Origin of the sequence: Paenarthrobacter nicotinovorans (assembly GCF_007670255.1) — a bacterium.
GTDB lineage: Bacteria > Actinomycetota > Actinomycetes > Actinomycetales > Micrococcaceae > Arthrobacter > Arthrobacter nicotinovorans_B.
The window spans coordinates 285,119-396,294 of sequence record NZ_SZVS01000003.1 but is presented as its reverse complement, the minus strand read 5'-3'; the positions used below and the strand labels follow the sequence as shown (position 1 = coordinate 396,294).

At 63.5% G+C, this 111,176-nt stretch carries 96 protein-coding genes, 5 tRNA genes and 1 riboswitch (1 of these 102 cut by a window edge); of the genes, 34 read left to right on the top strand and 67 right to left on the bottom strand.

The features are described 5' to 3' along the window. From FDP28_RS07135 to FDP28_RS07110, 6 genes are all read left to right on the top strand, one after another. On the top strand, positions 1-1,083 hold a 1,083-nt coding region (locus FDP28_RS07135; protein ID WP_397321047.1), incomplete at its 5' end, for a transketolase-like TK C-terminal-containing protein. A 183-nt stretch (positions 1,084-1,266) separates the two neighbouring features. Continuing rightward, positions 1,267-2,505 (top strand): PucR family transcriptional regulator, encoded by a 1,239-nt coding sequence (locus FDP28_RS07130; RefSeq protein ID WP_144659999.1) that lies wholly within the window; start codon positions 1,267-1,269, stop codon positions 2,503-2,505. 94 nt (positions 2,506-2,599) lie between these two features. Next, positions 2,600-3,529 carry an ACP S-malonyltransferase gene (locus tag FDP28_RS07125; protein ID WP_186313531.1) on the top strand — a complete coding sequence of 310 codons (930 nt, stop codon included), beginning with the start codon at positions 2,600-2,602 and terminating at the stop codon, positions 3,527-3,529. Continuing rightward, a complete protein-coding gene (locus FDP28_RS07120; RefSeq protein WP_144659997.1) occupies positions 3,526-4,587 on the top strand; it encodes a beta-ketoacyl-ACP synthase III in 1,062 nt (353 codons plus the stop codon). The genes FDP28_RS07125 and FDP28_RS07120 overlap by 4 nt, the downstream gene beginning before the upstream one ends. A 116-nt stretch (positions 4,588-4,703) precedes the next feature. Beyond that, on the top strand, positions 4,704-4,949 hold the full coding sequence (locus tag FDP28_RS07115; RefSeq protein ID WP_011692310.1) for an acyl carrier protein: 246 nt from the start codon (positions 4,704-4,706) through the stop codon (positions 4,947-4,949). A 129-nt stretch (positions 4,950-5,078) separates the two neighbouring features. Further along, positions 5,079-6,314, top strand: a complete 1,236-nt coding sequence (locus FDP28_RS07110) for a beta-ketoacyl-[acyl-carrier-protein] synthase family protein (protein WP_144659996.1) — start codon at positions 5,079-5,081, stop codon at positions 6,312-6,314. A gap of 98 nt (positions 6,315-6,412) precedes the next feature. Here FDP28_RS07110 and FDP28_RS07105 read toward each other — a convergent pair whose 3' ends face one another. The 17 genes from FDP28_RS07105 to FDP28_RS07025 form a co-directional block, all read right to left on the bottom strand. Next, positions 6,413-6,916 (bottom strand): DUF3145 domain-containing protein, encoded by a 504-nt coding sequence (locus FDP28_RS07105; RefSeq protein WP_018776197.1) that lies wholly within the window; start codon positions 6,914-6,916, stop codon positions 6,413-6,415. Between the two features lie 237 nt (positions 6,917-7,153). Then, positions 7,154-8,080, bottom strand: a complete 927-nt coding sequence (locus FDP28_RS07100; RefSeq protein WP_144659995.1) for a tyrosine recombinase XerC — start codon at positions 8,078-8,080, stop codon at positions 7,154-7,156. Positions 8,081-8,143: 63 nt separating this feature from the next. Further along, on the bottom strand, positions 8,144-9,334 hold the full coding sequence (gene dprA / locus FDP28_RS07095) for a DNA-processing protein DprA (protein WP_144659994.1): 1,191 nt from the start codon (positions 9,332-9,334) through the stop codon (positions 8,144-8,146). Positions 9,335-9,371: 37 nt separating this feature from the next. Then, complete coding sequence (locus tag FDP28_RS07090) at positions 9,372-10,913, bottom strand: YifB family Mg chelatase-like AAA ATPase (RefSeq protein ID WP_144659993.1); 1,542 nt, start codon at positions 10,911-10,913, stop codon at positions 9,372-9,374. Further along, on the bottom strand, positions 10,913-11,278 hold the full coding sequence (locus FDP28_RS07085) for a YraN family protein (protein ID WP_186313542.1): 366 nt from the start codon (positions 11,276-11,278) through the stop codon (positions 10,913-10,915). Before FDP28_RS07085 ends, FDP28_RS07090 begins: the two co-directional genes overlap by 1 nt. Positions 11,279-11,392: 114 nt before the next feature. Further along, the gene (locus FDP28_RS07080; protein ID WP_018776202.1) at positions 11,393-11,737 is read right to left on the bottom strand and encodes a DUF2469 domain-containing protein; all 345 of its coding nucleotides are present in this window, start codon (positions 11,735-11,737) and stop codon (positions 11,393-11,395) included. A gap of 68 nt (positions 11,738-11,805) precedes the next feature. Then, positions 11,806-12,576: a ribonuclease HII gene (locus FDP28_RS07075; protein ID WP_144659991.1), complete on the bottom strand. Its 771-nt coding sequence runs from the start codon at positions 12,574-12,576 to the stop codon at positions 11,806-11,808. Continuing rightward, a complete protein-coding gene (lepB, locus tag FDP28_RS07070; protein ID WP_144659990.1) occupies positions 12,577-13,371 on the bottom strand; it encodes a signal peptidase I in 795 nt (264 codons plus the stop codon). Continuing rightward, a complete protein-coding gene (lepB, locus tag FDP28_RS07065; protein ID WP_144659989.1) occupies positions 13,372-14,049 on the bottom strand; it encodes a signal peptidase I in 678 nt (225 codons plus the stop codon). It abuts the gene before it with no gap. Between the two features lie 81 nt (positions 14,050-14,130). After that, positions 14,131-14,484: a 50S ribosomal protein L19 gene (rplS, locus tag FDP28_RS07060; RefSeq protein ID WP_144659988.1), complete on the bottom strand. Its 354-nt coding sequence runs from the start codon at positions 14,482-14,484 to the stop codon at positions 14,131-14,133. Positions 14,485-14,749: 265 nt separating this feature from the next. Then, entirely contained in the window at positions 14,750-15,550 is an 801-nt protein-coding gene (gene trmD / locus FDP28_RS07055) for a tRNA (guanosine(37)-N1)-methyltransferase TrmD (RefSeq protein ID WP_144659987.1), read from the bottom strand. Beyond that, positions 15,547-16,080: a ribosome maturation factor RimM gene (gene rimM, locus FDP28_RS07050; RefSeq protein ID WP_144659986.1), complete on the bottom strand. Its 534-nt coding sequence runs from the start codon at positions 16,078-16,080 to the stop codon at positions 15,547-15,549. The genes trmD and rimM overlap by 4 nt, the downstream gene beginning before the upstream one ends. 129 nt (positions 16,081-16,209) lie before the next feature. Beyond that, a complete protein-coding gene (locus tag FDP28_RS07045) occupies positions 16,210-16,452 on the bottom strand; it encodes an RNA-binding protein (RefSeq protein ID WP_144659985.1) in 243 nt (80 codons plus the stop codon). 1 nt (position 16,453) lies between these two features. Beyond that, positions 16,454-16,876 carry a 30S ribosomal protein S16 gene (gene rpsP / locus FDP28_RS07040; RefSeq protein ID WP_018776208.1) on the bottom strand — a complete coding sequence of 141 codons (423 nt, stop codon included), beginning with the start codon at positions 16,874-16,876 and terminating at the stop codon, positions 16,454-16,456. Between the two features lie 236 nt (positions 16,877-17,112). Continuing rightward, positions 17,113-17,550, bottom strand: coding sequence for a hypothetical protein (locus FDP28_RS07035; RefSeq protein WP_186313530.1), 438 nt, complete (start codon positions 17,548-17,550; stop codon positions 17,113-17,115). Positions 17,551-17,635: 85 nt separating this feature from the next. Further along, positions 17,636-18,544 carry a VOC family protein gene (locus FDP28_RS07030; protein ID WP_144659984.1) on the bottom strand — a complete coding sequence of 303 codons (909 nt, stop codon included), beginning with the start codon at positions 18,542-18,544 and terminating at the stop codon, positions 17,636-17,638. A 76-nt stretch (positions 18,545-18,620) separates the two neighbouring features. Continuing rightward, positions 18,621-19,703, bottom strand: coding sequence for an amidohydrolase family protein (locus tag FDP28_RS07025; protein WP_144659983.1), 1,083 nt, complete (start codon positions 19,701-19,703; stop codon positions 18,621-18,623). A gap of 96 nt (positions 19,704-19,799) precedes the next feature. Then, a riboswitch (TPP riboswitch) is annotated at positions 19,800-19,907 on the top strand. On the opposite strand from FDP28_RS07025, the gene thiC reads away from it, so the two are divergent. Then, on the top strand, positions 19,902-21,716 hold the full coding sequence (gene thiC / locus FDP28_RS07020; RefSeq protein WP_144659982.1) for a phosphomethylpyrimidine synthase ThiC: 1,815 nt from the start codon (positions 19,902-19,904) through the stop codon (positions 21,714-21,716). (Overlaps the previous riboswitch by 6 nt.) Here the strand turns inward: thiC and FDP28_RS07015 are convergent. Both FDP28_RS07015 and ffh read right to left on the bottom strand, forming a co-directional pair. Then, complete coding sequence (locus tag FDP28_RS07015; RefSeq protein WP_144659981.1) at positions 21,704-22,426, bottom strand: alpha/beta fold hydrolase; 723 nt, start codon at positions 22,424-22,426, stop codon at positions 21,704-21,706. The genes thiC and FDP28_RS07015 overlap by 13 nt on opposite strands. 60 nt (positions 22,427-22,486) lie before the next feature. After that, on the bottom strand, positions 22,487-24,070 hold the full coding sequence (gene ffh / locus FDP28_RS07010; RefSeq protein ID WP_144659980.1) for a signal recognition particle protein: 1,584 nt from the start codon (positions 24,068-24,070) through the stop codon (positions 22,487-22,489). Positions 24,071-24,240: 170 nt separating this feature from the next. On the opposite strand from ffh, the gene FDP28_RS07005 reads away from it, so the two are divergent. Beyond that, the gene (locus FDP28_RS07005; protein WP_144659979.1) at positions 24,241-25,641 is read left to right on the top strand and encodes a glucose-6-phosphate dehydrogenase; all 1,401 of its coding nucleotides are present in this window, start codon (positions 24,241-24,243) and stop codon (positions 25,639-25,641) included. 84 nt (positions 25,642-25,725) lie between these two features. Here the strand turns inward: FDP28_RS07005 and FDP28_RS07000 are convergent, their stop codons facing one another. Then, the gene (locus FDP28_RS07000; protein WP_144659978.1) at positions 25,726-26,064 is read right to left on the bottom strand and encodes a P-II family nitrogen regulator; all 339 of its coding nucleotides are present in this window, start codon (positions 26,062-26,064) and stop codon (positions 25,726-25,728) included. Beyond that, the gene (locus FDP28_RS06995; protein WP_144659977.1) at positions 26,061-27,395 is read right to left on the bottom strand and encodes an ammonium transporter; all 1,335 of its coding nucleotides are present in this window, start codon (positions 27,393-27,395) and stop codon (positions 26,061-26,063) included. The genes FDP28_RS07000 and FDP28_RS06995 overlap by 4 nt, the downstream gene beginning before the upstream one ends. A gap of 262 nt (positions 27,396-27,657) precedes the next feature. On the opposite strand from FDP28_RS06995, the gene FDP28_RS06990 reads away from it, so the two are divergent. Further along, positions 27,658-28,881 carry an MFS transporter gene (locus FDP28_RS06990; protein WP_144659976.1) on the top strand — a complete coding sequence of 408 codons (1,224 nt, stop codon included), beginning with the start codon at positions 27,658-27,660 and terminating at the stop codon, positions 28,879-28,881. On the opposite strand, the gene ftsY is transcribed toward FDP28_RS06990, so the two are convergent. Beyond that, on the bottom strand, positions 28,874-30,079 hold the full coding sequence (ftsY, locus tag FDP28_RS06985; RefSeq protein WP_144659975.1) for a signal recognition particle-docking protein FtsY: 1,206 nt from the start codon (positions 30,077-30,079) through the stop codon (positions 28,874-28,876). The two genes, FDP28_RS06990 and ftsY, sit on opposite strands and share 8 nt — an antisense overlap. 20 nt (positions 30,080-30,099) lie before the next feature. Then, positions 30,100-33,690 carry a chromosome segregation protein SMC gene (smc, locus tag FDP28_RS06980; protein ID WP_186313529.1) on the bottom strand — a complete coding sequence of 1,197 codons (3,591 nt, stop codon included), beginning with the start codon at positions 33,688-33,690 and terminating at the stop codon, positions 30,100-30,102. Between the two features lie 350 nt (positions 33,691-34,040). Here smc and FDP28_RS06975 point away from each other — a divergent pair, with 350 nt between their 5' ends. Continuing rightward, positions 34,041-38,951: a DUF4082 domain-containing protein gene (locus FDP28_RS06975; protein WP_144659974.1), complete on the top strand. Its 4,911-nt coding sequence runs from the start codon at positions 34,041-34,043 to the stop codon at positions 38,949-38,951. 43 nt (positions 38,952-38,994) lie between these two features. On the opposite strand, the gene FDP28_RS06970 is transcribed toward FDP28_RS06975, so the two are convergent. From FDP28_RS06970 to coaD, 8 genes are all read right to left on the bottom strand, one after another. Then, a complete protein-coding gene (locus tag FDP28_RS06970; RefSeq protein ID WP_144659973.1) occupies positions 38,995-40,026 on the bottom strand; it encodes a PD40 domain-containing protein in 1,032 nt (343 codons plus the stop codon). Continuing rightward, complete coding sequence (locus FDP28_RS06965; RefSeq protein ID WP_397321038.1) at positions 40,023-41,324, bottom strand: MFS transporter; 1,302 nt, start codon at positions 41,322-41,324, stop codon at positions 40,023-40,025. Before FDP28_RS06965 ends, FDP28_RS06970 begins: the two co-directional genes overlap by 4 nt. A gap of 7 nt (positions 41,325-41,331) precedes the next feature. After that, positions 41,332-42,048, bottom strand: coding sequence for a hypothetical protein (locus FDP28_RS06960; protein WP_144659972.1), 717 nt, complete (start codon positions 42,046-42,048; stop codon positions 41,332-41,334). Between the two features lie 87 nt (positions 42,049-42,135). Then, positions 42,136-43,107 (bottom strand): bifunctional DNA-formamidopyrimidine glycosylase/DNA-(apurinic or apyrimidinic site) lyase, encoded by a 972-nt coding sequence (gene mutM, locus FDP28_RS06955; protein WP_144659971.1) that lies wholly within the window; start codon positions 43,105-43,107, stop codon positions 42,136-42,138. A 6-nt stretch (positions 43,108-43,113) separates the two neighbouring features. After that, the gene (gene rnc, locus FDP28_RS06950) at positions 43,114-43,824 is read right to left on the bottom strand and encodes a ribonuclease III (protein WP_144659970.1); all 711 of its coding nucleotides are present in this window, start codon (positions 43,822-43,824) and stop codon (positions 43,114-43,116) included. Between the two features lie 23 nt (positions 43,825-43,847). Beyond that, complete coding sequence (rpmF, locus tag FDP28_RS06945) at positions 43,848-44,051, bottom strand: 50S ribosomal protein L32 (RefSeq protein WP_011775139.1); 204 nt, start codon at positions 44,049-44,051, stop codon at positions 43,848-43,850. Between the two features lie 33 nt (positions 44,052-44,084). Then, entirely contained in the window at positions 44,085-44,612 is a 528-nt protein-coding gene (locus tag FDP28_RS06940) for a YceD family protein (RefSeq protein WP_144659969.1), read from the bottom strand. Between the two features lie 165 nt (positions 44,613-44,777). Further along, a complete protein-coding gene (gene coaD / locus FDP28_RS06935; RefSeq protein WP_144659968.1) occupies positions 44,778-45,278 on the bottom strand; it encodes a pantetheine-phosphate adenylyltransferase in 501 nt (166 codons plus the stop codon). 35 nt (positions 45,279-45,313) lie between these two features. On the opposite strand from coaD, the gene FDP28_RS06930 reads away from it, so the two are divergent. Next, complete coding sequence (locus FDP28_RS06930) at positions 45,314-46,567, top strand: aminotransferase class I/II-fold pyridoxal phosphate-dependent enzyme (RefSeq protein WP_144659967.1); 1,254 nt, start codon at positions 45,314-45,316, stop codon at positions 46,565-46,567. Further along, a complete protein-coding gene (locus FDP28_RS06925) occupies positions 46,564-47,352 on the top strand; it encodes a spermidine synthase (protein WP_144659966.1) in 789 nt (262 codons plus the stop codon). Before FDP28_RS06930 ends, FDP28_RS06925 begins: the two co-directional genes overlap by 4 nt. A gap of 1 nt (position 47,353) precedes the next feature. On the opposite strand, the gene rsmD is transcribed toward FDP28_RS06925, so the two are convergent. Genes rsmD through thiL form a run of 4 tightly spaced genes read right to left on the bottom strand, consistent with a single transcriptional unit; the run spans position 47,354 to position 52,233 of the window. Then, a complete protein-coding gene (gene rsmD / locus FDP28_RS06920) occupies positions 47,354-47,920 on the bottom strand; it encodes a 16S rRNA (guanine(966)-N(2))-methyltransferase RsmD (protein WP_144659965.1) in 567 nt (188 codons plus the stop codon). 33 nt (positions 47,921-47,953) lie between these two features. Then, a complete protein-coding gene (locus FDP28_RS06915; RefSeq protein ID WP_144659964.1) occupies positions 47,954-50,209 on the bottom strand; it encodes an ATP-dependent DNA helicase RecG in 2,256 nt (751 codons plus the stop codon). Next, complete coding sequence (locus tag FDP28_RS06910) at positions 50,199-51,197, bottom strand: DAK2 domain-containing protein (RefSeq protein ID WP_144660020.1); 999 nt, start codon at positions 51,195-51,197, stop codon at positions 50,199-50,201. Before FDP28_RS06910 ends, FDP28_RS06915 begins: the two co-directional genes overlap by 11 nt. A 22-nt stretch (positions 51,198-51,219) precedes the next feature. Beyond that, positions 51,220-52,233 (bottom strand): thiamine-phosphate kinase, encoded by a 1,014-nt coding sequence (thiL, locus tag FDP28_RS06905; protein ID WP_144659963.1) that lies wholly within the window; start codon positions 52,231-52,233, stop codon positions 51,220-51,222. A 123-nt stretch (positions 52,234-52,356) separates the two neighbouring features. On the opposite strand from thiL, the gene FDP28_RS06900 reads away from it, so the two are divergent. Next, positions 52,357-52,866, top strand: a complete 510-nt coding sequence (locus tag FDP28_RS06900) for a DUF3515 family protein (RefSeq protein ID WP_144659962.1) — start codon at positions 52,357-52,359, stop codon at positions 52,864-52,866. Positions 52,867-52,873: 7 nt separating this feature from the next. On the opposite strand, the gene FDP28_RS06895 is transcribed toward FDP28_RS06900, so the two are convergent. From FDP28_RS06895 to leuC, 6 genes are all read right to left on the bottom strand, one after another. Further along, a complete protein-coding gene (locus FDP28_RS06895) occupies positions 52,874-54,010 on the bottom strand; it encodes a D-alanine--D-alanine ligase family protein (RefSeq protein WP_144659961.1) in 1,137 nt (378 codons plus the stop codon). Beyond that, positions 54,010-55,062 carry an NAD(P)H-dependent glycerol-3-phosphate dehydrogenase gene (locus tag FDP28_RS06890; protein ID WP_144659960.1) on the bottom strand — a complete coding sequence of 351 codons (1,053 nt, stop codon included), beginning with the start codon at positions 55,060-55,062 and terminating at the stop codon, positions 54,010-54,012. The genes FDP28_RS06895 and FDP28_RS06890 overlap by 1 nt, the downstream gene beginning before the upstream one ends. After that, positions 55,059-55,832, bottom strand: a complete 774-nt coding sequence (locus tag FDP28_RS06885) for a lysophospholipid acyltransferase family protein (RefSeq protein WP_144659959.1) — start codon at positions 55,830-55,832, stop codon at positions 55,059-55,061. The genes FDP28_RS06890 and FDP28_RS06885 overlap by 4 nt, the downstream gene beginning before the upstream one ends. An 11-nt stretch (positions 55,833-55,843) precedes the next feature. Next, positions 55,844-57,169, bottom strand: coding sequence for a UDP-N-acetylglucosamine 1-carboxyvinyltransferase (gene murA / locus FDP28_RS06880; protein ID WP_144659958.1), 1,326 nt, complete (start codon positions 57,167-57,169; stop codon positions 55,844-55,846). A 208-nt stretch (positions 57,170-57,377) separates the two neighbouring features. Continuing rightward, positions 57,378-57,986, bottom strand: a complete 609-nt coding sequence (leuD, locus tag FDP28_RS06875; RefSeq protein WP_144659957.1) for a 3-isopropylmalate dehydratase small subunit — start codon at positions 57,984-57,986, stop codon at positions 57,378-57,380. 9 nt (positions 57,987-57,995) lie between these two features. Then, entirely contained in the window at positions 57,996-59,447 is a 1,452-nt protein-coding gene (gene leuC / locus FDP28_RS06870) for a 3-isopropylmalate dehydratase large subunit (RefSeq protein ID WP_144659956.1), read from the bottom strand. A 110-nt stretch (positions 59,448-59,557) separates the two neighbouring features. Between leuC and FDP28_RS06865 the strand changes: the two genes are divergently transcribed. Beyond that, a complete protein-coding gene (locus FDP28_RS06865; protein WP_014922101.1) occupies positions 59,558-60,277 on the top strand; it encodes an IclR family transcriptional regulator in 720 nt (239 codons plus the stop codon). Positions 60,278-60,279: 2 nt separating this feature from the next. Then, positions 60,280-60,816: a DUF1697 domain-containing protein gene (locus tag FDP28_RS06860; protein WP_144659955.1), complete on the top strand. Its 537-nt coding sequence runs from the start codon at positions 60,280-60,282 to the stop codon at positions 60,814-60,816. On the opposite strand, the gene FDP28_RS06855 is transcribed toward FDP28_RS06860, so the two are convergent. The 10 genes from FDP28_RS06855 to FDP28_RS06810 form a co-directional block, all read right to left on the bottom strand. After that, positions 60,813-62,432 carry a GTPase gene (locus FDP28_RS06855; RefSeq protein ID WP_144659954.1) on the bottom strand — a complete coding sequence of 540 codons (1,620 nt, stop codon included), beginning with the start codon at positions 62,430-62,432 and terminating at the stop codon, positions 60,813-60,815. The genes FDP28_RS06860 and FDP28_RS06855 overlap by 4 nt on opposite strands. Continuing rightward, the gene (locus FDP28_RS06850; protein ID WP_144659953.1) at positions 62,429-64,222 is read right to left on the bottom strand and encodes a dynamin family protein; all 1,794 of its coding nucleotides are present in this window, start codon (positions 64,220-64,222) and stop codon (positions 62,429-62,431) included. The genes FDP28_RS06855 and FDP28_RS06850 overlap by 4 nt, the downstream gene beginning before the upstream one ends. A gap of 98 nt (positions 64,223-64,320) precedes the next feature. Next, positions 64,321-64,393: transfer RNA gene (locus tag FDP28_RS06845), tRNA-Glu, on the bottom strand. A gap of 128 nt (positions 64,394-64,521) precedes the next feature. Then, positions 64,522-64,593 (bottom strand) — tRNA-Gln (locus FDP28_RS06840). 138 nt (positions 64,594-64,731) lie between these two features. Beyond that, a complete protein-coding gene (locus FDP28_RS06835; RefSeq protein ID WP_144659952.1) occupies positions 64,732-65,460 on the bottom strand; it encodes an HAD family hydrolase in 729 nt (242 codons plus the stop codon). 14 nt (positions 65,461-65,474) lie between these two features. Continuing rightward, positions 65,475-66,995, bottom strand: coding sequence for a glutamate--tRNA ligase (gene gltX / locus FDP28_RS06830; protein ID WP_144659951.1), 1,521 nt, complete (start codon positions 66,993-66,995; stop codon positions 65,475-65,477). Positions 66,996-67,115: 120 nt separating this feature from the next. Further along, positions 67,116-67,892 (bottom strand): fumarylacetoacetate hydrolase family protein, encoded by a 777-nt coding sequence (locus FDP28_RS06825; protein WP_144659950.1) that lies wholly within the window; start codon positions 67,890-67,892, stop codon positions 67,116-67,118. 23 nt (positions 67,893-67,915) lie between these two features. Beyond that, a complete protein-coding gene (locus tag FDP28_RS06820) occupies positions 67,916-68,734 on the bottom strand; it encodes an MBL fold metallo-hydrolase (protein WP_397321027.1) in 819 nt (272 codons plus the stop codon). 407 nt (positions 68,735-69,141) lie between these two features. After that, on the bottom strand, positions 69,142-70,254 hold the full coding sequence (locus FDP28_RS06815) for a branched-chain amino acid aminotransferase (RefSeq protein WP_144659948.1): 1,113 nt from the start codon (positions 70,252-70,254) through the stop codon (positions 69,142-69,144). A 119-nt stretch (positions 70,255-70,373) separates the two neighbouring features. Beyond that, positions 70,374-71,426 carry a 3-isopropylmalate dehydrogenase gene (locus FDP28_RS06810; protein WP_144659947.1) on the bottom strand — a complete coding sequence of 351 codons (1,053 nt, stop codon included), beginning with the start codon at positions 71,424-71,426 and terminating at the stop codon, positions 70,374-70,376. A gap of 123 nt (positions 71,427-71,549) precedes the next feature. Here FDP28_RS06810 and FDP28_RS06805 point away from each other — a divergent pair, with 123 nt between their 5' ends. From FDP28_RS06805 to FDP28_RS06790, 4 genes are all read left to right on the top strand, one after another. After that, positions 71,550-72,734 (top strand): sensor histidine kinase, encoded by a 1,185-nt coding sequence (locus FDP28_RS06805; protein ID WP_144659946.1) that lies wholly within the window; start codon positions 71,550-71,552, stop codon positions 72,732-72,734. A 2-nt stretch (positions 72,735-72,736) separates the two neighbouring features. Then, positions 72,737-73,450 carry a response regulator gene (locus FDP28_RS06800; protein ID WP_144659945.1) on the top strand — a complete coding sequence of 238 codons (714 nt, stop codon included), beginning with the start codon at positions 72,737-72,739 and terminating at the stop codon, positions 73,448-73,450. Between the two features lie 90 nt (positions 73,451-73,540). Then, positions 73,541-74,329: an ABC transporter ATP-binding protein gene (locus FDP28_RS06795; protein ID WP_144659944.1), complete on the top strand. Its 789-nt coding sequence runs from the start codon at positions 73,541-73,543 to the stop codon at positions 74,327-74,329. A 3-nt stretch (positions 74,330-74,332) separates the two neighbouring features. Continuing rightward, complete coding sequence (locus tag FDP28_RS06790) at positions 74,333-76,792, top strand: ABC transporter permease (protein ID WP_144659943.1); 2,460 nt, start codon at positions 74,333-74,335, stop codon at positions 76,790-76,792. A 118-nt stretch (positions 76,793-76,910) separates the two neighbouring features. On the opposite strand, the gene metG is transcribed toward FDP28_RS06790, so the two are convergent. The 9 genes from metG to FDP28_RS06745 form a co-directional block, all read right to left on the bottom strand. Continuing rightward, positions 76,911-78,470: a methionine--tRNA ligase gene (metG, locus tag FDP28_RS06785; protein ID WP_144659942.1), complete on the bottom strand. Its 1,560-nt coding sequence runs from the start codon at positions 78,468-78,470 to the stop codon at positions 76,911-76,913. A gap of 34 nt (positions 78,471-78,504) precedes the next feature. Beyond that, positions 78,505-79,260: an ABC transporter ATP-binding protein gene (locus FDP28_RS06780; RefSeq protein ID WP_144659941.1), complete on the bottom strand. Its 756-nt coding sequence runs from the start codon at positions 79,258-79,260 to the stop codon at positions 78,505-78,507. Further along, a complete protein-coding gene (locus tag FDP28_RS06775) occupies positions 79,257-82,067 on the bottom strand; it encodes an FtsX-like permease family protein (protein WP_144659940.1) in 2,811 nt (936 codons plus the stop codon). The genes FDP28_RS06780 and FDP28_RS06775 overlap by 4 nt, the downstream gene beginning before the upstream one ends. 205 nt (positions 82,068-82,272) lie before the next feature. Continuing rightward, the gene (serA, locus tag FDP28_RS06770; protein ID WP_144659939.1) at positions 82,273-83,868 is read right to left on the bottom strand and encodes a phosphoglycerate dehydrogenase; all 1,596 of its coding nucleotides are present in this window, start codon (positions 83,866-83,868) and stop codon (positions 82,273-82,275) included. A gap of 309 nt (positions 83,869-84,177) precedes the next feature. Further along, complete coding sequence (ilvC, locus tag FDP28_RS06765) at positions 84,178-85,203, bottom strand: ketol-acid reductoisomerase (RefSeq protein WP_144659938.1); 1,026 nt, start codon at positions 85,201-85,203, stop codon at positions 84,178-84,180. A gap of 80 nt (positions 85,204-85,283) precedes the next feature. After that, on the bottom strand, positions 85,284-85,796 hold the full coding sequence (ilvN, locus tag FDP28_RS06760) for an acetolactate synthase small subunit (protein WP_021470923.1): 513 nt from the start codon (positions 85,794-85,796) through the stop codon (positions 85,284-85,286). Positions 85,797-85,798: 2 nt separating this feature from the next. Beyond that, complete coding sequence (locus FDP28_RS06755) at positions 85,799-87,703, bottom strand: acetolactate synthase large subunit (protein WP_144659937.1); 1,905 nt, start codon at positions 87,701-87,703, stop codon at positions 85,799-85,801. A gap of 287 nt (positions 87,704-87,990) precedes the next feature. Next, the gene (gene ilvD, locus FDP28_RS06750; RefSeq protein ID WP_144659936.1) at positions 87,991-89,709 is read right to left on the bottom strand and encodes a dihydroxy-acid dehydratase; all 1,719 of its coding nucleotides are present in this window, start codon (positions 89,707-89,709) and stop codon (positions 87,991-87,993) included. A gap of 107 nt (positions 89,710-89,816) precedes the next feature. Continuing rightward, positions 89,817-90,749, bottom strand: coding sequence for a LysR family transcriptional regulator (locus tag FDP28_RS06745; RefSeq protein ID WP_144659935.1), 933 nt, complete (start codon positions 90,747-90,749; stop codon positions 89,817-89,819). Positions 90,750-90,924: 175 nt separating this feature from the next. On the opposite strand from FDP28_RS06745, the gene FDP28_RS06740 reads away from it, so the two are divergent. From FDP28_RS06740 to FDP28_RS06725, 4 genes are all read left to right on the top strand, one after another. Continuing rightward, positions 90,925-91,848 carry a sunset domain-containing protein gene (locus FDP28_RS06740; RefSeq protein WP_260842365.1) on the top strand — a complete coding sequence of 308 codons (924 nt, stop codon included), beginning with the start codon at positions 90,925-90,927 and terminating at the stop codon, positions 91,846-91,848. A gap of 38 nt (positions 91,849-91,886) precedes the next feature. Beyond that, the gene (locus tag FDP28_RS06735; protein ID WP_144659934.1) at positions 91,887-93,038 is read left to right on the top strand and encodes a PQQ-dependent sugar dehydrogenase; all 1,152 of its coding nucleotides are present in this window, start codon (positions 91,887-91,889) and stop codon (positions 93,036-93,038) included. Between the two features lie 117 nt (positions 93,039-93,155). After that, positions 93,156-93,231 (top strand) — tRNA-Lys (locus FDP28_RS06730). A 173-nt stretch (positions 93,232-93,404) separates the two neighbouring features. Further along, positions 93,405-93,480: transfer RNA gene (locus FDP28_RS06725), tRNA-Lys, on the top strand. A 96-nt stretch (positions 93,481-93,576) separates the two neighbouring features. Here FDP28_RS06725 and FDP28_RS06720 read toward each other — a convergent pair. Continuing rightward, positions 93,577-94,044: a MarR family winged helix-turn-helix transcriptional regulator gene (locus FDP28_RS06720; RefSeq protein ID WP_144659933.1), complete on the bottom strand. Its 468-nt coding sequence runs from the start codon at positions 94,042-94,044 to the stop codon at positions 93,577-93,579. A gap of 85 nt (positions 94,045-94,129) precedes the next feature. Here FDP28_RS06720 and bcp point away from each other — a divergent pair, with 85 nt between their 5' ends. From bcp to FDP28_RS06685, 7 genes are all read left to right on the top strand, one after another. Then, positions 94,130-94,603 carry a thioredoxin-dependent thiol peroxidase gene (gene bcp / locus FDP28_RS06715; RefSeq protein WP_144659932.1) on the top strand — a complete coding sequence of 158 codons (474 nt, stop codon included), beginning with the start codon at positions 94,130-94,132 and terminating at the stop codon, positions 94,601-94,603. Between the two features lie 53 nt (positions 94,604-94,656). Beyond that, positions 94,657-94,738: transfer RNA gene (locus FDP28_RS06710), tRNA-Leu, on the top strand. 206 nt (positions 94,739-94,944) lie between these two features. Beyond that, positions 94,945-96,606 carry an ABC transporter substrate-binding protein gene (locus FDP28_RS06705; protein ID WP_186313540.1) on the top strand — a complete coding sequence of 554 codons (1,662 nt, stop codon included), beginning with the start codon at positions 94,945-94,947 and terminating at the stop codon, positions 96,604-96,606. A 79-nt stretch (positions 96,607-96,685) separates the two neighbouring features. Further along, the gene (locus tag FDP28_RS06700; RefSeq protein ID WP_144659930.1) at positions 96,686-98,191 is read left to right on the top strand and encodes a malate:quinone oxidoreductase; all 1,506 of its coding nucleotides are present in this window, start codon (positions 96,686-96,688) and stop codon (positions 98,189-98,191) included. 67 nt (positions 98,192-98,258) lie between these two features. Then, on the top strand, positions 98,259-101,477 hold the full coding sequence (locus tag FDP28_RS06695) for an efflux RND transporter permease subunit (protein ID WP_144659929.1): 3,219 nt from the start codon (positions 98,259-98,261) through the stop codon (positions 101,475-101,477). Between the two features lie 139 nt (positions 101,478-101,616). Continuing rightward, on the top strand, positions 101,617-102,741 hold the full coding sequence (locus FDP28_RS06690; RefSeq protein WP_144659928.1) for an LLM class flavin-dependent oxidoreductase: 1,125 nt from the start codon (positions 101,617-101,619) through the stop codon (positions 102,739-102,741). Next, positions 102,741-103,202, top strand: a complete 462-nt coding sequence (locus tag FDP28_RS06685) for a MarR family winged helix-turn-helix transcriptional regulator (RefSeq protein WP_144659927.1) — start codon at positions 102,741-102,743, stop codon at positions 103,200-103,202. The genes FDP28_RS06690 and FDP28_RS06685 overlap by 1 nt, the downstream gene beginning before the upstream one ends. Here FDP28_RS06685 and FDP28_RS06680 read toward each other — a convergent pair. Continuing rightward, entirely contained in the window at positions 103,199-104,005 is an 807-nt protein-coding gene (locus tag FDP28_RS06680; protein WP_144659926.1) for a transglutaminase-like domain-containing protein, read from the bottom strand. The genes FDP28_RS06685 and FDP28_RS06680 overlap by 4 nt on opposite strands. 72 nt (positions 104,006-104,077) lie before the next feature. After that, a complete protein-coding gene (locus FDP28_RS06675; protein ID WP_144659925.1) occupies positions 104,078-104,944 on the bottom strand; it encodes a hypothetical protein in 867 nt (288 codons plus the stop codon). Between the two features lie 54 nt (positions 104,945-104,998). On the opposite strand from FDP28_RS06675, the gene FDP28_RS06670 reads away from it, so the two are divergent. Next, positions 104,999-105,667: a DUF1684 domain-containing protein gene (locus FDP28_RS06670; protein WP_144659924.1), complete on the top strand. Its 669-nt coding sequence runs from the start codon at positions 104,999-105,001 to the stop codon at positions 105,665-105,667. On the opposite strand, the gene FDP28_RS06665 is transcribed toward FDP28_RS06670, so the two are convergent. Continuing rightward, positions 105,664-106,857 (bottom strand): SLC13 family permease, encoded by a 1,194-nt coding sequence (locus tag FDP28_RS06665; protein ID WP_144659923.1) that lies wholly within the window; start codon positions 106,855-106,857, stop codon positions 105,664-105,666. The genes FDP28_RS06670 and FDP28_RS06665 overlap by 4 nt on opposite strands. Before the next feature lie 115 nt (positions 106,858-106,972). On the opposite strand from FDP28_RS06665, the gene FDP28_RS06660 reads away from it, so the two are divergent. The 3 genes from FDP28_RS06660 (at position 106,973) to FDP28_RS06650 (ending at position 108,987) form a co-directional block, all read left to right on the top strand. Beyond that, a complete protein-coding gene (locus FDP28_RS06660) occupies positions 106,973-107,545 on the top strand; it encodes a DM13 domain-containing protein (RefSeq protein WP_144659922.1) in 573 nt (190 codons plus the stop codon). A gap of 89 nt (positions 107,546-107,634) precedes the next feature. Continuing rightward, on the top strand, positions 107,635-108,483 hold the full coding sequence (locus tag FDP28_RS06655; protein ID WP_144659921.1) for a fumarylacetoacetate hydrolase family protein: 849 nt from the start codon (positions 107,635-107,637) through the stop codon (positions 108,481-108,483). Between the two features lie 18 nt (positions 108,484-108,501). Further along, positions 108,502-108,987 carry a GtrA family protein gene (locus tag FDP28_RS06650; RefSeq protein ID WP_144659920.1) on the top strand — a complete coding sequence of 162 codons (486 nt, stop codon included), beginning with the start codon at positions 108,502-108,504 and terminating at the stop codon, positions 108,985-108,987. Between the two features lie 9 nt (positions 108,988-108,996). Here FDP28_RS06650 and FDP28_RS06645 read toward each other — a convergent pair whose 3' ends face one another. The 3 genes in view from FDP28_RS06645 to FDP28_RS06635 are tightly spaced (at most 15 nt apart) and all read right to left on the bottom strand, a layout consistent with a single transcriptional unit that may run on beyond the window. Continuing rightward, positions 108,997-110,163: a cysteine desulfurase family protein gene (locus FDP28_RS06645; protein ID WP_144659919.1), complete on the bottom strand. Its 1,167-nt coding sequence runs from the start codon at positions 110,161-110,163 to the stop codon at positions 108,997-108,999. A 15-nt stretch (positions 110,164-110,178) separates the two neighbouring features. Then, positions 110,179-111,057 carry a carboxylating nicotinate-nucleotide diphosphorylase gene (nadC, locus tag FDP28_RS06640; protein WP_144659918.1) on the bottom strand — a complete coding sequence of 293 codons (879 nt, stop codon included), beginning with the start codon at positions 111,055-111,057 and terminating at the stop codon, positions 110,179-110,181. Next, positions 111,050-111,176, bottom strand: partial view of an L-aspartate oxidase gene (locus FDP28_RS06635; protein WP_144659917.1) — the end only. The gene runs 1,667 nt beyond the window's last position; 127 of the gene's 1,794 nt are visible here — the last part of the coding sequence; its start codon lies off the right edge, out of view; its stop codon occupies positions 111,050-111,052. Before FDP28_RS06635 ends, nadC begins: the two co-directional genes overlap by 8 nt.

Below are 111,176 nucleotides of genomic sequence, written 5' to 3'. Positions count from 1 at the left end.
AACCCCAAAGGCCAGAACTACCTCTCCGTAGACCGCGACCTCGTCCTGGCCTACAAAGAATCCCCCGCCGGACAACTAATCCACCCCGGCATCAACGAAGCCGGCGCCGTCGCAGCCTTCACCGCCGCCGGCACCTCCTACGCCACCCACGGCGAACCCCTCGTCCCGATCTACGTGTTCTACTCCATGTTCGGCTTCCAACGCACCGGAGACTCGTTCTGGGCCGCAGCCGACCAAATGACCCGCGGCTTCATCATCGGCGCCACCGCAGGACGAACCACCCTCACCGGCGAAGGACTCCAACACGCCGACGGACACTCCCCCATCCTGGCCTCCACCAACCCCGCCGTGCGCACCTACGACCCCGCCTACGGCTACGAAATCGGCCACATCATCCGCCACGGCCTCGAAACCATGTACGGCGAGGACTCCGAGGACAAGAACACAATGTTCTACCTCACCGTCTACAACGAACCCATCACCCAACCCGCCGAACCCGAAAACCTCGACACCAACGGACTCCTCAAAGGCATCTACAAACTCGCTGACGCCCCCCAAGGAGACACCAACCGGCCCACCGCACAAATCCTCGCCTCCGGCGTGTCCGTGCCCTGGGCCCTCGAGGCCCAAAAAATCCTCAACGACGACTGGGGCGTCGCCGCGACCATCTGGTCCGTCACCTCCTGGAACGAACTCCGACGCGACGGACTCGACGCCGACGACCACGCCTTCCTCAACCCCGGCCAACCCCCACGAACCCCGTTCATCACCGAACAACTCACCGGCCACCACGGACCCGTCATCGCCGTCTCCGACTACATGAAAGCCGTCCCCGACCAAATCCGCCAATACATCCCCAACGACTTCGCCTCCCTCGGAGCAGACGGCTTCGGCTTCTCCGACACCCGCCAAGCCGCCCGCCGCTACTTCAAAAACGACACCCACTCCATCGTCACCAAAACCCTCCAACTCCTCGCCGCCAAGGGCGAAGTTGAAGAAGGTGCCGTGGAAAAGGCGATCGACAAGTACCGGCTCCTCGATGTGAACGCCGGCACCACCGGCGGAGCAGGCGGAGACGCCTAAGTCCCCTTCCGGGACGTCACGCGTCACCAGCACCAACCGCGACGGCGGTCCTCACCAAAGGTGGGGATCGCCGTCGGGCTTTAAGCGCACTTCGTGACGCCTGGCCGAACGTGACGGGCGACAACGCCAGTTGTAGCCTTCGCACAAATGGAGCTTCCCACCGCGGGGCCGTATGCTCATTCCATGGCAGAGCCCACCAAAACAACTTCAAAGCGCAAGGCAGCGCCCCAGGCATTGTCGCCGGAGAAAGCGGAGACCTTGCGGCAGCTCCGCGCCAACGTCGGGCAACTGTCCACCAGCACGATGCGTCAACTGGAGAAGTCACTCCCCTGGTACAGCCGCCTGAGTTCCGATGAGCGCTCCGCACTGGGCCTGGTCGCGCAGAACGGTATCGCCGCCTTCGTCACCTGGTATGAGCGCCCCAGCTCGCCATCTTGGATCCTTACCGATGTGTTTGGCAACGCCCCCACCGAGCTCACCCGCTCCATCAGCCTGCAGAAGGCCCTGCAACTGATCCGCATCGTGGTTGAAGTGGTCGAAGACCAGGTGCCCGTCATAGCCCCGGAATCCGACCAGCCTTCCCTGCGTGAAGCCGTCCTGCGCTACTCCCGGGAGGTGGCGTTCGCTGCCGCGGACGTCTACGCGCGCGCTGCAGAATCACGCGGCTCCTGGGACACGCGCCTGGAAGCGCTGATTGTTGATGCCATCCTCCGTGGCGAGAACACCGATGCCCTGCGGTCCCGGATCGCGGCCCTGGGCTGGAAAGCACAGGAGCGGTTCACCGTCATGGTGGGCAATTCCCCGTCTGAACCAAGCGCGAGCTACGTCAGCGAACTGCGACGCACTGCAGGACGGTTCGCCGAGGACGCGCTGGTGGGTATCCAGGGTGACCGTCTCATCCTGATCCTGGGTGGGGTGCAGGACCGGGACACGGCCTACGTGAAGCTCAGCGAACTTTTCGCCCCAGGCGCCGTGGTGTATGGCCCCGAAGCCGGATCACTGCTGGAAGCAAGCAGCTCCGCCCAGGCCGCGTTCGCGGGACTCACCGCGGCCCGCGCATGGCCCTCCGCCCCGCGGCCCGTCGCCGCCGACGATCTGCTGCCGGAGCGGGTGGTTTCCGGCGATGACGCTGCCCGGAGATCGCTGATCAAGAACATCTACCGACCCCTTCTGGCGGCCTCGAACGGGCTGGTGGAGACCCTTGGGACCTACCTTGAATTGGGACATTCCCTGGAAGCAACAGCCCGGGAACTGTTCGTCCATGCCAACACGGTGCGCTACCGTTTGAAGCGTGTCTGCGACGTGACAGGCTGGGATCCACTGCTCCCAAGGGAGGCGTTTGTGCTGCAAACGGCCCTGGTTGTAGGCCGGCTTTCGGCCCCGCCCAAAGCCGTTCCCGAACGTCATGCGTCACGTTCATAGAACTGAACCGTTGTAGACTTCCTACAAACTGACCCAGTGAGCTTGGTGTACCGAAACACCAGTGGATCACGTGGCAATTTGGAAAGCTGGATACGTGCTTGCAATCGTCTGCCCTGGACAGGGCTCCCAGACCCCCGGATTTTTGGCCCCCTGGCTGGAACTCCCTTCCGTCGAAGGCCAAGTGGCCGCCCTGAGCGAGATCGCAGGCATTGACCTCAAGGCCCACGGCACCACCTCCGACGAAGAAACCATCAAGGACACCGCCGTCGCGCAACCGCTGATCGTCGCGGCGGGCCTCGTGGCCGCGAAGTCCCTGTTCGACGTCGAGCTGAGCACCCTGCCGGTCATTCTCACCGGCCACTCCGTGGGTGAAATCACGGCATCCGCCCTTGCCGGCGTCCTCACCGAAGCCGAGGCCATGACCTTCGTCCGCGAACGGGCCAACAGCATGGCCGCGGCAGCGTCAGTGACCCCAACAGGCATGAGTGCCGTGGTGGGCGGCGATCCCGCCGATGTCCTCGCGGCAATCGAAGCCTCCGGCGCCACCCCTGCAAACGTCAACGGCGCCGGCCAGACCGTCGCCGCGGGAACCTTTGAGCAGCTTCAGGCCTTGGCCGACAACCCGCCAGCCAAAGCCCGCGTGATTCCGCTCAAGGTTGCCGGCGCTTTCCATACCTCCCACATGGCACCGGCAGTCAGTGCCCTTGAAGCCCTCAAGCCTTCGTTGTCGCCCAAGAGCCCTTCGGTGCCCCTGCTGTCCAATTACGACGGCAAGGAAGTCACGGCAGGACCTGCCGCCGTCGAAAGCCTTATTGCACAGGTCTCCCGACCGGTCCGCTGGGACCTGTGCATGGAAACGCTGGTGGAACGCGGCGTTACCGGCGTCATTGAACTTGCACCGGCCGGCACCCTGGCCGGACTGGCCAAGCGCGGGATGCCCGGCGTCAAGACCGTCGCAGTCAAAACCCCGGACGACCTGTCCGCGGCTCTCGCACTCTTTGCTGAACTGGAGGGACAGGCATGAGCACGCCGGTACTGAACAAAGCCGCTGTCAATGAGAACTCCCGGATCCTGGGCATCGGCGCCTACCGTCCGGATGTCATCGTTACCAACGAGGACGTATGCCAGTGGATCGACTCCTCCGATGAATGGATCCGGCAGCGGACCGGCATCATTACCCGACACCGCGCGGCCGAAGATGTCAGCGTTATCGACATGGCCGAAGGCGCAGCCCGCGAAGCACTTGCCCAGGCAGGCATCGAAGCGTCACAGCTCGGGGCCGTCATCGTCTCCACCGTCACCCACCCCTACGCGACCCCCTCGGCTGCGGCTGCTTTGACCGACCGTCTGGGCGCGACGCCGGCACCGGCCTTCGATATCTCTGCCGCCTGTGCCGGGTACTGCTACGGAGTCGCCCAGGCTGATGCCCTGGTCCGCTCCGGCGCGGCCGAGTACGTTCTGGTGGTTGGCGCAGAAAAGCTCTCGGATGTCATCGACAACCACGAGCGCACGATCTCGTTCCTCTTGGGTGACGGAGCCGGCGCCGTTGTGGTTGGCCCCTCCGACACACCCGGCATCGGCCCTTCCGTATGGGGCTCCGACGGCAGCAAGTGGGACGCCATCGGCATGACCCACTCGCTTGAAGACGTCAAGAAGCTCGGCGAGTCCGCCAGGCACTCCGACGAAATTGACGACCCCGCCATCCTTTCGGCAACCCAGGATGTGTGGCCGACCCTGCGCCAGGACGGCCAGACCGTCTTCCGCTGGGCGGTATGGGAGATGGCGAAGGTAGCCCAGCAGGCATTGGACGCTGCAGGCATCGAAGCCAGCGACCTCGCTGCGTTCGTTCCCCACCAGGCGAACATGCGCATCATTGATGAGATGGTGAAGAAGCTGAAGCTTCCCGAGTCTGTGGTAATCGGCCGCGATATCGCGCAAGCCGGAAACACCTCAGCAGCCTCCATCCCCTTGGCAACGCACCGCTTGCTCCAGGAGAACCCTGGCCTCAGTGGCGGCCTTGCCCTGCAGATCGGCTTCGGCGCCGGCTTGGTCTTCGGCGCGCAGGTTGTCGTCCTGCCGTAGAACTGGACCGGCCACTGCGGCCACCAGCCAACTGAATATTCCTGACAAACCCAAACCGTAACCGCGGTTTGCCCCCTTTCCGGCAGCAGCCGGTACAACAAGAAAAGGAGCCAACAATGGCTAGCAACGAAGAGATCCTGGCCGGCCTGGCTGAAATTGTCAACGAAGAGACCGGCCTTGCCACCGAAGCCGTCGAGCTCGACAAGTCCTTCACCGAGGACCTCGACATCGACTCCATCTCCATGATGACGATCGTTGTCAACGCTGAAGAGAAGTTCGGCGTCCGCATCCCCGACGAAGAGGTCAAGAACCTGAAGACCGTCGGCGACGCCGTCAGCTTCATCGCCAACGCACAGGCCTAGTCCTGACACCAGCTGTGCCGGGCCGGGGCGCCAGCCCTTGCGCCCGGCACAGCCGCAATAACGCCCAAAGTTTTCCTGCCGCCCGCGCTCAGAGCGAACGGGACGGCTGATCCGACAGAGAGTGATCGCATGGCACGCAAAGTAGTCATAACCGGTCTGGGGGCCACCACTCCCATCGGCGGCGACGTACCCACAATGTGGCAGAACGCGCTGAAAGGGGTCTCCGGCGCCCGTACCCTCGAAGACGAGTGGGTCGCCAAATACGACCTCCCCGTCCACTTTGCTGCCAGGTGCTCCACGCCTGCCTTGGAGGTCTTGAGCCGGGTTGAGGCCAAGCGGATGGACCCTTCCACGCAGTTTGGCGTCATCGCCGCACGCGAAGCCTGGTCCGACGCGGGAATCGGGGAGATCGACCACGACCGCCTGGCCGTGGCGTTTGCCACCGGGATCGGCGGCGTCTGGACTCTTCTGGATGCATGGGACACCCTCCGGGACAAGGGCCCGCGCCGCGTCCTGCCCATGACTGTGCCCATGCTCATGCCCAACGGCGTAGCGGCTGCCGTCAGCCTCGACCTGGGCGCACGCGCCGGCGCCCACACGCCGGTTTCCGCCTGCGCATCCGGTACAGAGGCTCTCCACCTTGGTTTGGACCTTATCCGGTCCGGCAAAGCGGACGTAGTGGTATGCGGTGGCGCCGAAGCGGCCATCCACCCGATGCCGTTGGCCGCCTTCTCTTCCATGCAGGCTCTCTCCCGCCGCAATGACGAGCCGGAGCGCGCTTCCCGCCCGTACGACCTCGACCGTGACGGCTTCGTCATGGGTGAAGGTGCCGGCGCCCTTGTCCTGGAGGCCGAGGAACACGCCATCGCGCGCGGCGCCCGCATTTACGCAGAACTCGCTGGAACGTCGGTGACGGCGGATGCCTATCACATCACTGCGCCGGACCCCGAGGGCCTTGGTGCCACCCGGGCGCTGAAGGCTGCGATGTTCGATGGCCGGATCCAGGCTGAAGACGTCGTGCACGTCAACGCACACGCCACCTCCACCCCGGTAGGCGACAAGCCTGAGTACACGGCCCTCAAGGCCGCCCTGGGCTCCCACGTGGACAACGTCGCGGTCTCCGCCACGAAGTCCCAGATGGGCCACCTCCTGGGTGCCTCGGGCGCTGTTGAGGCCGTCCTGACCGTGCTGGCCGTCTACGAACGCAAGGCACCGGTCACGATCAACCTCGAGAACCAGGACCCCGAGATCCCCCTCGACGTCGTGACCTCGGTCCGCGACCTGCCGACAGGCGACATCGTAGCGCTGAGCAACTCGTTCGGCTTTGGCGGACACAACGCCGTCATTGCGGTGCGAAACGTCTGAAGCTTGCCTGGCCCAAGGACCTCGTCCTTGACATGAAGAGGGCCCCACCATCTGGTGGGGCCCTCTTCATTGCTATGGGGTATCTCTTGGCTGAGCTGTCAGCCCACTTGGTGCAACCAGCGCACGGGTGCGCCTTCGGCTGCGTGCCGGAATGGCTCGAGTTCTTCGTCCCACGCCTCTCCCAAGGCCAACGACAACTCGTGGTAAACAGCGGAAGGATCTCCAGCGCCGGATTCGTACGCGTACCGGATACGGTCTTCGGTCACCATGATGTTGCCGTGCACATCGGTGACGGCATGGAAAATTCCGAGCTCGGGCGTGTGCGACCAGCGGGCACCGTCGACTCCCTGACTGGGTTCCTCGGTGACCTCGTAGCGGAGATGTGCCCAGCCCCTAAGAGCCGACGCCAATTGTGCCCCCGTTCCCGGAGCGCCGGTCCAGGAAAGCTCCGCTCGGAACATTCCGGGCGCAGCAGGTTGTGGGGTCCACTCAAGATCGGTCCGCTTGTCCACGACCGATCCGATGGCCCACTCGACGTGCGGGCAAAGTGCAGTCGGAGCCGAGTGCACGAACAAGACACCGCGGGTTGTTGCAACAGACATTCCATCCTCCATAGCTGTAGGTACGTCTTCCCCAACGACCTCTGCCTGGATGTTTGCCGATGCTGCCGGATGCCATGAAACTCATGTGGGCCCTGACAGGCTATTCATTTGTGTAGTCCTGCTGACGATCTTGGCACAGATCTAACCCTCAAGTGTGAATTGAAGGTTTCCCCGTGGTGCTTTTATTTTGCCGTACGCTGCTGCTTTCCGCCAGTGCGGTGTTTGGTGGGTTCATGTTCAGGCCCGAGGGTGCGCCTGCTGGTAGCTGCTCCTGAGCCGGTCAACGGACACGTGCGTGTAAATCTGTGTGGTGGCGAGGCTGCTGTGGCCGAGAATTTCCTGGACGGCACGCAAGTCGGCGCCTCCATCCAGAAGATGCGTCGCCGCACTATGCCTAAGCGCGTGGGGGCCCGTGGCCGAGGTGTCACCGAGGGCCTGGAGCAACTCGCTGACCACGGAGCGGATCTGCCGGGGATCGACCCGGTTGCCCCGTACGCCCAGAAACAGGGCCGGCCCGCTTCCTGCAGCCGCCACAGCCGGTCGGCCCCGCCTTAGCCAGTCATCCACGGCCAGGGCAGCTGGAACGCCATACGGCACAGTGCGCTCTTTGTTTCCCTTGCCCAGCACCCGCAGGGTTCGTCGGTCCGGGTCCAGGTCATCAATGTCCAGTCCAGCAAGTTCGCCGACCCGGACACCTGTGGCGTAAAGCAGCTCCACCATGGCCCGGTTGCGGAGGGCCATGGGACCACCGTCTTCAGCGGCGATGTTCAGGTCATCAACCATGCGGGTGATCTGTTGCTGCTGCAAAACGCCGGGGAGAGACTTGCTGCGCTTGGGCGCCTGCAGCCGTACCGCCGGGTCGGTGGAGATCAGTTCTTCCCGTAGCGCCCAGCCGGTGAAGGACCTGGCGGTTGCCGCACGTCTGGCCAGCGTAGCCCGGGACATTCCCGCCTCACTCTGGGCGCCGAGCCAACGCCGAAGGGACCCGAGCTCGAGTTGGGCCAGGTCTTGGACCCCCTCTTCAACTGCAAAAGCGAGAAGGCTCTCGACATCGGCTGTGTAGGCACGTACGGTGTGGGCCGACCGGGCGCGCTCACCCTCAAGGTATCGACGAAATCCCTCGACTGCGTCGGCCAGGGCTGCAGGTAGTGATCGTCCGTCCACTCTTCCAACTCTGCCAGCAGTCGTCGTCCGGCGCCTGCACCAACATGCCTGCTCCCGAAGTCGCTAAGCACACTTTCGACGCTTCCATGCACCCCGTTCCGAAACGGCCAGGCCCAACAGCCCCAGGCGACCGAGGCCGGCACGAACTGCAACGGGACTCAAACCCGCTACGACGGAAAGTTTTTCCACGGAACTGGAAGAGCGGAGGGGCAGTGCATCCAGAAGAATAAGGTCCTCCAGCGACAACCCGTCATGGACAGCCGCGGCCTCGTCTTTGTCCCCGGCGTCGGACTCACCTATGGCTCCGGCGAGCTCGGCGATCTCCCCCACGTCCGTCACGCACACGGCTCCCCCTTCCCTGAGAAGGCGGTGGCAGCCGGCCGAGTGGGCGCTGTGGATTGACCCGGGAACGGCCGCCACCACGCGGCCTATCGACTCAGCATGATGCGCCGTATTCAGTGCCCCTGAACGCCACCGGGCCTCCACCACCACGGTGACAGAGGCAAGGGCGGCAATGAGCCTGTTCCGTTGCAGGAATCTGTACCGTGTGGGGGCCGAACCCGGGGGAACTTCCGAGATAACAGCTCCCTGGGTGCAGACCGCCCGCAGGAGGTCCTCGTTGCCGGAGGGGTAGAAGCGGTCGACTCCCCCGGCCATGACCGCGATGGTGGGCAATCCTGCTACACCTCCATTGAGTGCTCCGCGGTGCGCGTGGGCGTCGATGCCATAGGCCCCGCCGGAGACTACGCTGAAGCCCCGCTGGGCCAGTCCATAAGCGAAGTCTCCCGTGACCGATGCACCGTAGCCGGTACTGTCCCGGGAACCGACCAGCGCGATGGAGTGGGGTGCTGACGGCAGCTCCTGCTCGTGCCCCCGCCACCATAGGCAAAGGGGTTCCTGAAGGCCAAGATCGGACAACTGTTCCGGCCAGAGGTCATCTCCGGGAATGATCAAACGGCCCCCAAGCCGCCGCATGGTCTCCAAGTCCCGTTCTGGAGCCAAGTCGGCAACACGTGGTGCCCATCGCTTGAGACTGTCCTGGAGCCCCGGCCAGCTTGCAGGTCCTCCCGCGTCGCGGAGCACCGCGGAGATCTCCTGTTCCAAGGCAGGTCCAGTCCGAAGTTCCCCTGTTGCAACGCCCAGCGCGTCAACAGCCCCCGCTACTTGGACCAGGGCCAGGCCCACGGAGTCCTGGGGTTCCATCAGCCGCGCCAGTGCTGCCCGGGCAGTCCTGTTCTTGTCCTGCTCGTTCATTCCTGCCACTCCTGTTTTCCGTTCGAATTCATGGTGCTCATGCCGCTCCCGCAGCCTCTCTCAGGCCCAGCGCCTGCCCAATGTGGTCATCATCGGGCTTGTCGCTCCGGTCGAGATCCGCAAGCGTCCACGCGAGCCTCAGGACGCGGTCGTAGCCCCGCGCCGTCAGGACTCCCCGCTCCAATGCGGTGTCCAGGATCCGTGTGGTTCCCGGGGACAACCGAAGTTGGCCCCGGAGTGTACGTCCAGGGACTTGCGCATTGGTCTCGAGCCCGAAATCCCGCAGTCGAAGCAACTGCCGTTCCCTGGCCGCCAGCACCCGCCCTGCGACCGTGCCTGTGTCTTCTTCTTTCCCGGCGCTACCGAAGTCCGCCAAGGACACCCTTTCCACTTGCAGTTGAATATCGACGCGATCCAGCAGCGGGCCTGACATCCTTCCGAAGTAGCGGCGTCGCATCATCGCCGTGCAGGTACACTCCAGCCCTTTTCCGGAGGCTTTGCCGCAGGGACAAGGATTGGCGGCAAGTACCAACTGGAAGCGTGCAGGATAGGCAGCGGTGCCCGCTGACCGGTGGATGACCAGCTCGCCACTCTCCAGTGGCTGCCGGAGGGCGTCCAGCACCCGTCGTTCATACTCCGGAGCCTCGTCGAGGAACAGCACGCCCCGGTGGGCACGTGAGGCGGCGCCGGGGCGCGGAAGCCCCGAACCGCCACCTATGATGGCCGCGGCCGTTGCACTGTGGTGCGGATTCTCAAAAGGCGGCCGCCGGACCAACCGAACGGCAGAGGCCTGGACCGCGGCCAGGGAATGGATGGCGGTCACCTCCATTGCCGCCGTATCCGACAGGTCCGGCAACAATCCAGGAAGTCTTTCGGCCAGCATCGTCTTGCCGGCTCCCGGCGGGCCGGTCAGCAGCATGTGGTGTCCACCGGCAGCAGCGACTTCCAGAGCACGCCGCGCTTCGCCTTGACCAGAGACATCGCAAAGGTCGGGTGTCGCGGCAAAGCCATCCACGTGCGGGCCGGGGGCGTCCTCATCCACGGGGTCATAGCCCAGGACGAGGTCCTTCGGGTCTGCACCAAAGTCGTACGCGAGCCGGGCCAACGTTCTGTACCCGCGGACGTTCGCTCCGGGCACCAGCGCAGCCTCCGCCACATTTGCCTCAGCCACCACGATGTCCGGATAGCCGGCCTGGACGGCGGCCATCACCGCGGGCAACATTCCACGGACCGGTCTCAGCCTGCCGTCCAGGCCAAGCTCAGCGATGAACACTGTTCCGTCGATGGATCTGATGTCGTTTGCTGCCCTCAGCACTGCCATGGTGATCGCGAGGTCGAACCCCGAGCCACGTTTCGGAAGTGAAGCGGGAATGAGGTTCGCCGTGATCTTCCTGCGGCTCAGAGGTATCCCGGAGTTCTGCGCGGCCGAGCGGATTCGCTCCTTCGCCTCGTTCAAGGCAGCGTCGGGAAGGCCGAGAATAACGAAGTTGGGAAGTGTTTGGCCGATATCGGCCTCCACTTCAACGATGTAGCCGTTCAGGCCCACCAGCGCGACACAATAGCTGCGACCCACCCCCACTACCCAACACCCCGAAGGTGTTCAAGAACGGGATCACCGAAGCCGTTGTCGACCACCGACACCACGTCAACACGCTGACGCTGTGCCCTGAAGTCGTGGGCACGGCACCAGGACGAGACAAGCCGATGGAGCCGTGCCAGTTTGGCCGGTCCTACCGCCTCGAATGGATGCCCAAAGTCCAGGCTCCTCCGGGTTTTGACTTCGGCCACCACCAAGGTGTCCCCGTCAATCGCAACGATGTCGATTTCCCCTTCGGGACACCGCCAGTTGCGATCAATGATCCGCATCCCCTGGTCCGCCAGGAAATCCGCCGCCAATGCCTCGCCATATTGGCCCAGCAGGTCTTTTGCCTTCATGGCCATCACCTCCACTGTCCAGCCTTCCGGCTGGACGCGGACCGTGGCAGGGCGGCCTGCTGCTATGTGCGTAAACCGGCCGGAATCGCAGGCTGTGGAGGAACAGTGCCGGCCGAAACTCCCCTAGTTCCCGAGATCTCCAAGGTCTCCCAGGCCGCCATCCTTGGGCAACGCAAGGTCTTCGCTGCGGGGCAGTTCTTCGACGTTGACGTCCTTGAAGGTGATCACACGGACGTTCTTGACGAAGCGCGCCGAGCGGTAAACATCCCATACCCACGCGTCCTGCAAAGTCAGGTCGAAGTAAACCTCACCGTCCGCGCTGCGGGCTTGGAGATCGACATGGTTAGCCAGATAGAACCGTCGCTCAGTCTCGACAACGTAGCTGAACAGACCAACTACGTCCCGGTATTCACGGTAGAGTTGCAGCTCCATGTCGGTTTCATAGTTTTCAAGGTCCTCGGCACTCATAGTTCCATCTTGCACTATCTGTTGGTGGGTACGCGCCAAGTACACAACAGCTGCACGACTGGCAGGAGTTATTCCTCCACGGCTCCGGTCAAGTGCCAGCTGGTGCGGTGGTAAGCACTCGGACCCTGAAGGCGTATAACGTCACGGTGGGCTGCGGTGGCATACCCCTTGTTCACATTCCAGCCGTACGCTGGCAGTTCGGAGTGCAGATCCACCATGATGCGGTCGCGGGCCACCTTGGCCAATACGCTGGCCGCCGCCACGCTGAGGCAACTCATGTCGGCTTTGACCCGGGTATGCACAGGGGCTTCGCACAGTGGACCGGTCGGTGCCGGGTCAAAGAGCGACGCCTGGACATCCGGTGAGAGCCAGTTGTGGCTGCCGTCCAGCAGCACCAGGTCAGGAGTGGTGCCGGCGTCGAGGATTTCACACCAGGCCCTTGTGCCGGCCAAGCGCAGGGCGGCAATGATGCCGATCTCATCAATTTCCTGTGAGGAGGCGTGGCCCACGGCCGAGGCCAGGGCCCATTCACGAACCAAGGGCTCCAAGCGGTCCCGGTCCTCGGGCTTGAGCAGTTTGCTGTCGCGCACGTCCGCCAAGAGGCCGTGCTCGGCCAGGTCAACCACCGTGATTCCCACGCTGACTGGTCCGGCCAAAGCACCGCGACCTACCTCATCCACACCGGCAAGCAGGCGCACACCCTGGGAGAGGAAGGATCTCTCCACATCCAACGTGGGAAACCCAAGGGGGCTCTTGGTCTTTGCTTTGCTTTTGGGTAAGGCCTTGCCTTTGGGCGGGGTCTTGCCTTTGGCCTTGGGACCTGTTGTTGTCGTTGCCATCTACTGTGCGGGGGTTGCTGGTGGGACGTTACGAAAGACTTCCGGGTAGTTGTCCAGGATGGTCCACCGGTTGATGGGCCAAGCGATGACGGTCGCCTTACCCTCAACGTCTTCGATGTTCACGAATCCGCCGTTGGTTTCCTGGTGGGCCCGGGAGTCCGCAGAGTGGTTGCGGTTATCGCCCATAACCCACACTTTACCCGCGGGAACAACGACGTCGAAGGTTTGGGGAGAGGGGCTTTCAGCAGGGTTGACGTAGCTTTCATCGAGCGCTACCCCGTTGACGCTGACGCGCCCCTGGGCATCACAGCAGCTGACGTGATCGCCCGGGAGCCCGATGATCCGCTTGACCAGGTGCTGCTCGCTGGCGTCCGGAGCCAGGCCCACGAATTCAAGGGTGTCTCCCACCCAGTCCATGGGGCCGGCGGGCTTCTGCACGACAGGCGGCAGCCACGCTTGGGTGTCCTTGAAGACCACCACGTCCCCGCGCGAGAGGTCGAATGGCCCGGGAACCAGCAGGTTGATGAAGATCCGGTCCTGGACATCCAGCGTGCTTTCCATGGACTCCGAGGGGATAAAGAAAGCCTTGAAGAGGAACGTCTTCAGCAGGAAGGACAGCACCAGCGCAATCGCCACAACAGTGAGGATCTCCCGGACCCAAACCATGACCGGGTTCCTGGTCGGCTTTTCTGCCTCGGCCCGGGTCTCCGCAGCCCCGTCCGTACTTGCCGTTTCGTCCGAGAGCCGCGCGTCGTCGTCGTACCGCTCGGGTGTCCCGGGAGCTTTGTCCGGCATCTACTGTCCGTTCTTCGATGATGTTTCGGCCTGCGGAGAGCGAGGCATCCCTGTAAATCTATCAAGTGGCCAGATAATCTGGACCGGCCTTCCGATAACCCGTTCCATGGGAACCATGCCTCCGCCCGGCGCGCCCAGCAGCCCGCGGGAGTCGGCAGAACGTGAACGGTGGTCGCCCATCAGCCAGAGACGGTCGCGCGGCACGACGACGTCGAACTTCTGTGTGCTGGGTTCGTCACCCGGGTATAGATAGGGTTCCTCAAGTACCTGACCGTTCACTGTGAGGTGGCCGGTGGCATCGCAACACTGAACATGGTCCCCGGGGACGCCTATGACCCTCTTCACGTACGTGGTATCGCTGCCCATCAGCCCAAACCACTGCCCGGCTGCGTTGACCGCATCCACGAAGGGACCCTTGCCGCTACTCAGCGGTGCAAAGGAACCGCGGCCATCGAAGACCACGACGTCGCCACGCCGGATCGGTTCGACGCTGAAATCGGTGCGGGAGACCAGGATCCGGTCGCCCGTCATCAGGAGAGGCTCCATGGATTCGGAAGGAATGTAGTAGACGTCCACCCAGAGTGAACGGACCAGGCCACTGATGGCGATCGCAAGGACCAGCGCCAGCAAAACAAAACGCCAGCCCTGTTTCCGGGGCTGGCGTTCTGTTGTGTCCATGACTCGTATCCTGTGTTGCTTTGCGGATTGCTCCGGAACTACCGGGCACGAATCCTGGACCCGTTGCGTAAGTCGCAGGACTTACTTGGCGAAGTCGCGCTTTTCCTTGATCTTCGCAGCCTTACCGCGCAGTGCGCGCATGTAGTAAAGCTTGGCGCGGCGGACGTCACCCTTGGTGACGACCTCGATCTTTTCGATGATCGGGGAGTGTACCGGGAAGGTACGCTCTACGCCGACACCGAAGGAAACCTTGCGGACGGTGAAGGTTTCGCGAACGCCGTCGCCCTGGCGGCCCAGGACGAAGCCCTGGAATACCTGGACACGGGAGTTCTTGCCTTCGATGATGTTGACGTGAACCTTGAGGGTGTCACCCGCACGGAACTCAGGAACATCACTGCGCAGCGAGGCTGCATCTACGCTATCGAGGATATGCATTAATCCACTCCTGGTGAACGCCACAGGTCATTCACTTTGGGTTACGGCGGACAAGCCCGGAGCGCACGAGGGCCCCGGAAATTTCCGCCGAAGTTTCTTAGTGTCCGGCTCCGCCACTGATTGGCGTCACCGGGTTGTCCGACTGTTGGCTGAACTCCCCCTGTGGCAGGTGTCAGCCCAGCAGACACAAGGGTTAATTCTGCCATATGCGCAGCAATCCGGCCAACTGACGGCACGGACCAACGTTCGACGGCGGCAGGAAGGTTCAGTTGGCGGCGTCGCCGCCGGGCCTGGCCCGCAAGCGACCATCCACGACGTCGTAACCCAGCTCTGCCAGTGCGTTGCGGTCCGCGCGGCTCAACGCACCGGCGTCGAAATCCGCCAGAAGGTCCGGGCGCCGTTCGGCGGTTCGGCGGAATTGCTCATGGCGGCGCCACTGGGCAATTTTCCCGTGATTGCCACTGAGCAGGATCTCCGGCACATCATGATCCCGCCACGATGACGGCTTGGTGTAAACGGGGTACTCCAGAAGTCCATCGGAATGGGACTCCTCGATCAAGGATTCGGGATTGCCGACCACTCCGGGAAGGAGGCGGCCGATCGCTTCCACCATGGCCAGGACGGCAACTTCGCCTCCGTTGAGTACGTAGTCGCCGAGGCTGACCGGGCGGACCGTGAAGTGGTCGCGGGCCCAGTCGATGACGCGTTCGTCAATGCCTTCGTAGCGTCCACAAGCGAAGACGAGCTGCTCTTCCTCGGCGAGTTCATAGGCCAATGCCTGGTTGAAGCGCTCCCCCGCAGGTGATGGAACGATGAGCACCGGCTTGGTGCCCGCCTCCCCAGGAACCAGGGACTCAAGCGCTTGCGCCCACGGTTCAGGCTTCATGACCATGCCGGCACCGCCGCCGTACGGGGTGTCGTCAACCGTCCGGTGCCTGTCCGTGGTGAAGGTACGGAGATCGTGGACGTTAAGCTCGAGTAATCCATCCTGCCGGGCCTTGCCTATGAGCGAGAGCTCCAGCGGGGCAAGGTACTCAGGGAAAATGCTGACGACATCGATCCTCATTCAGCAGGCTCCCAGGCGCCTTCGTCATTGAGCTCGAACAGGCCCGCTGGCGGAGTGATCAGGATGTAGCCTTCCTCGACGTTGACCTCCGGGACGATTTCATCGACGAAGGGAACCAAGATCTCCTTGCCGTCCACGGATTCAATGACCAGCAGATCCTGGGCGGGCATGGTGTTCAGCGCCGCGACCTTGCCCACCGTTTGGGCACCCACGCGGGCCTGAAGGCCAACGAGCTCGTGCTCGTACCAGCCTTCCTCGTCGTCGTCGTCGAGTTCTTCCGTTTCGATGAACAGCTTTGCCCCACGAATGGCTTCGGCTGCGTTGCGGTCCGCGATCTCCTCAAAGCCGAGCAGCAGGATGTCCTTGTTCCACCTGGCGCTTCGGACAGTCAGCGGGCCGGCTGAGGCCGGCTCCACGACGAACTCGGTCCCCGCGACGAAACGCTCTGCGGGCGCGTCGGTGAGTACCTGCACCGTCACCTCGCCACGAATGCCATGGGGTTTGCCGATCCGGGCCACCTGGAGCTGCATGGGTTCCTCTGAATTCTGTTGTTCCGCGCCGCCGGGCAGTCGCGGTGGTGAAGTGTTGGACAAAGCAATCCGGCCCCTCCACCATATTCGGTGAAGGGGCCGGACCTAAGACAAAAAGTGCTGAGCGCGTTACCGGCGGCGGTCGGTATCGACGACGTCGACCCGGACCTGCTCGCCACCAGCCAAGGCAGCAACCACAGTGCGCAGTGCACGTGCGGTACGTCCTTGACGGCCGATCACCCGTCCGAGGTCCTCCTGGTGAACGCGCACCTCGAGGGACTCCCCGCGACGGTTGTTCCTGGCACTGACCTTGACATCCTCAGGGCTGTCAACGATCCCACGGACCAAGTGCTCGAGCGCTTCTGCCAGCAACTTACTCAGCCTCGGTGGTCTCTGCTTCAGCCTCGGCCGGAGCCTCAGCAGCGTCGTCCTTCTTGGCCTTCTTGGTAATGGCTTCCGGGATGATGACGGAACCCTTCTCCGGAGCTACGAAAGCTTCCTTCGGAGCTTTGGTCTTCAGGGTGCCTTCCTGGCCCGGGAGGCCCTTGAACTTCTGCCAGTCACCGGTGATCTTGAGGATCGCGGCAACCTGCTCGGTCGGCTGGGCACCAACGGAGAGCCAGTACTGAGCGCGCTCAGAGGCGACCTCGATGTACGACGGCTCTTCGGTGGGGTGGTACTTGCCGATTTCTTCAATGGCACGGCCATCGCGCTTGGCGCGGGCATCCATGACGACAATGCGGTAGTACGGTGCGCGCATCTTACCGAAGCGCTTAAGGCGAATCTTTACGGCCACTTTTGTGGTCACTCCTGTTTCTGAAACGGGGTTGAACCGGGCGTTCTGCACCCGTGGGGCGGGCCATACTTGGCGGTTCGAAGGACAAGACACGAGCACGGAGAGAGGGGCCGCACCGATCGAGTACCTGTCTATTGTGCCAGATGCCCGCGGCATTTACGACTTACGCCGCACGGGCCGGTGAGTTCTTGGTCACACTCGGTGGCCGCGCGACCACCGGACGGCCGGCGGACAGGTCATTCCGACCAGACGTAAAGCCCGGCCCGCTCAGCCTTTTCCACGTCCGCAGCGAGGGCGGCCAATTGCTGGACATACTGCCGTGACTGCGCGGCCTCGAAGGGCATGTCTTCCTGCGCAGCCCAAGCAGCAGCGACGTCGTCGAGGACATTTGCTTCGCCTTCGCTTTCGTAGGTGAGCAGTTCGGCCAGCGCCCTGACCATCGCCTCCGGAACACCGAGCAGCGCGTCACTGGTGACATCCACCAACGCGAGTTCGTAGTCGGCGCCAGCAGCATGGACTGCCTGTCCCGCCAGGTCTCCAAGCTGTTCCACTTCGTAGTCCGTGATGCCGTTGATCCGGACTGCGGGGCCGGCAACATCGGCACCTTTTTCCAAGGCAGCTGCCCGCTTGAGTGCTTCGTCGTGGGTGGCTACAAAAATTTCGGCAAAGCCCATGGAAAGTACTCTCAATCCTTCGTGCTGACGGGGCATGGGGCCCAGGACAGGTGGTCCTGCACCTTCACTGCCCAGCCTAGTGCAGCTAAGCGCCCGCTTGGACTCCGGGAGCGGAATCAGGACGGCGAACTGCCACCCGCAATTTGTTCCGCCACGGGTCTTCAAATTGCAATTCAGCGCCCGTGTGGTGGTTCTGCACTCCGGCAACCCGCAGACGATCGGCCAGCGCGCCAACGTCGTCCCCCGTGGGGACCTCAATGAGCACTTCGCCGAGTCCCAAGGTGTCCTTCCGGGGACCCGCACCGCGGCTGTTCCACACGTTCATGGCCATATGGTGGTGGTACCCACCGGCAGAGACGAACAGCGCCTGGCCATGCCACCCAGCCGTCTTCTCGAAGCCCAGGGTCTCGACATAGAAGGTGTGGGCCGTCGCGACATCGCCAACCTGGAGGTGGACGTGCCCTACCCCGGCCGCAGCCTCGTGCTGGCCCGTGACCGCGGCTTCGCTCAGGTGTTGCTGGAGGAAGCGCTGCGGCGGAAGTGCCACGTTGTCCATGACCACATTCTTGCCGTCCCACTGCCAGCCTTCGCGCGGCTTGTCGTAGTAGAGCTCAATGCCATTGCCTTCGGGGTCGGTGAAGTAGAACGCCTCACTGACGAGGTGGTCGGCGCTTCCCACGAAGGCCCGGGGTTCATACCCGGCGGCTGTTGCGACGGTGGCAGCCAAGGAGGGCTGGTCCTGGAAGAGGATTGCGGTGTGGAACAACCCGGCCTCACCACGCCCGGGCAGCTGGAGACCGGCCGCGGGCGCCAGATGGACGACGGGCTTGCCGACCCGCCCCAGGTAGAGGCCGCCGTCCTGCTCGGCCACTACTTCCAGCCCCAAGGCGCGCTGGTAGTAGTCACTCATGACTTTCATGTCGCCGACTTTGAGCATGACAGTGCCCATGGCGAGGTCGGCAGGCAGTAGGTCCTGGTTGGATGAAGCGGACATGTGAAGCTCCCGGTGTCGTGCGGCCGCCTTTCGGCTCGTTCTACCTATCTAAATTACTTGAAGCTTCAATTTATTCCTAGTGGATCAGCTGCCCTCGAAGGACGACGTGCTTCAGCGCGGAAACGGCAGCCAGATTCCGGCGCGGATCCTCATGGCAGATCACGACGTCGGCACTCGCCCCTTCGCTGATGGCCTCGGCTCCCAGCCACTTGCGGGCGCCCCACGTGGCCGCATCGAGGACCGCTGCAGGCGGCAGGCCGGCGTCGTGCAGTTCCTTCATCTCGTCTGCGATCCGGCCATGCCGAATGACGCTGCCCGCGTCCGTACCGGCATGAATGGCTACTCCGGCCTCGTACGCCTCCACCACGCGTTCACGCCTGCGTTCCCAGAGGCGCGTCATGTGGTCCGCGTATCCCGGAAATTTGGGCGCGGCCTGGGCGGCGATATCCGGGAATGTGGCGATGTTGACGAGTGTGGGAACGATAGGAACGGACTGCTCCACGAGCCGTGGAATGTGGCGTGGCAACAGACCCGTTGCGTGTTCGATGCAGTCGATACCGGCATCAAGCATGTCGTCGATGGTGTCTTCGGCAAAGCAATGTGCCGTGACCCGGGCGCCCTCGTCGTGGGCGGCGGTAATGGCGTCCTTGACCGTCTTCGCCGGAAAGGAGGCAGCCAGGTCACCAATGCCCCGGTCAATCCAGTCGCCCACCAGTTTCACCCAGCCGTCGCCGTCGCGGGCTTCCTTCCGGACGGTCTCGACCAACTGCTCCGGCTCAATCTCGTGACCCAATCCGCGCAGGTACCGGCGGCTTCGGGCTATATGGCGGCCGGATCTGATCAGGCGGGGCAAGTCCTCGCGCTGCTGCACCCACCGCGTGTCGCTGGGCGATCCGCAGTCGCGGATGAGCAGGGTTCCCGCGTCCCGGTCCGCCTGGGCCTGCGCGAGGGTGGTGGGCTCATCCACCGCTCCACCGGCGCCCAGTCCGATGTGGCAGTGGGCATCAACGAATCCCGGCAGGACCCAGCCGTCAAGCACGCTGTCCGGTTGCTCCTTGGGGCGCTCGAAAGTAAGGGTGCCCCCAACGGACCACATCCCGCGTCGTTCCTGATCTGCGGCGACGAGCACGGGTCCGCTGAATTCGATGATGTTGGGCATGCCAGAATCCTAGTCCGCTACAGGGCCGGCTAGTGCAGCCAACATCTGACCAGGTGCCATGTGACTGGGTGGCGTACGGGAGCTGTGGTAGCTTCGTCATGACCACACGGGGGCCCTTGCAGGGGCTGAGATCGGGCTGAGGCGGCCTGCGACCGTTGAACCTGTCCGGGTAATGCCGGCGAAGGAAGTGAGTAATCCTTGAGCACCATCGAAACACAGCACAGCCCTGCCCAAAACGAGGTTGTTACGCAGTCCCTGAAGTCCCATTCGCTGGCCTACGTCGAAGACCCAGCCACGGGCATCCGCGTTCCGGTGACCGAAATTTCGCTTGAGCCCTCCCCCAATGGCCAGGCGAACCCACCACTGCAGGTGTACCGGACGGCCGGCCCAGGGAGCGATCCCGTAGTGGGCCTTGAACCCTTCCGGGCCGCCTGGATCGAGGCCCGCGGCGACACTGCCGCGTACACGGGCCGTGAACGCAACCTGCTCGACGACGGCAAGGCGGCTTTGCGGCGGGGCGCCGCCTCTGCCGAATGGAAGGGTGCCCAACCGGTGCCCCGCCGCGCCGTCGAAGGCAAAACCGTCACCCAGATGCACTACGCACGGCAGGGAATGGTAACGCCCGAAATGCGGTTCGTGGCGCTGCGTGAAAACTGCGACGTGGAACTGGTCCGCAGCGAAGTTGCCGCCGGTCGGGCGATCATTCCCAACAACATCAACCACCCCGAGTCCGAGCCCATGATCATCGGCAAGGCCTTCCTGGTGAAGATCAACGCCAACATCGGAAACTCGGCTGTCACCAGTTCCATCGCGGAGGAAGTGGACAAACTGCAGTGGGCCACCCAGTGGGGCGCTGACACTGTCATGGACCTGTCCACCGGCGACGACATCCACACCACCCGCGAGTGGCTCATCCGGAACTCGCCGGTACCCATCGGCACAGTGCCCATCTACCAGGCGCTGGAGAAGGTCAATGGCGAGGCCAACAAGCTCACATGGGAGATCTTCCGCGACACCGTGATCGAGCAGTGCGAACAGGGCGTGGACTACATGACCATCCACGCGGGCGTGCTGCTGAGGTATGTGCCGCTGACCGCCAACCGCGTCACGGGCATCGTCTCCCGCGGCGGATCCATCATGGCCGGATGGTGCCTGGCCCACCACCAGGAAAACTTCCTTTACACGCACTTCGACGAGCTATGCGAAATCTTTGCCCAGTACGACGTCGCGTTCTCCTTGGGAGACGGCCTTCGCCCGGGTGCTACTGCCGACGCCAACGATGCCGCACAATTTGCTGAGCTGGATACCCTGGCCGAACTGACCCAGCGAGCCTGGGAATACGACGTGCAGGTCATGGTGGAAGGTCCCGGGCATATTCCGTTCCACCTGGTCCGTGAGAACGTCGAACGGCAGCAGGAACTGTGCAAGGGGGCCCCGTTCTACACGCTGGGACCGTTGGTCACCGACGTCGCTCCCGGCTATGACCACATCACCTCGGCCATCGGTGCCACTGAAATTGCCCGGTACGGCACAGCCATTCTCTGCTACGTCACCCCCAAGGAGCACCTGGGCCTTCCCAACAAGGACGACGTGAAAACAGGAGTAATCACCTACAAGATCGCGGCGCATGCAGCAGATCTGGCCAAGGGACACCCTGGAGCCCACGAGCGCGATGATGCCCTGTCCAAAGCCAGATTCGAATTCCGCTGGCGGGACCAGTTTGCCCTGTCCCTGGATCCGGTCACTGCGGAGTCGTTCCACGACGAAACCCTGCCGGCAGAGCCTGCCAAGACGGCACATTTCTGCTCGATGTGCGGTCCCAAGTTCTGCTCCATGCGCATCAGCCAGGACATCCGCGACGAATATGGCTCGGCGGAGTCACAAGCGGCCATCGCAGGGATGTACGACGACGCGAGGGCAGAGGGCATGCGGGAAAAGAGTGCTGAATTCCTCGCCGCCGGAGGGAAGGTGTATTTGCCGGAACTTCAAGTCCCGCGAACTCAGGATGCCTGAACCGACCGGGTCCGTCCCACGTCTGCAACGAAGCTGCGGATGATGTGATCGCCGTCGGATGAATCCTGGGGCCGGTGCCCGCCCGCTGCAACGCGGCGGAGGGCGCCGGTCTCCTGGAGGTACGCGGCAATTTCCTCGTACAGGGGTTCCCACCCGCCCGTCAGGACAAGGGTGGGTACTCCGGGAACGATGTGCAGCGGCGCTTCCCACGGGGGCGCCTGCAGCCTCAAGCGGCGGGCCGAGCGCTGTGCCTCAAGGGTTTCCAAGCCACCCGTTTCAGCAGAGAAGGCACGCAGGTAATACTCGCGGTGGTAATCGGCGTCGTTAAGCTGGCCCCGCACCTCATACAGCGGTTCCATCAATGCGCGGTAAGAAGCAGTGGCCGGAAGCTCCGCAGTCAAGGACAGGCAGGCCGGCTCCACCAGGACCAGGGAATGGATAAGGTCCGGGCGCTCCACGGCTGCCAGCATGGCAGGAATGGCACCTTGCTCATGCGCCACCACGTGACCTCCGCCCGAATCAGCCAGAGCCTGGATCACGATGGCAACATCGGCAGCGACATCGGACTCCACGGGCTCGGCCACGGGATCGAAGCCGTGCCTGCGGAGAAACAGGGCGTCGTAGTGAAGGGCCATTCCGTGCTGCTTCGGCCACGCCGCAGCACCGAAACTGCCCACTCCGTGAAGGAAGACTACGCGCTGCTTCTGCATTGGTTCAGCCTATGCGACGGCTCCGACATCCCAACCTGTGCCGCTGGGATGCCAGCGCGGTTATTTGCCGAGGAACTTGTCGAAGCCCTTGGGAAGGTTCAGCGATGACGGATCGAAGTCCGCAGCGCCCTGGCCGAAAGCTGCACCCTTGGGAGCTGCCGAAGCTGCGTTGGCCCGCTTGGCCTCGGCATCGCGCAACTCCTGGGCCGCCTTGGCCGGGTTGCCGGACCGCGCCTTCTTCTTGGGGGCGTTCTTGCCGTTCTTGCGTCCGCCGCCAGGACCACCAAGGCCAGGCATTCCGGGCATCCCCGGCATGCCGCCACCCTGGGCCAGCTTCTTCATCATCTTCTGGGCTTGGGCGAAACGCTCCAACAGCCCGTTGACCTCGGAGACGTGGACACCGGAGCCCTTGGCGATACGCGCACGGCGTGAACCGTTGATGATCTTCGGGGCGACACGCTCATGCGGTGTCATGGAGCGGACGATGGCTTCGACGCGGTCGATCTCTTTTTCGTCGAAGTTCTCCAGCTGCTGGCGGATGTTTTGCGCACCCGGCATCATCATGAGCATCTTCTTCATGGAGCCCATGTTGCGGATCTGCTGCATCTGGGCGAGGAAGTCGTCCAGGGTGAAGTCTTCCTGGTCGGCGAACTTCTTCGCCATCCGGGCTGCTTCTTCCTTGTCCCACGCCTTCTCAGCCTGTTCGATCAGGGTGAGGACGTCACCCATGTCCAGGATGCGCGAGGCCATGCGGTCCGGGTGGAAGAGTTCGAAATCGTCCAGGCCTTCGCCCGTCGACGCGAACATGACCGGCTTGCCGGTCACCGACGCTACGGACAGGGCGGCACCACCGCGGGCATCGCCGTCGAGCTTGGAAAGGACGATGCCGGTGAAGTTGACGCCTTCATCGAAGGCCATCGCCGTGTTGACGGCGTCCTGGCCGATCATGGAGTCGATAACGAAAAGAACTTCGTTGGGAATGATCGCCTGGCGGATGCGGCGGGCCTGGTCCATCATCTCGGCGTCAACACCGAGGCGGCCGGCCGTGTCCACGATCACGACGTCGTGAAGCTTCTGGCGCGCTTCCTCGACACCGGCCTTGGCAACGGCGACCGGATCACCGGCGGGGTGCTCAAGTTCGGAGGAGGTGGCGCCGGGGTGCGGAGCGAAGACCGGGACACCGGCACGCTGTCCAACAACCTGGAGCTGGGTTACTGCATTGGGGCGCTGAAGGTCGCAGGCGACCAGCAGGGGGCTGTGGCCCTGGGCCTTGAGCCACTTGGACAGCTTGCCCGCCAGGGTGGTCTTACCGGCACCTTGGAGACCGGCCAGCATGATGATGGTCGGGCCGGTTTTCGCCAGGCGGATACGGCGGGTCTCGCCACCGAGGATCTCCTTGAGTTCCTCGTTGACGATCTTGACTATCTGCTGGCTCGGGTTCAACGCCCCCGAAACCTCGGCGCCCAGGGCACGTTCGCGGATGCGACCGGTGAACTCACGGACCACGGACACGGCGACGTCCGCGTCCAGGAGGGCACGGCGAATCTCCCGGACTGTGGCATCGACATCAGCCTCGGTGAGGCGGCCCTTGCCACGAAGGTTCTTGAAGGTTGCTGTCAACCGGTCAGAGAGTGAATTGAACACGCGCCGTGCACTTCTTTCGATGGTCTACGAATGGTGGCCGGTCCGGCACACCAGAGTCTTGACGATTACTGCCCCAACAGATGTGTCTCAACCACAACAAATCTGCGTTATCCACGGGACTCGACTATCTAGGGTACCAAGTCACGCTGGCAAGGTGGCATGCTGGCACAGTGACCAGTAAAACAACTGTAAAAACGTTGCTCATCCTCGGCGCGTCCGGGGACCTGACAGGCAGGCTGCTCCTGCCCGGGCTTGCGGGGCTGCTGGCGGCCGGACGCGCGCCCGGCCTGAGGCTGGTGGGTGCCGGCTCCGACCCCTGGTCCCCCGAACAATGGAAGGAAAGAGTGAGGGGCGCTTTCGCGGCGGCGTCGACGTCGGCGGATACGGCAGGAAACGCGGCACTGGACGCTGTTGCCAACAACACTTCCTACCACCAGGTAGACGTAACAGCCGATGGCCCCCTGGCTGATCTGCTGGCACAGCTGGAGGGTCCCGTCGCCGTCTACTTCGCTCTGCCACCCCATGTCAGCCAGAAGGCCTGCGAAGTACTGCATCGGGACCAAGTGCCGGCAGGAACGCGACTGGTCATGGAAAAGCCCTTCGGTTCAGGCACGGAATCAGCACACGAGCTGAACAAAACACTTGCGGCGCTGGTGCCCGAGGACCACATTCACCGCGTGGACCACTTCCTGGGCAAGGCCACGGTGCTGAACATCCTGGGCCTTCGCTTCGCCAACCGCTTCCTTGAGCCCGTCTGGAACCGCGACCACATTGAAAAAGTGGAAGTCATCTTCGATGAGGACTTGGCCCTCGAAGGCCGGGCCCGCTACTACGACACCGCGGGTGCCTTGCGGGACATGATCCAGAGCCACCTTCTGCACATCATGGCATTCCTGGCCATCGACGCCCCGGCCACCATCGAAGAGCGGGACCTCCGTGATGCCGTAGCCACCGTGCTGCGTGCCAGCAGCATCAAAGCCCCCTACGAGGCCTCCACCCGCCGGGCCAGGTACACAGCCGGAACGCTGGGTGAGCGCACTGTGCCCGACTACACGGCCGAGCAAGGCGTGGATCCCGGCCGCAACACCGAGACTCTCGCAGAGGTGCAGGTGGAGATCGACAACTGGCGCTGGGCGGGAGTTCCCTTCATCCTCCGCTCAGGCAAGGCACTGGGGCAGCGGCGCAAGGAAGCCGTCATCACCTTCCGGCCGGTTCCGCACCTGCCAAAGGGGTTCTCGGGAGTGGACTCGCCCAATCAGCTCCGTATCGGATTCGGCCCTGATGTCCTGCAACTGGATGTCGACGTCAACGGCCCCGGAGACATCTTCACCCTGGACAGAGCCAGCCTGGTGGCCCAGCTCAGCGCAGCGGACCTGCTGCCCTACGGTGAAGTCCTGGAAGGCATCCTCACCGGCGATCCCTTGCTGTCCGTTCGAGGAGACACCGCTGAAGACTGCTGGCGGATCATCGAGCCCGTCCTTCGCGCCTGGGAAAAGGACGAGGTTCCGTTGGAAGAATACGACGCCGGAAGCGCCGGGCCGGCCTCCTGGCCCACCGCCGTCGGGAACTGACGCCGCCGTCGAAGGCAAAAGCGGGCCGGGTACCTTAAGTGGTACCCGGCCCGCTTGTGTTCTGCCCTGATGTCCGGCTTCGCCTTAGATGGCGGCTGCGCCCCGTTCGCCTGTGCGAACCCGCACGGCTTCGTAAACGTCAACCGTCCACACCTTGCCGTCTCCGGCCCTGCCGGTATTTGAACTGGCGATGAGGACATCCAGGATGTCGTCCGCTTGCTCGTCCGTGGCGAGGACTTCGATGCGGACCTTCGGCAGCAAATCCACGTTGTATTCAGCTCCCCGGTACACCTCGGTGTAGCCACGCTGGCGGCCGTAACCGCTGGCCGCGCTGACCGTCAGGCCCTGGACTCCGTAGGCCTCGAGGCCTTCACGGACTGCTTCAAGCTTTTCGGGACGAACGATCGCCGTGATGAGCTTCATGCCTGGACACTCTCCTTGCCTTCTGCGGATGCTTTGCTTGCCGGGGCTTCCGTTTTGCCGATCATGGCCTCGTGCAGCGGCTGGAAGCTGCCACCGTGTCCGTTGACGCCAAACTCGTAGGCCGTCTCAGCGTGGAGGCTGAGGTCGACACCGACGTTCTCCTGTTCGGTGGAGACCCGGAAGCCCATGGTCTTGTGGATGGCCAGGGCGATGATGGCCGTCATGACCGCCGAGAAGACAATTGCCACGCCGGCTGCTGCGAGCTGCGCCCACAGCTGGGCGAATCCGCCGCCGTAGAAGAGACCGCCGGGGGTGGAGCCTTCGCTCGGGACTGCGATGAAGCCGAGGGCCACGGTGCCGATGATGCCGGAGACGAGGTGGACGCCTACAACGTCCAGCGAGTCATCGAAGCCCCAGCGGAACTTCAGGCCGACTGCAAGGGCGGAGGCCACACCGGCAACCACACCGAGGCCGAGGGCACCCACGGGGCTGACATCGGCACAAGCCGGGGTGATGGCCACGAGGCCGGCCACGACACCGGAGGCCGCGCCGAGGGACGTCGGGTGACCGTCACGGATCCGCTCAGTGATGAGCCAGCCGATCATGGCCGCTGCCGGGGCTGCAAGGGTGTTGATCCAGATCAGGCCGCCCTGTTCAGCAGTCGCTGCTGCGCCGCCGTTGAAGCCGAACCAACCAAACCAGAGGATGGCCGCACCGAGCATGACGAACGGGATGTTGTGCGGACGGTGGTTGGGGTCCTTGCCGAAACCACGACGGTTGCCGATGATGAGGACCAGGACAAGGGCCGCCACACCTGCGTTGATGTGCACCACGGTGCCGCCGGCGAAGTCGATGGCGTGGCCCAGGGCCTTGCCGATCGCACCTTCAGGGCCGAAGAGGCCGCCGCCCCACACCATGTAGGCCAGGGGGCAGTAAACCAGGGTGACCCAGACAGGCACAAAGATGCTCCAGGCCCCGAACTTGGCGCGGTCTGCAATGGCGCCACTGATAAGGGCCACCGTGATGATGGCGAAGGTAGCTGCGTAACCAACCTTGATCAGGCCATCCGGAGTCGCGCTGACCCCTTCGAGGCCGAAGGTGGCGAGCGGGTTGCCCACGATCTCCAGGAAACCTTCGCCGGAGCTCATGGACGCGCCCCACAGCACCCAGACGACGCCGACGATGCCGATGGAGATGAAGCTCATCATCATCATGTTCAAAGCTGCTTTGGCGCGTGTCATGCCGCCGTAGAAAAATGCCAGACCAGGTGTCATGAACAGCACAAGCGCCGCCGCCACCATGACCCATACGTGACCTGCGGTAAGTTCCATGGTGCACGTTCCTCTCTTGCTAGATCTGCGGTTCAACCGCTGTCCTGACGCCTTTTGCGTCCTGCTTAAGAGTTTTGTGCCGCAGTGTTTCACCTGCGCGGGTTTTATATTGCGGGGCCGTTACAACAACCTCCCCAACGTAAATGGTGCATATCTGCGACGTTACGGATATGTTTCAGGCGTCGGACTTCATGGGCTGAGCCCGGTTTTCCGTCACTCAAGGCGTTCAAACGCCAGATCCCACCAGAAGGACCAGCACCAAATGACCCAGTCGCCACGATCCGTCAAAGCTCCAAGGATCCGGCAGGAGAAGGTTCCCTTGCCCCGTGACATCAAGGTGATGTTGGCAGCGGCGTTCCTGATCGCCTTGGGATTCGGGCTCGTCGCTCCGGTGCTGCCGCAATTTGCTACCACTTTCGACGTCGGCGCCACTGCCGCTGCCGTGATCGTAAGCATCTTCGCCTTCATGCGGCTGGTTTTCGCGCCGGCCGGCGGTGCGTTGATCGGGCGCTTCGGAGAAAGGAACGTCTACGTCTGCGGCCTATTGATCGTGGCGGTGTCCACCGCAGCCTGTGCCTTCGCCCAGGATTACTGGCAGCTGGTGATTTTCCGTGGTTTGGGCGGTGCCGGTTCAGTGATGTTCACCGTTGCCGCCATGGGATTGCTCATCAGGCTTGCCCCGCCGGAACGCCGCGGGCGCGTTTCCGGCGCTTATGCTTCAGCGTTCCTGATCGGCAGCGTGCTGGGACCGGTGGCAGGTGGCCTGCTGGCGGGTTTCGGGCTCCGGGTTCCCTTCCTGGCCTATGCCGGTGCGCTGCTTGTGGCCGCTGTAGTGGTCCGGACCATGCTCAGTGGCAACGGCAGCGTCTCCCAGGAAACCGGGCATGCACCAGCCATGGCGCTGGGCGAGGCATTGGCTGACTCGGCATACCGGGCAGCCGTGTTCTCCAGCTTCGGCAATGGCTGGGTGACCTTCGGTGTCCGCATGGCCACCATCCCCCTGTTCGCGGTGGCTGTCCTGGATTCACGGCCGGAGACGGCCGCCTGGGCTTTGGCGGTCTTTGCCGTGGGAAATGCCCTCGCCCTGACTTCTTCCGGCCGCTTGGCAGACGCGTGGGGGCGCAAGTTCCTGTTAATTCCAGGCCTCGTGATTACGGGCGTGTCCACCGGGCTTATCGGATTGACGACGGACCTCACTGCGTTCCTCGTCGCTTCCGCGGTGGCGGGGTTCGGCTCCGGCCTGCTGGGCCCGGCCCAGCAGGCCGCCGTCGCCGACGTGATTGGACGCGGACGATCCGGCGGCAAGGTGCTTGCCGTCTTCCAGATGGCGGCTGACACCGGCGCGATCATCGGCCCGGTCGTGGCCGGCCTGATGGCCGACCACTGGGGTTACGGTTGGGCTTTCGCCATCACCGGATGCGTGCTGCTGCTGGCGGCCGCGGGCTGGTTGGCAGCCCGCGAGCCGCTGGGCGCGCGAATTAGCTGAGCAGTGCGTCGACGAAGCCCTCGGCCTCAAACGGAGCGAGGTCGTCAGGGCCTTCACCAAGGCCAACCAGCTTCACAGGGACACCGAGTGACTTCTGGATGGCCACAACGATGCCACCCTTGGCGGTACCGTCCAGCTTGGTCAGCACGATGCCCGAAATGTTGACGACCTCTGCGAATACCCGGGCCTGGTTGAGGCCGTTCTGGCCGGTGGTGGCATCGAGGACCAACAGGACTTCGTCCACCTCGGCAAGCTTCTCGATGACGCGCTTGACCTTGCCGAGTTCATCCATGAGGCCGGTCTTGTTCTGCAGGCGGCCTGCGGTATCGACCATGACCACATCGACTTCCTGGTCGATGCCGGCCTTAACGGCCTCGTAGGCAACCGAGGCGGGATCAGCGCCGTCGATGTCGGACTTCACCGTGGGCACGCCCACCCGCTGGCCCCATGTAGCCAGCTGTTCGGCCGCGGCAGCACGGAAGGTATCTGCCGCACCCAGCAGCACATCCTTGTCTTCGGCCACGAGGACACGTGCCAGCTTGCCTACTGTGGTGGTCTTGCCGACGCCGTTGACACCGACAACCAGTACGACGGCGGGACGGTCACCTTTACGGTCGACGTTCAGTGAACGGTCCATACCCGGATCAACCAGCTTGATGAGTTCTTCCCGCAGCATGGTCCTGACATCTTCAGGGCTGCGGGTGCCCAGCACTTTGACGCGCTCACGCAAGGCGTCGACAAGTTGCATCGTGGGTTCGGTGCCGAGGTCGGCGAGGAGGAGGGTTTCTTCCACCTCGTCCCAGACGTTCTCGTCGATCTTGTCGCCGGACAGCAAAGCCAACAGGCCCTTGCCGAGGATGTTGTTGGACTTGACCAAGCGGGCGCGAAGGCGGGTCAACCGCCCTTCCACCGGCGCGGGAGTGTCGATGGCGATGGTCTCAAGGCCTGCTGCGTCATCCGGAACCCCGGCTCCGTCAACTGTCCCGTCAAAAGTGGGAGCCGGCGCCTTCACCGCATCCGGGCGGTCCTCCACCAGGGTTCCGCCGCCTGCTGCAGGGGACTGCACGGGATCGTTGGCGTCGCGCGTACCGGGGTACTTCGAGCCTGACCTACGGGCTTTCAGCAGTACCGGAACCAGTCCGCCGACCACTACGAGCGCAGCGAGAATGGACAGAATTATGGGTAGGAAATCGTTCACTCCCCTACCTTCTCATAAAGCTAAGCCCCGGAACTGAGCCTCTGGCTGATGACAGTGGACACACCGTCGCCCCGCATGGTGACACCGTATAGTGCATCGGCCACTTCCATGGTCCGCTTTTGGTGGGTGATCACGATGAGCTGGCTGGACTCCCGCAATTCTTCGAAGATGGTGATCAGGCGGCCCAGGTTGGTGTCGTCCAAGGCCGCTTCGACTTCGTCCATGACGTAGAACGGCGACGGCCTGGCCTTGAAGATGGCTACCAGCAGCGCAACTGCCGTCAGGGAGCGCTCACCGCCGGAAAGAAGCGACAAGCGTTTGATTTTCTTTCCGGCAGGACGGGCCTCCACTTCAATCCCGGTGGTCAGCATGTCATCAGGATCGGTGAGGACGAGTTTGCCCTCCCCACCGGGAAAAAGCCGGGCAAATACGTGGTCGAATTGGGCGGAGGTGTCGGCAAAGGCCTCCGTGAAGACCTGTTGCACCCTGTTGTCGACTTCTTTGATGATGTCCAGCAGGTCTTTCCGGCTCGACTTGAGGTCCTCCAACTGCGAGCTGAGGAACTGGTGCCGCTCCTCAAGGGCGGCAAACTCTTCGAGTGCCAGCGGATTGACCTTGCCCAGGGCTGCCAGCTCGCGCTCTGCCTTCTTCAGCCGTTTTTCCTGCTCTGAGCGGACGAATGGGATTCCCTCGACAATGGGTTCTCCGTTGGCGTCCACCGGTGCCCGCAGTTCTGCCCATTTGTCCGTGGTGGACCCTGCAGGAAGCGGAACCGGCTGGTCCGGGCCGTAGTCGGCGATGAGCTGCTCAGCCGAAAGCCCCAATTCATCCACGGCCCGGGTCTCCAGTGCCTCGATCCGCAGCCGCTGCTGGGTCCGTGCCATTTCATCCCGGTGCACGGAATCAGTCAGCTCGGCCAGCTCCCGGGCAAGGGTGTCATTGGCGGTCCGGACATCCGCAAGCTCCTTTTCGAGGAGCTCCCGCGTCTGCTCGGCCTGGTCGCGCTCCTTGGCCGCAAGATCCACGGAAATGTCGAGATAGCGAAGACTCTGCTCCACGGCCGAAACCACGGCGGCAGCACGTTGCGCTTGTGCCCTGCGGCGCTGGGCCCTTCGGGCGGCCTCTTCACGGGCCCGGCGCTCGGTGGCCGCAGCCCGTTCCAGGGAAGCTGCACGATTGCTGATGGCCCCGAGTTGCTCTTCGGCCGTGCGAAGGGCGAGCCTGGCTTCTGTTTCAAGGGTGCGGGCGGTCCGTGCGTCCGCAGCGAGTTGATCCCGTTGATCGGTGGATGGTTCCTCATCCGGGACCTCCTGGGCAGCGGCAAGGCGTTCAGCTGCGACTTCCAGGTCCAGCTGCGCTTCGGCGATGTTGGCCTCCGCCTTGGCCATGGACGCGGCAAGCCGCTCGCTTTCGCCCACCGCGCTGCGTAGGACGGAGTTCAGATGGCCCAGCCGTTCAGCGACAGCGGCAAGCCGGGCGTCGGATTCATGGAGCCTTTCCAAGGCGGCATCGGCACGGTCCTGTGCCTCGGCGCGACGGGACTGGGCCCCGGCCAGGGCGAAGCGGCCCCGCTCCAGCCTGGCAGTGACCTCTTGAAGGCGGGCGCCGGCGTCGTCGACAGCTGCCTGGACCTCCAGCAGGGAGGGCGCGGTAGCTGACCCGCCGAGGACCGTCACCGCTGTGAACACGTCACCTTCGATGGTGACAGCTTTCAGCCCCGGTTGCTCCCGGACCACCCGGGCCGCCGTCCTTACGTCGTCGACGACGACGGTAGCGGACAAGAGCCGCAGCGCACCCTGGGCTGAAGGGTCGGCTATTTTGACGACGTCGGCGGCCCACCGGCAGCCAGCGGGCAGTTCGTTCGTACCCGCCAGCTCGTTGCCCGCCCCGCCATCCCCGGGCAGGGTGTCGGCCAGAAGCAGCGCCGCACGGCCGGCGTCGTCCTCTTTCAGCCTGGTGATTGCCGCCGCGGCGGCCTCCACGCCGGCCACCACCAGGGCATCCGAAGCACTGCCCAAGGCTGCGGCGATCGCCGTTTCGTAGCCTTGCTCTATGGTGACCATGCCAGTCAGCGGCCCGAGCACGTCCTCGGCCGTCAGCAGGTGACCGGAGCCATCCTTGCGGTTGAGCCCCAACTGGAGGGCATCGCGTCGGGCGGCCAGGGCATCGCGTTCCCGAATCGCGTCCCGCTCGGCGGCCTTGAGGTCTTCGATCTCCGCGATGACGGCGTCCAGTGCCTCGTTGGCGTCCTCGTACTCGGCGTCCAGGCTTTCTTCGCCATCTTCGGCTCCTGCCACCTGGGCTTCAAGGGCAGCAAATTCGCTTTGTGCCTGGCGGCGCCGCTCATCACCGGCACCAAGGGACTCCCGCAACCGGCCGCGTTCGGCCTCTGCCGCCTCCGCCCGGGACCGCGCTGCCGCAACCTGGCCGGCAAGCCGGGCAAGGCCCTCCCTGCGGTCCGCTGCTGCGCGCAGCATACCGGTGAGGCGTTTGTCTTCGGCGGCTGCGAGCGCTTCGGCTGCGTCCTTGGCGACAGTGGCTTCCAGAAGTGCTGCCTGTTTGGCCAGGATGTCGTGTTCCAGGGCCGCTTGTTCTTCCCGGACCTTTGCCGCCTGGCGCTCCAGGTGTTCCGGATCGCGGCCCGATTCGACGGCGGCTTCCGCGGAACCGAGCAAGCGTTTGCGTTCTGAAGCCAGTGATCCGAGGGAACGCAGGCGCTCCCTGCCTGCTGAGAGCTGGTACCAGTTGTCGCGAGCGGCGTTGAGGCGGGGGGTTGCCTCGGCAGCTTGCTGTTCAAGCTCCGCCTGGCGCCGCCGCCCCATCCCCAACCCGGCTTCGACCACCGTGCGCCGCTCTTTCAGCGCGGCTTCGTCAGCGACGTCCTTTTCCAGGCTGGTTGTCAGTTGTACGAGATCATCAGCGAGGAGACGCGCGCGGGCGTCTCGGACGTCGAACTGGACGGTCTGCGCGCGGCGGGCGATCTCGGCCTGCTTGCCCAAGGGTGTCAGTTGCCGCCGGATCTCTGCAGTGAGGTCGCCAAGGCGTGCGAGGTTGGCCTGCATGGCCTCGAGCTTGCGGACCGTCTTTTCCTTGCGCCGCCTGTGCTTGAGGATGCCTGCGGCCTCTTCGATGAATCCGCGGCGGTCTTCGGGTGTCGCGTGGAGGACACGGTCCAGCTGGCCTTGGCCAACGATGACGTGCATCTCCCTGCCAAGGCCGGAATCAGAAAGAAGTTCCTGGATGTCCAAAAGCCGGCAGGGCGCACCGTTAATGGCGTATTCAGATCCCCCGGTCCGGAACAGTGTCCGGGAGATGGTTACTTCGCTGTACTCAATGGGAAGTGCGTTGTCGGCGTTGTCGATAGTCAACGAGACCTGCGCCCGGCCAAGCGGCGGCCGGCCCGAGGTGCCCGCGAAAATGACGTCTTCCATCTTGCCCCCACGCAAGGTCTTGGCACCTTGCTCGCCCATGACCCACGCCAGCGCATCCACCACATTGGATTTGCCGGAACCGTTGGGACCGACAACAGCGGTGACGCCGGGTTCGAAGTCGAACGTCGTGGCCGACGCAAACGACTTGAATCCGCGGACGGTCAAACTTTTCAAATGCAAGGCGCTTCGGTTCTCCTGGGTGGCCCGGGTGTTGGTATCCCCTAAATCTACTGCTGTTCAGCTGAAATCCCCGGATCTGAAGCGGGAAAGCCTTGCGGCGGACATGCCGCGCCCCTACACTCCTGCCAAGGGTTACTTTGGTGGGTTCGTTCCGGTGATCCGGCTTTGGCTTGAACTTCTGTTCGTCCGCAGCCGGGTCCGGTCCCGCAAGAGGAACGTCGATCCGCAAAAGGACCCTGGTTTTCCATAACTGAAGATCTTGGTTTGACCCTGGCTGGGGAGCGGCAAGCAGGGACTGCGCGCAGGCGCAGCACCGTCATTGCAATTGGCGTACCACCCCAGGAGTTCTCATGGCCGGTCCTTCAGCAACCCCATCCCAGCGGGCCCTCAAAGGGTTACTGTTCCCTTTGGTGTTGGCCATGGTGGCGGCATTGCTGCCGTTGACCGCGCCGGCTGCTGTGGCGGCGGGTCCCTGTGACCCAGTAGTAAACGCCGTCGCTTGTGAGAACTCCAAACCAGGCAGCCCACCATCGGAGTGGGACATCCTTGGCGCCGGGGATGACACCATCCAGGGCTTCTCCACCGAGATCAGCGTCAACGCCGGGCAGCCCATCCGCTTCAAGATCGACACGAAAGCACCCAGCTACACCATCGCGATCTACCGCACTGGCTGGTACGGCGGCAATGGCGCCAGGAAGATCGCCGACGTCACTCCTTCAGTCCTTCGGCAAACCCAACCTGCTTGCCGCACCGACGTTACTACCGAGCTGTACGACTGCGGCACGTGGGCGGTCTCGGCAACCTGGCAGGTACCCGCCACCGCTGTTTCCGGAGTGTACATAGCCCTGCTGACGCGACCGGACACGGGCGGGCAGAGCCACATCACCTTCATCGTCCGCAATGACGGCAACCGCTCGTCAGTGGTTTTCCAAACGGCGGATCAGACCTGGCAGGCCTACAACACCTATGGCGGCGCCGACTTCTATCAGGGCTCCGTCAACGGACGGGCCTACAAGGTCAGCTACAACCGCCCGGTGAATACCCGTGGAGGCATCGGGGGCAGGGACTTCTACTTCGCCAACGAATACCCCATGGTGAGGTTCCTGGAGCAAAACGGCTATGACGTCAGTTACATCAGCGGCCTGGATGCCGACCGAAGTGGCGCTGAACTGCTGAACCACAAAGTATTTCTTTCCGTCGGACACGACGAATACTGGTCCGGCCCGCAGAGGGCCAACGTAACTGCGGCCCGCGACGCGGGCGTCAACCTGCAGTTCCTCTCGGGCAACGAGATGTACTGGCGTACGCGGTTCGAGCCCTCCTCCGTGGACGGCGCCGCGGGCCGCACTTTGACCTGCTACAAGGAGACCTGGAGCAACGGAAAGATCGACCCCACCAGCCAATGGACCGGCACGTGGAGGGACCCGCGCTACGCCTCCCAGGCCAATGGCGGAGGCCTGCCTGAAAACGGTCTGACGGGCACGGCGTATATGTCCAACTACACTGACTTGCCCGTGACTGTTTCCGCCGCCGAAGGTAAGTCGAGGCTGTGGCGGAATACCTCCCTGGCTTCGCTGCCGGCGGGCTCGACTGCCGCCCTGGCACCCCACACTGTGGGCTACGAATCCGATGAAGACCTCGATAACGGTTTCCGGCCGTCAGGCCTGATCCAGCTTTCCACGACAGTGGGCAGCGTCAGTGAGTACCTTCAGGATTACGGGAACACCGTTAAGCCCGGGACTACCACCCACCACGTCACCCTGTACCGGGCGGCAAGCGGCGCCCTGGTCTTCTCTGCGGGGAGCGTCCAGTGGACGTGGGGTCTGGACCAGGAACACGACGGCGACGGCGCCGCGGCCGACGTGCGCATGCGGCAGGCGCAGATCAACCTGTTCGCCGATATGGGCGTACAACCGGCAACCTTGGCATCAGGCCTTGTGGCTGCAAGCGCGAGCACGGACGTGACCGGCCCCACCGTTTCCATCACGGCTCCGGCCAATGCCGCAACCATTGCCCATGGGGCGTCCGTGACCGTCACTGGAACGGCAACGGACAGCGGCGGCGTAGTAGCCGGCGTCGAAGTTTCCACCGACGGTGGCACCACCTGGCATCCGGCCCAAGGCAAGGGCACCTGGACCTACAGCTACATCCAGAAGGGCTTGGACACAGCCACGATTCAGGTACGGGCTGTGGACGACAGCGCCAATATCGGAGCGGTGGCCACCAGGAACCTGACCCTCAATGGCCCATACAGCGTGTTCGGTCAAACGGTGCCTTCAACGATTGATTCCGGGGACGGCGGCGCCTACGAGATGGGGCTGCGATTCACTCCCTCGGTGAATGGCTTCATCACCGGGGTCCGCTTCTACAAGAGCACGGCGAACACCGGAACCCACATCGGGTCCCTGTGGAGCTCGACTGGTACCCGCCTGGCAACCGCAACCTTCGCCAACGAAACCGCCTCGGGTTGGCAAAGCGTGCTCTTCAGCCAGCCGGTAGCAGTTTCCGCAGGGCAGAAGTACACGGTCTCCTACTGGGCGCCCAAGGGACACTACGCTACGAAGGACTACCAATGGGCGAGTTTTGGGTTCAATGACCCACCCCTGAAGGTTGTCGGTGGTTTCGGAGCCGAACCTGCGGGTGTCTACAACACCTCGCAAGGCTTCCCAACCACCAGCTTCAACGGCGGCAACTACTTTGTCGATGCCCTCTTCAGCACCGTCGATACCTCCCCGCTGACGGTTAATGGGCAGTCTCCCATCCCGTCGTCGTCGTCCGTGGCTGTGACCACCAAGGTGAGCGCCTCGTTCTCCAAGCCCGTCACTGCGGCCAGCGTCCAGCTTTCCCTTAAGTCTTCAGCTGGACCTGTAGCGGGAACCACGAGCTACGACGCGACCACTCGGAAGGCCACGTTCACACCGACCTCCCAGTTGGCCTACAGCACTGTTTACACGGCAACGTTGGCCGGCACCGACAGCACCGGAGGCCAGGTAACGTCCGGCGGTACGTGGACATTCACTACCGCGGCCACGGCTTCGGTCCCGGGTTCGTGCCCCTGCAGCCTCTATGACGACACCGTGACACCGGGCATCGCGGAAATCCAGGATGGAGTGCCGCTGACTTTGGGCGTCCGCTTCACCAGTGTCTCCGCCGGGCAGGTCACCGGTGTCCGCTTCTACAAGTCGGCCGGAAATACGGGGACACACACTGGCGCCCTTTACACCGCAGGCGGGCAACAGCTGGCAACGGTAACATTCGCCAACGAAAGCAGCTCCGGGTGGCAGACGGCGATGTTCAGCCAACCGGTCCAAATGGCAGCCAATACTGAGTACATTGCAAGCTACAAGTCGCTTACAGGGGCGTACTCGGCAACCACCAACGGCTTTGGATCAGGCATGAGCGTGGGGCCGCTGCGGACAGTTTCCGACGCGGGAGCCTATTCCTACAGTGGAGACTTCCCTGCCTCAAGGTCCACCGCCAGCTACCTCGTGGACGTAGTGGTGGTGATCTCCGCTCCTCCGTTCACCGTCGGCAGCCAGTCCCCCGTTCCGAACGCATCGAGCGTCCCGGTCAACACCACGGTCAGTGCGGTTCTTTCAGAAGCAGCAGTTGCCTCGAGCGTCGGGCTGACCCTGAAGACCGCGGCCGGCGCTGCGGTTGCCGGAACCACCACGTATGACACAACCACGCGCAAGGTCACCTTCACTCCGGCGGCTGCCCTGGCGGCGGCTACGTCGTACACAGCCACGGTGACGGCGACGGCGTCGTCCGGACAACCGATGTCATCCGGCGGTACGTGGCAGTTCACCACGGTCCAGCCCGCGGGTACACCCGGTTCGTGCCCCTGCACGCTGTACGACGACTCGGTGACTCCAACCACCCAAGAAGTCAATGATGGCGTGCCGTTGACCTTGGGCGTCAGGTTCACCAGCGACACTGCCGGACAAGTGACGGGCGTGCGCTTCTACAAGTCGGTCGGCAATACCGGCACCCACACCGGGTACCTGTACACGGTGGGCGGCCAGGTCCTGGCGACAGTGACGTTCTCCAACGAATCCAGCACCGGGTGGCAAACGGCTACGTTCAGCCAGCCGGTGAACATTCAAGCCGACACAGAGTACATAGCCGCCTACAAGACCACCACCGGTAAGTATTCCTACACTGCTGGAGGCTTCGGCGATGGCTTCACCCGGGGACCCTTGAAGACCCAACCCGATTCCGGGGCTTACTCCTATAGCAGCGACTTCCCGAACACGGCGTCGACTGCCAGCTACCTGGTGGATCTGGTCTTCACGGTGGCGGTCCCACCGCTGACCGTTACCTCGCAGGTGCCCGCTCCGGGAGCCACAGCCATTCCTACCGACGTGAAGCCCTCGATTACGTTCTCTACTGCCATCAATCCGGGCGCAACGTTCACGTTGACTGCGAACGGCTCGTCGGTGGCAGGAACGGCGGCATTGTCAGCTGACGCGCGCACCATCACGTTCACTCCGGCCGCGGCCCTGCCTGCCAGCACGCAGATAACGGTCAACGTTTCGGCCGTGGCAACTCCCCAGGGGCAAACCCTGCCCCCGACCACCTGGCAATTCACCACAGCAGCGGCAGCTGTCCAGCAATCGACCATTTTTGGCTCGCTGCTTCCCCAGGTGGCATCCAACTCCGATTCGCTGTCAGTCGAGCTGGGGACTGCCTTCACCGTGTCCCAAGCGGGAAATGTCACTGGGATCCGGTTCTACAAAGGAACCGGAAACACCGGTACGCACGTAGGTTCGCTCTGGAATGCCGCAGGTACCCGGCTGGCGCAGGTGACATTCACCAACGAAACGAGCACCGGCTGGCAGACGGCCACCCTCGGCACCCCCGTGGCGTTGTCCGTCGGCCAAACGTACGTGGTTTCCTACCGAGCGCCGAATGGCCATTACTCCTCCACTCCGGGGTTCTTCAACCAAACATGGACCAGCGGAGTGTTCACGGCATCGGGACCGAATAACGGCCGCTATCGGTACGGCTCGGGCGGCGTCATGCCGACGAACTCCTGGAACGCCACGAACTACTTCGTGGACGTGGTGTACTCCACCAGCGCTCCAGCCCAGCAGGCGGCGGCCACGTCTCCCTCCACCGCGGCCACTCCGACGGCGACAGCGACGCCAACAGCAACTGCAGCAGCAACAACGACGTCAACAGCTACTCCGACGCCGAGTCCGTCTCCCAGCCCGACGCAGTCAGGCGGACTCGTGTGCGGGGTGCTCCGGCTCTGCTGACCTCCCGGTCACAGGACGGGCGGTTGGCCCGCATGGACATCGTTTACCGAACAACACTGGGCGACCAAGCATGGGCAATGAACATGCTTGGCTGTGCCCCGGGCTCGGTGCCCAGCTTCCAGATGTTGCTGTCGCCATCGGTGGTCTCGTCGGGCAGCCCGTACAAAAGGCTCTGGTTATCCAGCCATTCGATCTGATCATCGACACTGCGCTTTTCAGCGAGGACATTTTCGCGTCCCGTAGCGAGGTCAAGAACGGCGACCTTCCAATGTGCTGCCAGCGCACCGCCGTCGTTCTTCTTGTACGCGATCCGGGTGCCGTCCGGTGAGATGGAGGGGCATTCGACGTTGTCATGGACAGCGGTCAGCGTCTTCGCGGACAAGCTCCCCCGCACCAGCCAGATGCGTCCGGAGGAGGCCGCTGTGGCATAGAAGGCGTCGGGCTGGCCCGGGACGAAGGTCACACCCCAAATGTTCCGGTCGGTGGCCTGGAGCCGCTCCCCGTTGACAAGCAGGGCGAAATCCTCGAGGTTGCCTGACGACGTGCCCCCGGGGATGGTGATTTCCGTGGCGGTGGAAAAGCCCGCCGTGGCATAAGAGTGGCCCGTGACGAACACGGTGGTGGCAATCCTGGAACCATCGGGAGTTACCCTGGTCCTGCTGGGTATCCCGGGCAGCGGCCAGGCCCTTTGCTGCTCCCAGGTGCTGTTGAAAAGCCGGGCTTCAAAGGAAGTGACCAGCCCTCTGTTGGTTCGCAGGCACACGACGCTCTCCATGGAGCCATATACGCGATCACACTCCTGGTCGCTGATGGCCCGGGTGCCGTCAGGGGCTGACAATGAGACCGTTGCGGCATGTCCGTATCCCTGTCCGGTTGCCGTGTTCCGGAAGAGCACAAACGGAGTCCGTGGAAGCTGACCGCCCTCCGAGGTTCCCACGGAAGAGGCCGCCGTCCGGCTCTCTTCGAAGCGTTGGTACGCTCCCACGGCATAAATTCCAGCAGCAACCAGGACCACTATCGTGACCGCCAGGAGGGCGCCCCACCGCGCCTTGCCTTCGGCGGGCTGATCCTTCATACGGCGTCGTCCACATCGACAGGGGCTGCACTGCGGGCACCTCGGAGGATGAAGAACACCGCCACAATCACACAGGCCAGCAGTACCCCTGCCACTACCATCGCCGTGGAAGCACCCACCGCGTACCACAACACGCCGAAGCCGGCGGAGGCGGCCATCCGGCTCAGGGCGACCACGGTTTGCGCGGAGGCGATCCCCGTCGCGAGCTTCCCCGACGGCGTCAGCTGACTGGCGAGCGCGGCAAGCACCCCATCAGTGCCTGCGTAGAAAGCCCCCAGCAGGACCAAGCAGGCCGCTGTTGCCCACAGCCCCCCGAAGGGTGCCGCCGCCAACAAGTAGGTGGCCAGCAACGCACCATGCCCCGCCAAGAAAACCGGGATCTTGCCTACCTTGTCCGCCAACCTTCCCAGCGGGATGGCCAAAGCGAGGAACACCACATTGGTCCCGACGAACAGCAGCGGAAACCACTGGACGGCGAACGAATCCCTGTCCTGCAACACCAGATAGATGAACCCGTCGCCAATGGTCACCAGGCCCAGAAGCCCCGCGGCGATGAGCAACCTGCCCAAGCCCGGTTCCCTGAGATGGCTCCAGGAGAAGGCGAAAAGCCGACGCCCCTCCCGGACCCCCGCCCCCTTTAGTGCCCGCGCCTGGACATCGGGGACTACCAAGGCGAGGACGGCGACACCGATCACCGCAAAGGCCAGAGACACTACGAAAACCGTGCTGAAGCCATTGGGAATCAGCAACAGCACAACGAAGGCGATCAAAGGCCCAGCTGCCGCTCCAATATTGTCGAGCATCCGGTGCACGCCGAAGGACCTGGCCAGATGCTCGGGTTGCGCCGACGTGGAAATGAGCGCGTCGCGGGGCGCCGTCCGGATACCTTTTCCGATGCGGTCACCGGTCACAATGGCCGCAATGGCCCAAAAACCTCCGGCGAACAGGAAACCGATCCTGGCAACCATGGACAGTCCGTAACCGGCCAGGGCTATGCGCTTGGGATGGCCGCTGCGGTCCGATGCCCATCCTGCAGCGATCCGGACGATGGCACTGGCACCTTGGTTGATGCCATCAATAAAGCCGAAGGCGATGGTCGACAGGCCCAGGAAACCCGTCACGTACAAGGGCAGGATCGCCGACACCGATTCCGAGGACACATCCGTGACCATGCTGACAATGCCGAGCCACAGGATGACCGGAGACAAGCGGAACGGCACCTCGGTTGATAGTGCCGTTCCTGTCCTCTGTGGCTTGTCCCGTTTGCCGCCGCTGCGGTCCGAAAGGGAAATGTACATGGGTACCTCAGTCCGCGCTCGTGTGCAGGCTGCCCAAAAGCTGGAAGCGCGAGCTGCCCGTTCCCGTGGTCGATACCGAAACCGTTACTGTATCCGTGCCCCGCACGAACCGGGCGGCCATCGCCCCCTCGCCGGCGGGCGCATCTTCGGTCCAGAATCCATGGGAGACCAAGGAGTCGCGGAAGGACCCCAATACTTCCGCACGGGGCTTGTCAATGATGCCGTCGGCAGCAACCTGGAGGACGTTTCCTGAGGTCGACACCGAGGTCGAGCCAATGGTTGTTCCGGCAGGCAGTGTCAGGACTCCTGCGGGCCATCCGTCCACCACTTGACCGGACGCCGTACCGGGCTCCGGCAAGGCTCCGGTGATCAGCGGAGCGGGAGGCGTCGGCTCGGGCAGACCTGTGGGGGTTGCTGTGACAGGCGGCAGGACTTCCAGTGCCTGGCCGCCGGAGGGGGACGCGCCGCCGTCGCCACCGCCGTCAGTGCTTCCGCCCGATGAGCCGCCCGACGGCGAACTTCCGGAGGTGGGTGCCTCGGCGCCTTGGGAGGTGGTGCCCGATGGAGCGCTGGACCCGGATCCCGGGCTATGGCTTGAAGCCGGCGATGACGTACTTTGCGCGATAGGTCCCGGCTTCGCAGCCAACTGGTCAAAGAGAAGTGCGACGGCGGCAATCAGCACAGCCAGGCATACGCCCGCGATGACCAGCCGTCGCGCCATCATGGCGTTCCCGCAAAAACGTTGTGCCGCGCCGAGCGTTTCATGGGGACAGTCTGCCACCCGCACCGGAAATCCGGAACAGTTTTGGACCTACCAGCGGCCATTCCTTGGGCGTGGCTGACACGTGGGGCAGAAGTAGCTCGAGCGGTTCATGAATTGCTCCCGTTTGATGACGCTTTGGAGGCCCGACTCCGCACATCGGGTGCAGTATTCACCGGCCCGCCCATAGGCGTTGAGGGAACGGGCAAAGTATCCGGAATCGCCGTTGACGTTGACGTACAGCGAATCGAAGCTGGTGCCACCGGCCGCCAAAGCAGCCTCCATGACGTCCCTCACTGCAGTGATGAGCCGCTGTGCGTCTGCCCGGCGCAAAGTATCGGTAGCCCGCGCATAGTGGAGCTTTGCCTGCCACAGTGCTTCGTCGGCGTAGATGTTGCCGATCCCGGAGATCAGCCCTTGGTCGAGGAGCGCCCGTTTGAGTCCGGTCTTCCGCTTTTTGATCTTCCGGTAGAAGTCGTCGAGGGAGAAATGCGGGTCCAACGGGTCCCGGGCGATGTGCGAGGCTTCTTCGGCTATCTCGGGCAGCGGTGTCTCGCCGAGGCCGCCTGGTCCGGCGTCTGGAGTGGGCACGAGCGAAGTGACAAAGAGCCCGCCGAAAATCCGCTGGTCCACGAACCGCAGTTGCTCCGGCATGCCGTCCACCGGGCTCAAAGTGATCCTGACTTTGAGGTGCTTTTCATCCGGCACCTCCGGGTCCTGCATCAGCAGTTGCCCGCTCATCCCCAGGTGCGCCATCAACGCCACCTTCGGCAACTCTTCACCGGTTATCGTGGGCGCGCTGTCCTGGAAGCCGTTCATGGACAGCGGCATCCAAAGGAACTTACCGCGCCGGACGACGTCGAGGACGGTAGCGTGCTCGAGGTTCCCCATGAAGTCTTCGGTGCCCAAGGCGTGGCGCCGGATCGAACGCGGGTCAAGTACTTCGACACCCGTTATGGTCCGCCCGCGAACCCACTTGGCCAGTCCGCGACGGACCACTTCTACTTCGGGAAGCTCAGGCATGGAGGCTCAAGCGGAGGCGGGACCGGCAGGAGCAGAGTCCAGGGCAGTCAGGGCGCGCCAGGCGTCCGCTGCCGCTTCCTGTTCAGCTTCCTTCTTTGAGTGTCCGGAACCGCGTCCATAGGGTGTTCCGCCGATGTTCAGGACAGCTTCGAAGGTCCGCGCATGGTCAGGTCCGGAGCCTTCCACCGCGTAGTGGATGGCACCCAGCTGCCGGCTGGCGGTGAGTTCCTGGATGCTTGTCTTCCAGTCGGTTCCTGCTCCGAGGGCGCCTGCGTCCTTCAGGAGCGGGCCCACCAGGCGCATCACCAGCTGGCGCGCTGTCTCGATGTCGTTGGACAGATAGGTCGCACCGATCAGTGCTTCCATGGTGTCAGCCAGGATGGAGGCCTTGTTCTTGCCATCGGTGAGCTTTTCGCCCTGCCCGAGGTAGATAAACTCGCCGATACCGATCTCCCGGCCGATTCCGGCCAGGGCGCGCGTACTGACGACGGCGGAGCGCCGCTTGGCGAGCTCGCCCTCGGGCAGTTCGGGGTTCTCACGGTAGAGGGAATCGGTCACGGAGAAACCCAGGATGGAGTCGCCGAGGAACTCGAGGCGCTCGTTGGTGGGGATCCCGCCGTTCTCATACGCGTATGAGCGATGTGTGAGAGCAAGACGAAGCGTCTCGGTGTCAATCCAGACACCGAGACGCTTCAGAAGCTCTTCAGTTGAAGACATCCTTTGTCAGCCTCTACGGCAGATTAGGCGTCTGCGACCTTGCGGCCCTTGTATTCAAGGAACAGCGCGGTGCCGGCAGAGTCGGTAACGACCTTTGCCTGGTGCGGCAGGCTGTAGGTAACCTGGCCGTTTTCGATGGTCTTGACCAGGTTGGGGGCAGTTGCCTTCCACTGGGCACGGCGGGCGCGTGTATTTGCGCGAGACATTTTCCGCTTGGGAACAGCCACGGCTATCTCATTTCTCTCTTAGACGAACACTTACTAATCGGTTTGCCGGTCAGTCTTAGCCAGATCAGCTAGGGCAGCCCAGCGAGGGTCAATGACCTCGTGGTGGTGCCCCGGCTCGTCTTCCAGACGCACTCCACATTCGGAGCACAGACCCTGGCAGTCTTCCCGGCACACCGGCTGGAACGGCAGCATGGTGACAACTGCGTCCCGCAACACCGGCTCAAGATCGATCAGATCGTACTCGACTCGACGTTGCTCTTCATCGTCTTCTTCGGCGGAAAGCTCAGCGCCTTCGTAGAAGAAAAGTTCTTGCACATTGACCTCAAGGTCATACGCAAGGGGATCCAGGCATCGACCGCATTCGCCGGTTACTTCGACGACCGCGGATCCGGATACCAGAATTCCTTCGTGTACGGCCTCAAGACGAAGATCGAGCTCGATATCCGAGCCTTCCTTTACGCCAATGAGCGCCACACCAAGGTCACTTGGTGCAGGTACATGCTCGTTGAGTGTCCGCATGGTCCCCGGACTGCGTCCGAGGTCCTTGACCAACAGCGCCAAGGGCGAACTTGCATCTCGCTTAATGAGAACTCCTGTAGAACATATGACCGACGTACCATCTTAGCCTGATCACGCGTGAGGACTCAAACCGGCGCCAAGCGCGCGGAGAAGCACGCTGATTCCGGAATGGGTAACTCTGCGTGAAGCCGCAGGTACCCCACAAGACTACCCTTTGCGGGGAGGTTCGCTGGGCGACTCGCCTGCAAGGAGCCTCTTCAACACCGACTTGGGTACGAAGTCGGAGATGTCGCCCCCGAGGACGTTGACTTCCTTGATCAGGGTTGACGACAGGTGCACATAATGCGCTTCGGCGGGCAGAAAGACCGTTTCGACGCCGGTCAACTGTCGGTTCATGGTGGCCATCGGCAACTCGTAGTCGAAATCCGAGGAGGAGCGCAGGCCCTTGACGATCGCCGAGATGCCCCTGCGTCGGCAGTACTCGGCCAGCAGGCCTTCTCCCATGGGCTCAACGATGATGCCACGCAGGGAAGCCAGCGTCTCGCGAGCCATCTCCATGCGCTCTTCGAGGCCGAACCTGTACTTCTTGGCGTAGTTGGTGGACACGGCAACGATGACTTCGTCAAACAGGCCGGCGGCCCGGGCAATGACTTCGAGGTGTCCGTTGTGGATGGGGTCAAAGGATCCAGGGCATACCGCGCGTCTCATGAGACGAACCTACCCCATCGCTTCACCGGGATACCATGGCTCCCATGGCATCAGCAGGCAGCAGCACCCCCTTCTCCGGAACAACCACCGGGGCTCCGGCCCCCTGGAAACGTGCTGCGCTTGGAGCCAATTTGTTGTCGCCCGACGGCGGCCTGGGCGTCACCATCTTCGAGGAGATGACAACGTTGGCCATGTCCACCGGCGCCATCAACCTGGGGCAGGGATTCCCCGACGAGGACGGTCCGGCCGAGATCAAAGCCGCTGCGCAGGCTGCCATCGCAGACGGCGCCAACCAATACGCACCCGGTAAAGGTATTGCCGCCCTACGGGAAGCTGTCTCCGCGCATCAGCAGCGCTTCTACGCCCTTGACCCCGATCCCGAGACCGAAGTTCTGGTCACCACAGGGGCAACCGAGGCCATCGCTGCCGCGCTGCTGGCCTTCGTCCAACCCGGCGACGAAGTCCTGACCTTCGAGCCTTTCTACGATTCTTATGGGGCCATCATCGGGATGGCCGGCGCCAAGCACGTGACCGCTCCCCTGCTGGCACCGGACTTCCTGCCCGACCCCGCGACGCTGGAAGCGTCCTTCAGCAACAGGACGAAAATTGTCCTCCTCAACAACCCCCACAACCCCACGGGAGCAGTCTTTCCGGAGAGAGTGCTCACGAGGATCGTGGAGCTTGCCGCCAAATACGGCGCCATCATCGTCAGTGACGAAGTGTATGAGCACCTCACCTTCGGAGTGGCGCACATCCCGGTGACCTCCCTCCCCGGTGCCGCTGAACGGACCATCACCATCTCCTCGGCCGGTAAGACTTTCTCGTTCACAGGCTGGAAGATCGGCTGGCTCACCGGACCGGCGCACTTGGTGGCCGCAGTCCGCACGGTGAAGCAATTCCTCACCTACAGCTCCGGCACGCCTTTCCAAGGCGCGATCGCTGTTGGACTGGGACTCCCTGACGCTTTCTATCAAGGCATTGCCGATACCCTCCGCCATAAACGCGACATACTCGCCGAGGGTCTTCGTGCCGCCGGCTTCGGGGTCTACAACCCCAGCGGCACGTACTTCATCAATGTCGACACCGCACCCCTGGGCATCCAGGACTCCGTTGATCTTGCACGGCGTCTGCCTGGCCTCGTGGGTGTGGCCGCTATCCCCGTCCCGGTCTTCTGCCATCCGGAAGGTGCGGAACGCACCCGAAGCCTGCTGCGCTTCGCCTTCTGCAAGAAGATCGACGTCCTTGAAGAAGCAGCTGGGCGACTTGCCAGCTTGAAGGACCGGCTGTGAGGCCAAAGGACCGGGGTCATGCCGAGCGCTTCCTGAGAACCACCGGCCAGCACGCCACCATCGAACCGGATGAGTTGGTTGAGGGCAGCTTCATCCTGAGCATCGGCGGCGCCGAACAGTCGCACGTGAACCTGGCAGCGCCGGAGGAGATCTTCTACGAGTACCTTCGCAGGATCGGGTCGCTGGTGGATCTGGCCGCCCCTCCCGGACAAGCCATCCGGGCCCTTCATCTGGGCGCAGGAGCGCTCACCCTGGCACGTTACATCCAGGCCACCCGCCCGGGCTCGGAACAGTACGCAGTTGAACTGGAACGTGAACTCCTGGACTTCGTCCTCCAAAAACTGCCCCTGCCCGAAGGCACCAGGTTGACCACCCATATTGGCGACGCACGTGCCGCCTTGGCTGAGCTGCCCGCAGAGGTGGGATTCGACGTCGTGATCCTTGACATCTTCTCCGGGCCCGAGGCTCCTGCCCATATCGCGTGCCGTGACTTCTACGAAGAAGCCGCCGCACGGCTGGCTCCTGACGGCGTCCTGATAGTGAACGTCGGAGACGAGCCTGCGCTGACGCTGGTCCGCAGCCAGGTCTCGGCCCTTCGGGCGGCCATGGAGGACGTCGCTGCTTTTGCGGAAACCGGGATGTTCGCGGGCCGTTATCCGGGCAACATTATTTTGGCAGGCACCCGGACGCCATGGCCTGCGGAGTGGACAGCCGAGCTGCTGGCCAAGGGGCCGCACCCTGCCACCGTCCTCCACGGCGTGGACCTGGACCAGATTACGGGCTGACTCAGGCAGGTTCGGCGAACCACAACTTGGTCTCGCCGTATTTCTTATCAGCGAAGCTTTCCAAGGCGTCAGGCCATGCGGGTTCAGGACTGCGGGAACTCCGCTCCACCACTACCACGGCAGCATCGTCCAGGTGAGGCGCCAATTTTTCGAGCACTGCGCTCAAGGCCTGCTCGTCCAAGGGGTAGGGCGGATCGAGAAAGACCAGATCCCATACCGAAGACTCGCCTGCCCGTTCAAGGTAGGACTCCACTTTGGAGCGGTGGACGGAAACCCTCTTGGTCCCCAGGCTCTGGTTGACCAGGTCCGCATTCCGCTGGCAGACGTCGCTGGCCCGGGCATCGAACTCCACCAGGTCCACGCTGCGCGCACCCCTGCTGGCACTCTCAACGCCCAGCGAACCGGAACCGGCATAAAGGTCAAGGACCCTGGCGTCGTCGATGACCGCCAACGACTCAAGCCTCGAGAACAGCGCTTCCTTGACGCGGTCAGTGGTGGGCCGTGTCGCAGTCCCGGGAACACTTGCCAAGGGGTTTCCACCGGCAACTCCGGCGATGATCCGGCTCACTGGGCGACTCCCCGTCGACGCTGTCCTGGACTACTAACCGCGTTCAAGGAACGCCTCCTTCTCGGGATTCAAGTACTGGTCGATCGCAGCGGAAAGGGCCGGCTGGTCCTGCAAAGAAGGATCCTGGCCCACCAACGCTTGGGCATCGGCCCGCGCGCGGGCGATGATGTCCTCGTGCTCAAGGACCCGGAGCAACTTCAACGTCGAGCGCCCACCGGATTGCGAGGCACCCAGGATGTCGCCTTCACGACGAAGCTTAAGGTCCTCCTGCGATAACTCGAAACCGTCTGTGGTGGAGGCAACGGCTTCCAGCCGGCGGCGGCTCGGATGGCCAGGCTCCAGGGTAGTTACCAAGAGGCACGTGCCGGGAAGGCCGCCACGACCCACCCGCCCCCGCAGCTGGTGGAGTTGTGAAATGCCAAAGCGGTCAGCATCGAGGATGACCATCAAGGTGGCATTGTGGACGTCCACACCGACTTCGATGACCGTTGTGGAAACCAGCACCTTGGTCTGGTTGGAGGCGAACGACGCCATGGTTTCCGACTTCACCTGTGGGTCCTGCCGGCCATGAAGCGGTGCCACCGGCACGCCGCCCAGGGACGGCTCCTGCGCGAGGCTCTCGACGACGGCGGTCACCGACGCGAGCTCCCGGGCCGAACCCTCGTCCGACAACGCCGCGTCGCTTGGTTCCGCTTCGCCCGGACTGAAGTCGCCGTCGTCGTCCGATCCGATCTTGGGGCACACCACGTAGACCTGATGCCCGGCGTCGACTTCCTCCCGCGAACGCTTCCAAATTCGGTCCGCCCAGCCAGGGTTTTCCGCCAGCCCCACCACGTGGGTGGAAATGGGCGCGCGGCCGGCCGGGAGTTCATCGAGGATGGACGTCTCAAGGTCGCCGAAAACAGTCATTGCCACAGTGCGGGGAATAGGCGTTGCAGTCATCACCAACAAGTGCGGCGGCCGTTGGGCTTTTGCACGGAGGGCATCACGCTGCTCAACTCCGAAACGATGCTGCTCATCCACCACGATCAGCCCTAGATCCTGGAAACTGGTCTTGTCGCTCAGCAGTGCATGCGTACCAATGACGATTCCCGCATTACCCGAAGCAGCGTCCAGCATCGCCTGCTTCCTCGCGGCAGTAGGCATGGAACCGGTCAGAAGCGTTACCTGCACGGACTGTTGGGAGAGGTCTCCACCCAGCATGCCCGCGCCGCCAAACATGGTGTCACGCGCCAGGGTGCCGAGCGTGCGCCGAATCGAATCGAAGTGTTGGGCGGCCAGGACCTCGGTAGGGGCAAGGAGCGCAGCCTGGCCACCGGCATCGACCACCTGGAGCATGGCGCGCAGGGCAACGATGGTCTTGCCGGAACCCACCTCTCCCTGCAGGAGCCTGTTCATGGGGGTGTCGCGGCCCAGCTCTTCGGCAAGGGTCTTTCCGACGGCGGCTTGGCCGGCGGTCAGGGTAAAGGGCAGGCTCCGGTCGAAGCTGCTGAGCAGGCCATCTGCTGTGGGACGCCTGGCGGTGGCTTCTTCGGCCGCGAGTTGGGCACGCCTGCGGGCCAGGGCAGTTTGAAGGACCAAAGCTTCCTGGTAGCGGAAGCGTTCCTGCGCCCGCTGCCAATCCTTCGGCGTCTCCGGCGAGTGGATCAGCCGGTATGATTCGGCGACGCTGAGCAGCCCGTCCCTGGCAGCAATACGCTCCGGGATCGGGTCCTCCAACGCGTCGAGGTCCAGGGTTTGTAGCAGGGAGGCAACCACCTTGTGGATGGACCAGCTGGTCAGCTTCGCCGTGGCCGGGTACACCGGAATCGGCATCGCCGCGAGCTTGGCGGGGTCCACGGAGTCCTCAGCCTCCGGATCCTCGTCCAACAGGAGGAAGTCCGGATTGGTCAGGCCCAGGGCACCGCCATAACGGGTGACCTTGCCTGAAAACATCGCCCGCCGTCCGGCCAGGAGTTCAGCCTTGGCCCGGAAACCATTGAAGAAGCTGACCTTCAGTGTCCCGGGAACACCGCTCCCGCCGGCCTCATCGGTCACGACGACATCGGTGATGGAGCCCCGGCGGGCGCGCATCTGGCGGGTGCTGTTGGACACCACACGGGCTATGAGCGTGACCTCCTCATCGAGCGGCAGCTTGCTGATGGGAGTCAGTTCGCCCCGGCTCAGATAACGCCGCGGAAAGTAGTTCAGCAGGGCACCGCAGGTCTTGAGCCCCAGGTGTTTCTCGATAACCGCCGCTGACCGCTTGCCGATCCTGCGTTCGAGCGGCAATTCCAGTTCAGTAGTCATGCCGTGGCTGGTCGGTATCGTGTCGCGGCAGGGCCAGCTGGCTGACGGCGATGTCGGTGGGATCACCCAGGGAACGAATCAACTCGACGGCGGGAGCCGGGTCGGGGACGTGGACGTGGACGCGCCACCGGTAGCTGGCCTCCATCGTGGATTCCTCGTCATCAGCGTGGGCCTGCGCGCCGCCAACCTGGCTCATGATGACAGAATCGCCCATTTCATCCAGGCGTTGACGCAGGATAGCGGCATTGAGCGGGGAAAGGCTGATGGTGCACATGACCTCCACCCCGTCGTCGGCAGGCATGTGCTCATGGATGTGCGGATCCTGCAGTTTGTAGCCGTGCAAGTCGTCCAGGAGCTCGTCCTGCAGTTCCTCGCCCAGTACGGCGGATCGGAGGCAGTCCAGCACCAGCAGCATGCCCACCCCGCCGGCGTCGACCACGTGCGCCTCCTGCAACTGGACCAGCTCGTCCTCGGTGCGCAGCACTGCCTGATAGGCGGCATCCACCACGGCGTCCAGCGACAGACCCAGCGCATGGTTGCTGTCGTCGCCGTCTTGTTCAGCGTCGACCCGCTGCGCGGCATGCGCGGCGGCCTCCAGGACAGAGAGCATGGTTCCCGCCACCGGTTCGCTGAGTGCTGACCAGGCACGGATTTGGGCCCGGTTCAGCGCTGTGGCCAGAAGCGGTGCACTGAGCCTGCTCTTGCCGGCCAACGGCTCGGCTGCGGCGCACAGGAATACTGCGAACAGAGTTCCCGAGTTGCCCCTCGCCTGCTCCATGGCTGCTTGGCCGGCTTTCGAGAGCACAGCGCCGACATCATGGGCGGCGTCGGGAGCTTCCGATTCATCAAAAGCCGAAGCAGCAGCACGTACTGTGAGGTAGAGGTTGGTTCCCGTGTCTCCGTCGGCGACGGGAAAGATGTTGATCGCGTTGAGGCGGTCACTGTGGTTTCCGAGGACCACTTCCGCCTTGCCGAGCCAACGTTTCATGGCGTGCGCGTTCGCGGCGATCTTAGTCTGCAAAGTGATCCCATCCAACGGTGTCAGCAGCATGCCCGGCGATCCGGACGCCGCTGCCTGTCGGCTCGACAACGGCTTGAACTGAGCCTATCGCAGTGTAGCCCTGCGGCAGCTGAATTCCTGCTGGGAACGTGGCCAGCAACCCATGGTCCTCTCCCCCGCCCAGTACCCAGGGCATAGCGTCAAGATCCAGCAGCGCAGCCGCTGGTTCGAGCACGGCGGCATACTTTTTCAGTGCCAGGGGGTCGAAATCGAGCACGGCATTACTGGCAGCGGCGAGCCGTCCGCCGTCGCGCAGTAAACCGTCGGAGATGTCCAACATGGCGGTTGCGCCGGCCCTGGCAGCCTCCGGTCCCGCCGCCAAAGGCGGCAGAGGCCTGCATTGGCGCTCCACAAGGCCCTTGAGCTCTTCGCTGAGGCTCTCATAGGGAACATCGCTTTCAAGCAACGCCCAGCCCGCGGCCGCCCGCCCCAAGGTGCCGGCCACCGCTACGACGTCGCCCGCCATCGCGCCGGAGCGCAGCACGGGCGCGACTCCGGCAAGGGTCCCGACGACGGCGACCGTCACCGCGATTTCGCGGCCGCGTCCAAGGTCACCTCCGGCAACAGAGCAATCCGGGGCACCCAACTCAACGATGGCGGCGGTCAGTCCATCCGCAAAGGCTTCCACCCAGTCAACGGGTGTGGACGGCGGCATGGTCAGGCTGACGACGAGGGAAGAAGCACTGCCGCCCATGGCGTTGATGTCACTGAGGTTCTGTGCGGCGGCCTTCCACCCGACGTCGTACCCGGTGGTCCCGTAGCCGTTCTTCCACTGGAGCCTGAAGTCCTGGTCCTGGGTTTGCGTGTCGATGGAAATCAGGGTGCGGCCATCCGGAACGGCTACCAGGGCAGCATCATCACCGGGACCCAGCAGAACGCCGGCACTGCTGTTCAGCCGGGGAAAGATCCGGGCAAGGAGCTCGGACTCGGAAAGGTCTTGGACGGTCACTTGTTCTGCTGGCACGGCTCTACGCTACCGCGATCCCCTGACAGGATAACGACGCAGCGATGCACCGCCGGCTTCGCAGCAATGTGACCGGGGCTACCCACGCCCGTTAGGCCCGTGCGTGCGGGATAGGCTGGAGAGATGCATCGAAAGACCCTCCGCCGCACTGCGCTGGCCGTTTCCCTGGCCTCTGCATCCGTCCTGGCTTTGTCGGCCTGTTCACCTGCCGTTGACGTTACCGCAGCCGCCGACGCAGCCAACCCTGCCTGTGCCCCCATGATGGTGGCCCTGCCCGACAAGATCGGCGATGCTGCGCTCCGCAAGACGAACAGCCAGGCTACGGCTGCCTGGGGAGATCCCTCGCAGGTCATTCTCCGCTGCGGTGTGAACGTGCCCGGACCCACCACAGACCGCTGTGTCAGCGTCAACGACGTCGACTGGGTCATCAAGGAAGGCGATCCCGTGTACACGCTGACTACTTTTGGCCGTGTACCCGCCACGGAGATACTGATCGATCCGGTCAAGTTGGAAGCGGCAAACATCAGTTCCGCGACAGTCCTGACCGAGCTCGCGGCCGCCGTTGGAAAAATCAAGCCCACCGGCAAGTGCGTCGGCCAGGAGGACCTGCAGAACCTGCCTTCGAGCAAGTAGGCGCGATCTAGCGCAGGCCCGTCTTCCGCGTCAATGCCAAGTGGATGAGTTCGTCAATGAGCTCTGCGTAACCCAGTCCTGAGGCAGCCCACATCTGCGGGTACATGCTCTTGGGAGTAAAGCCGGGCATGGTGTTGATCTCATTGATGATCAGCTCTCCCGCAGGAGTGTAGAAGAAGTCCACGCGGCTCAGGCCTTCGGCGCCCACGGCGTCGAAAGCCACTGCGGCCAATTCCCTGACTCGTGCGATTGCTTCGTCCGGCATGTCGGCCGGGCAGCTGAGGGCAGCCGCCCCATCCTCCACGTACTTGGCAGCGAAGTCGTAGAACTGGTGTTCCCCGGCAGCGACCGCGATCTCCCCCGGCATGGAGGTGCGTGGTGCATCGGTCCCGCGTCCCTGCAGGACTGCACATTCGATCTCACGTCCAACGATCCCGGCCTCGATAACCAGCTTCAGGTCGTGGCGGCGGGCCTCTTCGACGGCGGCATCGAGGCCTTCCAGCGAATCAACCTTGGAAATTCCCATGGAAGAGCCCGCACGTGCCGGCTTGACGAACACCGGGAAACCGAGCTTGTCCACGCGTTTGCGGACAGCCTCGGGGTCGGTCACCCAATCGCGGTCCGTCACGGCTATGTAGGGGCCCACCTTCAGTCCGGCGGACTCGAAGACCACCTTCATGAAGTGCTTGTCCATTCCCACTGCAGAGGCCAGCACGCCGGCGCCTACATAACGGGTGTCGGACAATTCCAGCAGGCCTTGGATGGTTCCGTCCTCCCCCCATGGACCGTGCAGCAGCGGAAACACCACGTCCACGCTCCCTAATTCCTCCGGAACGGCATTGGGCGCTGTGACGATCAACTGGTGTTCGCCGCCGACTTCGGCCAGGGTGACGGTTTTGCCCGACGCCGCAACCTCGGGAAGGGACGTCGAGCTCAAGGACCACTGGCTGGTGTCGCCCGATGCCAAAACCCATTGACCGGACTTGGCGATGCCGATCGGGATGACCTCGTACTTGTTCGTATCGATGGCGCCCATGACACCAGCGGCTGTAACGCAACTGACGGCGTGCTCGCTTGAGCGGCCCCCGAAAAGGATCGCTACGCGGGGTTTGGCCTTCACGGCCGCGGGTTCTTCAATCACCATCAGTAGTCGCCTTCGGACTTCAGTGCCCGGGCCAGCAATCGCGGCCCCAGGTCATCAACGGACATTCTGCCTTCCAGCACGGCCACTACCGCCGCGGTGATGGGCATTTCAACGTTCAGTTTCCCCGCCAGTTCATGCACGGCAGCGCCGGACTTGATGCCTTCGGCGGTCTGCGTCATTTCTTCCGCCACCTGCTCCAAGCTGAGCCCTTCACCGAGCAGCCGCCCGGCAGTGTGATTCCTTGAGAGTGCGGACGAGCAGGTGGCTACGAGGTCACCGAGCCCGGCAAGTCCGGCCATCGTGTGGGCTTCCCCGCCCAGCGCCAGAGCGAGCCTTGACGTTTCGGCTAGTCCACGGGTGATGACGGAAGCCTTGGTGTTGTCGCCCATCTGGCGGCCTTCACAGATCCCCACAGCCAAGGCGATGACGTTCTTGACAATGCCGCCGATTTCCACGCCGACAACGTCAGTACTGGTGTAGGGACGGAAGTAGGGCGCCGTGCAGCACAGGGCGATGGCAGCGGCTGTGTCGGCGTCGCTGCAAGCAACAACGGAGGCGGTTGGCTGCTCGCGGGCAATCTCCATGGCCAGGTTGGGTCCGGAAACCACCGCAACCCGCGATTCCGGAAGGCCAAGCTCCTGGGCTATCACTTCGCTCATGCGGGCATCCGTACCCAGTTCCAGGCCCTTCATGAGGGACACCACCACGGCGTCGGGGGCCAACAGCGCTTTCCAGTCACCCAGCTGGGGCCTCAGCGACTGCGCGGGTACCGCGAGGACCACCAAAGAGGCGTCCTTCAGTACTTCTTCCACGTCCGTGGATGCGGTGATGGCCGCCGGCAACTCAATGTCCCTCAAGTACTGCTCATTGAGGTGGGCCGAGTTGATCTGCTCCACTACTTCGGCGCGGCGTCCCCAGATACGGATCGTGCGCTCGACTCCGGCAGCTGTTGCAGCGTCAGCGAGGATTTTCGCAAACGTGGTGCCCCAGGACCCTGCGCCCAGCACGGCCACTGTGGTGGGCACAAACGCCGGGCTTTCGATCAGCGTCACTTTCCAGCCTCCGGGTCCTCATCCTCTGCAGGTGCACCTTCAACGAGACGGCCATGCTTGCTCTGCTTGTGGAGCGCGGGGTCCCATCGCTCAGCCGGCGCCTCTTCGCCGCGAAGCGTCTCCAGGAGAGCCGTGATGGCGTCCATGATCACCTCGGTGGCTTCCGTGAGGGTACCGCGGTCAAGGGGGCGGTCAGTAAAGGAGCTCAAATCCACCGGTTCTCCGACCAGCACCCGGACAGTCTTTCGCGGAAAGACGTGGAAACGCTTGGCGTACCTGGGGAACACCTCCTGCGCACCCCAGTGCGCTACGGGCACCACAGGCGCTCCCGTTTGCAGTGCCAGGCGGGCAGCCCCGGTGTGGCCCTTCATGGGCCAGAGACCGGGATCGCGGGTCAGCGTACCCTCCGGATAGATGATGATGGCGCCGCCGGCGTCCACCACCTCCTTGGCGAGCTGCAGCGAGCGGTTCGCCCCCGCCGTCGAGCGTTCAACCGGAATCTGGTTTGTGGCGCGCAACAGGCTACCCAGCACGGGCACCTTGAAGAGTCCCGATTTGGCCAGGAAGTGCGGCGGGCGCTTCTGGTTGTACACCATATGCCCCACAACGATGGGGTCGATCTCGGTGCAGTGATTGGGCACCGCGATGAAACCACCGGCAGGAAGATTTTCCAGGCCTTCCCACTTCCTGGCCATCAACAGGTTCATTGCCGGGCGTGCAATCCCCGCCAGCAACGTGAACACGGCACGGCTCGTGGCCGATTCCTTCAAAGGATCCCCCGCTACTTGATGGTGGTGATGTCGAAATCGGCGCCCAAGGCAGCCAGCTTCTCGGTGAAGCGCTCGTAACCGCGGTTGATGATATCGATCCCGGTGACCTTGGATGTTCCCGTTGCGGCCAAGGCTGCAATGAGGTGGCTGAAGCCGCCACGAAGGTCCGGAATGTCGATGTCCGTGCCCCGGAGTGGGGTGGGGCCGGAGATCACGGCCGAGTGCAGGAAGTTGCGCTGGCCGAAGCGGCACGGCACGCTGCCAAGGCACTCGCGGTGCACCTGGATGTTCGCTCCCATGCGGGCGAGGGCCTCGGTGAAGCCAAAGCGGTTCTCGTAGACCGTCTCATGGACAATCGACACGCCCTCGGCCTGGGTCAACGCGACCACCAGTGGCTGCTGCCAGTCGGTCATGAAGCCAGGGTGCACGTCAGTTTCGAGGACCAGCGGAGTGAGTTTTCCGCCCGGGTGGTAAAAACGGATTCCGTCATCGCCGATGTCCATCCCGCCGCCGACTTTGCGGTAGGTGTTCAGGAACGTCATCATGTCGCGCTGGGAGGCGCCTTCAACGAAGATGTCGCCCCGGGTCACCAAGGCAGCAGAGGCCCAGGAAGCGGACTCGTTCCTGTCCGGAAGCGCACGATGGTTGTAGCCGCGCAGGTCCTTGACGCCCTCGATGCGGATGGTGCGGTCCGTTTGGACGCTGATGATGGCGCCCATTTTCTGCAGGACGGCGATCAGATCAATGATCTCCGGTTCAGTTGCCGCACCGATGAGCTCGGTGATGCCTTCGGCGCGGGTTGCGCTGAGCAAAACCTGCTCGGTAGCTCCCACCGACGGATAAGGCAGCGAAATCTTGGCACCATGAAGGCCGTGCGGGGCTGAAATGTGGATGCCGCCCGGACGCTTTTCCACGACGGCACCGAACTGCCGAAGCACATTCAGGTGGTAGTCGATGGGCCGGTCACCGATCTTGCAACCGCCAAGGTCCGGGATGAAGGCTTCGCCGATCGCGTGGATCAGCGGCCCGCAGAGCAGGATGGGAATGCGGGAGTCCCCTGCATGCGCGTCAATGGCCGTGCTGGACGCTGTCTTGGCTTCCGTGGGATCCAGGGTGAGGTCACCCGTCACCGGATCCTTGACGACAGTCACTCCGTGCAGCTGCAGGAGGCTGGTGACCACCTCTACATCCTTGATTTCCGGCACGTTCCTCAGCACCGATGGTTCACTGCCCAGCAACGCGGCCACCATGGCCTTGGGCACAAGGTTCTTGGCACCGCGAACGGTCACTCGTCCGGTTAACGGGACGCCACCGCGGATTGTCAGAACACTACTCATCTATACCGGTTTCCTCACGACTACTCGCCCCCCAAACTGACAAAGGCTCCAGCTAAGCATAGAAGCTCACGTTACCGAACCGAAATGGACCCGCCCCGCGCCACACGGATCCGATGTCCGCAGATCCAGCGCAAAAAAGGACCGCCGGCCCCTTTCCTCGGGGTCCGACGGTCCTCTGCCAGCGTAATTTCCACTGATCCGTCAACGGTTAGACGGCGTCCGCTTTCGCCGGAAGCGTCCGGGGCTTGAAAGATGGCCGGGTGGCTTCGTAGGCGGTGATGTCTTCTTCGTGCTGGAGCGTCAGGCCGATGTCGTCCAGTCCCTCCAGGAGGCGCCAGCGGGTGTAGTCGTCGATCTCGAAGGGTGCCACGACATTGCCGCATTCAACAGTCTTGGACACCAGGTCCACCTTGACCTCCGTGCCGGGGTTGTTTTCCAGCACCTTCCAGATGAGTTCTATGTCGTCCTGGGCAACCTGGGCGGCCAGCAGGCCTTGCTTGCCTGAGTTGCCGCGGAAGATGTCGGCGAACCGCGAGGACAGGACGGCCTTGAACCCATAATCCTTCAGTGCCCACACAGCGTGTTCCCTGGAAGATCCCGTGCCGAAGTCCGGACCGGCCACCAGCACGGAGCCGGCGTTGAACGGAGCCTGGTTAAGGATGAAGGATTCGTCCTTGCGCCATCCGGCGAAGAGGGCATCCTCGAAGCCGGTGCGGGTGATGCGCTTGAGGTAGACAGCGGGGATGATCTGGTCGGTGTCGACGTTGCTCTGCCGCAGCGGGACCCCGATGCCGGTGTGGGTGGTGAATTTTTCCATGGGGTCCTCCTAGACTGCGGTTCCGGTCAGCGTTCCGGCCGAGGCCGGCTCAAGGTCCGACGGCGAGCTCAACGTTCCGCGGATCGCGGTGGCTGCAGCGACGACGGGCGAGACCAGGTGCGTGCGTCCGCCCTTGCCCTGCCGGCCCTCGAAGTTGCGGTTCGACGTCGAGGCGCAACGCTCCCCCGGCGCCAACTGGTCAGGGTTCATGCCCAAGCACATGGAGCAACCAGCGAAACGCCATTCGGCACCGAAGTCTTTGAACACCTTGTCCAGGCCCATTGCTTCGGCTTCCAAACGGACACGGGCCGAACCCGGCACCACCAGCATGCGCACGTTGGGGTCCTTTTCGCGGCCGCGGATAATGTCCGCGGCTGCGCTCAGGTCCTCGATGCGGGAGTTCGTGCAGGAACCCAGGAACACGGTGTCCACCCGGATGTCCTTCATGGGCGTTCCAGCTTCCAGACCCATGTAGGTCAGTGCGCGCTCAGCGGCCAGCTTGGCGTTCTCGTCGCCGAAGTCCTCCGGGGAGGGAACCTTCGCGGAGAGGGAAACACCCTGGCCCGGGTTGGTTCCCCAAGTTACGAACGGTTCCAATGTGTCGGCATCCAGGTCCACTTCGACGTCGAACGTCGCGTCCTCGTCGGTGTGAAGCGTGTTCCAGTACTCGACGGCGGCGTCCCAGTCAGCGCCCTGCGGCGCGTGCGGACGGCCCTTCATGTATTCGTACGTCGTCTGGTCCGGAGCGACCATGCCGGCACGGGCTCCGGCCTCGATGGACATGTTGCAGATGGTCATGCGGGCATCCATGGACAACGCACGGATGGCTGAACCGCGGTATTCCAGGACATAGCCCTGGCCACCTCCGGTACCAATCTTCGCAATGACGGCCAGGATGATGTCCTTGGCAGTAACACCCGGGCGCAGCGTGCCCTCGACGTTGATTGCCATGGTCTTGAACGGCTTCAGGGACAACGTCTGGGTAGCCATGACGTGCTCGACTTCGGAAGTTCCGATGCCCATGGCCAGCGCTCCGAAGGCGCCGTGCGTGGAAGTGTGCGAGTCGCCGCAAACCACCGTCATGCCGGGCTGGGTCAGGCCCAGCTGCGGGCCCACGACGTGCACGATGCCCTGTTCCTTGTCACCCAACGAGTGCAGGCGTACACCGAACTCCTTGCAGTTGGCGCGCAGCGTTTCAATCTGCGTGCGGCTGGTGAGGTCCGCAATCGGCTTGTCGATATCCAGCGTCGGAGTGTTGTGGTCTTCCGTGGCGATTGTCAGGTCCACGCGGCGCAGCTTTCGGCCGGCCAGGCGCAACCCTTCGAAGGCCTGCGGGGACGTCACTTCGTGGACCAGGTGCAGGTCGATGAAGAGAAGATCGGGCTGGGCGTTGGCTCCTTCGCCTTCACCCTTGCGCACAACGTGCGCGTCCCAGACTTTCTCGGCCAGTGTCTTTCCCACGGCCTACTCCCTTCACTGTTGGTTGTTCTACATCCACTGAAGCAGCACCGCTGCAAAATAGGCCAGCGAAACAACTTGCATCTCAGATATTGAGACGGCAATATCATTACATGGACAATTCTAGTGGAGTCGGTGTCATTGATAAAGCGGCCCAAGTGCTTGATGCCCTCGAGGCCGGACCAACGACACTTGCGCAGCTCGTAGCAGCCACCGGACTCGCCCGACCCACGGTTCACCGCCTCGCCCTGGCCCTGGTCCACCACCGCCTGGTAAGCCGCGACATCCAAGGACGCTTCGTCCTGGGAAGCCGCCTCGTTGAGCTGGCCTCCGCCGCCGGCGAAGACCGCCTGATCGCCTCCGCCGGCCCCGTACTCATCCAGCTCCGTGACGCGACCGGAGAGAGCGCCCAGATCTTCCGCCGCCAAGGCGACTGGCGCGTTTGCGTGGCATCAGCGGAACGTCCCATCGGCCTCCGCGACACCATTCCGGTGGGCACCCAGTTGTCCATGAAGGCCGGCTCGGCAGCCCAGGTGCTGCTGGCGTGGGAGGACCACGACCGCCTCCTTGAAGGGTTGCAGAACGCGCGGTTCACGCCGACCGTCCTGGCAGGAGTACGACGCCGGGGCTGGGGTCAGAGCCTCGGCGAACGCGAGCCGGGGGTCGCCTCGGTCTCGGCACCCGTGCGCGGCCCTTCCGGGCGGGTGATCGCCGCCGTATCGATTTCGGGTCCCATCGAACGACTCACCCGCCAGCCCGGCCGCCTGCATGCCGAAGTCGTCTGCAACGCTGCGCGGGTCCTGACTGAGGCGTTGCGGAAGAACAACGACTAGTCATGGACAGCTACGCCGTATTCCTGCGCGGAATCAATGTGGGCGGCATCAATATCAAGATGGCCGATCTCAAGGGCGCCCTCCAGGACTACCCGTTCTCCAAGGTCAAGACCCTGCTGGCCAGCGGAAACGTCGTGCTGCAAAGCGAACTCACCGCCAAGGACGTCAAGGCACAATTCGAGAAGTGCCTCCGTGAGTCCTTTGGCTATGACGCCTGGGTGGTGGTCCTGACAGCGGATCGCGTGGCCCGGCTGGTTGAGGCATGCCCCTACCCGGCCGATGACAAGTCCACGCACAGCTACGTCACGTTGGCTTCTGACAGTGCAATGCTCGATGAGCTCTTCGAGGCCGGCAAAACCTTGGATGGCGTGGAACAAACACGCCTGGGACCGGAGGCAATGGCCTGGTTGGCTCCTGCCGGCGGGACGTTGGACAGCCCGTTCAGCAAGCTGTCATCCAAACCGCGGTACAAGGCAAGCACCACTACCCGGAACCTCCGTACCCTGGTCAAAGTCAGCGACGCCGCCGCAGCCCTCTAATTCGTCCGGGCAGCCTTCAGGGCAGCGTTGAAGGCCCTCAACCGCGTGACTTCAACATCAACCGGTTCCACGATCCTTCGCTCGGCCACCACCGCAACCGCTGCCCTCAACCGCTTCGCCGCCCCCGCCGCCCTGGCCCGGGCCGCCCAGCCACCCAGAACACGACCAAGGATGGCCAACAGCACGCCCAGCGCGACTCCCCCGGCAACCATGAGCGTTGGCCACGGCCACCCTTCGGTCCGGGGCACCTCCGGCACAGGCATTTGGAAGTAGCCAAGGGCCGCCAGGACACCGAGCCAGCCAAGGCCTCCTACCGCCAGCAGGAGCGCAATCCACTGCAGCGTATTGAACAGCATCCACCACAAGGGTCGTTTCGCGGTTTTCAGGTCCGTTCCAGCGATGGCTTGGTCCAGCGCATCCGGCAGCTGATCGCGCCCTTCCCGTGCAGCTGCACGGATTGCTGCGCGCCAGGGACCGGGAGCACCAGCTGATGCCTCATCGGCGAAATCCCTGACAGCCGCATCGGACCGCGCACGCTGCGGCGCGCCGGCAGGCGGCAAGGACGTCCGGCTCAACTCGGGCTTGGTGTCGCTTCGCCCAAGGTTCAGCCTCCGCAGGGGGTCGGACCGGAACCGCAGCAACCATCGCGTCACAGGCCACCCCGTCCTGCGCGCCGATTCCCTCCGGAAAGAACGCTGGACCGCGTCCACCACCACTGGCACGTTGGCCGCCGTCGCCAACTCCTGGGCCAGGCGGGACTTGGCGCCACTGGTGATGCCCTTCGCTTCCCCGTCGCCGGACACCTCGCTCAATCCGGCGGCAGCCGTGGCGACATCGGCGGCCAGACGCTGTGTGGTGGCGGCCCGCTGGACCACGACGTTCCTGATGGCAGCGCGGACGGTTGGTACGCCGTCGCCCGTCAGGGCTGACGCACCCATGACGCGGACCTTCTCCAGACCATCGCGGGCAAGGATCCCCTTCAACGACTCCATGACTGCGGCAGCATCCGGGGCGCTGAGCTTGTCCATCTGGTTCAACACGACCAAGGTGACAGCGCCGTGGGAGGCCATCGGTCGGAGAAACCCGTTGTGCACCGCTGCATCAGCATACTTCTGCGGGTCCAGGACCCACACCAGGACATCCACCATCCCGACCATCCGCTGGACAATCTCCCGGTTTTCCAGTCGGGTCGAATCGAAGTCCGGCAAATCAAGGAGCACCAGCCCGGCGTCGTCGTCGGCGAACCCCGGCACCGCCTGCAACACGTGACGCTCCTTCACTTCCAGCCAATCCAGCAGCGGGCCGCTGCCCTCTTCGCCCCAGATGCCCGCCAGAGGCTCCGACGTCGTTGGCCTGCGCGCAGCGGCAGTGGCCACATCACTGCCGGAGACTGCGTTGAACAACGATGACTTTCCACTGCCGGTGGCACCGAAGAAGCCCACTACGGTATGCCCCGCCGACAATGAACGCCGCGATGCCGCCCGTTCCAGGACGTCATAGACGGAGTGGAGCACCTGATCCGGAAGGACACCCTCGGCGAGCTCGCGGGCGGTGTTCAAGGCTTCGAGCTTTCGCTGTAACTGGGACGATTCACGGACCTGGCTGTGGCGGCTCATGCGGCCCCTGCCAGTCGGCCGAGCGCCGTGGCATGCCTGAGCAGGTCAACGCCGGAGCCTGTCGGGGCAGCCTCGATCCTGCTGAGGAAGCGCTGCCGCTCTTCATCCAGGAGGCGCTGGCACTGCGTGTGCAGATCCTGCCTTGCCTGCTGGGCCAGACGACGGACCGCGTCCTCGCCGAACACTGCTTCCAGCAGCTTCTGGCCGACCACGGCCGTTCCACCCGCGATGCCAATTTCCAGTCCGCTCAGTCCGGCCGTCATCGAGAACACGACGACCATGAGCGCGGCACCCAGTCCGTTGACGCCGAAGGACAACCACCTCGCCTGGGTCCGTTTACCTTGGCCTTGTGTGCGGATCATCTCCATCAGGCCCTCCTGCCACGTACGAATTGCAGCGGCCGCCTTAGTATCAAATCCCTCACTTGTGCCCGACAGGTCATCGGTACCTAATAGCTGGCGGCCCGCAGGATCCGAACGCCAACGCCTGTCAACGTTTTCGGCCGCGTTCGCAGCTTCGTCCAGGATCACGGCCTGGAGCCCTGTTTCGATTGCGGTCTCCACCTTCACGGCTGGAGCCGGTTCGCCGCGGAAGAAAGCGCCCATCCGGTCCCTCATGCGTCCGATGTTCTGTTCGAGGCTCCGGAAGAACTCCCCCGTTCCCACGAAGTCCTGCCACCGGGCCAGGACTTCGCCGCGCAGGAGTGCCCCGTCTTTCGTGGCGTCCAGGATGCGGGCCAGCGCGTGTTCATATTCCTCCTCGCACAAACGCCCGAGGTCACGTGCCGCAGCTTCCTGTGCGCTGGCGGCGGCAGCAATGCCTTCCAGCCGGTGACCTACCGCTTTCACGGCGCCGTTGAGTGTCCGGCGGGCGACGTCGGCGCGGCCGGCCGCGTTGGCAGCCAAGGCTCCGAGCCATATCCGCAGGGGTTCCACCGATTCCGCCGGGAGCATGCCCAACCCGTCCAAGGCACTCTCCCGCACGACAAAGAGCTTTGCCTGGCCGAGTCCTTGTCGGTCCAACATTGCTTGAAGATCGGTTCTCACTTCCTCCTCGGCCGCCGCGGGCACGCGGTCCAGGACCACGGCTACGGTGATGTCCCGCGAAGCCGCGTCCACGAGCAGCCGCCACGGAACGGCGTCGGCATAGCGGTTGGCGGTGGTGACAAAGATCCACAGGTCAGCTGCTGCCAGCAGTTGACCGGCGAGCCGGCGGTTGTCGTCTGAGATGGAGTCCACATCTGGCGCGTCCAGGAGCGCTATGCCTTGGGGTACCGTGTCATGCGCAGCCAGCACCAACGACGTGATCGCTTGCGGGTCGGGAGCCGCGCCTGCCTGGTTGGCCGGGACGGGAACCGACGACACCGTCCCGCGGATCCGCTGCAGGCCGGGCAGTATCCGTTGCCCTTCGAACCACTCTGCGTCCTCGGGGTGATGGAGGAGGATCGGCTGGCGGGTTGTAGGTCTGATCGCACCCGCACGGGTCACAGGAAAGCCCACCAGGGCGTTGACCAGCGTGGACTTGCCTGCGCCGGTTGAACCACCGACGACGGCCAGCAGCGGGGCATCCAGGCTGCGGTAGCGGGGAATGATGTAGTCGTCCAGCTGGGCCAACGAGTCCCGGATCCACTGGCGGGCTTCCTGCGCTTCGGGCACTGCCAAAGGAAGAGCGGTGGCCGCGAGTTCGGCCCGGGCAGCTTCCAACGTCTCGACGGCAGCGGCCACCCCTTGCGGGGCAACGCGCGGCTCGGGGCTGGCCCGGGAGGCTGACGGGTCTTCGTGTGCAGTCACAGCATCATCATGCCAGTCCGGCACGCCATACCAACGGCGGGCAGGCGCAAAGGGCAAAAAGAAATCCCCCGGAACATGCGTTCCGGGGGTTTTGCTTGTGACCCCAGCGGGATTCGAACCCGCGTTACCGCCGTGAGAGGGCGGCGTACTAGGCCGCTATACGATGGGGCCTTGCACTTTCTTATCACCGTTTCCGGCGATCAAGCTGAATGAGTATTTCATACTTTCAGCTCTGTTCCAAATCGCTTTCGCGGCTTGGAACTTCCGAATTTCCAGCGTGTTTACGCGGATTTTCAGAGCTGGGATACCAGGACTCGAACCTAGAATGACGGTACCAGAAACCGTAGTGTTGCCAATTACACCATATCCCAAAGTGACTTTCGGACCGGAGTTCCTCGCCCCGGTTTCCCTTGGCTTTTCCCTCCGTGCCCCTCAGCACGAGTAATGACTCTACCGGAGTCTTGCCACCTGCACAAATCCGTAAGGCGTTACCTGCATCACATGCAAAATCAGGTGGCCGCCGGGGCCGTGGCAAGGAGCTGCCGGAGCGAATCCACTTGGCGGCCACTGAACCCGGCTACCTCTTCACCCACCCTGTTGAGCCACACGCCCACCAAGCCGGCCGCCGTCGCGCCATCGGCGTCGAGCAAGCGGTTATCGCCTACGTAGAGGGTCTCCCCCGGCGTGGTGCCCAGAAGGCGTACACCCTCCAGGTAAATCGCAGGATCCGGCTTGGCGACACCCACGGTGTCGGTTCCGACCAGGATCCTGATCCGTTCCAAGCCGGCGCCGTCCAACTTTGCACGCTGGTAGTCGTGGACGTTGTTGCTCACCGCACCATAAGGGACGCCGGCCGCATCCAGGGCATCGAGCACTTCTTCCACGTCGTTGAAAGCCCTGACGTAGGCCGTTTGGCGTTTGTGGTACTCGGCCACCCAGGCTTGGGACTCCTCGCCGTCCTCGAGCTCGACGCCGAAGTGCCCCAAAGCAGCGCGTCCGCGGAGCAGCCTCTGCTCGTTGAAGGTCAGCTCGCCAGCCAGGTAGCGGTCGTAAAAATGCGTGGTCTCATGCGTGAAGATGCGGCCGAACTTTACCCACCCGGCCTGGTCCAGGCCGGGCAGGAGATGTTCGCTGACGTCACGCAACGCGGTCGTCATGGCGTACTCAAGGTCCACCAAGGTGTCATCGATGTCGAAGAGGACACCGCGGATGGTGCCAAAGGAAGTTGCAATAGCCATGACGGGTGCTGCTCCTAGCCGCGGAAAGCGCGAACGCGGGCCAAGGAGGAATCCTTGCCCAGGATCACCATGGACTCGAACAGCGGCGGGGAAATCCGGCGGCCCGAGATCGCCGTGCGCACAGGTCCGAAGGCAGCGCGGGGCTTGATGCCCAGATCTTCCACCAGCGCCTGCTTCAGCGCGGTCTGGATGTTCTCCGCAGTCCATTCCTCAATGGGCTCCAAAGCGGCCAGCGCCGCGTCGAGAACTTCTTCGAGGTTGGCAGGCAGGCCCTTTCGGGCGTCGTCTGCGATGTCGATGGCGTCGTCTGCTTTGAAAAGGAAGGCAAGCATCTCGGGAGCCTCGCCGAGCAAGGTGATGCGCTCCTGGACCAGCGGTGCCGCCTCGGCAAGAATCTCCTCCTGCCGTGGAGTGAGGATCTCGCCAACGAAACCGGCAGCGCGGAGGTAAGGAACGAGCCGCTCCTTGAAGTCCTCGGGTGCAAGCATGCGGACGTGGGTTCCGTTGATGGCCTCGGCCTTCTTGAGGTCGAAACGGGCAGGGTTGCCGAGGACATCGTGGATGTCGAAGTTGGCCACGAGCTGCTCCACCGTGAAGATGTCCTCGTCAGCGCTGAGGGACCAGCCCAGAAGCGAGAGGTAGTTGAGGAGGCCCTCGGGGATGAAGCCACGTTCGCGGTGCAGGAACAAGCTGGACTCGGGATCGCGCTTCGAGAGTTTCTTGTTGCCCTGGCCCATCACGTACGGCAAGTGGCCGAACTCCGGCATGTATTCGGCGACACCGATAGCGTAGAGCGCACGGTACAGTGCGATCTGGCGCGGGGTGGAGCTCAGCAGGTCCTCGCCGCGCAGGACATGGGTGATGCCCATCAGCGCATCATCCACGGGGTTCACCAAGGTGTACAGCGGAGCGCCGTTGGCCCGGACCACTGCGAAGTCGGGTACTGAACCGGCCTTGAACGTGATTTCACCCCGAACGAGATCGTTGAACGTCAGGTCCTCATCCGGCATCCGGAGGCGCAGGACAGCTTCCCTGCCTTCGGCCTTGAACTGGGCGAGCTGCTCCTCGGTGAGGTGGCGGTCGAAACCGTCGTAGCCCAGCTTGGGATCGCGGCCTGCAGCCCTGTGGCGGGCTTCGATCTCATCCGGCGTGGAGTACGACTCGTAGACATGTCCCCCGGCCTTGAGCTTGGCGATGACGTCCTGATAGATATCGCCGCGCTGCGACTGGCGGTACGGCTCATGCGGACCGCCGACTTCCACACCCTCATCCCAGTTGATGCCGAGCCACTTCAGGGCATCGAGCAACTGGTGGTAGCTCTCCTCGCTGTCGCGGGCAGAGTCCGTGTCCTCGATGCGGAAGATCAACTTGCCGCCGGTGTGGCGTGCATAGGCCCAGTTGAACAGGGCTGTGCGGATCAGGCCAACGTGCGGGGTACCCGTAGGTGAAGGGCAAAAACGGACGCGGACCGGGGTCTCGGCGTTGACGGCAGGGATGGCGCTGGAGGCAGCGTTCGACGCAGAAGCAGTAGTCATAGTAGTTCCAACTTTACCGCTTGGCACCGACTCAGTTTCCCGGATTAATGCGGACGACGGCGGCAGTCGCCTTCCTTGCGAAAAGGTGACTGCCGCCGTCGTGCTTTGGCCGTGTTCCGCCTAGCGGCGGACGACCGGGTTGGACAGGCGTCCGATGCCTTCGATCTCGACCTCGAAGCGGTCGCCTTCGCTGACAAGCCCGACGCCGGCCGGGGTTCCGGTCATGATGACGTCTCCGGGGAGCAGCGTGAATGCGTGCGAGACGATCGACACGAGCTCGCGGACGCCGCGGATCATCTGGTTGGTGCTGCCGTCCTGGCGGATCTCGCCGTTCAGCCGGCCCTGGATGGAGAGGTCCTCGTGGTCGAGCTCTGTTTCGATCCACGGCCCAAGGGGTGCCGAGGTGTCGAAGCCCTTGGCGCGTGCCCATTGGAGGTCCGTCTTCTGCACGTCGCGGGCCGTGAGGTCGTTGCCGCAGGTGTAGCCGAAGATGACGTCGTCCACGCGATCTTCCGCAACGTCTTTGCAAATCCGGCCGATCACGACGCAGAGCTCTGCTTCGAAGGAGACTTCCTCCGAGAACTCGGGAAGGACGATGGGATCGTTCGGACCGATCACAGAGGTGTTCGGCTTGAGGAAAAGCAACGGCTGCTGCGGGACTTCATTGCCGAGTTCCGCGGCGTGCTCTGCGAAGTTGCGGCCAACACCAATGACCTTGCTGCGCGGAATAATCGGGGCCAGGAGCCGAACGTCTTCCAGCTTGTGCTTCACGTGGGTACGTTCAACGCCGTTGAAGAAAGGGTCACCGTTGATGACAGTGATTTCCTCACTGCCGGGCTCGCCTTCGACAACGCCGTAAAGGGGATCAGAATCAACTACAAACCGGGCGATACGCATGGGCTCAAGCCTACAGTCACCGCTTAGCTTCGAAGGTAATCCAGCTGCGCCGCCACCGACGTTTCAGCCGCCCACCGGACGGAAGGATCGACGTCGGCGTAGACAACGTCGGTGACCTGCGCGATGGTGGCGTCCCGGCCAACCTGCTCCAGGGCTGCCCGGATCTGGTCCAGGCGTTGCTGGCGATGGTCGCGGTACTCACGGCACTTCTCATCGAGGGCTGGGAGGACTGGACCGTGGGCCGGGAGCAGGGTTGCTGCGCCGAGGGCTTCGAGGCGGTCCAGGCTGTTAAGGTAGTCCCCCAGCCGGCCATCCGGATAGTCCAGCACCGTGGTGCCCCGGCCAAGAATGGTGTCGCCCGTGAGGACCGATCCCCGGGGCCCGTCATCCGGCAGGTGGAAACAGACTGAATCCGAGGTGTGGCCGGGGGTTGCCAGGACACGGATTTCGACGCCGCCTGCGTTCAGGACCTCACCGTCGCTAAGCTTTTCACCGCCGTGGCAATGCTCTTCCAACGCTGCCCGGACCGGAGCCCCCGTGAGCTCGTGGAAGCGCGCGGATGCTTCGGTGTGGTCGGCATGGCGGTGGGTGATGAGGACGACGTCGACCACGCCGGCGGCTGCCAACTCCGCCAGGTGCTTCTCATCGCTCGGGCCTGCGTCCACAACGGCCACATGGCCGGAACCCGGCACACCGATCACATAGGAGTTGGTGCCGTCCAGGCTCATCGGACCGGGGTTCGGAGCGAGCCGGAAGCGCGTCAGTTCGCTGCTGCGCTGCAGGGAAGAAGTGCCGTCGGTTGGGGACGGGCCATCCGGAGTCGCCGTTGGTTCAGAAGTCACCATCCCATCTTGGCACTACTTCCATCCCTCCATCACATCCCCACCCCTTCACCCCAACCCTCAATCACATCCCTGCCCCTTCACCCCAACCCTCAATCACATCCCTGCCCCTTCACCCCAACCCTCCATCACATCCCTGCCCCTTCACCCCAACCCTCCATCACATCCCTGCCCGTTCACCCCAACCCTCAATCACACCAAGACCGAGGCCCAAGGACGCCCGGGACGTGAGCGAGCGTCTGGATCAAACCGGCGGGGTGTGAGCGAGCGTCTGGATCAAACCGGCGGGACGTGAGCGAGCGTCTGGACCAAACCGGTGGGATGTGAGCGAGCGTCTGGAACGCACGACGGCGGCCGGTCACCTCTGCGAATCAAAGGTGACCGGCCGCCGTCGTGTGTTCGGTTGGCTAGACCAGGCGGGTCAGCCAGCCGTGGGTGTCCTCGACCGTTCCGGTCTGGATACCCAGAAGCTTCTCGCGGATGGCCATGGTGGTTTCTCCGGCCTTGGCATCTTCTGCGCCAATGAATTCGGTTGCATCCTTGAGAACACCGATCGGCGTGATCACGGCTGCAGTACCGCAGGCGAACACTTCGGTGATCTCACCGGAAGCAACGCCGTCGCGCCATTCGTCCAAGGTGATCTTGCGCTCGGAAACCTCGCGGCCCATGTCCTTGGCCACCTGGATCACCGACATGCGCGTAACGCCTTCGAGGATGGTGCCGCTGAGGGCGGGAGTCACCAAGGAACCGTCCTTCATGACGAAGAAGACGTTCATGCCGCCAAGCTCTTCCACGGCGTCGTCGTTGAAGTGGTCCAGGAACAAAACCTGCTTGCAGCCGTTGGCTTCGGCTTCCTGCTGCGCGATCAGCGAAGCGGCGTAGTTGCCGCCGCACTTGGCCGCTCCAGTTCCGCCACGGCCAGCACGGGCATACTCACGGGAGATCCAGATGGAGACCGGCTTGAGCTCGCCGCCGAAGTAGTTGCCGGCAGGCGATGCGATGACGCGGAAGGACACTTCGCGTGCGGCCCGAACACCCAGGAAGGCCTCCGTGGCGATCATGAACGGACGAAGGTACAGAGCCTCGCCGTCGCCGGAGGGAACCCATTCCTGGTCCGCCTGCACGAGTTCGCGGATGGCGCCCAGGAAGTACTCTTCGGGCAGTTCCGGAAGGGCGAGCCGGCGGGCCGACTTGTTCAGGCGCGCCGCGTTGGCCTCGGGACGGAAGGTCCACACGGAACCATCGGCGTGACGGTAGGCCTTGAGGCCCTCGAAGATCTCCTGGCCGTAGTGCAGGACCGCCGCCGAAGGATCCAAGGAGATGGGGCCGTAGGGTTCGATCCGGGCATTCTGCCAACCGCCATTGCCATCGGCGTCGACTTTGTAGTCGACGACGGCGGTGTGGTCGGTGAAGTAGTCGCCAAAGCCTGGGTTCGCCAGGATGGCTGCACGCTCCTCAGCAGACTTCGGGTTTTCCGAGAGCTGCTGGCTGAATTCGACGCCATGGGCAGTCTGAGTCATGTTTCCTCCACAGTCAGCTACCTGGCATGGCGAACCGGGCCCCAAAAAGGGTGTGGTTCAGCGATGGACCAGGGAAGCAGATAAATAATTCAAGACAAGCTTACGCCTGCGTAATGGGCCTAAAGTGCGGCCGCGATGGCGTCACCGATGGCAGCGGTGCTGCGCGGTTCGCCGGTGCGGTTCTCGACGTCGGCAACAACTGCCGCTTCGATCTTTCGGGCCGCCGTGGTGTAGCCAAGGTGGTCCAAAAGGAGCACTGCGGAGAGGATGGCCGCGGTGGGATCGGCTTTTTGCTGTCCGGCGATATCCGGAGCTGAGCCGTGGACAGGTTCGAACATGGACGGTGCTGTGCGGTCCATGTTGATGTTCCCGGAGGCCGCCAAGCCGATGCCGCCCGTGACGGCAGCAGCGAGGTCGGTGAGGATGTCGCCAAACAGGTTGTCGGTGACGATCACATCGAAGCGCGAAGGGTTGGTCACCATGAAGATGGTGGCCGCGTCGATGTGCAGGTAATCGTGGGTGACGTCAGGGAACTCCTGCGCCACTGCTTCCACCGTGCGCTTCCACAGATGCCCTGCGAAAACCAGGACATTGTGCTTGTGCACGAGGGTGACGTGCTTGCGTGGGCGTTCGTTGGCCCGACGGAAGGCGTCCCGGACCACGCGCTCCACTCCATGGGCGGTGTTGAGCGAAACTTCGGTAGCTACCTCGTGCGGTGTTCCGCCGCGCAAGGTGCCGCCGTTGCCGACGTAGGGTCCTTCGGTTCCTTCGCGGACCACAATGAAGTCAATGGTTCCGGGGTCGGCCAAGGGGCTGCCCACAGTTCCGTACAGTCGGGAAGGACGCAGGTTCACATAGTGGTCCAGGCTGAAGCGGAGCTTGAGCAGCATCTCGCGTTCGATGATGCCTGAGGGAATGCGGGTATCACCAGGTGCTGCGCCCACGGCGCCGAAGAGGATGGCATCGCGCGTCCGGAGATCTTCAAGAACCTCGTCGGGCAGGGTCTCGCCTGTCTCAAGCCAGTGCTGGGCACCGAGCTTGTAGTGGGTCTGCTCAAGGGTGACGCCTTCGGCGGCGACAGCCTTTTCAAGGACCTTGACGGCTTCGGCGATGACCTCCGGGCCGATGCCGTCGCCGGGGATAACAGCGAGATTGATGGACGATGCACTCATAGGTCTATCTAGCCAAGCAATCCACATGCTGGTCAAAATCGTCTCACTCCTTGAACAGCCCTAGTCGGGACATCCAACCAGGGCATGATGCCCGCGCCCGGACACAACGCATAGAGTCATAGCGTGGACAGAAGGCACGCAGTATATGAATGGTTCCGGATCAACCGCTTCACAGTGGACTTGACGGCAACCTGCCTTCTCATCCTGCTCTTCGGTCCCGTCTACCTGCTCGCCGACCGGCCTTGGCTGTTCGTGCTGTCCTGCGCCCTTCTGTTGCCGCTCGCGTGGCGACGGACGCGCCCGGCAGTGGCGGCCGGCGTCGTCATCCTCGTGTGCCTTATCCAGTGGGCCGTCGGCGCTGAACCTGTAGCCGGCCAAATTGCCGTTCCGCTGATCATCTATGCCACCGCTGCTTATGGTCCGACGTGGGCAAGCCGCACAGTACTGGTGGCCGGCCTGGTGGGTGGGGTGATGCTCACGACGCGCGAATACACAGGCAGTGTGGAGTCGGGCATCATGGGCCTGACCATCGGGGCGCTCTACACGGTGCTGATCTGGATGCTGGTCCTGGTGAGCTGGACGCTCGGTGACCTCACCCGCGTACGCAGGCTCCAGCTCCAGGCCCTCGAGGACCGTACCCGCCGGATGGAAGTGGAGCAGTCCCAGGAACGGAAACTGGCCGCCGCCGACGAACGTTCCCACATCGCCCGCGAGATGCACGACATCGTGGCGCACTCGCTGTCTGTCATCATCACGCAGGCAGACGGTGCGAGATACGCCGCCGCAGCGAAACCCGAACTTGCCACCGAAGCCCTGGCCACCATCGCCGCCACGGGAAGGGATTCGCTGGGTGAGATGCGGCGCTTGCTGGGCATCCTGCGCTCAGACGGCGATTCCACCACGCGTCCGCAGCCAAGGCTTTCGGACCTGGATGAACTGCTCCTGGGCTTCCGGGCGGCCAGTCTCCAAGTGGGCTACCAGCACGTCGGGACACCGCGGCGCCCTCTTCCCGCCGGGGCGGAACTCACTGCGTACCGCATCATCCAAGAGGCCCTGACCAACGTCATGAAGCACGCGGGTCCCAAGGCAACGGCCAACTTGACGCTGAGCTGGCAGGCCCGGGGCCTGCAGCTGGACATCGTCGACGACGGCCGGGGCGCCGCTGCCGATCCGCCGGCTGCAGGTGGCGGGAACGGGCTGCCGGGAATGGCTGAGCGCGTCTCGCTCTACGATGGTTCCTTGACAGCCGGCCCCGAACAAGGCGGTGGCTTTCGAGTGTCCGCATTCATTCCCTATTCGGAGGCCTAGCAATGCCTGAACTGCCAGCACCCATCCGGGTTGCCCTCGTCGATGACCAGCAGCTGGTCCGTTCGGGCCTTGGGATGCTCATCAACTCGCAACCTGATCTCGACGTGGTAGCCGAGGCAGGCAACGGGATTGAAGCCATCCAAGCACTGGGCGCCACCACCGCCGACGTGGTCCTCATGGACGTCCGCATGCCCGGCATGGACGGAATTGAGGCAACCCGGCGCATCCTGGAACAGGCAGCAGCCCAACCTGCTGGTTCACAACGTGCGGACATCAAGATCGTTGTCCTCACGACGTTCGACCTGGACGAGTATGCGCTGGCAGCCATCCAGGCCGGTGCCAGCGGGTTCCTCTTGAAAGATGCCCCGCCTGAAGAACTGCTCGAAGCCATCCGCACTGTCTACCGGGGCGACGCGGTGATCGCACCATCGACCACCCGCCGCCTGCTGGACCACGTGGCACCCCTGCTCAGGACCCAGACCCCCGAGCAGAGCGAGCACGCGGCCGCCGTCGAAACCCTCACGAACCGCGAGCGCGAGGTGTTCCAGCTCATCGCCCAGGGCAAGTCCAATCCGGAAATCGCGGCAGGGCTATTCCTGTCCGAAGCCACGGTGAAAACACATGTGGGACATATCCTGGCCAAGCTGGGAGCGCGGGACCGTGTCCAGGTGGTGGTCATCGCCTATGAGACAGGCGTTGTGGCCCCGGGGACCTAGGCCGGCTCAGACCAGGGTATGAGCACCGGCCGGCGACAATGGGTCCACAGCCCGATCCCGCAGGCCCGGGCCCGACAATAGCGTGGAACCATGACGACATTCACGCCTCTCCCCCACCCTCCCGGAACCGGCCATCAGGCGGCGTCGGACACCGCCCGTCCCGCCGTCGAGGCTTTCAAACTGACCAAGAGCTACGGTCGCGCCGACACCAGAGTGACCGCCTTGAACGAAGTCTCGGTGAGTTTCGACGCCGGGAAGTTCACGGCCATCATGGGTCCCTCCGGTTCGGGCAAGTCCACGCTGATGCACTGCCTGGCGGGCCTGGATACCGCTGACTCGGGGCGCATCCTCCTGGGTGGAACCGAGCTCACCGGACTCAGTGACCGACAGCTCACAGCTCTCCGGCGGGAACGGATCGGCTTCGTGTTCCAGGCCTTCAACCTGGTCCCTACCCTGACGGCCGAGCAGAACATCACGCTGCCGCTCGCCTTGGCGGGAACAACGGCCGACGCCGGTTGGCTGGATACGGTCGTAAGCACCCTTGGGTTGAAGGACAGGTTGAAGCACCGCCCCCACGAGCTCTCCGGCGGCCAACAGCAACGCGTGGCAGTAGCCCGGGCGCTGCTGACCCGTCCCGACGTCGTATTCGGTGACGAACCCACGGGCAACCTGGACTCCAGAGCGGGAGGTGAGGTGCTGGCGCTGCTGCGCCGCAGCAGCCTGGAGATGGGCCAGACCATCATCATGGTTACCCATGACCCCATGGCGGCCAGTTACGCAGACCGTGTGGTGTTGATGAGCGACGGCGGCCTGGTGGGCGAGATCCACCAGCCCACGGCGGACTCCGTCCTGACCGCCCTTGGCAAGCTGGGGGCCTGAAGCATGCTGCGGGTTGCCCTGTCCCAATTGACGACGCATTACCGGCGTTTCATAGCCATCGGGCTTGCCGTGATGCTGTCCGTCATGTTCCTTTCCTCAACGCTCATGGTGGGCGCAAGTACCAATGCTTCTCTGGGGGCCAGCATCGGCGAGGCTTATCGAAACGCCGATCTGGTGGCTACGTCGAAGAGTGGTGAAGCTTTCTCCCAGGCCGCCGTGGATGCTGCAGCTTCCTCCCCTGCTGTGGAAGCCAGCTACGCCGAACGCTCCACGTACGTGACCTTTGAGGCCGGCGGCGGCGAGCAATACGGGAAGCTGCGGAATACTGCGCCGGCATCCTTGGAAAGTGCTGTGCTTGCCTCGGGCTCCATGCCCGGCAACGCCTTGGAAGCAGCCATTGACGTCAAGTCCGCCGAGCACCTCGGCTTGGCAGTAGGCAGCACACTGGAATTGCATGGCGGAGGTCCGGTCAAGAACGCCAAAGTTACTATCTCGGGCTTGATCCAGGCCACCAACGACCCCTTCTCTTCCTCGGCGGCCCAGCTGCTTTCCTCCGAGTCCGTACTGAACGCAGTCCAGGACGCGGGGGCGGGATACGCGGGCCTGCAATTCGCCCTCAAACCCGGTGAAGACGTTTCCGCTGCCAAGGACTACATCGCCCATCGCATGGAGGCTGCCGGCGCGGTGGGGCCCGTACTGGAAACAGCCCAGGAGAAAGTCACTTCGACAGTGGCCATGCTGAGCGCCGGGCACGACCAGTTGACGATTGTCCTCCTTGCCTTCGCCGGGATTGCCATACTGGTCTCCACCCTGGTGGTTGCCAATACGTTCTCTGTCCTGGTGGCGCAGCGGACCAGGGAATTGGCGCTCCTGCGTTGCCTGGGCGCAGGGCGCGGCCAGATCCGGGGCTCGGTGATGCTGGAGTCGCTGGTTGTCGGAGTCGTCTCCTCGGTATTGGGCGTCCTGGCCGCCACAGGCTTGATGACTGCCCTGATCGCCTGGGCCAAGTCGCAGCCCGAGCAGGCCTTCGCTACGTTGGCCGTACCGCCGTCGGCCATTATTGCCGGTTTGGTGGCCGGAACGTTCCTGACAGTCGTTGCGGCGCTGGTCCCCGCGAAGGCGGCCACCGCCGTCGCGCCTCTTGCCGCCTTGCGGCCTGCGGACGACGCGTCAGTGCGGAACCGTCGCGGCAAGGTCAGGCTGTTCGTGGGTCTGCTGGCCTTGGTGGGCGGAGCTGCCCTGCTGGTGTACGGCAGCGTCAACGTGGTCCTTGGGGTTGCCCTGCTGGGCGGTGCGGTCTCCTTCGTGGGCATCCTGCTGTGTTCTACGCTGTTCATTCCCGGAGTGGTTGCCTTGGCCGGGCGTCTCGCGGCACCGGCCGGGGTTCCGGGCAAGCTCGCAGCGGTGAACGCCACGCGCAATCCGGCCCGCACCTCGGCGACTGCTGCCGCGCTGCTTATCGGCGTCACGCTGGTGTCCCTCATGATGACCGGCGCAGCTACCTCCCGTCAGGCGTTCAACGACACGCTTGCTGAGAACTACCCCGTGGACCTCGCCGCACAGACGGCCGGATCGGCAGATACCGCGCAGGCGGTCGCCCGGATCAAAGGGCTCGACGGCGTCAGCGCAGCGGTCCTGCTTCAGCCGCTCGGTACTATCCATGACGACACGGGCGGTGGTGCCGCCACGGTTTATGGTCTGTCCGCCGGCGATGCCGCGTCAGTACTGCGCGATAACAACCTCAAGCCGGTTCCCGGTACGGTCTACCTGCCCGAAGATTCACCGGAGGGTGCAGCAAGCATGACGACGGCGGGCGGCAACGTCACGCTCGACTCGAAGGTCCTGCGGACGCGGCATGTTCCGGCATTCGTCGAGTCCTCCAGCATCAGTTCCGGTCCCCTGCCGGAAACCCCCGGGATGGTGTGGGTGAAGCTGGATGATTCCGTCTCCGGTGACCGTGTCCAAGCCATCCAGAAGGACATCGCTTCGGCCCTGGGAGTCCACGAACGGACTGTCAGCGGTGCGGCCATCGAGCGCGTAACGTTCAACAGCATCATCGATGTCCTGCTGTTGGTGGTTACAGGTCTGCTGGGTGTCGCCGTTGTGATTGCGTTGATCGGCGTAGCCAACACCTTGTCCCTGTCAGTCCTGGAGCGCACCCGCGAGAACTCGCTGTTGCGTGCCCTCGGCCTGACGACCGGTCAGCTGCGCGGGATGTTGGCCATCGAGGCCGTGCTCGTTGCAGGTGTTGCGGCCGTCATGGGCGCCGGCATGGGGATCGTCTATGGATGGCTCGGCGCGCAGGCGACCTTGGGCGACTTGGCCAACGTGGTTCCCACGGTGCCTTGGCTGCAGTTGGCTGCTGTGTTTGGGGTGGCCGTGGTGGCAGGGCTCCTGGCCTCGGTGATCCCGGCGCGGCGCGCGGCGCGCTTGTCGCCTGTGGAGGGCCTCGCCACCGCCTGATCGCTCGCTCACATTCGGCGGGTCTTACAAGAAACGCTCTCTCACTTTGCCGCCGAATCGGGCGGGAAGTGAGAGAGCGTTTCTTTTTGTTGGTATTACGTGAGAGAGCGTTTAGGGCTTAGGCCTCAGCGGGTTCTTCGTAGCGCGGGAAGACCGGTGCGGGCGCCGGCAATTCGGTCCCCGCCACCAGGGGCGTGGCAATGGCGGAGAACTGGCGAGCCTCACCTTCGGGCTGTCCCAGCACGTCCAGGAGCTTGGCGGACGACGACGGCATCACGGGTTGGGCGAGGATCGCAATGATCCGCACGACCTCCAGCGTGACGTACAGGACCGTGTTCATCCGGTCGAGGTCGGTCTTCCGCAGTACCCACGGAGCCTGCTCGGCGAAGTAGGCGTTCGTGTCACCCAACACCGTCCACATGGCTTCGAGCGCCCGGCTGAACTCCTGCTTCTCAAAGGCACTGCGCGCGGTCTCCAGCAAGGCTCCTGCCTGTGCAAGGAGTGCTTCGTCCTCGGCCGTGAAGGCACCCGGCTGCGGGACCTTTCCATCGCAGTTCTTCGCCACCATGGACAAGGAACGCTGGGCAAGGTTGCCGAAGTTGTTGGCAAGGTCGGCATTCATGCGGCCCACGATGGCTTCGTGGTTGTAATTACCGTCAGCACCAAACGGAACTTCGCGGAGGAAGAAGTAACGGCACTGGTCCAGTCCGTACTGTGCCACGAAGTCCTGGGGCGCCACGACGTTGCCCAACGACTTGGACATCTTCACGCCGTTGTTGGTCAAGAAGCCATGGATCATGACGCGCTGCGGAAGTTCCAGCCCCGCACTCATCAGGAACGCGGGCCAGTAGATCGCATGGAACCGCGAAATGTCCTTGCCGATCACATGCACATCCGCTGGCCAGAACTTCTTGAACGACTCTGACTCGACGTCCGGGTAGCCCACGCCTGTCAGGTAGTTGGTCAAGGCATCAACCCACACATACATGACGTGCTTCGCATCGCCCGGAACCGGAACACCCCAGTCGAAGGTCGTGCGGCTGATGGACAGGTCTTCCAGTCCGCGCCTGACAAAGCTGATGACCTCGTTGAAGCGTGACTGCGGTGCGCCGAACTCCGGCTGTTCTTCGTAAAGCGCCAGGAGCTTTTCCTGGTAGTTGGAGAGCCGGAAGAAGTAGCTTTCCTCCGCGGTCCAGCTGACCAGGGTGTCCGTTTCCTTGGAGTAGCGGAGACCGTCCTCCTTCACTACGGTGTCGTCCTCGACGTAGTAGGCCTCGTCGCGGACTGAGTACCAGCCTTCGTACTTGGAAAGGTAGATGTCGCCGTTGGCTTCCATCTTTTTCCAGATGGCCTGCGAGGCCGCGTAGTGGTCCTGGTCGGTGGTGCGGATGAAGCGGTCGTAGGAGATGCCCAGGTCCTGGCTCATCTGCTTGAACGCTGCGGAGTTCCGGTCTGCCAGCTCCTTGGCGGAGATGCCTTCCTTCTCCGCCGACTGCTGCATCTTGAGGCCGTGCTCGTCCGTCCCCGTCATGAAGAACACTTCATGGCCGTCAAGGCGCTTGAAGCGTGCCATGGCATCAGTGGCAATGACCTCATAGGCGTGGCCGATGTGCGGCACACCATTGGGGTAACTGATGGCGGTGGTGATGTAGAACGGGGATTTCTCTGGAGACGTCACTCTAAGAAGTTACCTTTTTTTCGAATGAAATAGCTTAGTTAAGTTCCGTCAGCGTATCGCTGAGGCGGACCAGCTCGTGGTCGTGTGACGCGACGAGTACAGCGATGCCATCGCTGGTGGTGTCCTTGAGGATGCCGATGATGCGGTTCGCTGCAGCCCGGTCAAGGCTTGCCGTGGGTTCGTCGACCACCAGCACGCGTGTGCCGAGGATCAAGGCACGCGCGATCGCCACACGCTGGCGCTCACCGCCGGAGAGCTGGGCCGGGCGGTGGCGCATACGGCGCCCGAGGCCCACCAGGTCAAGGAGGTCCTTTGCCATTTCGGTGCGCTGTTCAACTTCGCCATCCGGGACAGCAGGAAGCAGCACGTTCTCCAGGGCGCTCATGCCATCGATCAAGGCGCCGCCCTGGTCCACGTAGCCGATCAGTGCCCGGCGGCGGTCGGCGATTTCGTCGTCGCCCATGCCGTCCAGGGGCTGGCCCTCCCAGAAGACCTTGCCCGACGTCGGCAGCGTCAGTCCCGCGCTGACCGTCAGGATACTGGTCTTGCCAGAGCCGCTTCGGCCGGCGACACAGTGCATCTCGCCTGCGTGCAGGGTGAGGTTGAAGTCATCGACGACGTCGACTTCCTCCGCGCCGCCCTTGTCGCCGCCGTAGTGGATGGTGACCCGGCTCAGTTCCAGGGGGGTTGCGTGGTCGGCAGCCCTGACGATCGTGTTGGCGCGGGTCTGCAGCGACTCTTCCGTTGTTTCCGGGGTGGCCTTCAGCTCGGGGTTGAGGTTGTCAGTCATTTGACTACTTTCGTTGCAATGGGAATCCAGCAAATTACGGCCAGCAGGCCGGCGAGCCCGGCCCACAGGGCTGCGTAGGGGGCAAGGAGCAACCCGAGCCCCAGGGCACCGAGGACACCCAGGGGAAGTGCCACTGTGCCGACAAGTGCGTTTTCGAAGAACCGGACCTGGCCCAGCATGTCCGGGTTCCAGCCCATGGCCCGCAGCGTACCCAGGTACTCGCGCTTGGCGTGGAGCTCGAACCTTCCGGTGACCAGGGTCAACAGGAGGCCGACTACGACGCCGAAGACAGCAAGGGTCACGCTCGGCAGGGCGATGCTGGCTGCGGCCAGGCCACTGAGCGCGCTGGCACCTGCCGCGCGGGGGATGTCGATCAGCAAGGCAATCAGGGCACCGACTGCGGCGCCGAACACGCCGACGGCTACGGCAAGGGAGATGGAGTTGAACCGGTTGGTGGTCAGCTGCCTGTTGGCGAACGTCAGGGGCGAGTCCACCGTTACCAGCCGCTCGTCGTGCTGCGGCTCCTGGTCGATCACAACGCGGTGCCGAAGCTGCTGGGCTGCGAGCAGGGCAGCGGCACTGTAGATGAGCAGCATGGTCACCGAGACGATGACGGTGGCGATGTTCCAGCTCAGCAAACTCAAGATGACGCCCGCTGCGGCAAGGGCGGCAGCACCAACGGCGAACTCTTCCAAAACCCAGGAGCGAATGCGCTTTTGCGTCCAGCCCATGGCGCGGAGGATTCCTGCCTCGCTCCTGCGCTGGCGGATGTAACTGACGGTGGACGCTCCGGTCAGGAGGGTGGCCCCCAGCAGTGTCAGGAAGAGCAGGGTGATGTTGGTTCCGGTCAGAGATCCGGACACGGCGTCGGCCGCATTCTGCCGCACCCAGGACTGCTGGACAGTGCCCAGAGCAGACTCCTTGCCGGCGTCGTCCTTGCTGTATCCGGGAACGAAGATGTTGGCGTCTTCACGCGCCGAACCTGCCACGACCGTAGCTTCCAAGCCGAGGTCGCGGATCTGGGATGCCAGCTTCTCGACCTCGGGCTGTGCCGTCTTCCAGTTGCCGGCGGCGTTCGCGCGGACCCGAACGGCGTCGATGACATTGGCGTTGGAGTCGTAGCCACGCGCCGCTGCAAGGCCGTAGTAGTCGGTGATGGCACCGGCAGACTGGCTGACGAGGCCCGTTGCACTGAGCGAAGGCTTGAGCTCCGCGCTGGCGACATCCTTGCCTTCGGCATCCTTGGTCAGCGTCATGGGCGTGGGATCGTAACCGCCCAACGGCAACTTGTTGACGTCACCGGCAGCGGCCTGGACTGCGGAAGGATCGAAGGTGCCGTACACCATGGGCAAAGGCGCGGCAGGCTTTTTACCCGTCTCGAGGTCTTCCCGGTACGAACGCTCGTCCACGGGCTTGCGCTGCGTCTGGTCCACAGCGGCACCGAAAGAGGACTTCTCAGGCAAGCGGTTGACGGTAACCCAGTCCCCCGGCGTCGCGCTCTTGTCGGAGGCGCCGTTGGCAGCCTCATCGCCGTCCTTGTACTGCGGCGCCGCCGCGAACGTCGTGCTCCACGTTGCCGGGTTGTACAAGCCCTGGCCGAAGGCAGCGGTGCTGCCCAGGAGTTGGCTGTGGTCAGTGGAGCCGGGCCATTCAAGGGCGAACGGAGACTTGGAGACGAAGGGCAGGTAGTCCTTGTCCAGGGAACGGGTGACGGTTCCCACGTCCTTGACCACCTTGCCGTTGGAATCGAGTTCCTCGATCTTCACCGAGTACTTCAGGTCCAGGGACGTGCCCGTGCGGACAATCAAGGGAATGGCTTTCGAATCAGCGGTCAGCAGGCCGTCGCGCTTGGCTTGCTGGTACTGCGTCATCAGCGGTGCCCAATACTTGAGCTTCACGCCAAGGAAATCAGGGCCCTCTTCCAGTTGCTGCATGCTCAGGCCCGTGGTGAAGAGGCTTTCGAAATGGCGGCCGATTGCACCGGCGTCGCGGGCGTCTGCCGGCGGAGCCTTCTCCAACGGCGCAAGGAAGTCTCCCGCAGAACCCAGCAACGCCCTTTCGGCGGCGGGATCGACGGCGACGACGGACTCGGTCACCTCAGGCGCCATGGGAAGCGCCACGGAGAGATTGAAGAGGTTGTGCTCGGAGCCCAGGGCGGGAGCCGGGAACTTGATGCCCGTTTCGCCATCCGGACCGGCGATCCGGACGTTGCTGCCACCGGCTGCCTGCTCCTGAACGAGGCGTCCCTTGCCCAGGGTGCCTTCGGCGCTGGTCTTGAAGAGCGTCTGCTCCTTGACTCCGTCGGAGCTGGTGGCTGATGCGGTCAAGCGGTACTTCTTGGGAGAATCCGAGAACACCGACTCCGCTGCCGGCCATTTGCTGGAGTCCATGGCGGACGGGTCGCCGGCGGTGACAGCGCCGGCGAGGCCTGCGTTGTAGCCCAGGTAGTCCATCGCGTTCAATCGCGGAGCTTCAAGATTCTGCGATACCCGCGAGACCAGGCTGATGGGCGCTGCGACGGCAGTCTGGCCCATTCCGCGGATCTTCTCCAGCTGGTCAAAGCTGATCCCACCCTGGCCGTTGGCGATTTCCGGCTGGATCAATGCACCGCCGTCGCCATTTTGTGACTGGTCCGGCTTCGCCTGGACCAGGATGTCGTAGAGTCCCCGCGAGTTCTCGTCGACTGTCCTGTTCAGAGCCGCCTGCGACTGGCTCTGGACGAGGACGGACAAGCACATGGCGACGATCAAAATGGCCGCGGTCAGCAGCAGCACACGGCTTCTGATGAACCTTTGGACGGCGTTCATTGGGCTCCCTGGGACCTTGATAGCGGGCGCGCACACGTTGTCCGGGATTCCTGAAAAAACACAGCGGAATACCGGGCTGAATGTGCTGAAAGTAGTGGCCGGCCTGCTGCCGGGTCCGAATCCCGGACCCAGCCATTGTAAGCAGACCGGCCACTTCTGCGTGCCATGGGTGTGTCGCCGGCACGCGATCTTCAGCTGATGTGGATCAGTCTTCCAGGTCCACTTCGCGGACCATGTCCGCACCGATACCGGCCTTGATGGCCTCCAGTACCTGCTGCGGAACAGAGCTGTCGATGGTCAGGAGCGCCAGCACCTGGCCGCCCTCGGTTTGGCGGGCAACCTGCATGCCACCAATGTTGATGTTGTTCATGCCGAGGATGTGGCCGATGGTGCCGATCACGCCGGGGCGGTCCGAGTAAGCCACCACCACCAGGTGCTCGCTGATCGGAATTTCGACGTCGTAGCCATTGACGCCCACCAGCTTCTCCACCTGCTTGGGACCGGTGAGGGTACCGGCCACGGAGATCTGCGAACCGTCACTGAGGGCACCACGGATGGTCAGGACGTTCCGGTAGTCCTCGGCGTCGGGAGTGGTGATGAGCCGGGTGTTGATGCCGCGCTGCTCGGCGATGACGGGCGCGTTCACGTAGGAAACCTGCTCGGTGACGACGTCGGCGAACACACCCTTCAGGGCTGCCAACTCCAGCACCTTGACGTCCAAAGCGGAGATCTCACCGGCAACTTCGACGTCGATCTGCGTCAACGATGCATGGGTAAGCGCAGTGAAGATCCGGCCCAGCTTTTCGATCAGCGGGATGCCCGGACGGACGTCGGGGGCAATGACGCCGCCGGCTACGTTCACGGCATCCGGCACCAGTTCGCCGGCCAGCGCCAGGCGGACGGACTTTGCCACGGACACGCCGGCCTTTTCCTGGGCTTCATCCGTGGAGGCGCCCAGGTGCGGGGTGACGACGACGTTGTCCAGTTCGAAGAACGGCAGGTCGGTGCTGGGCTCCTTGACGAAGACATCCACGCCTGCGCCGGCAATCTGGCCTTCCTTCAGGGCAACGTAGAGTGCTTCTTCGTCCACGAGGCCGCCACGGGCGACGTTGATGACGTAGGCGGATTCCTTCATCTTGCGGAAGGCGTCAGCCCCAAGCATGCCAACCGTCTCCGGGGTCTTGGGCATGTGGATGGTGATGAAGTCGGAGTTCTCCAGGAGTTCATCGAGCGTGACCAGCTTGACGCCAAGCTGCGCTGCCCGGGCCGAGGTGATGTAGGGATCGTAGGCCAGGATTTCAGTTTCGAAGCCCTGCAGGCGTGCCGCCACCAAAGCGCCAATGCGGCCCAGGCCAATGATGCCGATCTTCTTTTCGAAGAGTTCGATGCCGGTGTACTTGGATCGCTTCCATTCGCCGTTCTTCAACGCCGAGCTGGCCTGCGGGATGTGGCGGGCGAGGCTGAGGATGTGCCCCACGGTGAGCTCAGCGGCAGAGACGATGTTGGAGGTCGGTGCGTTGACCACCATGACACCGGCCTGCGTGGCGGACTTGATGTCCACGTTGTCCAGGCCGACGCCTGCACGGGCGATGACCTTGAGGTTCTTGGCCGCGGCGATGGCTTCGGCGTCAACCTGGGTGGCGGAGCGCACCAGGATGGCGTCGACGTCGGCGATGGCAGACAGCAGCTGGGAACGGTCGGCGCCGTCGGTCTGGCGGATTTCAAAATCCGGGCCCAGTGCCTCGACTGTTGCGGGCGAAAGTTCCTCAGCGAGGAGGACTACGGGTTTGCTGGCTGACACGGGGTGGCACCTTACTTTGGAGAACGTGGGACAGAACTGGACAAGGAGCGGATGCGTGGCCCGGGGCACGGCGCCGGGACCAGCCCAGAATATCGAATCCGGGCGGTGTTTCCGCCAGCCGGTGGGCGATGTTACGCCCGGACCGGAGGGGATGTGAAGAAGTTCACAGCAGCAGCGTGCCGGCAATTCGGTGGAGGAATGCGTCGGGAAACAGCGAAGCCCGCCCGGCTGTAACCTGCCGGGCGGGCGTCGTTGCTTAGCGCTGGTGCATCACTGCTGGACAGTGGTTAATCAGCGGGCAGTGGTCAATCAGCGGGCTGCGGAGCCTTCGACGTAGTCGGCGTCCTGCTGCTGCCAGGAGAAGAGGGAGCGCAGTTCGCGGCCAACTTCTTCGATCGGGTGCTTCTCGGCCTTGGCACGGAGTTCCTTGAACTCGGTAGCGCCGTTGTCCTGGTCATCAATGAAGCGCTTGGCGAAAGCACCGTTCTGGATGTCCGCGAGGACAGCCTTCATGTTTTCCTTCACCTCGGGGGTGATGACGCGGGGGCCGGAGACGTAGTCGCCGTACTCAGCGGTGTCCGAAACGCTCCAGCGCTGCTTGGCGATGCCGCCCTCCCACATGAGGTCAACGATGAGCTTGAGCTCGTGAAGAACCTCGAAGTAGGCGATCTGCGGCTGGTAGCCGGCCTCGGTCAGGGTCTCGAAGCCGTACTGGACAAGCTGGGAGACACCGCCGCAGAGGACGGACTGCTCGCCGAAGAGGTCCGTTTCGGTCTCTTCGGTGAAGGTGGTCTTGATGACGCCGGCGCGGGTGCCGCCGATGGCCTTGGCGTAGGACTTGGCCAGGTCCCAAGCGGAACCGGAAGCGTCCTGCTCGACGGCGATGATGTCCGGAATGCCACGGCCGGCTTCGAATTCGCGGCGCACGGTGTGTCCCGGTGCCTTCGGAGCGATCAGGATGACGTCGACACCGGCCGGAGCCTCGATGTAACCGAAGCGGATGTTGAAGCCGTGTGCGAAGGCCAGGGCCTTGCCCTCGGTCAGCTTGTCCTTGATGGAGTCGTTGTAGATCGAGCGCTGGTGCTGGTCCGGTGCCAGGATCATGATGACGTCTGCCCATTCGGCAGCGTCGGCAACGTTCTTGACCGTGAAGCCTGCGTCTTCGGCCTTTGCGGCCGACTTTGAGCCGTCCTTGAGCGCGATGACAACCTCGACGCCGGAATCGCGCAGGTTGAGCGCGTGGGCGTGGCCCTGGGAACCGTAGCCAACGATGGCTACCTTGCGGCCCTGGATGATCGACAGGTCTGCGTCGTCGTCGTAGAACATTTCAGTCACTTGCGTAACTCCTCTTGAGTGGATTTCTTAGATATTGATTGTGGTGCTGCGGTACTGGGCACTGCCCGCGTAGGCATTGCTCACGCGGAGCGAAGCGCCCTGTCACTCATGGAGCGGGATCCCCGTCCAACGGCCAAGGTGCCGGACTGCACGATTTCACGGATGCCGAATGGCTCGAGCACTGACAGGAGTGCGGCGAGCTTCTCGGGGGTACCGGTTGCCTCGATCACCAACGAGTCTGTGGACACGTCGACGACGGCGGCACGGAACAGGTCTGCAGCCTGGGTAACCTGCAGACGTGTCGCGGCATCCGCACGTACCTTGACCAGGATGTGGTCGCGTTGTACGGAAGATTCAGAAGTCAGTTCAACAATCTTGATCACGTTGACCAACTTGTTGAGCTGCTTGGTGACCTGCTCGATCAAGTCGCCGTCGGCGTCGACGACCACTGTCATGCGGGACATGCCGGGAACCTCGGTGGGTCCCACAGCCAGGGAGTTGATGTTGAACGCACGCCGGGCAAAGAGGCTGGCCACGCGGGTCAGTACGCCGGGCTTGTCTTCTACCAGAACGGACAGTGTGTGACGGGTCATGCCTAGTCCTCTTCTTCCCATTCCGGGGTCATGTTGCGGGCAACCTGGATCTGGTCATTGCTGACGCCTGCGGGCACCATCGGCCAGACCATCGAGTTGGGGCTCACCACGAAGTCGATGACCACAGGACGGTCGTTGATCTCAAGGGCCTTCTGGATGGTCGCATCGATGTCCTCGTCACGCTCGCAGCGCAGTGCGGCGCAGCCGTAGGCATCTGCCAGCTTGACGAAGTCCGGAATCCGGATGGTGTCATGGCCGGTGTTCAGGTCCGTGTTGGAGTAGCGGCCTTCGTAGAACAGGGTCTGCCATTGGCGGACCATGCCCAGCGAAGAGTTGTTGATGATGGCTACCTTGATGGGGATGTTGTTGATGGCGCAGGTGGCCAGTTCCTGGTTGGTCATCTGGAAGCAGCCGTCACCATCGATGGCCCAGACCACGCGGTCCGGTTCGCCGACCTTGGCGCCCATGGCGGCAGGTACGGAATAGCCCATGGTGCCTGCTCCACCCGAGTTCAACCAGGCGTGCGGACGCTCGTACTTGATGAACTGGGCAGCCCACATCTGGTGCTGGCCCACGCCCGCAACGTAGATGCCTTCAGGTCCGGTCAGCTCACCGATGCGCTTGATCACGCGCTGCGGCGCGCTCAGGCCGTCTTCCGGCTCGGTCCAACCCAGCGGGTAGGTCTCGCGCAGGTTGCCGAGGAACGCCCACCAGGAGTCGAGGTCCGGTGCACCGCTCAGCTCGAACTGGGTCTTCACTGCCTCGGTGAGTTCCGGGATGATTTCCTTGACCGAGCCTACGATCGGGACATCCGCCGTCCGGTTCTTTGAGATTTCAGCGGGGTCGATGTCAGCGTGGATGACCTTCGCAAAGGGGGCGAAGGTCTTCAAAACACCGGTAACGCGGTCGTCGAACCGGGCGCCGAGGGTGATCAGCAGATCAGCCTGCTGAAGTGCCGTAACGGCCGAAACCGACCCGTGCATGCCGGGCATGCCAACATGCTGGGGGTGGGAGTCGGGGAACGCACCGCGGGCCATGAGGGTGGTGACCACGGGGGCGCCGGTAGCCAGAGCGAGCTCCATGAGCTCCGCGGAGGCGTGGCCCTTGACCACGCCGCCACCGACGTACAGGACAGGCTTGCTGGCCGCAGCGATCAGCTTGGCAGCCTCACGTACCTGCTTGTTGTGGCCGCGGACCACGGGTCGGTATCCAGGCAGGTCCACTTTCGGAGGCCAGGAGAATGTCATCTGGCCCACCTGTGCGTCCTTGGCGATGTCCACCAGGACGGGACCGGGCCGGCCGGTGGAGGCCAGGTGGAAGGCCTCGGCCATGACATGCGGGATGTCGTTGGGGTCGGTCACCAGGAACGAGTGCTTGGTGATGGGCATGGTGATGCCCACGATGTCGGCTTCCTGGAAGGCATCGGTGCCGATGACTCCACTGGATACCTGGCCGGTGATGGCCACCATCGGCACGGAGTCCATGTGGGCATCCATGATGGCGGTAACGAGGTTGGTGGCACCGGGGCCCGAGGTGGCGATGCAAACGCCAACCCGTCCGGTAACCATGGCGTAGCCTTGCGCGGCGTGGCCGGCTCCCTGTTCGTGACGGACCAGGATGTGATTCATGCTGGAGGCCATCAAGGGGTCGTAGGTGGGCAGGATCGCGCCACCGGGCAAACCGAAAATATCGTCCACGCCGAGTTCTTCGAGCGAACGGACAATTGCTTGCGAGCCGGTCATCACCGTTGGGGGTACAACGTTGTTCGGCCCAAGTACAGGAGAGAGAGGTGCAGCAGCGTCGACGACGACGGCCTCAGCCGTACGGTCGACCTTTTCCGGAGCTTTGTGGGCTCCAGCGGACTTTGCAGCCATCAGCGAGGGGCTGATCGGCGATCCTTTGCTCATCGGACTCTTCCTTAGTGGATCTACAAATGGTGGGTCTTGCAAATAAAAAAACCCCTCAGCCTTCCGGCTCTTCGAGGGGTTTGCGCGTGACGGTTCGTTACCAGTCGGGCTAAGCCACGCGCTTGGTAAGGACGACGACGCCGACGGTAACGAATGTGATCATGCGTTCAGTGTTCCCTCAAAGTGAGATACGTGTCAATTGAGCACCATCGTATCTCACTATTTGGACAGCGATGTCCGCCTGCCGGACTCCGCCCCTCGGGTGGAGCGGAGTCACTGGCAGGACATCATCCGCAGTAGGCCCCCGTGGAGGCGCTGTGGACGAGCTTTGCGTACTTGGCCAGGACGCCCTTGGTGAACTTTGCCGGCAGGGGCTGCCAGCCCTCTTTCCGGGACTCGAGTTCGGCTTCGTCCACCAGGAGGTCGAACGAGCGGGCAGCGATGTCGACGCGGATGCGGTCGCCGTCCTTCACAAAGGCGATGGGACCGCCGTCGACCGCTTCGGGCGCGACGTGGCCGATGCACAAACCGGTGGTGCCTCCGGAGAAGCGGCCGTCAGTCAGGAGCAGGACGTCCTTCCCGAGGCCGGCGCCCTTGATGGCGCCGGTGATGGCAAGCATTTCGCGCATTCCCGGCCCGCCCTTGGGACCCTCGTAGCGGATCACGACGACATCACCCTTGTGGATTTCGCCCTTGTCCAAGGCATCCAACGCACCCTGTTCGCGCTCAAACACACGTGCAGTTCCCTCAAAGACGTCGGCGTCGAAGCCGGCGGTCTTCACCACGGCACCCTCAGGTGCCAGTGAACCGTGAAGGATGGTGATGCCTCCGGTCTTGTGGATGGGGTTGTCGAGCGCGCGCAGGATCTTGCCGTCGAGGTCCGGCGGGTTGATCGAGGCGAGGTTCTCGGCGAGGGTCTTGCCCGTCACGGTGAGGCAGTCGCCATGCAGCAGCCCGGCGTCGAGCAGTGCCTTCATGATGACCGGCACGCCACCGATCTTGTCGACGTCGGTCATGACGTAGCGGCCGAAAGGCTTGAGGTCGCCCAGGTGCGGGATCCTGTCGCCGATCCGGTTGAAGTCATCCAGCGTCAGTTCCACGTTCGCCTCTCGGGCGATGGCCAGAAGATGGAGCACTGCGTTGGTGGAGCCACCGAAGGCCATGGTGACCGCAATGGCATTCTCGAAGGCCTTCTTGGTCATGATGTCGCGGGCGGTGATGCCAAGGCGCAGCAGGTTCACCACCGCTTCGCCGGACTTGCGTGCGAAATCATCACGACGGCGGTCTGCCGACGGCGGCGCGGCAGACCCGGGAAGGGACATGCCAAGAGCCTCTCCGATGCAGGCCATGGTGTTGGCGGTGTACATTCCGCCGCAGGCGCCTTCGCCCGGACAGATGGCCTTTTCGATGCGGGTGAGGTCCTCCATGCTCATTTTGCCCGCTGCACAGGCTCCGACTGCTTCAAAAGCGTCAATGAGGGTGACTTCCTTTTCCGAGCCGTCCTCAAGCTTGACCCAACCGGGCATGATCGATCCGGCGTAGAGAAAGACCGAAGCGAGGTCCAGGCGGGCAGCGGCCATGAGCATCCCCGGAAGGGACTTGTCACAGCCGGCCAACAGCACGGAGCCGTCAATGCGTTCTGCCTGCATGACCGTTTCCACGGAGTCGGCAATGACTTCGCGGGAGACGAGCGAGAAGTGCATGCCCTCGTGGCCCATGGAGATTCCGTCGGACACGGAGATGGTGCCGAACTGCATCGGGAAGCCGCCGCCTGCGTGAACGCCTTCCTTGGCGCCCTGCGCAAGACGGTTGAGGGAGAGGTTGCAGGGGGTGATTTCATTCCACGAACTCGCCACGCCGATTTGGGGTTTGGCAAAGTCGTCATCGCCCATGCCGACGGCCCTGAACATGCCGCGTGCAGGAGCGGCGTGGATGCCATCGGTGACGGCCCGGCTGCGGGGTTTGATGTCCGGCGCGTTCTCTGAAGCAGTGCTGGTGTCGGTCATGGTCCAAAGTCTATGTGCACCACGCGTCCCCAGGCCCTGTTCCCCGCCGGGTTAAGCAGCATCAGCCGAATATTGCGGGAAGGCAGTGGGAGTTTCGCCCTGCGGGCTCACTTCCGGGCGGGCGCGTCATCCAACTCCCTGGCAATCCCGGCAGCTTCGGCCTGGAGCATGTCGAGGACTCCGGCAATGGTGGACCGGGCAGCGACCTCCTGCCGTGCCAGGGCAACGATGCTCCTGCTCGCCTTCACGCCTGTCAAAGGCCGAAGGACAAGCCCCCTGCGGGCATTGGCCCGCGCCGTATAGCGGGGCAAAAGGCAGATTCCGTGACCAGCCACCACCAGCGCTTCGAGTACCCTCAGGTCCGGGTACCGTTGGCCCCGCGAGGCCTGCCGTCCCGCGTGGACCTCTATTTGCCGGAGAACCGCGTCGAAGGGGAACCCCTCCGGAACGCCGATCCACGGATGGCCCACCACGTCTTCCGGAGTCAACCGCTCTGCGGCTGCCAGGGGATGTCCTGCAGGCATTGCGACATCGAGGGCTTCCTCCAACAGTGGAACCACAGCGAGTCCGCTCGCGGCGAAGACCCCGGGCCCGTCCACACTGTGCGCCAGCACAATGTCGTAGTCGGCCACCAAGGGAGCGAAGTGTGCAGTGCCCGGATCCTCGAAATGGGCATCGAAGCCCAGTCCCCGGACAGCGGCAACGCGACGCAGCATTCCCGGCAGCAGCATCTCGGCGGCACTGGGGAAGAAGGCCGCTGAAACATGGGTTTGCCAGCCCTGTCGATAACGGTCCACTGTGGACTCCGCGCGCGCCATGGCCGTGGCGATTTCCGCCGCGGCGGCCGCCATGGCCTGCCCGGCTTCGGTAAGTTGCACTCCCCTGCCGACTTTTTCCACCAGGCTCACCCCCAATTCCGCCTGAAGCGTCTTCAACTGCTGCGAAACGGCGGAAGCAGTGACATTCATGGCATCTGCTGTGGCACCCACACTTTGGCGGTCCGCCAACTCGCGCAGAATCTGCAGCCTTTTGAAGTCCATGGAGCCAGAGTAGGTGACTGGACGGAATTCCCTCCAAAGTAATTTCCGCCCAGCCCTTACTAAGCAGACTGATAAATTTCGGGACCAGCCGCCCAAACGCTGGACAGCCCATTAGCAGGCACGTAACGTCGGAAATACCACGTACTGCACCCCTGTGAGCAGAAGGGCATCCGCCATGGATTGGTTAATTTGGGTCATTGTCATTGTTTTGGTCGTAGCGATTGTTTGGTGGCTCATGAGCCGCAACAAAGCCCCCAATTCCACGGCAAACCAAGCTCCCGCGGCAATGGAGCCCACCAATACCGGGACGGTGCCGGATCCGGGCGCGGTGACCGCAGGGGTAGCAGGACTGGCCGGAGTAACCAACCTGGGCAAAGCGGCCGCTGAGGGCAGCGGACCCACCGGAGATGAACCTGCCCGCGAGGAAGCCGCTGCTGCTGAACCCCCCGCAGGCGCACCGGACGTTGAGCCGGCGCCCGCCGATGAACCAGCCGGGCGTTCCGGGGCGTCGCCAACCCCTGGACTGACGGTCGAGGAACCCGTTGTTGCGGCCCCCGTTGTCGAGGAACCAGTGGTCGCCGAACCGGTGGTGGATACGGAGGCGAAACTGCACTCCGCCGACGCCGGCGACGTTGATGCCGGCGATGTAGACGACTGGCAGGCCGCTCCTACCGCGGATGACGTCACGCAGGCTGAGGACACCAGGGCGGCCGACACCGCACAGGCAAACGAGGCGGCCGACAAGGCCGAATGGGAATCCTCGTGGACGGACTCCGCAGGCGCTCCAGTCCACCACCACGAATACACCGATCCGCACTCCCCCACCTTGCCCGGCGCCGAGACGGCCGCAGCGGAGGACCCGGCCCCCTCCGGTGACCCTGCGGCATTGACCGGGCACCTCGCAGCCGAAGAACCCTACGGAACAGGCTCCTCCAGCACCCCGCGCGAGGACCACCCCGTCAAGGCGACTGCGGCCACCATGACGTACCACGATGAGGACGCCACGGATTACGACGACGTCGAAGCGGACGTATGGTTCATCTCGGCGGCACACGCTGAGGCAGCCGGTTTCCGGCCGCCCCGGCGAAGCAGGCACTGAACCGGTTCACACCCCAGGCCAGCCGCAGGAGCAAAGTCATGGGTAAGCAGTCGCTCCCGGGCGGACACCGGGCAGCAGGACAAGTGGCCGCCCTCGCGGTAGCCGTAACCATGACACTGTCCGGGTGCACTGGAAGCACGTCCTCCCCCGGCACGGCTGCCACCCCGAACCCGACCGCTTCCGGGACCGTCGGTCCCGGAAGCGGCCAGGCGTCGCAGGCATCTGCGGGGTCGCTTGAACTTATCGGAAAGCTCGACGCCGGCCTGCAGCTGCCATGGTCCGTTGTGTTCCTGCCGGACGGCACTGCCTTGGTATCGGAGCGCGACTCGGCGAACGTCGTGGCGATCAGGGACGGCAAGGCAGCCCCACTCGGCAAGGTGTCCGGCGTCGTTCCCGGCGGGGAAGGCGGCTTGCTGGGCCTGGCGTTGTCACCATCCTTCGCCGTTGACCGGCAACTTTATGCCTACTTCACGGCGGCAAATGACAACCGGGTTGCAAGGATGCAGGTCACCGAAGGCGCGTCAGGAGTGCTCGGCCTCGGTGCACCGGAGGTGATCTTCCAAGGCATCCCGAAGGCATCCACCCACAACGGCGGACGCATCCGTTTCGGGCCGGACGGAATGCTCTATGTCGGTACCGGGGACTCCCAGCGGCGTGAGCAACCGCAGGACAAGGGAGCCCTTGGCGGCAAGATCCTCCGCCTCACCCCGGAAGGAAGGCCGGCGCCCGGCAACCCCTTCGGGAATAACCCCGTATACAGCTACGGCCACCGGAACGTCCAAGGACTGGCATGGGACAGTGCGGGCAGGCTCTGGGCGAGTGAATTTGGACCGGATGTTGATGACGAGCTGAACCTGATCACGCCAGGAGGCAACTATGGATGGCCCCAGGTGACAGGGGCGCCCGGCAGGGACGGCCTCATCGATGCGAAAGTCGTTTGGCCATCGACGTCCCAGTCCTCCCCGAGCGGACTGGAAATCGTGGACGGCGTGGCCTATACGGGCGCCCTGCGCGGGCAGCGCCTCTGGTCGGTCCCCCTGCAAGACGAAACCGCTGGTACCCCTGTGGCTTATTTCACAGGCGAATACGGTCGCCTGCGGGACGTGGCCCGTGCCCCGAATGGAGATCTATGGGTGCTCAGCAACAACCAAAGCCCTGACTTTGCGCTGATTTTGCGGGTCAGGTCCTGAGCTTGGACCGCCACGCCGGGCCGATTTCACACTTCGGGCCAAGTCGTGTAGAGTTACATGTCGTTGCGGAGATCGCCGGGGAAAGAAAAGCCCCACGGTTGATCGAAATCAACAACTGCACCTCTAGCTCAACTGGCAGAGCAATTGACTCTTAATCAATGGGTTCCGGGTTCGAGTCCCGGGGGGTGCACCACTGAAAGGCCTTGGAGTGATTTCACTCCAAGGCCTTTTGTTTTCCCCAAGGAATGCAATCACTGGCAGCCCACTGGGCTTGGTTTTGAAGCAGCGAATTGTGGTGTAGAGTTATTTGTCGTTGCGGAGGTCAACAAGGAATGCGAATTCCCTGGAAGGTCCCCAACAATAGCTGCACCTCTAGCTCAACTGGCAGAGCAATTGACTCTTAATCAATGGGTTCCGGGTTCGAGTCCCGGGGGGTGCACCACTGAAAAAGGCTCCGGATCGTTCACCACGATCCGGAGCCTTTGCTTTTGCCCGGCAGGAATTCCGCGCGGGAAGCCTGCCGGGGTTGCTTTCTACATCATGCTTGCGGGATGTCGCTTTCGACGCCGGAGGACTCCTGCTCCGGGGCCGGCAAGCCTGCAAGCCCGCGAACAACAATCCTAAGCTCCTCCCGCAACCTGGCAGTGTCCACGGCAACGGGCGACAACACTTCCTGCTCAAGCTTCACAGCTTCTGCAAGGGCCGCACTGCCGGCTTCCGTCAAGGTAACGACGTGGCTCCTGCGATCGGAGTCGCTACGGTGGCGTGTGACATGCCCGTGCAGCTCAAGCCGTGCAAGGGTGGTTCCCATGGTCTGGGCCTTAACCCGTGCAACCTCGGCCAAAGCCGCCTGGGTAATTGCACCCTTGGCTGCAAGAACTTGCATGGCAATGACACCGGCGTGGGTAAGGCCGATGGACTTCAATTTTTCGTTCCACGAGATTTCCACCAGGCGCGCAGCTGTCGAAAGCAATCGGGTAGTGGGCCATCTCTCCATATCTGGCATGCCGACAGTATATGCGCGCAGGGGCCGAAGACGCGGCTTCTGCGGTCTAAAATGGGAAACCGCGACCGAAACCAAGGAGCATATTTTGGCTGAACGACTTATCCCGGGCGACGCCGCACCGGACTTCACCCTGCAGGACGCCACGGGCAAAAGCGTCAGCTTGTCCGACTTCCAAGGCCGTAAAACCATCGTCTATTTCTACCCGGCGGCCTCAACGCCTGGATGCACGAAGGAAGCCTGCGACTTCCGCGACTCTCTGGCATCCCTGCAGGCGGCCGGCTATGAAGTAGTAGGGATCTCCCCCGATCCTGTCGATGCCCTGGCCAAGTTCGCCTCGGAGGAAGAACTCACCTTCCCGTTGCTGTCCGACCAGGAACACGCCGTGGCTGATGCCTACGGTGCATGGGGGGAAAAGAAGAACTACGGCCGGACCTACCAGGGACTGATCCGTTCCACCGTTGTGGTCGACCCTGACGGAAAAGTGTCCTTGGCCCAGTACAACGTCCGCGCCACCGGCCATGTGGCCAAGCTGCGCCGGGACCTCAAGCTGGACAAGTAGCGGGTACACTTGAGGCCGTATATGGCACCGGCTGCATAAGCCGCTGCCAGCCAGCGCGAGTGGTGAAATTGGCAGACACGCAGGATTTAGGTTCCTGTGCCTTCGGGCGTGGGGGTTCAAGTCCCCCCTTGCGCACAGCATGAAACATCGTGGCTTTGAGCCATAGGGACCCCCGGCTGCGCACATGCAGATCCGGGGGTTTTCCATATCCAGGTGCTTGGTTGGCTGAAAAAGCGCTGGGAGGCGCATTCAGGACGTTCAACTAGACTGGAACGCGGTCTGGCCTAAGTCGGCCACGGCATTCACACCGGCTTGAGGGGACAAGAGTGGCAAGCAGCAAAATGCGGAGCCTGACCGTGCAGTGGCTCAGGGCGGGTTCCGTCTTTGCCGTTTTGGCGTTGACGGCCTGCACCGGAACGCCCGGTCCGGCTCCGTCGTCGTCGGCCAGCAGCACTCCTGCCGCCGACCCCACTGCCACGTTCAACTTCGGCACCGGCTCGATGCCCTTGGGCCTTGACCCGGCCATGACGGCCGACTCCGAGTCCTACCGCGTCACCCGCCAGGTCCTCGAAGGGCTGGTGGGCGTTGACGGATCAACCGGTGAAACAACTCCCCTGCTGGCCACCGAGTGGAAGGACAGCAACAACGGGCTGACCTATGACTTCACGCTCCGGCCCAAAGTCACCTTCCACGACGGAACACCCTTCGATTCCGCCGCAGTTTGCGCAAACTTCAACCGCTGGTTCACTTTCCCTGCCGACCTCCGCAAGCAAGCGCCGGGAATCTCGTTCCAGGGCGTCTTCAAGGCCTACTCCGATGAACCCGTGTTTTCCATCTTCAAGGACTGCAAAGTGGTTTCGCCTACGGATGTGCAGATCAACCTGACGAGGCCGTTCACGGGTTTCCTGCAAGCCCTGACGCTCCCGGCCTTCGCCATGTCCTCGCCTGCCGCCCTCGAATCCCAGCGTGCCAACGTCCTTGACCAGACCCGGAACGGGTTGGCCGTTTCGGCCTATGCCAGCCACCCGGTGGGGACCGGCCCGTACCAGTTTGGAACCTGGGACGAGAACAAGATCACCCTTCAAAGCTACAAAGGCTACTGGGGCAACAGGGGCCAGATAGCCACCATCAACTTCATTCCTTTTGATCACGCCGAAACACGGCAACAGGCCCTCCTCGACGGAAAAATCGATGCTTATGACCTGGTGACGCCTGCCACTTTCGACCAGCTGGTCAAGAAGGGTGTCCAGATCATCCAGCGGGACCCGTTCTCGGTCATGTACTTGGGAATCAACCAGGCTGTAGCCCCCTTGGACAAGCTTGAGGTCCGCCAGGCCATTGAGATGGCCGTGGACAAGGAATCCTTGATCCGGAAGTTCTTCATCGACAACACGGCCCAGGCTTCACAGTTCGTGCCACCAAAACTCAGTGGCTTCAACAACAACGCTCCTTCACTGGGCTACAACCCCGATAAAGCCAAGCAGCTGCTGGAGAAGGCCGGGTACAAGGGCGAGGAACTGAAGTTCTACTACCCGCTGAACGCGACACGGGCGTACATGCCCACCCCCGAGAAGATCTACGCCGAAATCAGCCGCCAGCTCGTGGCAGTGGGCTTCAACATCAAACCCGTACCCATCGACTGGGAGAACGGCTACCTCCAGAAGGTCCAGTCAGCCGGTGACCGCGGCTTGCACCTGCTCGGATGGAACGGCTCGTACGCCGATGCCGACAACTTCCTGGGGCCGCTGTTCGGCGAGACCCGGGCCGAGTTCGGCTACACCGATTCGGAAGTGTTCCACAAAATCGAGCGTGCCCGCGCCATGCCTGATGGCGATGAGCGCAACGCCCAATACCAGGCCATCAATGCCGAGATCGCAGCCTCCGTACCGGCCGTCCCCATCGCCTTCCCCATCTCGGCCCTGGCGTTGTCCAACAAGGTGGAAAGGTACCCGGCTTCACCGGTCCTCAACGAAGTTTTCACGAACGTCCGCCTAAAGTCTTGACGAACCCCCACAATTTCAGTATTGGGTCTGCGCGGGGATATTCTGTGACAGCCAGTGCCGCCGCTATCGGAGATTGATCGTGACCTTCATTTCCAAGACTCAACATGCCGACGTCGTCCTTATTGGCGGCGGAATCATGAGTGCCACCCTTGGTGCGTTCATCAAGCAACTTGAACCCACCTGGACCATCTCCCTGTTCGAACGACTCGACGAAGCAGGGCTCGAGAGCTCTGGACCGTGGAACAACGCCGGCACCGGACACGCTGCCCTGTGTGAGCTTAACTACTCCCCCGCAGCCAAGGACGGCTCGGTGGATCCTTCCAAGGCGCTCCACATCAACGAGCAGTTCCAGCTCTCGCGCCAGTTCTGGTCCCACTTGGTGGACACCAACGTGATCGGCTCCCCCAAGGGCTTTATCAACACTGTTCCGCACATGAGCTTCGTCATTGGCGATGACCACGCGAAATTCCTCAAGACCCGGTACGAGGCCCTCAAGCCCAACACGCTCTTCCGCAGCATGGAGTACACCGAGGACCAGGACCAGATCGCCAAGTGGGCGCCCCTGATCGTCAAGGGCCGCGACCGTAAGCAGCGTGTTGCCGCCACCCGCGCGGCAGAAGGCACCGACGTCGACTTCGGCGCCCTGACCCGTGAGCTGACCGGCTACCTGCAAAGCAGCGGCGCCGAGGTCAACTACGGCCACGATGTCACCAACATCAACCGTGCGGCCGGTGGCGGCTGGGATCTGTCCATCAAGCACGCCAAGTCCGGCGAGCATGGCCGTATCCACGCCAAGTTCGTCTTCGTTGGCGCCGGCGGCGGCGCGCTCCACCTCCTGCAGGCCTCAGGAATCCCGGAAAGCAAGGGCTACGGCGGCTTCCCGGTTTCGGGTCAGTTCTTCCGCTGCACCGATGAGGCCATCACCTCCCAGCACAGCGCCAAGGTCTACGGCCAGGCCTCCGTGGGCGCCCCTCCCATGTCGGTCCCCCACCTGGACACCAGGTTTGTTGACGGCAAGCGTTCGCTCTTGTTTGGCCCGTACGCCGGATTCTCCACCAACTTCCTGAAGACCTCCAGCTACCTGGACCTTCCGCTGTCCATCCGCCCCGGCAACATCATCCCCATGCTGGCAGTGGCCAAGGACAACATGGACCTCACGGCCTACCTCATCAAGGAGGTTGCCAAGCGGCACGAGGCCAAGGTGGAGTCCCTGCGCGAGTACTACCCCGAGGCTGTGGGCAGCAACTGGGAACTCATCACTGCCGGCCAGCGCGTGCAGATCATCAAGAAGCACCCGCAAAAGGGCGGCGTCCTGCAGTTCGGCACCGAAGTCATCGCCTCCCGGGACGGCTCCATCGGCGCCCTGCTGGGTGCTTCGCCCGGAGCATCCACGGCTGTGCCGATCATGATCGAACTCCTGCAGAAGTCCTTCCCCAAGAACTTCAAGGGCTGGCAGTCCAAGCTCAAGGACATGATGCCCGGCTACGGCGTCAAGCTCAACGAGAACCCGGACCTCGCCGCTGAGCTGGAAGCCAGCACAGCCAGGTCGCTTCAGCTGGAAGTGGCCAGCGCCATCCAGAGCTAGGCCACACCCGGGGCTGCGGCCGGTTCCCGTCAGACGAATCGTTTCGTAGACCACAGGAGTCGATGCAATGTTCCGCCTGGCCAAGCTGTCCCTGGGTAACCGGGCCCTGATCGCGCTGATCACCGTCTTTGCGGCGGTGTTCGGCGTGATCACCATGGGCTCGCTTAAGCAGGAACTCATCCCATCGATCGAGTTCCCCCAGATCACCGTTGTCACCTCCATGCCAGGCGCCTCCCCCGAGGTAGTGGACAAGCAATTGAGCCGGCCCCTTGAGACCGCGCTGAACAGCGTTGAAGGACTTGAATCAACCTCGTCCACTTCACGCAACGGCGTCTCGCAGATCACCATGGTGTTCACTTACGGGTCCAATCTCGACCGGGCACGCAACCAGATCGACCGGGCCATATCCAACGCCAAACGCCTGTTGCCCGCCAACGTCGAGCCCCAGTCGATCGCGGGAAACATCAGTGACTTCCCGATCGTCTACCTGGCCGTGTCGTCGGACAAGCCCCTGAGTGAACTCAACGCCGACCTCCTGCGGCTCAGCGTGCCCCGGCTGCAGAAGATCGACGGCGTTCGCGGCGCCGATGTGACCGGCGGCGCCAGCCAGCACATCCTCATCAAACCGCGCCAGGCTGATCTCGCAGCCACGGGCGCCTCGGTCCAATCCATCAGCTCCGCACTGAAGAACAACGGGACCCTGGTTCCGGTCGGCACCATCGAGGACCAGGGCAAGACGTTGTCCCTGCAGCTCGGCAGTCCCGTGGACTCCCTGGACGTCATCAAGGGACTGCCCCTGGCGGGAACCAGCAAAGCCGCCACCATCGGAGCCGTGGCCGAGGTCAGCATCCAGGACGATGCCGCCACCTCCATCACGCGCACCAACGGAAAACCGACGCTGGCGCTGTCCGTCACCAAGAAGCCCGACGGCGACACTGTCGCGATCTCCCATGCTGTCCGTGATGCCATCGGACCGATGCAGGAGGAACTGGGCAACAACGCGACTTTCACGCCTGTTTTCGACCAGGCCCCCTTCATTGAAAAATCCATCAAGGACCTCACCACTGAAGGCCTCCTTGGTTTGGGTTTCGCAGTGGCCGTCATCCTGGTTTTCCTTATGTCCGTCCGCTCCACCTTGGTCACGGCCGTGTCCATCCCGTTGTCCCTGCTGATAACGTTCATCGGCATCTCGGCTACAGGGTATTCGTTGAATATCCTGACTTTGGGAGCCCTCACCATAGCCATCGGCCGCGTGGTGGACGATTCGATCGTGGTTATCGAGAACATCAAGCGGCACCTCAGTTACGGCGAAGCCAAGCTGACGGCCATCCTGACGTCCATCCGTGAGGTCGCAGGAGCCATCACTGCCTCGACGCTTACAACGGTGGCCGTGTTCCTACCGATCGCGTTCGTGGGCGACCTCGCAGGTGAACTCTTCCGTCCCTTCGCGTTGACGGTGACCATAGCGCTGTTGTCCTCGCTCCTGGTTTCCCTGACCATCGTCCCGGTCCTGGCCTATTGGTTCCTGTCGTCCCCCTCCAAGGGTGCTGTTTCGGCTGCTTCCGCCAAGGAAGCCGGGGAAAAGGCCCGTGAGGCGGAGCAACGGAGCCGACTCCAGCGCGGCTACCTTCCCATCCTGACAAAAACCCAAAAGCATCCGGTCATCACGTTGTCCGCAGCAGCGGTGATCCTGGTGGCCACCGTCGCCGTTTCCCCGCTGCTGAACACGGACCTCCTTGGCCGCTCGGGTGAGAACAGCATGACTGTCCGGCAGGTCCTTCCTGCCGGCACCAGCCTGCAGGCCACCAGCGACGAGGCAGCAAAGGTGGAGGACTCCCTGAAGGGAATCCAAGGCATCAAGGATGTCCAGGTCACCTCCGGCAATGCCCAGACCGGCTTTGCGGCCCTCACCTCCACAGGTGCATCAAACTCGACGTTCACGATCGTCACTGACGAGAAGGTCAACCAAGGCAAGCTCCAGGATGAAGTCCGCAGCAAGCTGTCAGCGGCTGCCGGCAAGATTACGGTTGGCTCCCAGCAAGGTGGCTTCGGCACGTCCTCAACAGTGGATATCACCATCAAGGCCGCCAACTCGTCCGACCTCAAAACTGCCAGTGATGCCATGGTCAAGGCCATGGACGGTGTTCCCGGCAGCACGGAGGTCGCGACGAACCTGGCGTCCACGCAGTCCGTGGTCCAGGTGCGCGTCGACCGCGCCAAAGCTGTAGCCGCGGGCTTGACGGAAGATCAAGTGGGTGCGTTCCTGGCTTCCACCGTCAGCCCGATCCCAGCCGGTACCGTCCGGATCGACACCGACGACTATCCTGTCCAGATCGGCGAAGGAACGCGTTTCACCAGCATCGCGGCCGTCAAAGCGCTCCAGCTTCCCACAGCCAAGGGCGGGGTCGCGCTCGAGACGATTGCCGCCGTCGAACAAGTGGACGTTCCTGTTTCCATCACCAGCAGCAACGGCCAGCGCACAGCGCGGGTGACCGTCACGCCGTCGGGGTCCAACCTCGGCAGTGTCAGCAGCGCGGTGCAGGAGCGGCTGAAGTCCGTACAGTTGCCTGCCGGAGTCACCGCAACCATTGGCGGGGCAACCACCCAGCAGGCGGAGTCGTTCCGCCAACTGGGCCTGGCCCTCCTGGCGGCGATCGCCATCGTTTACGTGATCATGGTGGCTGCTTTCAAGTCCCTTATCCAGCCCCTGATCCTGTTGGTCTCGGTGCCCTTTGCAGCAACCGGCGCCGTCGGTCTCCTGCTGCTGACCGGCGTTCCGCTGGGCCTGCCGTCGCTGATCGGCATGCTGATGTTGGTGGGTATCGTCGTCACCAACGCGATCGTCCTGATCGACCTCATCAACCAGTACAGGAAGCCGCACGAGGGCCGCCCGGGCATGAGCGTCTCCGATGCCATCACCCACGGCGCCCGGCAGCGTCTGCGTCCCATCCTGATGACCGCCCTCGCCACGGTATTTGCCCTGACGCCCATGGCGTTGGGACTGACCGGTGGTGGTGGCTTCATTTCGCAGCCGCTGGCGATCGTGGTGATCGGCGGGCTGGTCTCTTCCACCGCCCTGACGTTGGTGCTGGTTCCCGTGCTCTACAAACTCGTGGAAGGGCGCCGGGAGAAGAAGCAGCTGCTGAAGGACTTGCAGGAAAAGCCAACACCGGACCCGGGAAGCAATGGCCAGGGATCCAGTGGCGCTGAGGAGTTCCAGGACTGGACCACAGGCATGATTCCTCGGGTCAAGGGCCGCCGCGCCGCCCACAATCCGGGCGAGTAGACACACAGCAAACCTCGAAGCAGGGCCGGGAACATTTCCCGGCCCTGCTCTGTTACAGGCACTGATACATGCAAATGCATCTAGTTTGAGGTACACTGTTTACAGAGCCCGGCACCACGGGCAGGGAGAAAGGCACATCATGCAGATCGGCGTATTCAGCGTCAGCGATATCACGACTGACCCCACAACGGGCCGCACGCCCACCGAGAACGAACGCATCAAGGCGTCCGTTGCCATCGCCAAGAAGGTCGAAGAGATCGGCATGGATGTCTACGCTTTGGGCGAGCACCACAACCGGCCGTTCTTCTCTTCCTCCCCCACCACCACGCTTGCCTACATCGCGGCGCAGACCGAGCGCATCACGCTCTCTACTGCCACCACGCTGATCACCACCAACGACCCCGTGAAGATCGCCGAAGATTTCGCCATGCTTCAGCACCTGTCGGACGGCCGCGTTGACCTGGTCCTCGGACGCGGCAACACGGCCCCCGTCTACCCCTGGTTCGGCAAGAACATCCAGGACGGCATCGAACTGGCGATCGAAAATTACAGCCTGCTCCGCAAGCTGTGGGACGAGGACACCGTCAACTGGTCGGGCAAGTTCCGCACGCCGCTGCAGAACTTCACGTCCACGCCGAGGCCGCTCGACGACGTCGCGCCTTTTGTCTGGCACGGTTCCATCCGTACTCCGCAGATCGCCGAAGTGGCTGCGTACTACGGTGACGGCTTCTTCGCCAACAACATCTTCTGGCCGAAGGAGCACTACCAGCAGCTGATCGGCCTCTACCGTGAGCGCTACGAGCACTACGGACACGGCAAGGCCGACCAGGCGATCGTGGGCCTCGGTGGTCAGTTCTTCATGAGGAAGAATTCACAGGACGCCGTGAAGGAATTCCGCCCCTACTTCGACAACGCCCCGGTGTACGGCCACGGCCCGTCGCTCGAGGACTTCACGTCCCAGACGCCACTGACCGTGGGGAGCCCGCAGGAGGTCATCGAGAAGACCCTCACCTTCCGCGAGTTCTTCGGCGACTACCAGCGCCAGCTGTTCCTGATCGACCACGCCGGCCTTCCCCTGAAGACCGTCCTGGAGCAGCTGGACCTCTTCGGCGAGGAGGTCCTGCCCGTCCTGCGCAAGGAGTACGCCGCCATGAAGCCCGCCCACGTGCCGGACGCCCCCACCCACGCTTCCCGCGTGGCAGCGGCACTGGAGGCCAAGGTCAGCGAATCAGCAGCGGCAGGTGCTGCGGGCCAGGACGCCTGATGTCCACGCCATCGGCCTCATCTGCCGTTCGCCTCGCCGCCGAAACCTGGGAGTCTTTGTTCCGCTCCCAGGTGGCGGTGATGCGGAAGCTTCAGTCCGGGCCGGCCTTCAAGGCACTGCCCGTCAAGGAGTATGACGTCCTGTTCACCTTGTCCCGGTGCCCTTCCGGACAGCTTCGCCTGAACGAAATCAACGACAAGGTACTGCTGAGCCAGTCCAGCCTGAGCCGTTTGGTTGACCGCCTGGAAAAGCGAGGACTGGTGGAGCGCACAACCGCCCCCGACGACGGTCGCGGGGTCCTGCTGGCCCTCACCGACGCCGGGCGCGAACTGCAAAAAACCATCGGGCGCGAACACGTTCGCGACATCGCCACGCTGGTGGCACCCGCCCTCACGGCCGACGAGCAGCGGGAGCTGCTGCGACTGACGGAGAAGCTGCGCGCCTCCGTGGCCGGACACTAGCGCAAGGTCACGAGCTCCCGGTGGTTCTCCGCCGGGAGCTCTCCATTGACTGAAGCACTGACCTTGAGGGTCTTCAGCGAGAGGCTTCCGCCCACAGTGGAGAGGAACGCCGTATCCGAAGAATCCCGCCCGGCGGTGATGCGGACCATGGATTCGCGGGGCGCCAGGCCCGTGGGGTCGATGATCCGCCATGAACCGTCAACGTACGCCTCGGCGACGGCATGGAAGTCCATGGGGGTCAGTCCCGGCGCATAAACGGCCGCCAGGCGTGCAGGGACATCCTTGGACCTCAGCAGTGCAATGGCGAGGTGGGCAAAATCCCTGCATACTCCCCTGCGGTGGAGCAGCGTTTCCACGGCTCCGTCCGTTCCCCGCGAGGAACCGCTGACGTAACGGAGTTCACCATGGACCCAGTCACGGACGGCGTGGAGCAGCTCTTCCCCGTTAAGGGTGCCGAACTCGGCGTAGGAGGTGGGCAACAGCCGATCGGATTCGGCATAGCGGCTGGGCCTGACGTACCGGATTAGTTCCATCGGGGTAGATATATCGGGCAACGCGTTGCCGTGGATGGTTGCCGCGTACTCCACAGTCACCTCGCTGGGCTCGGCAAACTCAAGATAGTGGAACCGACCCCCGTGATGGTCACTGAGTTCAGCTATGGGAAGCTCCTCCCCCGCCACCGTGACCGACAGGTTCTCGGTGACCGAGTCATAGCCGGGGTTGTTGGCCACGGCAATGGCCATGGCCACCTTGGTGTTGGCTGCGGTCTTGAAAACGAGCGAGGCAGCAACGTTGCGTTCCATTGATCTCCGACACTGGGTTTGCGGCGGTCAGCCCCCATCGCCGCCAAATGTGTGAGTGAGCCAATCCGAGGACTACAGATTGACCTTCAGAGACAGTAGCATCCGTTGGACGTTGGCGAATTCAGAATAGTGGGCCACGTACTTTGCAGCGAGGTCCAAAGTGTCAAAGGATTTTGCCGGAGCGACTTTCTCATCTGCGGCGAAGGCATGCAGGGCAGGGACGTCCCCGAACGAATAATCGCCCTTGCCTGCCGGCCCCTGCACGCGGTTTGCCAGTTCACACGACTGGCCGTCGGCACCGGCCACCTTGTTGGTGATGCCGTAGGAGCCGAAGAACTTATAGCCCTGGATGACACGGAAGACAACGCGCGGATCGATGGTGTCGGGTCCGTCCGAGTGCGGTACATCCAAGGGCGTGCTGCTGATCACCACGTAGGGCTTTCCTTGTCCGGCCGGGCAAGGCGCCGCAGTGGCCGGGGCCAATCCCGTCTGTAGCGTGGCGATGTACTTCCCTGCCCCGTCCTTGACCTCCACTTTCACTGCTCCGGCCAAAGAACCAGCGTCCGGGGAGGCAGACTGGGCAATCCAATCCTTGGGAAGCTCGAAGCTGACGCTCTTGGCCGGATCAGTATAGGTTTTCCAGGAAAGGGCGGTGGGTACCGGTTGCGGGCCCGCACTTGAAGATCCCGAAGGGGCGTCTGTTCCGCTCGAAGCAGCCGAAGACGAGGGCTGACCAGCGTCACTGCCGGGACTCGCCGTCGTGCTTTCAGGGCTGCCTGTCCCCGATTCGGAACTGTTGGGACTGGACGACGCCGTGGAGGTCACTTGCGGCCCCTTGTTTTCCGACGAGCAGCCCGCCGCGCCGGCCACCAGGCAACCTGCCAGAGCCGCTGCAGCAAGTTTCAGCGGTATACCTTCGAGGTTCCTCGTGCCGGTCATGAGCACAGCCTAGCGGTGGGGAGGCCACGACACGCACAGGACTAGGCTTGCTCTATGGCCCCCACCGAGCACGACGAATTCGAGGACACCCTCCCTACGATGTCAGCGGTAGATATCGCTGACTGGCGCCTGAAGACCTTCGCCCTCTACGACAAAGTGCGTCAACTCGCAGAGACGAGTCCACGGCAGGCCCACGACTACTGGCGCCAGGAGCGGGATCTTATGTTTGCTTCACATCCTGCCTCAGCCTTGACGCCGGACATGAAGGCTTCTTTTTCCGGCCTGCGGACCGCCGGATACGACCCCGCCTACCGCTTCCACGCCAGGCTTCTCCCCGAGGGCGTGGGCCAGGAGATGAATGTCCAGACCGGCACCGACGGCGTGGTTCCCTTCACGCGGATCGGCACCTTTGAACTGCCCGGGCTGGGTTCCCTGGCTGTGTGGCGGCTGAGGAGCTACGGCGGCGGCATCTTCGTACCTTTCCGTGACGCGACAGCCGGGAAGCCCGGCGGCAGCTACGGGGCGGGCAGGTACTTGCTCGATACCGTCAAAGGCTCGTTCCATGGCACCAAGGAAACGGCTACCGGACAGGAGTTCATCCTGGACTTCAATTTCGCCTACAACCCGTCCTGCGCGTACAACGAAGCCTGGGCATGCCCCCTTGCCGGGCCAGCCAACCGGCTGGCCGCAGACGTTCCTGTCGGCGAGCTGTACGCAGGCTAGCCGAACAACCCGCCCGGCCCGAAGACTGCGAGCGCAGCAACAGCGGCAACGATGGTCAGTGGTGCCACCAGCAGCCCCATCACCGCATAGCCTTGCCATTTCACCAGCACGTTCATGCGCACCAGCCGGTCATGCCAGAGCAAAGTAGCCAATGAGGCCCACGGCGCAATCAAGGGACCGGCGTTGACCCCCACCAGCAGTGCAGCCATTCTTTCCGGCGTTCCCGCCAGAGGTTCAGCCAGGAGATAGGCCGGCAGGTTATTGACGACGTTGGACCCCAGAGCCCCGGTCAGCGCGAGCCTCAGGAGTTCGAAGAAGCCATCGCCTTGGCCTGCCACTTGGCCGAGCAACGCCGACGCGCCCAGATATTGGGTGGCCTCGACCACCAGGAAAAGCCCACAGGTGAACAGCAGAAGGGACCAGGGAATCAGCGTGATCTTCAGGACGGCCGGGCGGCGGATGATGAACAGGACGGCCAGGACCACAGCGGCGACGGCTGCCGGAATCCAGATGGCGATTCCCGACACCAGTGCCGGCAGCAGCAGCACCAGGACTGCTGCGCTGCCTGTCAGCAGCAGCCGGTCGGGAGCCTTTGCCTCGGATATTGCCGCGGGACGGGAAGCATCCAGGCCGTAGCTCTTTCGCAGCTCGCGGCGGAACACCACGGCAATGAACGCCAGGGGCACCAGGATGGCCGCCAGCGACGGTGCCCACATCAATTGCGCAAATTGTGCTGGTGTGATGCCACCCAGATTGTGCTGGGCAAGGAGGTTGGTGAGATTGGAGATCGGGAGCAGCAGACTGGCCGTGTTGGCCAGCCATACCGTTGTCAGCGCAAAGGGCAGGACCGGGAGCCCCGCCTGGCGGGCCACTGTGACAACCACCGGGGTGAGGAGGACTGCTGTCGTGTCCAGGGACAGGAAGATCGTGCTCAGGGCCGCAAACAAAGCCAGCAGCAACCACAGCAGGACGCTTCGCCCGCGCCCCCACCGGCGCAGGCGCCGCGCGATCCACTGAAACGTGCCGGCTTCACTGACGAGCTCGGTCACCACGGTCATCGCGACGACGAACGCCAAAATTGGTGCGACGCGATCTACGAGGACCATGACTTCGTGCCATGGCAGCACACCCGTAGCTACGCTCACCCCACCCGCTACAAGGAGAACCAGTCCAATTATCGCCAGACGCATGAGCAGGATTCTAAGCCCCGCACCTGACGGGATTCCCGCGCGGCGCGGAGACGGCGTCACGGTATCGTAAGCAATGGCCCTCCCCTTGGGTTTCCGCGATGCCTAGCCTTGAATCATGAACAGACTCCGGAGGTCGATCCGGTCCCACAAGGCCCTCGCGTCCGTTGCGGGAGTGGTGGCTTTCATGATTCTCGTACTCGGGGCTTTCCTGTTTCAGCCGTGGCGGCTTTTTACCAGCAGCAGCCTGGACGAAGCCCTGCCGGTTGCCACGGCGTCGGGGGTCACCACGCCGCGGCAACCATCACCCGATGCCACCGCGCCACGCAGCGGACCCACCCTGGTGGACGGGCCGCTTGTTGTGAGGTCGGGCATGTTCCAGTCGCAGGAACATTCGACCACCGGTACGGCACAGGTGCTCAAGCTCCCGGATGGAAGCCACGTGCTCCGTTTGGAAGGCCTGGCCAGCAGCGACGGCCCCGATGTCAAAGTGTGGCTGAGCAGTTTGGAGGCCGGTGGCGATTGGTACAAGTACCGCGGGGGACGCTACGTGGACCTGGGTGCGGTCAAGGCCACGCACGGCAACCAGAACTATGCCATCCCGGCGGGAACAGACATCACAGACCTGGCCTCGGTGGTCCTATGGTGTGATCGCTTCAGCGTGGCATTTGGATCGGCCCCGCTCGCCTAATGCCTTGCGAGGTCCGCTCTGCGCGTCATGGACGAACCATGCGACGTAAAGCGGGCCTCGCAACGCGTGGGAGGACGTAGGATGTCATCATGACTTCCCCGTTTCCCCGTCGTGTCGCCCGCGTACGCCCCCTGAATCCAACCTCCCCGGACGAGCACTTCTTCATCGCGAATGACGCAACAGACTTCGCCTCGGACGAAGGAAAGTCGTGGATGGTCATCGAATCCCCTTTTCCCTCTTCCCGGGCCAACGCCGCCAGCCCTGGCCGCGCGGGGTGGGAGCGGGGCTCAACAGTGACCGAAGACGCCTTCACGTTCCTGGCGCCCTCCGTGCCGGTCAATGTCCTTGGCATGGCGCACAACACAGGACAGCCAGGCCGCGAGCTGCCGCCGCAAGCGTTCCACAAAGCGGCATCCAGCGTGGTGGGTCCGGGCGAGGCGATCGAACTCCAGGCGAACGTGGGCCATGTGGACCCCGAGGCGGAACTGACGATCGTCATAGGCCAGGCGGCGCGCGCGTTGTCCCTGGAAACGGCAGCCTCGGCGATTCTCGGCTACACGATCGGCAATGATGTTTCGGCGCGCGATCTCCAGAAGACCGACGAACTCTGGATCAGCGCCAAGAGCCAGGACACCTTCACCCCCGCAGGACCTTGGATCGTCACGCAGCTGGACCCCACGGATCTGAAGATCGGCATCGTCCACAACGGCCGCGAGCTGGAGTCTGCGGGTTCGGCGGACCTCGGCTGGAAAGTGGACGAGATCCTGGTCTACCTCACATCGTTCATGACCCTCCAGCCCGGTGATCTGGTCCTCACCGGATTCCCGGCCGGGACCGCCCGCATCCAACCCGGTGACACCGTGACGTGCCGTGTGGAGGGAATCGGCGAACTCACCAACCCCGTGCGCGGCGCTTCGTGGGAGGAGCTGCCTGCCTAGTGTGTCAGGCTTAAGACCATGGAGATAGCTGCGGACGCCACAGGCCTGTTGCCATCTCCCCCTCAAAAACCACCCCGCAAACGGCATCGCGGCATCCTGAAGTACCCCGTAGTGCGGCAATTGATCCGCTTCAGCGGTGTCGGAGTCATCTGCACGGGAAGCTCGCTGGCCATCTACGCGCTGCTGCGTCCCTTGATCGACCCCCAGTTGGCAAACGCCGTGGCCTTGATTTTGACCTCGTTGATGAACACGGCACTGAATCGGCGCCTGACGTTCAAAATTACCGGCAGCAGGAAACGGGCCCGGGACCACCTCAGCGGAGTCATCGTGATCGGTATCGCATTGCTCATCACGGGCGGGAGCTTGGGTGTGCTGCATCTGTTCAAGCCGGACGCCAGCGTCGCTGAGGAGCTCTGGACAACAACGTTGTCCGGTTTCGTAGCCACCGCTGTCCGCTTCACCTTGCTGCGCCACTGGATTTTCCGCCGCGCGCGGCACGTTTAGCCCGGCCTGTCAGCCCGCCTGTGGTGCGGCAAGGCTCCTGACACGCCCGACGGCGGTTTCCACGGCGACGGCGGCTGCCTCCAGGTCGGCGTCGGAAATGGTGGAGGTGAAACTGAACCTGACAGCCGTCTGGGCCGTTTCCGGAACGATGCCCAAGGCCAGCAACACTGGAGACGGCGCATCGGAGCCTGCGGCGCACGCCGATCCGCTGGAGCACACAACGCCCAGCCGCTCCAGCTCGAGCAAGACGGATTCGCCGCTGGTTCCCGGAAAGCAGAAGGACGCGACCGACGGCAGGCGTTCGCTGCGATGGCCGGTGAGCCAAGCGTCCGGCACCGTGTCCAGGACCCGGTCAATGAAGCGGTCACGCAACTGCGCGACGCGTTGGGCCTGAGCCGGCTGTTCAGCATGGGCGAGTGCCAACGCCGTGGACAAGGCTACGGCTCCGGCCACATTTTCGGTCCCGGAGCGCTTTCCGCGTTCCTGCCCACCCCCATGGATGAGCGGTTCAACTCGCAGTCGCCCTTTAAGGAAAACGGCACCGGATCCTTTAGGCGCCCCCAGTTTGTGTGCCGAAATGCTCATGGCGTCCACACCGAGAACCTTGACATCCAGCGGGAACCACCCGGCGGCCTGGACCGCATCGGTGTGGAAAGGAACCCCTTGGGCGTGGGCCACTGCAGCGAGCCCTGCAATGGGTTGGACGGTCCCGATTTCGTTGTTGGCGTACATGATGCTTACCAGGGCCGTCTCCGGCCGAAGAACCCTTCGCAGCCCATCCGCGGTGACGAGTCCGTCGCCGTCGACCGGAACGATGTCCACAGCGAAGCCGTGGACGCGTTCGAGGTAACGGGCTGATTCCTCCACGGCGGGATGCTCGACGGCGCTGATCACCACACGGTTGAGCGCTGGATCGGCGGCCTGCCGGGCGAGGGCGATGCCCTTGACGGCCAGGTTGTCGGACTCCGTGCCGCCCGAGGTAAACGTCACCTCACCAGCACGGCAATTGAACACTTTCGCGACGCCGGAACGCGCTTCTGCGAGCGCCGCCGCCGCTGCCTCCCCCAGGGTGTGGTGGCTTGAGGGATTGCCGAATTCACCGCTCAGGTAAGGCCACATGGCCTCAAGTACCTCACGGCGGACGGGGGTGGTGGCCGCAGCATCCAGGAAGATCATCTCAGGACACGGCTTTCAGTTCAGACCCGAAGTCAGTTCGATGTCCAGGCCAAGGTCCAGGGCGTTCACGCTGTGGGTCAGGCCGCCGATGGAGATCACGTCGACTCCGGCTGCGGCAATGCCGGTGACGGTGTCGAGGTTGACGTTGCCGCTGGCTTCCACGATCGCCCTGCCGTCCACTTGCTTGACTCCGGCGCGCAGCTCCTCCAGGGAGAAGTTGTCCAGCATGATGGTGTCCACCCCCGCAGCCAACACGGGTTCGATCTGTTCGGCACTGTCCACTTCGACCTCGAAGTGCGTGGTGTGGCCAAGCTGGGCTTTGGCTGCGATCAGCAGTTCTGTCAGTTTGGTGGTGTCGCCCCCGGTCATGACGGCCAGGTGGTTGTCCTTGGCAAGTACGGCGTCGGAAAGGCTGTAACGGTGATTCGCGCCCCCACCGCAGCGGACCGCGTACCGTTCCAGCACCCGCAGCCCCGGGGTGGTCTTGCGCGTATCAGTGATCCGGGCACGCGTTCCTTCCACCAAGCGGACGAATTCCGCGGTCTTGGTGGCAATGGCACTCATGCGCTGCACCAGGTTCAGGCCCACCCGTTCGGCCATCAGTACCGACCGTGCACTGCCGTTGACGCGCGCCAGGTGCGTTCCGGCGTCGAAGGCTTCACCGTCGCCGAGCAGCAATTCGACCTCGGTGTCGGGGTCCACGATCTTCATGGCGTCGCGGAAAACGGTGCCGCCGCTGAAGACGCCCGGCACCCGGGCGTTGAGGACGGCGACCGCCCGCGCCTCGGCCGGGATGAGCAGCTGGGAGGTGACGTCGCCGCTGGGAGCATCCTCAGCAAAGGCCCGCTCCAGGATGTCCCGCACGGGGGCGGCAGGGAGGGTCAGGTTAGTCATGGACGAGGCTCGCTTTCGGGCTCATGGTGTCACTCTTGTCAAAATCGACGACGGCGGCTGCTTGGGTCACGTTGTCGCTGCGGTAGTGCGCCCCCAAGGACCCGGGCCGCTCCCGGGCC

Excerpts from the sequence above, each read along its gene's own strand:
- FDP28_RS07130 (WP_144659999.1), top strand. The coding sequence starts at position 1,267 with ATGGCAGAGCCCACCAAAACAACTTCAAAGCGCAAGGCAGCGCCCCAG.
- FDP28_RS07120 (WP_144659997.1), top strand. The coding sequence starts at position 3,526 with ATGAGCACGCCGGTACTGAACAAAGCCGCTGTCAATGAGAACTCCCGG.
- FDP28_RS07115 (WP_011692310.1), top strand. The coding sequence starts at position 4,704 with ATGGCTAGCAACGAAGAGATCCTGGCCGGCCTGGCTGAAATTGTCAAC.
- FDP28_RS07110 (WP_144659996.1), top strand. The coding sequence starts at position 5,079 with ATGGCACGCAAAGTAGTCATAACCGGTCTGGGGGCCACCACTCCCATC.
- FDP28_RS07105 (WP_018776197.1), bottom strand. The coding sequence starts at position 6,916 with ATGTCTGTTGCAACAACCCGCGGTGTCTTGTTCGTGCACTCGGCTCCG.
- dprA (WP_144659994.1), bottom strand. The coding sequence starts at position 9,334 with ATGAACGAGCAGGACAAGAACAGGACTGCCCGGGCAGCACTGGCGCGG.
- FDP28_RS07080 (WP_018776202.1), bottom strand. The coding sequence starts at position 11,737 with ATGAGTGCCGAGGACCTTGAAAACTATGAAACCGACATGGAGCTGCAA.
- FDP28_RS07075 (WP_144659991.1), bottom strand. The coding sequence starts at position 12,576 with ATGGCAACGACAACAACAGGTCCCAAGGCCAAAGGCAAGACCCCGCCC.
- lepB (WP_144659990.1), bottom strand. The coding sequence starts at position 13,371 with ATGCCGGACAAAGCTCCCGGGACACCCGAGCGGTACGACGACGACGCG.
- lepB (WP_144659989.1), bottom strand. The coding sequence starts at position 14,049 with ATGGACACAACAGAACGCCAGCCCCGGAAACAGGGCTGGCGTTTTGTT.
- rplS (WP_144659988.1), bottom strand. The coding sequence starts at position 14,484 with ATGCATATCCTCGATAGCGTAGATGCAGCCTCGCTGCGCAGTGATGTT.
- trmD (WP_144659987.1), bottom strand. The coding sequence starts at position 15,550 with ATGAGGATCGATGTCGTCAGCATTTTCCCTGAGTACCTTGCCCCGCTG.
- rimM (WP_144659986.1), bottom strand. The coding sequence starts at position 16,080 with ATGCAGCTCCAGGTGGCCCGGATCGGCAAACCCCATGGCATTCGTGGC.
- FDP28_RS07035 (WP_186313530.1), bottom strand. The coding sequence starts at position 17,550 with ATGGGCTTTGCCGAAATTTTTGTAGCCACCCACGACGAAGCACTCAAG.
- FDP28_RS07030 (WP_144659984.1), bottom strand. The coding sequence starts at position 18,544 with ATGTCCGCTTCATCCAACCAGGACCTACTGCCTGCCGACCTCGCCATG.
- FDP28_RS07025 (WP_144659983.1), bottom strand. The coding sequence starts at position 19,703 with ATGCCCAACATCATCGAATTCAGCGGACCCGTGCTCGTCGCCGCAGAT.
- FDP28_RS07015 (WP_144659981.1), bottom strand. The coding sequence starts at position 22,426 with ATGCAGAAGCAGCGCGTAGTCTTCCTTCACGGAGTGGGCAGTTTCGGT.
- FDP28_RS07000 (WP_144659978.1), bottom strand. The coding sequence starts at position 26,064 with ATGAAGCTCATCACGGCGATCGTTCGTCCCGAAAAGCTTGAAGCAGTC.
- FDP28_RS06995 (WP_144659977.1), bottom strand. The coding sequence starts at position 27,395 with ATGGAACTTACCGCAGGTCACGTATGGGTCATGGTGGCGGCGGCGCTT.
- FDP28_RS06990 (WP_144659976.1), top strand. The coding sequence starts at position 27,658 with ATGACCCAGTCGCCACGATCCGTCAAAGCTCCAAGGATCCGGCAGGAG.
- FDP28_RS06975 (WP_144659974.1), top strand. The coding sequence starts at position 34,041 with ATGGCCGGTCCTTCAGCAACCCCATCCCAGCGGGCCCTCAAAGGGTTA.
- FDP28_RS06970 (WP_144659973.1), bottom strand. The coding sequence starts at position 40,026 with ATGAAGGATCAGCCCGCCGAAGGCAAGGCGCGGTGGGGCGCCCTCCTG.
- FDP28_RS06965 (WP_397321038.1), bottom strand. The coding sequence starts at position 41,324 with ATGTACATTTCCCTTTCGGACCGCAGCGGCGGCAAACGGGACAAGCCA.
- FDP28_RS06960 (WP_144659972.1), bottom strand. The coding sequence starts at position 42,048 with ATGATGGCGCGACGGCTGGTCATCGCGGGCGTATGCCTGGCTGTGCTG.
- mutM (WP_144659971.1), bottom strand. The coding sequence starts at position 43,107 with ATGCCTGAGCTTCCCGAAGTAGAAGTGGTCCGTCGCGGACTGGCCAAG.
- rnc (WP_144659970.1), bottom strand. The coding sequence starts at position 43,824 with ATGTCTTCAACTGAAGAGCTTCTGAAGCGTCTCGGTGTCTGGATTGAC.
- coaD (WP_144659968.1), bottom strand. The coding sequence starts at position 45,278 with ATGAGACGCGCGGTATGCCCTGGATCCTTTGACCCCATCCACAACGGA.
- FDP28_RS06930 (WP_144659967.1), top strand. The coding sequence starts at position 45,314 with ATGGCTCCCATGGCATCAGCAGGCAGCAGCACCCCCTTCTCCGGAACA.
- FDP28_RS06915 (WP_144659964.1), bottom strand. The coding sequence starts at position 50,209 with ATGACTACTGAACTGGAATTGCCGCTCGAACGCAGGATCGGCAAGCGG.
- FDP28_RS06910 (WP_144660020.1), bottom strand. The coding sequence starts at position 51,197 with ATGAAACGTTGGCTCGGCAAGGCGGAAGTGGTCCTCGGAAACCACAGT.
- FDP28_RS06900 (WP_144659962.1), top strand. The coding sequence starts at position 52,357 with ATGCATCGAAAGACCCTCCGCCGCACTGCGCTGGCCGTTTCCCTGGCC.
- FDP28_RS06895 (WP_144659961.1), bottom strand. The coding sequence starts at position 54,010 with ATGGTGATTGAAGAACCCGCGGCCGTGAAGGCCAAACCCCGCGTAGCG.
- murA (WP_144659958.1), bottom strand. The coding sequence starts at position 57,169 with ATGAGTAGTGTTCTGACAATCCGCGGTGGCGTCCCGTTAACCGGACGA.
- leuD (WP_144659957.1), bottom strand. The coding sequence starts at position 57,986 with ATGGAAAAATTCACCACCCACACCGGCATCGGGGTCCCGCTGCGGCAG.
- FDP28_RS06865 (WP_014922101.1), top strand. The coding sequence starts at position 59,558 with ATGGACAATTCTAGTGGAGTCGGTGTCATTGATAAAGCGGCCCAAGTG.
- FDP28_RS06860 (WP_144659955.1), top strand. The coding sequence starts at position 60,280 with ATGGACAGCTACGCCGTATTCCTGCGCGGAATCAATGTGGGCGGCATC.
- FDP28_RS06855 (WP_144659954.1), bottom strand. The coding sequence starts at position 62,432 with ATGAGCCGCCACAGCCAGGTCCGTGAATCGTCCCAGTTACAGCGAAAG.
- FDP28_RS06835 (WP_144659952.1), bottom strand. The coding sequence starts at position 65,460 with ATGGCTATTGCAACTTCCTTTGGCACCATCCGCGGTGTCCTCTTCGAC.
- gltX (WP_144659951.1), bottom strand. The coding sequence starts at position 66,995 with ATGACTACTGCTTCTGCGTCGAACGCTGCCTCCAGCGCCATCCCTGCC.
- FDP28_RS06825 (WP_144659950.1), bottom strand. The coding sequence starts at position 67,892 with ATGCGTATCGCCCGGTTTGTAGTTGATTCTGATCCCCTTTACGGCGTT.
- FDP28_RS06815 (WP_144659948.1), bottom strand. The coding sequence starts at position 70,254 with ATGACTCAGACTGCCCATGGCGTCGAATTCAGCCAGCAGCTCTCGGAA.
- FDP28_RS06810 (WP_144659947.1), bottom strand. The coding sequence starts at position 71,426 with ATGAGTGCATCGTCCATCAATCTCGCTGTTATCCCCGGCGACGGCATC.
- FDP28_RS06800 (WP_144659945.1), top strand. The coding sequence starts at position 72,737 with ATGCCTGAACTGCCAGCACCCATCCGGGTTGCCCTCGTCGATGACCAG.
- FDP28_RS06795 (WP_144659944.1), top strand. The coding sequence starts at position 73,541 with ATGACGACATTCACGCCTCTCCCCCACCCTCCCGGAACCGGCCATCAG.
- FDP28_RS06790 (WP_144659943.1), top strand. The coding sequence starts at position 74,333 with ATGCTGCGGGTTGCCCTGTCCCAATTGACGACGCATTACCGGCGTTTC.
- FDP28_RS06780 (WP_144659941.1), bottom strand. The coding sequence starts at position 79,260 with ATGACTGACAACCTCAACCCCGAGCTGAAGGCCACCCCGGAAACAACG.
- FDP28_RS06775 (WP_144659940.1), bottom strand. The coding sequence starts at position 82,067 with ATGAACGCCGTCCAAAGGTTCATCAGAAGCCGTGTGCTGCTGCTGACC.
- ilvN (WP_021470923.1), bottom strand. The coding sequence starts at position 85,796 with ATGACCCGTCACACACTGTCCGTTCTGGTAGAAGACAAGCCCGGCGTA.
- FDP28_RS06755 (WP_144659937.1), bottom strand. The coding sequence starts at position 87,703 with ATGAGCAAAGGATCGCCGATCAGCCCCTCGCTGATGGCTGCAAAGTCC.
- ilvD (WP_144659936.1), bottom strand. The coding sequence starts at position 89,709 with ATGACCGACACCAGCACTGCTTCAGAGAACGCGCCGGACATCAAACCC.
- FDP28_RS06745 (WP_144659935.1), bottom strand. The coding sequence starts at position 90,749 with ATGGACTTCAAAAGGCTGCAGATTCTGCGCGAGTTGGCGGACCGCCAA.
- FDP28_RS06740 (WP_260842365.1), top strand. The coding sequence starts at position 90,925 with ATGGATTGGTTAATTTGGGTCATTGTCATTGTTTTGGTCGTAGCGATT.
- FDP28_RS06735 (WP_144659934.1), top strand. The coding sequence starts at position 91,887 with ATGGGTAAGCAGTCGCTCCCGGGCGGACACCGGGCAGCAGGACAAGTG.
- FDP28_RS06720 (WP_144659933.1), bottom strand. The coding sequence starts at position 94,044 with ATGCCAGATATGGAGAGATGGCCCACTACCCGATTGCTTTCGACAGCT.
- FDP28_RS06705 (WP_186313540.1), top strand. The coding sequence starts at position 94,945 with ATGCGGAGCCTGACCGTGCAGTGGCTCAGGGCGGGTTCCGTCTTTGCC.
- FDP28_RS06695 (WP_144659929.1), top strand. The coding sequence starts at position 98,259 with ATGTTCCGCCTGGCCAAGCTGTCCCTGGGTAACCGGGCCCTGATCGCG.
- FDP28_RS06690 (WP_144659928.1), top strand. The coding sequence starts at position 101,617 with ATGCAGATCGGCGTATTCAGCGTCAGCGATATCACGACTGACCCCACA.
- FDP28_RS06685 (WP_144659927.1), top strand. The coding sequence starts at position 102,741 with ATGTCCACGCCATCGGCCTCATCTGCCGTTCGCCTCGCCGCCGAAACC.
- FDP28_RS06680 (WP_144659926.1), bottom strand. The coding sequence starts at position 104,005 with ATGGAACGCAACGTTGCTGCCTCGCTCGTTTTCAAGACCGCAGCCAAC.
- FDP28_RS06675 (WP_144659925.1), bottom strand. The coding sequence starts at position 104,944 with ATGACCGGCACGAGGAACCTCGAAGGTATACCGCTGAAACTTGCTGCA.
- FDP28_RS06670 (WP_144659924.1), top strand. The coding sequence starts at position 104,999 with ATGGCCCCCACCGAGCACGACGAATTCGAGGACACCCTCCCTACGATG.
- FDP28_RS06665 (WP_144659923.1), bottom strand. The coding sequence starts at position 106,857 with ATGCGTCTGGCGATAATTGGACTGGTTCTCCTTGTAGCGGGTGGGGTG.
- FDP28_RS06660 (WP_144659922.1), top strand. The coding sequence starts at position 106,973 with ATGAACAGACTCCGGAGGTCGATCCGGTCCCACAAGGCCCTCGCGTCC.
- FDP28_RS06655 (WP_144659921.1), top strand. The coding sequence starts at position 107,635 with ATGACTTCCCCGTTTCCCCGTCGTGTCGCCCGCGTACGCCCCCTGAAT.
- FDP28_RS06650 (WP_144659920.1), top strand. The coding sequence starts at position 108,502 with ATGGAGATAGCTGCGGACGCCACAGGCCTGTTGCCATCTCCCCCTCAA.
- FDP28_RS06645 (WP_144659919.1), bottom strand. The coding sequence starts at position 110,163 with ATGATCTTCCTGGATGCTGCGGCCACCACCCCCGTCCGCCGTGAGGTA.
- nadC (WP_144659918.1), bottom strand. The coding sequence starts at position 111,057 with ATGACTAACCTGACCCTCCCTGCCGCCCCCGTGCGGGACATCCTGGAG.